The sequence below is a fragment of the Aeoliella sp. genome, from assembly GCF_965227375.1.
GTDB lineage: Bacteria > Planctomycetota > Planctomycetia > Pirellulales > Lacipirellulaceae > Aeoliella.
This window is the reverse complement of sequence record NZ_CBDDFX010000001.1, coordinates 1,377,040-1,492,382: the sequence shown is the minus strand read 5'-3', so window position 1 is coordinate 1,492,382 and position 115,343 is coordinate 1,377,040. Positions and strand designations below refer to the sequence as shown.

At 59.4% G+C, this 115,343-nt stretch carries 92 protein-coding genes and 1 tRNA gene (2 of these 93 only partly in view); 57 read left to right on the top strand and 36 right to left on the bottom strand.

Annotated features, from left to right (window positions below):
- Positions 1–689: the beginning of a phosphoenolpyruvate hydrolase family protein gene (locus ACQK2L_RS06195; protein WP_425396064.1), read on the bottom strand. 1,114 nt of this gene lie to the left of the window's left edge; 689 of the gene's 1,803 nt are visible here — the first part of the coding sequence; its start codon is at positions 687–689; the stop codon falls past the left edge of the window.
- A gap of 350 nt (positions 690–1,039) precedes the next feature.
- Between ACQK2L_RS06195 and ACQK2L_RS06190 the strand changes: the two genes are divergently transcribed.
- From ACQK2L_RS06190 to ACQK2L_RS06150, 9 genes are all read left to right on the top strand, one after another.
- Positions 1,040–2,038: a PEP-CTERM sorting domain-containing protein gene (locus ACQK2L_RS06190; RefSeq protein ID WP_425396063.1), complete on the top strand. Its 999-nt coding sequence runs from the start codon at positions 1,040–1,042 to the stop codon at positions 2,036–2,038.
- A gap of 87 nt (positions 2,039–2,125) precedes the next feature.
- Positions 2,126–3,127: a DUF1559 domain-containing protein gene (locus ACQK2L_RS06185; protein ID WP_425396062.1), complete on the top strand. Its 1,002-nt coding sequence runs from the start codon at positions 2,126–2,128 to the stop codon at positions 3,125–3,127.
- Positions 3,127–3,546, top strand: a complete 420-nt coding sequence (locus tag ACQK2L_RS06180; RefSeq protein WP_425396061.1) for a hypothetical protein — start codon at positions 3,127–3,129, stop codon at positions 3,544–3,546. The genes ACQK2L_RS06185 and ACQK2L_RS06180 overlap by 1 nt, the downstream gene beginning before the upstream one ends.
- 13 nt (positions 3,547–3,559) lie before the next feature.
- The gene (locus ACQK2L_RS06175) at positions 3,560–4,807 is read left to right on the top strand and encodes a Tm-1-like ATP-binding domain-containing protein (RefSeq protein ID WP_425396060.1); all 1,248 of its coding nucleotides are present in this window, start codon (positions 3,560–3,562) and stop codon (positions 4,805–4,807) included.
- On the top strand, positions 4,804–5,670 hold the full coding sequence (locus ACQK2L_RS06170) for a phosphoenolpyruvate hydrolase family protein (RefSeq protein ID WP_425396059.1): 867 nt from the start codon (positions 4,804–4,806) through the stop codon (positions 5,668–5,670). Before ACQK2L_RS06175 ends, ACQK2L_RS06170 begins: the two co-directional genes overlap by 4 nt.
- A gap of 42 nt (positions 5,671–5,712) precedes the next feature.
- Positions 5,713–6,642 carry a sugar phosphate isomerase/epimerase family protein gene (locus ACQK2L_RS06165; protein WP_425396058.1) on the top strand — a complete coding sequence of 310 codons (930 nt, stop codon included), beginning with the start codon at positions 5,713–5,715 and terminating at the stop codon, positions 6,640–6,642.
- A gap of 27 nt (positions 6,643–6,669) precedes the next feature.
- Entirely contained in the window at positions 6,670–7,194 is a 525-nt protein-coding gene (locus ACQK2L_RS06160) for a cupin domain-containing protein (RefSeq protein ID WP_425396057.1), read from the top strand.
- Between the two features lie 47 nt (positions 7,195–7,241).
- Positions 7,242–8,582, top strand: coding sequence for a Gfo/Idh/MocA family protein (locus tag ACQK2L_RS06155; protein ID WP_425396056.1), 1,341 nt, complete (start codon positions 7,242–7,244; stop codon positions 8,580–8,582).
- Between the two features lie 57 nt (positions 8,583–8,639).
- Positions 8,640–12,677: a PEP-CTERM sorting domain-containing protein gene (locus ACQK2L_RS06150; protein ID WP_425396055.1), complete on the top strand. Its 4,038-nt coding sequence runs from the start codon at positions 8,640–8,642 to the stop codon at positions 12,675–12,677.
- Positions 12,678–12,726: 49 nt separating this feature from the next.
- Here ACQK2L_RS06150 and ACQK2L_RS06145 read toward each other — a convergent pair whose 3' ends face one another.
- From ACQK2L_RS06145 to ACQK2L_RS06135, 3 genes are all read right to left on the bottom strand, one after another.
- Entirely contained in the window at positions 12,727–13,794 is a 1,068-nt protein-coding gene (locus ACQK2L_RS06145) for a DUF1559 domain-containing protein (protein WP_425396054.1), read from the bottom strand.
- A 204-nt stretch (positions 13,795–13,998) separates the two neighbouring features.
- The gene (locus ACQK2L_RS06140) at positions 13,999–15,702 is read right to left on the bottom strand and encodes a hypothetical protein (protein WP_425396053.1); all 1,704 of its coding nucleotides are present in this window, start codon (positions 15,700–15,702) and stop codon (positions 13,999–14,001) included.
- A 63-nt stretch (positions 15,703–15,765) separates the two neighbouring features.
- On the bottom strand, positions 15,766–16,326 hold the full coding sequence (locus ACQK2L_RS06135; protein WP_425396052.1) for a sigma-70 family RNA polymerase sigma factor: 561 nt from the start codon (positions 16,324–16,326) through the stop codon (positions 15,766–15,768).
- 301 nt (positions 16,327–16,627) lie between these two features.
- On the opposite strand from ACQK2L_RS06135, the gene ACQK2L_RS06130 reads away from it, so the two are divergent.
- The 18 genes from ACQK2L_RS06130 to ACQK2L_RS06045 all read left to right on the top strand — a co-directional run bounded on the left by ACQK2L_RS06130 (position 16,628) and on the right by ACQK2L_RS06045 (position 44,520).
- A complete protein-coding gene (locus ACQK2L_RS06130) occupies positions 16,628–17,680 on the top strand; it encodes a DUF1559 domain-containing protein (RefSeq protein WP_425396051.1) in 1,053 nt (350 codons plus the stop codon).
- Positions 17,681–17,870: 190 nt separating this feature from the next.
- Positions 17,871–19,787, top strand: a complete 1,917-nt coding sequence (locus ACQK2L_RS06125) for a hypothetical protein (protein WP_425396050.1) — start codon at positions 17,871–17,873, stop codon at positions 19,785–19,787.
- 54 nt (positions 19,788–19,841) lie between these two features.
- Positions 19,842–20,990: a PEP-CTERM sorting domain-containing protein gene (locus ACQK2L_RS06120; protein ID WP_425396049.1), complete on the top strand. Its 1,149-nt coding sequence runs from the start codon at positions 19,842–19,844 to the stop codon at positions 20,988–20,990.
- A 90-nt stretch (positions 20,991–21,080) separates the two neighbouring features.
- Entirely contained in the window at positions 21,081–22,016 is a 936-nt protein-coding gene (locus ACQK2L_RS06115) for a PEP-CTERM sorting domain-containing protein (RefSeq protein ID WP_425396048.1), read from the top strand.
- 194 nt (positions 22,017–22,210) lie between these two features.
- Positions 22,211–26,272, top strand: coding sequence for an NPCBM/NEW2 domain-containing protein (locus ACQK2L_RS06110; protein WP_425396047.1), 4,062 nt, complete (start codon positions 22,211–22,213; stop codon positions 26,270–26,272).
- Positions 26,273–26,570: 298 nt separating this feature from the next.
- Positions 26,571–27,446 (top strand): MurR/RpiR family transcriptional regulator, encoded by an 876-nt coding sequence (locus ACQK2L_RS06105; RefSeq protein ID WP_425396046.1) that lies wholly within the window; start codon positions 26,571–26,573, stop codon positions 27,444–27,446.
- A gap of 304 nt (positions 27,447–27,750) precedes the next feature.
- Positions 27,751–28,674 (top strand): DUF1559 domain-containing protein, encoded by a 924-nt coding sequence (locus ACQK2L_RS06100; RefSeq protein ID WP_425396045.1) that lies wholly within the window; start codon positions 27,751–27,753, stop codon positions 28,672–28,674.
- Positions 28,655–29,092, top strand: a complete 438-nt coding sequence (locus ACQK2L_RS06095; RefSeq protein ID WP_425396044.1) for a hypothetical protein — start codon at positions 28,655–28,657, stop codon at positions 29,090–29,092. Before ACQK2L_RS06100 ends, ACQK2L_RS06095 begins: the two co-directional genes overlap by 20 nt.
- 79 nt (positions 29,093–29,171) lie before the next feature.
- A complete protein-coding gene (locus ACQK2L_RS06090) occupies positions 29,172–30,677 on the top strand; it encodes a hypothetical protein (protein ID WP_425396043.1) in 1,506 nt (501 codons plus the stop codon).
- 115 nt (positions 30,678–30,792) lie between these two features.
- Positions 30,793–34,416 (top strand): PEP-CTERM sorting domain-containing protein, encoded by a 3,624-nt coding sequence (locus ACQK2L_RS06085; protein ID WP_425396042.1) that lies wholly within the window; start codon positions 30,793–30,795, stop codon positions 34,414–34,416.
- Positions 34,417–34,642: 226 nt separating this feature from the next.
- Positions 34,643–36,910, top strand: coding sequence for a metallophosphoesterase (locus tag ACQK2L_RS06080; RefSeq protein WP_425396041.1), 2,268 nt, complete (start codon positions 34,643–34,645; stop codon positions 36,908–36,910).
- A gap of 133 nt (positions 36,911–37,043) precedes the next feature.
- Complete coding sequence (locus ACQK2L_RS06075) at positions 37,044–38,369, top strand: MFS transporter (RefSeq protein WP_425396040.1); 1,326 nt, start codon at positions 37,044–37,046, stop codon at positions 38,367–38,369.
- Positions 38,370–38,465: 96 nt separating this feature from the next.
- Complete coding sequence (locus ACQK2L_RS06070; RefSeq protein ID WP_425396039.1) at positions 38,466–39,245, top strand: NTP transferase domain-containing protein; 780 nt, start codon at positions 38,466–38,468, stop codon at positions 39,243–39,245.
- Positions 39,238–40,305 carry a hypothetical protein gene (locus tag ACQK2L_RS06065; protein ID WP_425396038.1) on the top strand — a complete coding sequence of 356 codons (1,068 nt, stop codon included), beginning with the start codon at positions 39,238–39,240 and terminating at the stop codon, positions 40,303–40,305. The genes ACQK2L_RS06070 and ACQK2L_RS06065 overlap by 8 nt, the downstream gene beginning before the upstream one ends.
- A 245-nt stretch (positions 40,306–40,550) precedes the next feature.
- A complete protein-coding gene (locus tag ACQK2L_RS06060; protein ID WP_425396037.1) occupies positions 40,551–41,108 on the top strand; it encodes a sigma-70 family RNA polymerase sigma factor in 558 nt (185 codons plus the stop codon).
- A complete protein-coding gene (locus ACQK2L_RS06055; RefSeq protein ID WP_425396036.1) occupies positions 41,105–42,829 on the top strand; it encodes a LamG-like jellyroll fold domain-containing protein in 1,725 nt (574 codons plus the stop codon). The genes ACQK2L_RS06060 and ACQK2L_RS06055 overlap by 4 nt, the downstream gene beginning before the upstream one ends.
- Before the next feature lie 34 nt (positions 42,830–42,863).
- Positions 42,864–44,333, top strand: a complete 1,470-nt coding sequence (locus ACQK2L_RS06050) for a BNR-4 repeat-containing protein (protein WP_425396035.1) — start codon at positions 42,864–42,866, stop codon at positions 44,331–44,333.
- Between the two features lies 1 nt (position 44,334).
- Positions 44,335–44,520 carry a hypothetical protein gene (locus tag ACQK2L_RS06045; protein WP_425396034.1) on the top strand — a complete coding sequence of 62 codons (186 nt, stop codon included), beginning with the start codon at positions 44,335–44,337 and terminating at the stop codon, positions 44,518–44,520.
- Between the two features lie 76 nt (positions 44,521–44,596).
- Here ACQK2L_RS06045 and ACQK2L_RS06040 read toward each other — a convergent pair whose 3' ends face one another.
- Genes ACQK2L_RS06040 through ACQK2L_RS06015 form a run of 6 tightly spaced genes read right to left on the bottom strand, consistent with a single transcriptional unit; the run spans position 44,597 to position 52,108 of the window.
- Positions 44,597–46,519, bottom strand: coding sequence for a HEAT repeat domain-containing protein (locus ACQK2L_RS06040; RefSeq protein WP_425396033.1), 1,923 nt, complete (start codon positions 46,517–46,519; stop codon positions 44,597–44,599).
- A gap of 54 nt (positions 46,520–46,573) precedes the next feature.
- Positions 46,574–47,854 carry a Gfo/Idh/MocA family protein gene (locus ACQK2L_RS06035; RefSeq protein ID WP_425396032.1) on the bottom strand — a complete coding sequence of 427 codons (1,281 nt, stop codon included), beginning with the start codon at positions 47,852–47,854 and terminating at the stop codon, positions 46,574–46,576.
- A gap of 40 nt (positions 47,855–47,894) precedes the next feature.
- Complete coding sequence (locus ACQK2L_RS06030; RefSeq protein WP_425396031.1) at positions 47,895–48,677, bottom strand: 3-keto-disaccharide hydrolase; 783 nt, start codon at positions 48,675–48,677, stop codon at positions 47,895–47,897.
- Positions 48,678–48,697: 20 nt separating this feature from the next.
- The gene (locus ACQK2L_RS06025; RefSeq protein WP_425396030.1) at positions 48,698–49,861 is read right to left on the bottom strand and encodes a Gfo/Idh/MocA family protein; all 1,164 of its coding nucleotides are present in this window, start codon (positions 49,859–49,861) and stop codon (positions 48,698–48,700) included.
- On the bottom strand, positions 49,848–50,879 hold the full coding sequence (locus ACQK2L_RS06020) for a sugar phosphate isomerase/epimerase family protein (protein WP_425396029.1): 1,032 nt from the start codon (positions 50,877–50,879) through the stop codon (positions 49,848–49,850). Before ACQK2L_RS06020 ends, ACQK2L_RS06025 begins: the two co-directional genes overlap by 14 nt.
- Positions 50,876–52,108, bottom strand: coding sequence for a hypothetical protein (locus ACQK2L_RS06015; protein ID WP_425396028.1), 1,233 nt, complete (start codon positions 52,106–52,108; stop codon positions 50,876–50,878). Before ACQK2L_RS06015 ends, ACQK2L_RS06020 begins: the two co-directional genes overlap by 4 nt.
- Positions 52,109–52,252: 144 nt before the next feature.
- Between ACQK2L_RS06015 and ACQK2L_RS06010 the strand changes: the two genes are divergently transcribed.
- From ACQK2L_RS06010 to ACQK2L_RS06000, 3 genes are all read left to right on the top strand, one after another.
- Positions 52,253–53,029, top strand: coding sequence for a helix-turn-helix domain-containing protein (locus tag ACQK2L_RS06010; protein ID WP_425396027.1), 777 nt, complete (start codon positions 52,253–52,255; stop codon positions 53,027–53,029).
- A 33-nt stretch (positions 53,030–53,062) separates the two neighbouring features.
- Positions 53,063–54,160, top strand: coding sequence for a DUF4432 family protein (locus ACQK2L_RS06005; RefSeq protein WP_425396026.1), 1,098 nt, complete (start codon positions 53,063–53,065; stop codon positions 54,158–54,160).
- A gap of 78 nt (positions 54,161–54,238) precedes the next feature.
- The gene (locus ACQK2L_RS06000) at positions 54,239–54,523 is read left to right on the top strand and encodes a c-type cytochrome domain-containing protein (RefSeq protein WP_425396025.1); all 285 of its coding nucleotides are present in this window, start codon (positions 54,239–54,241) and stop codon (positions 54,521–54,523) included.
- Between the two features lie 29 nt (positions 54,524–54,552).
- On the opposite strand, the gene ACQK2L_RS05995 is transcribed toward ACQK2L_RS06000, so the two are convergent.
- Complete coding sequence (locus tag ACQK2L_RS05995) at positions 54,553–55,284, bottom strand: GntR family transcriptional regulator (RefSeq protein ID WP_425396024.1); 732 nt, start codon at positions 55,282–55,284, stop codon at positions 54,553–54,555.
- Positions 55,285–55,683: 399 nt separating this feature from the next.
- On the opposite strand from ACQK2L_RS05995, the gene ACQK2L_RS05990 reads away from it, so the two are divergent.
- From ACQK2L_RS05990 to ACQK2L_RS05970, 5 genes are all read left to right on the top strand, one after another.
- The gene (locus tag ACQK2L_RS05990) at positions 55,684–56,718 is read left to right on the top strand and encodes a DUF6772 family protein (RefSeq protein WP_425396023.1); all 1,035 of its coding nucleotides are present in this window, start codon (positions 55,684–55,686) and stop codon (positions 56,716–56,718) included.
- Between the two features lie 83 nt (positions 56,719–56,801).
- Positions 56,802–57,137, top strand: a complete 336-nt coding sequence (locus ACQK2L_RS05985) for a hypothetical protein (RefSeq protein WP_425396022.1) — start codon at positions 56,802–56,804, stop codon at positions 57,135–57,137.
- Positions 57,138–57,588: 451 nt separating this feature from the next.
- Positions 57,589–59,826 (top strand): sodium:solute symporter family transporter, encoded by a 2,238-nt coding sequence (locus ACQK2L_RS05980; RefSeq protein ID WP_425396021.1) that lies wholly within the window; start codon positions 57,589–57,591, stop codon positions 59,824–59,826.
- A 127-nt stretch (positions 59,827–59,953) separates the two neighbouring features.
- On the top strand, positions 59,954–60,919 hold the full coding sequence (locus tag ACQK2L_RS05975) for a carbohydrate kinase family protein (RefSeq protein WP_425396020.1): 966 nt from the start codon (positions 59,954–59,956) through the stop codon (positions 60,917–60,919).
- A gap of 12 nt (positions 60,920–60,931) precedes the next feature.
- A complete protein-coding gene (locus ACQK2L_RS05970) occupies positions 60,932–61,582 on the top strand; it encodes a transaldolase family protein (protein WP_425396019.1) in 651 nt (216 codons plus the stop codon).
- A 70-nt stretch (positions 61,583–61,652) separates the two neighbouring features.
- Here the strand turns inward: ACQK2L_RS05970 and ACQK2L_RS05965 are convergent, their stop codons facing one another.
- Together ACQK2L_RS05965 and ACQK2L_RS05960 are read right to left on the bottom strand one after the other, a co-directional pair.
- Positions 61,653–62,879: a substrate-binding domain-containing protein gene (locus ACQK2L_RS05965; protein WP_425396018.1), complete on the bottom strand. Its 1,227-nt coding sequence runs from the start codon at positions 62,877–62,879 to the stop codon at positions 61,653–61,655.
- Positions 62,880–63,061: 182 nt separating this feature from the next.
- The gene (locus ACQK2L_RS05960) at positions 63,062–63,637 is read right to left on the bottom strand and encodes a phosphonate degradation HD-domain oxygenase (RefSeq protein WP_425396017.1); all 576 of its coding nucleotides are present in this window, start codon (positions 63,635–63,637) and stop codon (positions 63,062–63,064) included.
- 403 nt (positions 63,638–64,040) lie between these two features.
- On the opposite strand from ACQK2L_RS05960, the gene ACQK2L_RS05955 reads away from it, so the two are divergent.
- The 3 genes from ACQK2L_RS05955 (at position 64,041) to ACQK2L_RS05945 (ending at position 70,782) form a co-directional block, all read left to right on the top strand.
- Entirely contained in the window at positions 64,041–65,705 is a 1,665-nt protein-coding gene (locus ACQK2L_RS05955; RefSeq protein ID WP_425396016.1) for a PEP-CTERM sorting domain-containing protein, read from the top strand.
- A gap of 169 nt (positions 65,706–65,874) precedes the next feature.
- On the top strand, positions 65,875–69,606 hold the full coding sequence (locus tag ACQK2L_RS05950; protein ID WP_425396015.1) for a hypothetical protein: 3,732 nt from the start codon (positions 65,875–65,877) through the stop codon (positions 69,604–69,606).
- A gap of 18 nt (positions 69,607–69,624) precedes the next feature.
- Positions 69,625–70,782, top strand: a complete 1,158-nt coding sequence (locus ACQK2L_RS05945) for a tyrosine-type recombinase/integrase (RefSeq protein WP_425396014.1) — start codon at positions 69,625–69,627, stop codon at positions 70,780–70,782.
- A gap of 27 nt (positions 70,783–70,809) precedes the next feature.
- Here ACQK2L_RS05945 and ACQK2L_RS05940 read toward each other — a convergent pair.
- A tRNA-Lys gene (locus ACQK2L_RS05940) sits at positions 70,810–70,882 on the bottom strand.
- Between the two features lie 295 nt (positions 70,883–71,177).
- Between ACQK2L_RS05940 and ACQK2L_RS05935 the strand changes: the two genes are divergently transcribed.
- Complete coding sequence (locus ACQK2L_RS05935) at positions 71,178–72,275, top strand: lipid-binding SYLF domain-containing protein (RefSeq protein ID WP_425396013.1); 1,098 nt, start codon at positions 71,178–71,180, stop codon at positions 72,273–72,275.
- Between the two features lie 32 nt (positions 72,276–72,307).
- Here the strand turns inward: ACQK2L_RS05935 and ACQK2L_RS05930 are convergent, their stop codons facing one another.
- Positions 72,308–72,913 (bottom strand): hypothetical protein, encoded by a 606-nt coding sequence (locus tag ACQK2L_RS05930; protein ID WP_425396012.1) that lies wholly within the window; start codon positions 72,911–72,913, stop codon positions 72,308–72,310.
- A gap of 115 nt (positions 72,914–73,028) precedes the next feature.
- Entirely contained in the window at positions 73,029–73,433 is a 405-nt protein-coding gene (locus ACQK2L_RS05925) for a hypothetical protein (protein ID WP_425396011.1), read from the bottom strand.
- A gap of 213 nt (positions 73,434–73,646) precedes the next feature.
- Between ACQK2L_RS05925 and ACQK2L_RS05920 the strand changes: the two genes are divergently transcribed.
- Positions 73,647–74,582, top strand: a complete 936-nt coding sequence (locus ACQK2L_RS05920) for a hypothetical protein (protein WP_425396010.1) — start codon at positions 73,647–73,649, stop codon at positions 74,580–74,582.
- Positions 74,583–74,995: 413 nt separating this feature from the next.
- Here the strand turns inward: ACQK2L_RS05920 and ACQK2L_RS05915 are convergent, their stop codons facing one another.
- The 5 genes from ACQK2L_RS05915 to ACQK2L_RS05895 all read right to left on the bottom strand — a co-directional run bounded on the left by ACQK2L_RS05915 (position 74,996) and on the right by ACQK2L_RS05895 (position 81,249).
- Complete coding sequence (locus tag ACQK2L_RS05915) at positions 74,996–75,460, bottom strand: hypothetical protein (RefSeq protein ID WP_425396009.1); 465 nt, start codon at positions 75,458–75,460, stop codon at positions 74,996–74,998.
- An 18-nt stretch (positions 75,461–75,478) separates the two neighbouring features.
- On the bottom strand, positions 75,479–77,476 hold the full coding sequence (locus ACQK2L_RS05910) for a glycoside hydrolase family 97 protein (protein ID WP_425396008.1): 1,998 nt from the start codon (positions 77,474–77,476) through the stop codon (positions 75,479–75,481).
- Between the two features lie 13 nt (positions 77,477–77,489).
- The gene (locus ACQK2L_RS05905; RefSeq protein WP_425396007.1) at positions 77,490–78,233 is read right to left on the bottom strand and encodes a DUF2071 domain-containing protein; all 744 of its coding nucleotides are present in this window, start codon (positions 78,231–78,233) and stop codon (positions 77,490–77,492) included.
- Positions 78,234–78,374: 141 nt separating this feature from the next.
- The gene (locus tag ACQK2L_RS05900) at positions 78,375–79,769 is read right to left on the bottom strand and encodes a tetratricopeptide repeat protein (protein ID WP_425396006.1); all 1,395 of its coding nucleotides are present in this window, start codon (positions 79,767–79,769) and stop codon (positions 78,375–78,377) included.
- Between the two features lie 67 nt (positions 79,770–79,836).
- Positions 79,837–81,249, bottom strand: a complete 1,413-nt coding sequence (locus ACQK2L_RS05895) for a class II fumarate hydratase (protein ID WP_425396005.1) — start codon at positions 81,247–81,249, stop codon at positions 79,837–79,839.
- Between the two features lie 211 nt (positions 81,250–81,460).
- Here ACQK2L_RS05895 and trpC point away from each other — a divergent pair, with 211 nt between their 5' ends.
- Both trpC and ACQK2L_RS05885 read left to right on the top strand, forming a co-directional pair.
- Positions 81,461–82,252: an indole-3-glycerol phosphate synthase TrpC gene (trpC, locus tag ACQK2L_RS05890; RefSeq protein ID WP_425396004.1), complete on the top strand. Its 792-nt coding sequence runs from the start codon at positions 81,461–81,463 to the stop codon at positions 82,250–82,252.
- Positions 82,253–82,423: 171 nt separating this feature from the next.
- Positions 82,424–83,356, top strand: coding sequence for a mechanosensitive ion channel family protein (locus ACQK2L_RS05885; RefSeq protein WP_425396003.1), 933 nt, complete (start codon positions 82,424–82,426; stop codon positions 83,354–83,356).
- A 13-nt stretch (positions 83,357–83,369) separates the two neighbouring features.
- Here the strand turns inward: ACQK2L_RS05885 and ACQK2L_RS05880 are convergent, their stop codons facing one another.
- Entirely contained in the window at positions 83,370–84,437 is a 1,068-nt protein-coding gene (locus tag ACQK2L_RS05880) for a DUF1570 domain-containing protein (RefSeq protein WP_425396002.1), read from the bottom strand.
- A 167-nt stretch (positions 84,438–84,604) separates the two neighbouring features.
- Between ACQK2L_RS05880 and ACQK2L_RS05875 the strand changes: the two genes are divergently transcribed.
- Complete coding sequence (locus tag ACQK2L_RS05875) at positions 84,605–85,918, top strand: hypothetical protein (protein ID WP_425396001.1); 1,314 nt, start codon at positions 84,605–84,607, stop codon at positions 85,916–85,918.
- A 160-nt stretch (positions 85,919–86,078) separates the two neighbouring features.
- Here ACQK2L_RS05875 and ACQK2L_RS05870 read toward each other — a convergent pair whose 3' ends face one another.
- The 7 genes from ACQK2L_RS05870 to ACQK2L_RS05840 form a co-directional block, all read right to left on the bottom strand.
- The gene (locus ACQK2L_RS05870; RefSeq protein WP_425396000.1) at positions 86,079–87,110 is read right to left on the bottom strand and encodes an SMP-30/gluconolactonase/LRE family protein; all 1,032 of its coding nucleotides are present in this window, start codon (positions 87,108–87,110) and stop codon (positions 86,079–86,081) included.
- An 86-nt stretch (positions 87,111–87,196) separates the two neighbouring features.
- The gene (locus tag ACQK2L_RS05865) at positions 87,197–88,429 is read right to left on the bottom strand and encodes a PQQ-binding-like beta-propeller repeat protein (protein WP_425395999.1); all 1,233 of its coding nucleotides are present in this window, start codon (positions 88,427–88,429) and stop codon (positions 87,197–87,199) included.
- 38 nt (positions 88,430–88,467) lie between these two features.
- Complete coding sequence (locus tag ACQK2L_RS05860) at positions 88,468–89,088, bottom strand: hypothetical protein (protein WP_425395998.1); 621 nt, start codon at positions 89,086–89,088, stop codon at positions 88,468–88,470.
- Positions 89,089–89,114: 26 nt separating this feature from the next.
- Positions 89,115–89,486, bottom strand: coding sequence for a response regulator (locus tag ACQK2L_RS05855; protein ID WP_425395997.1), 372 nt, complete (start codon positions 89,484–89,486; stop codon positions 89,115–89,117).
- A gap of 306 nt (positions 89,487–89,792) precedes the next feature.
- Positions 89,793–91,487: a PQQ-binding-like beta-propeller repeat protein gene (locus ACQK2L_RS05850; protein ID WP_425395996.1), complete on the bottom strand. Its 1,695-nt coding sequence runs from the start codon at positions 91,485–91,487 to the stop codon at positions 89,793–89,795.
- A gap of 163 nt (positions 91,488–91,650) precedes the next feature.
- A complete protein-coding gene (locus tag ACQK2L_RS05845; protein WP_425395995.1) occupies positions 91,651–93,942 on the bottom strand; it encodes a PQQ-binding-like beta-propeller repeat protein in 2,292 nt (763 codons plus the stop codon).
- A gap of 621 nt (positions 93,943–94,563) precedes the next feature.
- Positions 94,564–95,568, bottom strand: a complete 1,005-nt coding sequence (locus ACQK2L_RS05840; RefSeq protein ID WP_425395994.1) for a hypothetical protein — start codon at positions 95,566–95,568, stop codon at positions 94,564–94,566.
- 266 nt (positions 95,569–95,834) lie between these two features.
- On the opposite strand from ACQK2L_RS05840, the gene ACQK2L_RS05835 reads away from it, so the two are divergent.
- The gene (locus ACQK2L_RS05835; RefSeq protein ID WP_425395993.1) at positions 95,835–96,608 is read left to right on the top strand and encodes a hypothetical protein; all 774 of its coding nucleotides are present in this window, start codon (positions 95,835–95,837) and stop codon (positions 96,606–96,608) included.
- A gap of 214 nt (positions 96,609–96,822) precedes the next feature.
- Here ACQK2L_RS05835 and ACQK2L_RS05830 read toward each other — a convergent pair whose 3' ends face one another.
- Positions 96,823–97,743 (bottom strand): FliM/FliN family flagellar motor switch protein, encoded by a 921-nt coding sequence (locus ACQK2L_RS05830; RefSeq protein ID WP_425395992.1) that lies wholly within the window; start codon positions 97,741–97,743, stop codon positions 96,823–96,825.
- Positions 97,744–98,022: 279 nt separating this feature from the next.
- On the opposite strand from ACQK2L_RS05830, the gene nadA reads away from it, so the two are divergent.
- Both nadA and ACQK2L_RS05820 read left to right on the top strand, forming a co-directional pair.
- Positions 98,023–99,153: a quinolinate synthase NadA gene (nadA, locus tag ACQK2L_RS05825; RefSeq protein ID WP_425395991.1), complete on the top strand. Its 1,131-nt coding sequence runs from the start codon at positions 98,023–98,025 to the stop codon at positions 99,151–99,153.
- Between the two features lie 71 nt (positions 99,154–99,224).
- Positions 99,225–99,623, top strand: coding sequence for a hypothetical protein (locus ACQK2L_RS05820; RefSeq protein WP_425395990.1), 399 nt, complete (start codon positions 99,225–99,227; stop codon positions 99,621–99,623).
- Between the two features lie 131 nt (positions 99,624–99,754).
- Here the strand turns inward: ACQK2L_RS05820 and ACQK2L_RS05815 are convergent, their stop codons facing one another.
- The 3 genes from ACQK2L_RS05815 to ACQK2L_RS05805 form a co-directional block, all read right to left on the bottom strand.
- A complete protein-coding gene (locus tag ACQK2L_RS05815; RefSeq protein ID WP_425395989.1) occupies positions 99,755–100,309 on the bottom strand; it encodes an aspartyl/asparaginyl beta-hydroxylase domain-containing protein in 555 nt (184 codons plus the stop codon).
- A gap of 83 nt (positions 100,310–100,392) precedes the next feature.
- Positions 100,393–100,785 (bottom strand): hypothetical protein, encoded by a 393-nt coding sequence (locus tag ACQK2L_RS05810; RefSeq protein ID WP_425395988.1) that lies wholly within the window; start codon positions 100,783–100,785, stop codon positions 100,393–100,395.
- A 204-nt stretch (positions 100,786–100,989) separates the two neighbouring features.
- Entirely contained in the window at positions 100,990–101,517 is a 528-nt protein-coding gene (locus tag ACQK2L_RS05805) for a hypothetical protein (protein WP_425395987.1), read from the bottom strand.
- A gap of 295 nt (positions 101,518–101,812) precedes the next feature.
- On the opposite strand from ACQK2L_RS05805, the gene ACQK2L_RS05800 reads away from it, so the two are divergent.
- Positions 101,813–102,496: a PEP-CTERM sorting domain-containing protein gene (locus tag ACQK2L_RS05800; protein WP_425395986.1), complete on the top strand. Its 684-nt coding sequence runs from the start codon at positions 101,813–101,815 to the stop codon at positions 102,494–102,496.
- Between the two features lie 194 nt (positions 102,497–102,690).
- The gene (locus ACQK2L_RS05795) at positions 102,691–104,322 is read left to right on the top strand and encodes a LamG-like jellyroll fold domain-containing protein (protein ID WP_425395985.1); all 1,632 of its coding nucleotides are present in this window, start codon (positions 102,691–102,693) and stop codon (positions 104,320–104,322) included.
- A 414-nt stretch (positions 104,323–104,736) separates the two neighbouring features.
- Here ACQK2L_RS05795 and ACQK2L_RS05790 read toward each other — a convergent pair whose 3' ends face one another.
- Positions 104,737–105,747: a hypothetical protein gene (locus tag ACQK2L_RS05790; protein ID WP_425395984.1), complete on the bottom strand. Its 1,011-nt coding sequence runs from the start codon at positions 105,745–105,747 to the stop codon at positions 104,737–104,739.
- 765 nt (positions 105,748–106,512) lie between these two features.
- Between ACQK2L_RS05790 and ACQK2L_RS05785 the strand changes: the two genes are divergently transcribed.
- From ACQK2L_RS05785 to ACQK2L_RS05770, 4 genes are all read left to right on the top strand, one after another.
- Positions 106,513–107,562 carry a hypothetical protein gene (locus ACQK2L_RS05785; protein WP_425395983.1) on the top strand — a complete coding sequence of 350 codons (1,050 nt, stop codon included), beginning with the start codon at positions 106,513–106,515 and terminating at the stop codon, positions 107,560–107,562.
- A gap of 75 nt (positions 107,563–107,637) precedes the next feature.
- The gene (locus tag ACQK2L_RS05780) at positions 107,638–108,933 is read left to right on the top strand and encodes a hypothetical protein (RefSeq protein ID WP_425395982.1); all 1,296 of its coding nucleotides are present in this window, start codon (positions 107,638–107,640) and stop codon (positions 108,931–108,933) included.
- Positions 108,930–110,129, top strand: coding sequence for a hypothetical protein (locus ACQK2L_RS05775; protein WP_425395981.1), 1,200 nt, complete (start codon positions 108,930–108,932; stop codon positions 110,127–110,129). Before ACQK2L_RS05780 ends, ACQK2L_RS05775 begins: the two co-directional genes overlap by 4 nt.
- Positions 110,130–110,195: 66 nt before the next feature.
- Positions 110,196–111,398 (top strand): hypothetical protein, encoded by a 1,203-nt coding sequence (locus tag ACQK2L_RS05770; RefSeq protein WP_425395980.1) that lies wholly within the window; start codon positions 110,196–110,198, stop codon positions 111,396–111,398.
- A gap of 22 nt (positions 111,399–111,420) precedes the next feature.
- On the opposite strand, the gene ACQK2L_RS05765 is transcribed toward ACQK2L_RS05770, so the two are convergent.
- Positions 111,421–111,714, bottom strand: a complete 294-nt coding sequence (locus ACQK2L_RS05765; RefSeq protein ID WP_425395979.1) for a hypothetical protein — start codon at positions 111,712–111,714, stop codon at positions 111,421–111,423.
- A 23-nt stretch (positions 111,715–111,737) separates the two neighbouring features.
- A complete protein-coding gene (locus ACQK2L_RS05760; protein WP_425395978.1) occupies positions 111,738–112,289 on the bottom strand; it encodes a DUF1697 domain-containing protein in 552 nt (183 codons plus the stop codon).
- A 122-nt stretch (positions 112,290–112,411) separates the two neighbouring features.
- Here ACQK2L_RS05760 and infC point away from each other — a divergent pair, with 122 nt between their 5' ends.
- The 5 genes from infC to ACQK2L_RS05735 form a co-directional block, all read left to right on the top strand.
- Positions 112,412–112,978, top strand: a complete 567-nt coding sequence (gene infC / locus ACQK2L_RS05755) for a translation initiation factor IF-3 (protein WP_425397421.1) — start codon at positions 112,412–112,414, stop codon at positions 112,976–112,978.
- A gap of 114 nt (positions 112,979–113,092) precedes the next feature.
- Positions 113,093–113,596 carry an SsrA-binding protein SmpB gene (gene smpB / locus ACQK2L_RS05750; RefSeq protein WP_425395977.1) on the top strand — a complete coding sequence of 168 codons (504 nt, stop codon included), beginning with the start codon at positions 113,093–113,095 and terminating at the stop codon, positions 113,594–113,596.
- Positions 113,597–113,983: 387 nt separating this feature from the next.
- Positions 113,984–114,475: a response regulator gene (locus ACQK2L_RS05745; protein ID WP_425395976.1), complete on the top strand. Its 492-nt coding sequence runs from the start codon at positions 113,984–113,986 to the stop codon at positions 114,473–114,475.
- 118 nt (positions 114,476–114,593) lie between these two features.
- Positions 114,594–114,800, top strand: a complete 207-nt coding sequence (locus ACQK2L_RS05740; RefSeq protein ID WP_425395975.1) for a hypothetical protein — start codon at positions 114,594–114,596, stop codon at positions 114,798–114,800.
- A 99-nt stretch (positions 114,801–114,899) separates the two neighbouring features.
- Positions 114,900–115,343, top strand: the 5' end (the start) of a protein-coding gene (locus ACQK2L_RS05735; RefSeq protein WP_425395974.1) for a PEP-CTERM sorting domain-containing protein. The gene runs 471 nt beyond the window's last position; 444 of the gene's 915 nt are visible here — the first part of the coding sequence; it begins with the start codon at positions 114,900–114,902; its stop codon lies off the right edge, out of view.

Genomic DNA, 115,343 nt, shown 5'->3' with positions numbered 1-115,343 from the left:
GTCGTCACCGGCCCGCCAAACGCGAGACACATCGGCTGACTGTCACAGCCTTGCAGGCTTTCCATCGTGCTGTTGAGAAAGGTAATCGCCCGCTGCAAGCGATCGCGCCGCTGATGCAAGTCTTGATAGTTGTAGGTTAATCCCAGGTCGAGAATCAGTCCGTCGATGCCCGCATTGGCGAAACACCTGGCGGAGTCTTCTTCGAGCACGGCGAACCCAAACGTGGCGAACCCTCGGGCCTGGGCGCGCTGCAGCATGTCGATCTCGCATTCGATGCCCAGTCCATTGGCTTCCAGGCACGCGCGATAACTTCCGTCGATGAATCCGACCGCCGGCCAGTTGGTGATGCCACGCACGCCGAGTTGCCACAATCGGTCGAGGCGGACGTCGAGGTCCATGGTCGGATCGACAGGGAACACACCGGCGACGATGGGAGTATTGCCCACGTGCGGCAGGTGATGCTCGCGCAATAACTGCTCGGTTTGGTCGTTGGCGTTTCCATACGGCATGAAGGCTCCCAGCGAGCCAATGCCATGATTGCGATACACGCCGGCATTCAGGGCGAGCACGAAGTCGGCTTCTCCTTCGACCGCCGCCCTGACGATCTGCCCCGACCCAGCGGCGACCGCCACGATGGGCGAGTTGCCTTGCGCAACTCGCTCGGCAAGCAACTGCTGAAACTCGGTCATGACGGAAGAACCCAGAGAGAGAAGAATGACGCTTGACCCCACCACCTAGCGCTTACGATGTGTAACTCTAGTGTAACCGCCACACGGGGCAAAGTAAACAAAAACTGTCACCCCCCTGCAGGGTCTACTCGTCGAGGGCCGAACGCCGACCAATCGCTACACCCTACAAAACCCAGCGTTTCGCAAGAGTTTTGTGGCAAGTGCACAATTGGCACGTCGTTCGCTTTTTGCACACCCCGGCTTGTCATGGCTCTGCGCCGAGACTCCACCCGCTCCTCAGAAATAACTGGCTGATCCGCCAACTCCACTCGTCTACTTTGAGATGCCTAATGAAAGTGAGGATGACTACTGTGACGAAACCCACCCTCAAGACACTTCTACTTGGCCTCACGATCGGGCTTCTGTCGTGCTCCTCGGTGTTTGCCGGGAACATCTTGTTTATGAGCCGCACGTTGGATGGTTCCGGCGTGCCAAGCAGTTCCGACGACGGCCTCGTGTATGACTTTTTGACCAACACCCTGGGCCACACCGTAACCGGCGCCGACACCGACATCGACTTTGTCGGCGGCGGCGGCAATTGGGAAGACTACGACGCCATTATCGTCTCCTCTACCGCAAACAGTGGCAACTTGCGAAACGCTAACCCCACGTTGAAAGATACAACCGTCGGAGTCTTCTCGTGGGAGTACGACTACATGAACAACGACGACCCCACCACCGGAAACACCGACCAGGACTTGATGCTTTTCGAGATCACCGGCGTTGGCGTTAGTGGCTCGGGCGAGGAAGCCATCATCGACGTTTACCAGTCTGGCGATGGTACTCCGCTGTACATCAACCTGCTGGGAGGCAACGCCGACCTGATGTATTGCCTGCAACCCGGGCTAGTGCCGATTCTGGACGGGACCGGAACCACATCAACCACACGATTGCAGTCGGTTCCCACGGCTGGTGTGCAGGGCGACGTGATGGCGCTCGCCTCGGGCGACGGCAACCCCATTGATAACGACGGGACCGGCGCCGGACTGGGAACCGGAACTGGCTCGGACCGCAGTTTCTTGCTCTATGCCGACACCGGCGACGCGCTGGTCGCGATGAGCAAGGATGGCATCGCCAATAGCCAGCCCAACGCACCGGGCCGGCGACTGTTCTTCCCGCTGGACAATAGTGGGTTCGGCAGTTTGACCACCGACTATGGCTACCAGATGTTTTCCAACTCCCTGAGCTGGGTGATGGGCGAGACGCCCACCGCAGAGTTTGTCTCGCATGTTCCAGAACCCAGCTCGGTGGTGCTTTCGCTCGCCGCGGCAGCCGGCATGCTGGCCGTGGCTCGGCGACGTCGCACGTAGGCGTGAGGGGGTAGAAGCTCGCCGGGCTGGTAAACTAGCCCGGCATTTGAGACGCTTGTAAATCATGTTGTAGCGGAGATCAGGCCTTTGAAACCTCGAAATGAATACAGCCACTCCCGGGCTTTTACGCTCGTCGAGCTGCTGGTCGTGATAGCGATCATCGGCATCCTGGTGGCCCTGCTGCTGCCAGCCGTGCAAGCCGCGCGCGAAGCCGCCCGGCGTTCGCAGTGTGCCAACAACCTGAAGCAGATTGGTTTGGCACTGGTTAACTTCGAATCGTCCAAGAGCCATCTACCCGCTGGACGCGAAGGATGCGACTGCGACTCGAACAAGTACTGCGGCGACATCCCAGACGCCGAGCGCACGCACACCAGCGGCTTCGCGATGGTGCTGCCGCAACTGGAGCAACAAGCCTTGTACGACACGCTGGGCATCGGAGGAAAAGTGGTGGGCGCCATCGCGCCGCAGGATTGTGGCAGAGCCAATCCGAATGTCGACGGATGGGACGCCAACCTGGGCGAGGCCTTGGCCGCCCTGCCCGATGTGTTCGTCTGCCCCAGCAACGAACCACGCGTACTATCCATCGAGTCCGACCACGTAAGCCGCGACACGCCCGGCGAAGGGCAACGCTACGCCTCGGGTGGCTACGCCCTGGTAGCGGGCAGCTCGGTGGGACACAACTACGCACACGTCAAGCACGAAAACAACGGCTTGTTCTTCTACCAGAAAACGTTCGCACTGCGACAGGTCACCGACGGCCTCAGCAAAACGATGTTCGCTGGCGAATCCGTCGAAGGCGATACCTGGTTGTACGCCCGGCGCTATCACGACGTCATTCGCTACACCAGGGAGCCTTTGAACTCACTCATAGCACCAGTCCCTTCCAACACCCCTGGCGCACGCAACCAGGGAGGCGGCAGCCTGGAGTCCGATTGGTACTCGCTGGGCGGGTTTCACAGCATGCATCCCGGTGGGGCTCAGTTTGTGTTTGGCGACGGCCACGTCGAATTCATCCCCGACGAAATCGACCTGAACACCTACCGCGCGCTCTCCACGCGAGCCAACGAAGACCTGGTGGGAGCCTATTAATGAAAAGAGCTAGCTTGGTTTTGGTTTGTGGTCTGCTGTTGATGGCCGTCGGTTGTGGCGGCGGCGGCCCTAAGCGCGTACCAGTCTCCGGCCGTGTGACGATCGATGGCAAGCCGCTGAAGTACGGGCGGATCTTCGTGTTCCCCCAAGGCGTACGCGCCTCGCAAGGAATCCTGGACGCCGATGGACGCTTCGAACTCATGGCCTACAAGCAGGGAGACGGCGTCGCTTTGGGAACCCACGTGGTGACCATCGATGCGGGAGAGATACTCAGCGAGACCGACACCAAGTGGCATGCTCCGAAGAAATACCTCGATCCAGCCACTTCCGAATTAAGTATGGTGGTCGAAGGCCCGGCCGCCGACATAGAAATCAGCCTCTCCTGGGAAGGCGGCAAGCCTTTCGTCGAGACTTTATAGCTAGAATGACATCGTGAACAAGACAACGCTAATCATCGGCACGCTGGACACCAAGGCGAGTGAATTTGCCTTGCTGCGCGAGGCTATTGAGAAGCGCGGCGTTCGCTCGCTGATGATGGACGTCGGCGTGATGCACGACGACGCTCCGCGAGTCGACTGCACGGCCGCCTCGGTGGCCGAAGCGGCCGGTACCACGCTCGACGAGCTGCGCAGCCGCGGCGATCGTGGACACGCGATGCAGATTATGGCTGAGGGAGCTGCGAAACTCGCTGGCCAGATGCATCGTCGTGGCGAGATCGACGCGGTGATCGGCATGGGCGGCACCGGCGGCACGAGCGTCGCCTGCAGCGTGATGCGAACGTTGCCGCTGGGCATGCCCAAGATGTGCGTCACCACCGTGGCGGGTGGCGATTCTACCACGCTGGTCGGCGGACGCGACATCCTGCTCGTCCCTTCGATTGTCGATGTGAGCGGACTGAACTGCATCTCCGAACCAGTGATCACCCGGGCGGCAGCTATGCTGTGTGCGATGCTGGAGATCGACTTTCAGAGTGCTGCGCGAACAGGTCGCGTGATTGCCGCCAGCATGTTTGGCAACACCACCAAATGTATCGACTCCTGCCGCTCGCACTTCGAAGCCGAAGGCTGCGAGGTGCTGGTGTTCCACGCCACCGGCACCGGCGGGCAGACGATGGAATCGCTTATCGAGCAAGGCATGGTCGACGGGGTGCTGGACCTCACCACCACCGAGCTGGCCGACGAACTCTGTGGCGGCATCTTCAGCGCCGGCCCCACACGCCTGGCGGCCGCCGCCCGGCGTGGCATCCCCCAGGTCGTAGCGCCGGGCTGTTTAGACATGGTGAACTTCGGCCCGATGTCCACCGTACCGCCGCGTTACCTGAACGCCAAGCGGCAACTGTACGAATGGAACTCGGCGACGACGTTGATGCGGACCAACGTCGAAGAGAACCGCCAACTGGGCCGCACGCTCGCAGAACGAGTCAATCACTCCACCGGTCCGGCCGCCGTGCTGCTGCCGCTGCGCGGGGTGTCGATACTCGATGGAGATGGCGAGCGGTTTTGCGATCGGGAGAGTGACGCCGCGTGTTTCGCGGCGATTAAGGAAAATCTGCGCGGCGACATTCCCGTGGTGGAAGTCGACGCGAACATCAACGACAACGTGTTTTCACAGAAGGCCATCGCGCTGCTCGAAGAAATGTTCGACAGTCGCGTCGGCCGCCAAGGAGTTGCTGCAGTATGAAGTGGTCTCGTGCAAGTATCGTCGAGCGGCTGAAGCAGGAAGTTGCCGCTGGGCGACCGATCGTGGGTGGCGGCGCTGGAACCGGAATCAGCGCTAAGTGCGAAGAAGCGGGTGGCATCGATTTGATTGTCATCTACAACTCGGGGCGTTTCCGCATGGCCGGTCACGGGTCGCTCGCCGGGCTGCTGCCATTTGGCAACGCAAATCACATCGTCAAAGAAATGGCATACGAGGTGCTTCCCGCCGTGAAGAAGACACCAGTACTGGCCGGCGTGTGCGGCACCGATCCATTCATGATTCGCGATGCGTTCCTCAAGGAGCTGGTGAACCTGGGCATCGCTGGCGTGCAAAACTTCCCGACCGTGGGACTGATCGATGGCCAATTTCGTGCAAATCTCGAAGAAACCGGCATGGGGTTCCAGCTCGAGATCGACTTAATCGAGGCCGCGCACAAGCTCGACCTGCTCACCACTCCGTATGCGTTCAATACAACCCACGCCGAAGAGTTCGCCAAAGTGGGAGCCGATGTGATCGTAGCCCACATGGGACTCACCACCAGCGGCGCGATTGGGGCCATCACCGCCATGTCGCTCGAACAATCGGCCGACGTGGTGGCCGAAATTGCCGACGCAGCCAAGAGCGTGAATCCCGATGTGCTGGTGCTGTGCCACGGCGGTCCCATCGCCACGGCCGAGGACGCGCAGTACATCTTCGAACGAGTCGACACCATCGACGGGTTCTATGGCGCCAGTTCCGTCGAACGACTGCCCACCGAAATCGCCATCAAGGAACAAGTGCGTGGTTTCAAAGAACTGAAACTCAACGCAATCCACCCCAACGCCAGCCGAGTCGCGGGCTCCTAGTCTCGTTTCCCACCCATCGGCTGCCAACTGCATTCCATTCCCATGCTGCCCACTAATCCCACATCTCGAGTTCGCCTGTCACGCCGCTCCTGGCTGGGAGCCGCTGCGGGCGTTGGCGCATTGTCGTTGCTGTTCGGCAAGATGGCATTCGCCAGCGAACCCCGCAAGCAGTTGCCGTACCGCATCGGCTGTTCGGGCAGGTCGCTGCACAAGTTGCTCCCCACTCGCGACAAGGAAGGCGAGATTTCGGTGGAGCAGTTCATCGAGAAGGCCCGCCAGTGGGGCTGCGACTGCGTGGAGCTACAGGATGTCGGCCTCCGCAGCTACGAAGCCGACTACCTACTGTCGCTCAAACGCGCCGCGTTCCTGCAGTCGATCGAGCTGTCAGGCGTGTCGGTCTACACCAACTTTGTCCGCACTAAGGAAGAAGACCGACAAAAGGCAATCGAGCGCGCCGCCGAGTGGATCGAACGAACCGCACTGTTAGGCGCGCCGCTGATGGTGGTGTTCCCTGGTTCGAACAAGTCGATGCAGAAGGAACGGGGCGTCGAGCTGGTTGCCGAGGCGCTAACGACGCTCGCTCCAACCGCCGCGAACCATGGCGTGATGCTGGCCATCGAGAACCACGGCATGCTCATCGACCGCGCGCAGCAGATCGCTCAAGTGGTCGAGCAGGTTGCCAGCCCATGGGTCGGCGCAAACCTCGACACGGGCAACTTCGCCCGGGACGCGTACGAGAACATCGAGCGCTTGGCGCCCTACGCGGTGAACTGCCATCTGAAGATGGATACCCGCGAAGGCAGGAAGCGCCACCCGGCCGACTTGCCACGAAAATTCCAGATGCTCCGCGACGCAGGCTACACGGGCCGCGTGGTCCTGCAATACGAACTCAAGGGCGACGCCATGGCGGAAGTGCCCAAGTGCCTTGCCGAAATGCAGGCCTTGGCCGCCCCCACGACGGCCGCTTCCTAGGTCCAATACTCATAGGAGAGACACGATATGAAATGCACGATGATCCTCACCGGCTGCCTGCTGCTCGCCTTGCCACTGGCGAGCGGCTGCAGCAATGCCATCAGCGCCGACAAGTCGACCACCGACGCAGCAGCCACAGCGGACGACGACGATTGGCAGGCCAAGGTGATTCACTCGGTCGCCGAAGTATCGACCGGCAAACTCAAAGGCACCGAAAAGGTGGAATTCGACTGGGGCTGGATCGCGTGGTTGATGAACTCCGAGATCGACCCCGACGCCACGATGACCTACGGCATCGTGCGAATAGAGGCCGGCATGAGCAACCCGCTGCATATCCATCCCAACTGCGAAGAGTATCTGTACGTGACCTCCGGATCGTGCGAGCACGTGCTGGCCGACAAGACCGTCGTGCTGAAGGAAGGCGACGTGATTCGTATCCCGAAGAACGTTCCGCACAAGGCCAAGGCCTTGGGGGACGAACCGTGCGACGCGGTGATCGTGTACGACTCAGGCGCACGCAAGATCATTCTTCTCGAAGAAGGACAAGAGTAACCACCGCGCAGCTTCGTCACCAGCTTCTCGCGACCAACAGGCAGGCAATGATCGATTTCGGCTTAACTCGACGGCGGTTTCTCTACACCACCGCAGGCATCTGCGCGGCAAGCATCCCAGCTTGGGCGCAAACCCTGCCAAGCGATAAGCTTCGCGCCGGTTTCATCGGGGTCGGAGGACAGGGAACCTTTTTGCTAGGGCGGTTTCTGGCGAACCCACGCGTCGAAGTCACCGCACTCTGCGACTGCAACCAGGAGCGTCTGGCGAGGGCCATCGAGCGAAACCCCACGGCCAGCAGCGCCAAGCAGTACGCGGACTTCCGCCACGTGCTCGACAGCAAGGACGTCGACGCGGTGGTGATCGCCTCGCCCGACCATTGGCACTGTCTGATGGGCATCCACGCCTGCCAGGCGGGTAAGGACGTTTACGTGGAGAAGCCGCTATCGCTGTGCATCGAAGAAGGGCGGCAACTGGTGAACCACGCTCGCTTGAACAAGCGAGTGGTTCAAGTCGGCTTGATGCAACGCAGTGGCAGTTGGTATCGCGAGGCGATCGATATCGTGCAGAGCGGCGAGCTGGGCAAAGTGACCGTGGTCAAAGCGTGGAACATCTACAACCGCTTACCCGGCGGACACCGCTCCGCCGAGAGCGAAGCGCCCGCGACGATCGACTGGGACATGTGGCTCGGCCCACGCCCCACCCGACCTTACCGCCGCGACCTGACGCGGGGCAAGTTCCGCTGGGTATGGGACTTCGCCGGCGGCAACATTACCGACCGCGGCACTCACACCATGGACACCGTGCTGCAAGCGATGGACGCGGAGTATCCCCAGCGTGTGAGCGCCACCGGCGGCAAGTACGTGTTCACCGACCCTGACGACCAGCGCGAAACGCCCGACACGCTGAACGTACTGTACGATTTTGGCGATTGGACCCTGCACTACGAAGCGCGCGAGGCCAACCACCGAGTGAACTGGCCCAGCGGCTACGGAATGGTGTTCCTGGGAACCAAGTCGAGCCTGTTCGTCGACCGCGGCGGCTACCGGTTATACAAGGAGCGCAACCGCAAAGGAGTGACCGGCGACGACCGCATCGTGGGCACACCCGGCAGCGGTCAGGTCACGAGCATTCACGCGTTGTTCGACCCCCACATTCAGAACTTCATCGACTGCGTCGCCAGTCGCAAGCGACCCGTTTGCGATGTGGAAATTGGTCATCGTTCCACCAACGTGTCGCACTTGGGGAACATGGCCTACCACGCCAAGCGGACTATTCAATGGGACGGTGTGCATGAGGAGTGCGTTGGCGACCCCGAAGCACAAGAACTGGCGACTCGTACTTATCGTTCCCCCTGGGGACTGGAGCGGATTGCGAAGCCAACGGCGTAACATCTTTTTTGTAAACACATCCAACACCTTTGCATTCCTTGGCAGAGAGGTAGAGCAATGTCTAGCACTGCGCATCGAGGTATTTCTATTCATAAACTGGGTAAACTGGCGATTCTTGCCGTTGTCGTATTCGTCGCCCTGGCACACCAGGCCGCCGCATTGGACATCCTGTTGATCGGAGCCAACGACGATGGCCCGCTGGCCGGCAGCGACGCTTATCTCGCCTCGTGGTTGACTTCGCAGGGACACACCTACACCTACATGTCGGACGATGGCGATGGGACCTTTCCCACCGGGGCTGGTTTCGACGCAGTGGTGATCCCTTCCAGCGTCAACTCAGGTCGGGTGAAGACGAACTATGACCTTTCGGACACGCCGGTTGGCATCCTACACTGGGAAGTCGCGCTGCACGACAGCACCGACGCCGACGACTTCTACATGTCGCTCAACAATCCCGAAGTAGCCAACGAGGTGAGGCTCACCAGCGGAGTCGACAGCTTCGACATCCGCCTGAATTCCAACGGGCATCCAATACAGGGACCCATCCCCAACGGCGGCAGAATCCAGTTCCTGGGAGAACTAAGCTCGGACGAAGGTTCGTTGAACACCTCGTCGGTCTTTCATTCCACCGAGAACGCCGCCGGCGTGAACGACCTGGCTTCCGGTGTAATCGACAACAGCCAGATGTTTATCCAGTACGTCGACAACGGTGGAGCGCTGTGGGGCAATGGCGATCCCGGCAGCCCCGCTACCGCTCCTGGGCGTCGAGTGTTCTTCGGGTTGGATAACGAGAACTTCGACAACCTCTCCGCAGCAGGTCTCTATCTGTTCGACAACGCTCTGGAGTGGGTGGCGGGCCAGACAGTCGTGCATGGCGCCTATGTCGTGGCGGATCGCGACACGGGATCGCTCACACTGGTGAATCCCGCCAGTGGCGCAAGTATTAACGTACTCGGTTATGAAGTCCAATCCGTCTCTGGTTCGTTGGACCCTACGAACTGGCTCACGATCGCCGACAACTACGACGCTTCAGGCAGCGGAACACCACAACTGGATGCCGATGATGAGTGGACATTGATTTCGACCGAGGCAAGCGACATCGCCGAATACCAAATCGACTTTGGCGGATCTGGCGCCAACGATGGTGGGTTTCTTGCTCCCGGCCAGTCGCTTTCACTGGCCACCTCCGGCGGCTGGATTCCCAGCCTGCAACGGTTTGAAGATCTCCAGATGGAAATCAGCGTATTGATTGGGGGGGATGGCGAAGTGCTCGACCTGCCAATCGTCTACACCGGAGCGCTCAATTACCCCGAACTGGCCGACATCAGTGGTCCAGCGGGAACGCCCGACGGAACGATCGACGCCGTTTTCGATTGGGTTCAACTTCGCAGCCACTTTGGCGCCGACCTATCGGGCCTGAGTCCCGCAGCAGCCTATTTGCAGGGCGACTTGGACGGTGACCTGGACGTCGATTTCGGCGACTACAAGATATTCCGCGACACCTACGAAGCCATCTACGGCCCTGGTAGTTTCGCCAGCGCCATCGCGATTCAAGTGCCAGAACCTTCCAGCTACCTGCTGTGTTCGATGGTGCTCGCCGGGATACTTGCCGCACGTAGCCGGAAACACGTTCGAATTCTCGCACTGGTTGGCACTCTGGCAGTGTGGTCCGCAGCGTCGACCAGCAGTTACGCTTTGACCGCCTACACGGGCTTCGAGGGAGAACCAGGAGATCTGGACTTCACCCCGGCGGGCGCGGCTGGTGCAGTTTCGATCACGACCGACAATCCGAATACCGGCGCCAACGGGTTGGATCTCGTAGCGGGCGTTCTCAACAGCGGTGTCGACACCGCCAGTGCGACGTTTGATACTGTCGACTTGGCGGGTGTTAGCTACAAATACGTGAGCGTCATGATGAAAGTCGCCGACACCAGTTGGGAGGTGGACGACTCGGTTGACATCACGGTCAACCACAACGGTACCGGTTCGCCTCTGAACGTCTTTCACGGCACCTATCTCGAATTCGAGGCCGACGAAGATCCCAATGGCCCGGACCTCGAGAACCAAGGTTACGTGCGATACCTCGCGCCGCTGCCCGATGACGCTACCAGCGCCACGCTGGTGCTGTCCGCAGTCGCCACGCAACCTTCCGAAGTCTTCTCGTTCGACGATATCACGTTCGGAACAATGTTCGACCTGCCTCATGTGGCGGTTAACACCGTTTCGGGCTCGGTGCGCATCGTCAATCCAAGCGGCGGCAGCAGTGACATTACACTATCGGGTTACGAATTCCGCAGCCCGGCCAGCCGTCTACTCGACAGTTGGAGTGGGCTCACCGTGTCGGCTGCCGGAGATGCCGTCGATGGTGCGGAAGACCCGGACAGTACCCCTGGCAACAGCCCCGGCGAGAGTTGGGAAAAGGTAGAAACGTCCAACTCCTCCTACCTGTCCGAGCTGTTTTTGAGTGCCAGTTCGACCATTCCGGCTGGTGGCTCCCTAAGCCTCGGAACTGCCTACAACGTGGGCGTCGAGGATCCCGACCTCAATTTTGTTTACTACAATTTTGCCAGCGATGCCGAGGTCACGCTGCCGGTACTCTTCACCACTAGCACCGCGCTGCAGGGCGACTTCAACGACGACGGAGTGGTTAACCTCGCCGACTACACGCTGTGGCGCAACAACTTGGGCGCAGCCAGCGATTCGGTGATCAACGACGCAGGCGATGGCTCGCCTGGCGTGACAGCGGGTGACTACGACATCTGGAAGAGCAACTTTGGGCAGTCGTCCGCAGCCGTTGCAGGACTGTCCACCTCCACGAACGTTCCCGAGCCCGGAACCTGGATGCTGGCGTTGTTGGCAATGCTTGGTTTGGCCCACCAACGCCGGCTCTGCCCAACCTGGAAGGTGGCCCCCCTGCTCTTCGCCCTGTTCGCCATGGTCGCGAGTGGTTACTGCGGCGCTGCCTACCAGGTGGATCGCTACTACACCATGGGCGACACCTCTGGCGAAGGCACTGGCGGAGTGGTACAGGACGGCAACGTCGTCGACTCGGTCTCCATCGAAGGCATCGACGTCTACGACGATAACAACTTCAACGGCTTCGCCGATCTGGACCAAACGGGAGATCCCGTCTACCACCAGATCACCGCGACGGATCTGAGCCAAGGCCATCCCGGACCGCAAGGAACTTTCGGCATCCGTTTCGATGGAGTCGACGATTATCTGGCGGCCGACGACCAATTCAACGTCATTCGAAACGGAGTTTCGCAAGGCCTGCAAGTGTGGGTGTATCCGCGGCAGTCGGGTTTGACCTCCTCGTCAGCACAACTCATCGTGTTCGACAGCACCAACGCAGGCGGCCCTTCGATCACCGCGGACGGCATGTGGTCGCAGTTTAGCGGCGGAACACCCGACGTTGGCGGAACCGTCCCTGTGGTGGGAGACCAGTGGCACCACGTCGCGCAACACGTCTATTTCTCCGCCGATCACGCTTACCAGCCACTCGCACAAGGGCCTCGCTCCACCAGTGGCTTGGTGCGAGATTTCACCAGTGTCATGTGGGTGAACGGAATCGCGGTTTCGGCAAACGCTTCCAACAGTTCGAGTTCGCAAGACTTCCAAGTCGGCGGCCGCGATGGCGACTCTCGCTTTTTCGATGGTGTGCTCGACGAACTGGTCGTCTATTCCAACACTGCTAATGAGTTCAACTTCCTCACGGACAACGACTTTGTAGCGTCCTTCCTGGAATCGGCGCCGGGCGGCTACCAGTTTGGCGACATCAACCTCGACGGAAGCGTCGATAGTTCCGACTCACAGAAACTCGTCGACCACTGGCTCGAGCAGAAGACGTTCGCCGGAACCGGCATGGAAGTTACCGCAGGCGACCTCGAGACCTATCAGTGGGGCGACCTGAATATCGACGGGCGAGTCGATATGCGCGATGCACTGCTGCTGGACCAGGAGATTGGCTCCGCGGCCACCTTGTCCCTGCTGTATGGAGGCACTACGGTGCCCGAACCGTCGTCGATCGCCATGATCGTTGTTGCGAGCACCGTGATCGGTGTTCGCTTCCGAGGTCAACCTTCAGAGGGGTAGCGGGCAGCGCCCCTCGAAGGTTGGCCGGCCGCTCAATTTTCGGCTGGCGCTACTCGTAGCGTATTCCGGTATCGCGGTGCAACTGCCAGTCGATGTCGTAAGTCATGTCGCGCACGCTGCCGTCGCAGAAGGCAGCATTCCACACCCCCACGTGGGCCGAGCCGAACCGCCCGCCGGGATCCGGCATATTGTTGGTCGAATCGGAAATCGGCACGCATTCAACAACGTTTCCGTTTTCGTAGCGACCCGTCTTGCGGTAGTTGTCGTTATTAAAGCCGGTGCACCACGTTTCGTTGTCGCCCTTGGCGTAGCCCGATTCATACTCATCTGCTGGAATGTGTCGCTCGCCCACTAGGTAGACGTTCGACAGGCCTCGGCTGACCTGCCGCATAGCGACTGTGCTGCGTTCGAAGCTGATCCCCGACATCACGCGCCGATCGTCGATGTGCATGCCGAACGGCGCCTGGTCGACTCCCCAAAATCTCCCAGCAGTCCACACCTTCGCCTCTTGATAACTCTCTGGTCCTTTTCCAAGTGCGATCATCGACCATTCGTTGAACACGTGACCCGAGTTGATCGCGTAATCGCTTCTTCCCGCTTGTGACGGGGTAATGGAGTTAAAGAAGCCGCTCTTGCCACCCTCGTTTGCTGTGAGTGGGTACAACTGGTTAGCACGTCGCGTGGGGCAGTTAATTACCGACAACGGCGTTTGGATGATCTTGGCAGCTCCCCGGCGTTGCAGCACGGTAAGCCGATCGGGCTCGCCATCCGACGCCAGATCGTACAGATTGTACTGTTCGAAGTAGGGCAGCGTGTTGAATATCCACCCACCGGGCTGGTCCTTACCAAACCCTCGGTCGGTGTCGCCTGCCCAGAACCAACCCCAACCGCCGGTTGGGAAGAAACCATGCACGTCGTGGTGGCTGTGGCAAGCCAGCGCCAGCTGTTTCAGGTTGTTCTTACACTCGCAACGCCGGGCCGCTTCGCGCGCACTCTGAACCGCGGGAGCAATTAGGATCACCATGACCCCAATGATGCTGATCGCTACGAGCAGTTCGACGAGCGTAAACGCCCTTCGACCGGGTCGGCGGTAGTACCTTTTGACAAGGATGGACACGGGTGCACGCCTTAGTGAAGAAAAGAGATATTCCGCCTACTCCCTCCGATTTTAATCCGCCACTCTACCCAAGCCAAGTTTTTGTTCGGGCAGGATGGAGGTCAACGTCCGCAATCCAGCTAGCATTAAGCCAATACCCCCCACCTGGCACTCCGTCCAATTCCAAACGCGTGCATCCAAGCACTCATGTCGAGCCTCCAGGCGCTACGGTACATCGTAGCGATCCGTGAAGTAGCCCCAGAGGCTTTCCATTTCCTCTGCTTCGAAACACTTGTCGAATACCGCAACCTCGTACAGGGCGCCAAAAAACTTCGCACGCACATGCGCATCGCTGTGCGCCCCGATGAACTTCCGGCCCGGCTGCAGCACGGCGATGGGAGCATCGGTGGTGCTTTGCAGCTCTCCGTTCACCCACAGGCTCGATACGTTCGCTTCCGAATCGTACTCGTAAATAATCACACTCGGCGCGTCGGTCGCCAACTGTGAGCCCCGGTTCACCGCAATGTTTCCGCGGTCTCCTGCAGCCCACACCCATCCGCGAATAGTCCGGTCGTCGATCAAGGACAGTTCGATGCTCGGTACATCGCCGTACTTCAGCAACATCTGGCCTTGCAGGTCGTTGGCGTAGGAGTTCGGCGCCGGTAGGCACACGATGCACATCGTTTGCTGCGGTTGTGGTTGCACCGGGCTGGTTGCCAGGTACGACGACCACCCATCGAATCGCAACGCTGGTCTGCCGGCATCGTCCTTCATCAAAGTGGGTGCGCGATTCTCGTCGAACTGCCAAGCATCGTCCGCAAAGTCGTTCCCACTCTTGAGGATATCTCGCCAAACGGTCACTCGCTCATCGACGGCGAATTCGGTGCACATGTCCGAGGCGTACCAGATGCTCAAGCTGTCGGCCAGCGGAAGCGCCGGCACATCGGTGTCGACTTGCGCGGGGCGTAACTGTCGGACGAAATCGGCTTGCCGTGCTTCGATCCGCTCTGGGGTGGCGCTGGCCGCGTTGAAACGCATGGCCTCGTTCTCACGGGCGTGCATCAGTTGAGTGGACGGGGCATTCCGCGACCGGGCGACGACATCGCCATCGAATACGTGCAGCTCCGAATCACCCTGCTCGTCGACCAACACTCCGAACTGCGTGCCAATGTCCACCAACTCGGCAGTTGGCGTGAGAATTGTATAACCGCGGGCGACGCGCGGCGCGGCGGCCGCAATCTTGCCCAGCCCGACATTCGCTTCCAGCGCCGAAGTGGCCTCAAACTCCGCTGGGCCTTCGATGGTGACTTTAGCCCCCGAGGAGAGAAGTAGCTCAACAACTCCGCTTTCCAGTTCGAGCTTCTGCCCCAACTCGATGCGATCGCCGAATGCGAGTCGAGCGGCTTCGTTTTTCCACACCGCGTTGTTCAGGCCGGCAACTCGGCCCAGTACTAGGGGCTCCACCTGGGAACGTCCATTGGGGCGTCGCGACCGCCAATGGTTCGGCGATGGGCCGTCTGCACCCTCGACCAAGGCAAGTTCGTACAGCCGGTCGAGCTTCGTTTTCAGCGTGAAGGTATAGCCTGCGAGTCCTAGCAGCAGGCTCATCGCAATGGCGGCCACGGCCAATCCGTGGCGATTAATGCTGCTGCCGAAGCGGCGGGAACGGCTGGCCAAAGTGCTGAGCGGCGCGTCGGCTTCTCTGCCTTCGCCGACTTTCGGTGCAAAGTCTTTTCGTTCTCGCTCGGTCTTGCTGTGATACTTCAGCAGCGCGTCGTCGTAGAGGAACTTCGAAGCCTGGAGTCTCAGATCTTCCGATTCGGATAACAACGTGTGCAGCAGGTCGAGTTCCTGCGCCGAGGCCTCCCCGCTAAGTGCCGACAGCAACATCGCCTCGAGAGCGAGAGGTTCGTCTTCTGTATTGTTCATGGGGTTACCCCTTATATACATCAAGCGGCGCCAGAGGCTGTCCCCTGCCGGGGACCCTGCTCTCTAGGCACGCATCTTCGTTCGCCTGTCAATACATGCCGCAAGGGCCTTCCGAATCCGCACCAGGGCGAACTTGATGGCGTTCTCCGTCCGGTCGAGTTGCTGCGATATCTGCAGCAGCGTCGCATCGTCCTCGTAGCGATGCCGCAACATATCTCGACTTGTCGCGGGCAACTCCGCAATGCATTCCCGGAGCGCGGCCAACCGCGGAGTTAATTCCGGCAGCAGCGTTGCAGTGGCGTCGAGCATGTTCACGGCCAGCTCTTCGGAAAATACGTGTTTGTCCCGACTCCGATCCCGATAAAATGCCAGTACTTCGTATCGAGCAACCGCCACCGCCCAAGGCATAAACTTTGCCTCGGGATCAAACTGGCGGGCTTTGCGCCACAGGGCGAGATTCGTGCGTTGCAGCACCTCGCCTGCATCGTCGTAGTTGCCCAACGAGGCAACCAGGAACGCATGCAGACTCGACTGCGACTCAGTAAGGCAGGTGACAAATCTGTCGAGTCCTGCAGCATCGTCGGCCGGGTTCAGCTCACTATCCGGTTCTTGCTTGTTGTCCATATTCGCGATGCAAAAACCTTGTCGGAGTGAGAACCAAATTGCTACGCCGGGAGGATGACACTGCGGTAAACGGCAGCCTCGAAACGACCGCCACCTACTATACCAATTGATCTCACCACTAGTCCGCTACGAAGTATCGCAAATTCCGCCAAAAAAGAGGGAAACCGCTGCACCGCCCGCAATCGGCCTGCGGCATTCTGAAAACTTTCGAACGTTTTCAAATCGTTCGATACCTACAAGCGGTCGGGAGGAGAAAATAGACAGGACAGACTTATTCCTGCGAGGCGGACTCATCGCAATCATGAATCAGGCAGTTAGCTTATCATCGTGTCGTCGGGCGCGACCTGCGTTTACGCTCGTCGAGTTACTTGTAGTGATCGCCATCATTGGCATCTTGATCGCGCTGTTGCTTCCGGCCGTGCAAGCCGCTCGCGAAGCCGCCCGACGCAGCCAGTGCACAAACCAGCTCAAGCAGCTCGCTTTGGGTGGGCTCAATCACCACGACACACACGGACACTTTCCCACCGGTGGGTGGGGATGGTTCTGGGTAGGCGACCCCGATCGTGGCTACGGCGACGACCAGCCTGGTGGCTGGATCTACAACACTCTGACCTATATCGAAGAGGGCGCGCTGCACGACCTGGGTTCCGATGGCGATGGATCAAGATTGACCATCACACAACGTCGCGGCGTAGTCGAGGTGGTGAAATCGCCCATTACGATTATCAACTGCCCTTCGCGTCGGGCATCGAGAGCCTTTCCGATGTCGACCAACGCGGGTGGTGGCCAAGGGCTGTATAACTCGATTACACCCGATGTCGCGGGTCGAAGTGACTACGCCATGAACGCAGGAACTGGTCTCACCGAAGTGGGAGCTGGACCGAGCGGCTACGACGATGCGAAGAACTACAATTGGCCCTCGCAGAACAGGACGACTAGAAAGTTCCTGACGGGCATCTCCTACCAGCGCAGCAAAGTGTCGATTCGACGCATCACCGATGGCACCTCCAGCACTTACATGATTGGAGAAAAGTACATCCCGGTAAATCACTATGAAACGGGAGCATGGGCCGCCGACAACGAAACTTGGTGCACGGGCACAAATAACGACAACTATCGCGTTACCGGCAGGACGGACTTCTCTACTGGCGAGATCACCGAGTCTCTTCCAGCACGTGACAGCGATCCCGACGACCGTGGTGGCGACCGCTTCGGCTCGGCGCACTCGGGCGTATGGCTGGCGGCCTTTTGCGATGGCAGCGTCCACGGAATTTCGTTCGACATCGATTGGCAAGCGCATCGCGACTTAGGCAATCGAGAAGACGGCAATGTGGTCGATCCATCGGCTTACTAACCTACTACTCAAGAAACAATCAACCGCGGCGCCAACTCGCGAGCAGGCAGATTGGCAAAGCAACAGGCGAGATAATCTACCGAACCGGTGGGCATACAAGACAGGCGTGTCTATTCCCCTGCCCACTGACCTTCGGAAACTAGTTCTTGAATATCCTAGAGATGGGCACCATTTCCAGCGGATGAGACCTATGAATATACCACGACGTAGTTTAGTAGCACTCTGCATTGGGTTGATGGCCTCCCAGTGGCTAACCATGCAGTCGGCCCAGGCGTTCGACTTCTTTTGGACCGGTGGAACCGGCGCGTGGAACGTCGGGAGCAATTGGGATCAGAACCCCTTCTATCCCACCGCCCTCGATGAAGGTGTCGGCGTCATCGGCTCCAACGAAGCCGGCGCTACCCCGACGGGCGGCGTCGCCACTCTGTCCGCAGTCACGGAAGATGCCGGCGGCATAGTGCTAGGACGAGATGCCGGCACCAGCGGCACCCTTCGGGTGCTCTCCGGCGGCTCCATCGCCTTGATCGACACCACCGGCGATCCCATCGGCGTGGCCAACATCGGCCTCGGCGGAACCGGAACGCTGGAAGTACAAGGCGGCGGCACCTTCAGCACAACACTCGTGGATATGAATCCAGGCAGTCTTCTGGAGATCGGTGGCGGAGTTGGCTCCGCCAGCGTAACGTCGACCGACGGAATGTGGCTTGCCGGAAGGACCATCACGCACGGTTCCGGCCATACTTTCGAGGCGGCGACGTTTGTGAACTTCGAAGGTGGCACACAGTACGTGGTCGACCTTACTTCGGCTTCGCACACAACGCTTACCGCGGGTGGAGATATCGGCGGTGTTCAAGGTCCACTCGTCGTGAAGACCTCAGGAGGCTACGCCCCCGCGCTCAATTCCACTTGGACCATCTTGGATGGCGAAACGATTTCGGGTGCCGGTTTCGAAGTCGACTTGTCCGAAATGTCGGTTCCAGCAGGTACCGGATATAGCACTCAAATCGTCGAGAACGGAGGTCGGCAACAACTCGAACTCAAGTACGAGGCTCTCCCAACGCTGACAGTTAACACCGACACCGGAGCGATGTCGCTCTCCAGCCAAAGCGGTGCAGCGATCAACCTGACGGGGTATATCGTTCGATCTGCCAGTGGGCAGATTAATCCAGCGAACTGGAACAGCCTCTCCGACCAGGGTAGCACTGGCTGGGAAGAAGGTGGCACTCCTACAGCGAATGCCCTGGCCGAACTCAACGCAGAAAACAGTCTCGCACTAAGCACGACTCCCGACAGCCTGGGTACTTCAGTTCTTGTACCACCGGCTCAATTCGGGGTGACACCGGACATTACCTTTGAATACGGTGTGGACGGCGAGTTCTCCGTGAAGCCTGGCCTGGTGGAATTCACTGGTTCGAAGGCAGTCAACAACCTGTTGCTGACCGTGGATCCCACGACGGGTGAAGGCCAACTCGAGAACAGTTCGCCCTTCACCATCGACGTCGTCGCCTACAATATCCAATCAGCAAGCGGAGCACTCGACTCCGACAACTGGACCAGCCTCGACTTTCAGTCGGTCAGTGGCTGGGACGCGGGAACGATCGCACCGGACGAATTCGCCCTCAGCGAATTTGTACCCGAAGATCCACCTGCCACACTCGCGCCGGGGGAATCTTATTCTCTTGGCACGATGTTCCAAATCGGCGGCACGCGTGATCTCGCGCTCGAGTTCGCCCTGATGATTTACGGCCTGCCTGGCGACTTTAACGCCGACGGTCAGGTGAACATCGCCGACTACACCTTATGGCGCAACAACCTTGGCGCTGCCGACGAGTCGGCCATCAACGACAACGGCGATGGCGGCGGCATTACCACGTCCGACTACGACCTGTGGAAGGCCAACTTTGGTGCGACAGGGGGCATCGGGGGTGCCCCAGAGATTCGCCAAGGCATCGTACAGTATGGCTCGATCACGGGAACGGGTGCAGGTATTGGGGCAGCAATATCTGCGCCCGTCCCAGAGCCGACCGCAGGTTTGTTGGTCGTCGTCAGTTTAGCAGTTCTAGTCCCGGTTGGCTTTCGGTTCCGACACCGCTCGAGCGGATTGTAATCCAGCAGTCAACTTCCAAGTCAACAGAGGCAAGAATTTTCAAAGAGGGAAACCATGAATCTCAGAATCTGTAACTCATCCTCGGTTGTGAACATCGTGGCTTCCGCGATAGTCGTTGGTTTGCTCCTTTCCTCCTCGGCCAGTGCCGTCGTGTTGGTTCACGAAAGCTTTGGCGAAATGGCTGGTCCCACGGAAGATGGCGACCTCAACGGATACGCGGGCACCAATGGCGTGAGCGAAATTGGCCTGACCGGTACTTGGACACTGGTCGATAACAATCACCGAGGAAAAGTCCGTGCAGCGACTGCAGGCGACTGGACCCCACGGGGTCCCGTTGGCGGCCACGTGGTCGACGAACTTGGCGGCAACCTGCACTTCCTCGAGTCCGACAACTGGGGCGTCGATCTCGGCACACGGCCCCTTAGTTCCACCGTCGACTTCTCTTCCAACGGCACTTGGTACATGAGCTTCTTCTCCCAAGCGGGAGGAGACGACACCTTGCTGCAGATTGGTTTGAGCAATGCGACCAACGAGCTGATGTGGGGTAATGGTTACGGCAATGGCAACACTGCGCAAGGCATCACCGCCTACCATCAAGCCCTGGGCAGCGGCGACACTACCAATGCCGATGGCACCTTCATGGACGCCGGGTCGTGGGACAACGCCTTCTGGGTGGCCAAGTTGGAGAAGACCAATTCGGGCACAACCGACGACGTCACCGTGAGCATCCAACAATACAACCTCACGACCAACAACGTGATCGACTCCTCCGACCCGGCCTCCTGGACTCGAGTCGTGTCGTTTGGTGGTGTTTCCGATGTGTTCGACACACTCCAGTTCAAACAGTCGGGAGGTAGCGGCCAATTTCCCGGCATGGATGAGTTCCGGCTAGGTGAAAGTTGGAGCGATGTCACAGGCGTTTCGACGGTGATCTCTCCTGGCGACGTCAACCTCGATGGCTTCGTCAATCTCACCGACTATGGCTTGATCCGTGACAACTTCCTGAAAAGCCCAGCCACTTACGGCGAAGGCGACCTGACCGGCGACAATATCATCGATCTGAGCGACTTCCTGCTGTGGCGCGGCCACTACAACTCCGCGAGCGGCGCCTTGGGATCGCCGCTTTCCGTTCCCGAGCCTGCAACCTGGATGCTGGCCGTGTTGGGTGCGGCGGCGTTCGCTTACCGGAAGACGCGCCGATAGTTCGGCACTGACACTGAAGTTCTATGTGTGATGGATGTTCTTGTAAGAGGCTAATGACAAAGAAGCGAAATCTCATCAGAAAGGCACACCATGATTTGTAAGACCCGCTGCTCAATTAGGCACATCGCGGCCTCCGCGATAGCCATCGGCTTGCTCATTGCCACTTCGGCGAATGCCGCCGTGTTGATTCACGAGAGTTTCAGCGAGATGCCCGGCCCCACGGAAGATGGCGACCTCAACGGATACGCAGGCACCGATGGCGTGAGCGAGATCGGCCTGACCGGCACTTGGGCGCTGGTCGACAATAATCACCGAGGCAAGGTCCGCAATGCAGGGGCAGCCGACTGGACTCCTCGCGGACCCGATGGTGGTCATGTGGTCGACGAAGTCGGCGGCAACCTGCACTTTATCGAGTCGGACAACTGGGGCGTCGACGTCGGCACGCGGCCCCTCAGTTCCACAGTCGACTTCTCGTCCGATGGCACTTGGTACATGAGCTTCTTCTCCCAGGCGGGAGGAGATGACACCTTGCTGCAGATCGGCCTGAGCAATGCAACCAACGAATTGCTGTGGGGCAACGGCTATGGTAACGGCAACACCTCGCAAGGCATCACCGCCTACCATCAAGCCCTGAGCAGCGGCGACGCCACGAATGCCGACGGCACCTTCATGGACGCCGGATCTTGGGACAACGCCTTCTGGGTGGCCAAGTTGGAGAAGACCAATTCGGGCACCACGGATGATGTGACCGTCAGCATCAAACAATATAACCTCACGAGTAATAGCGCGATCGACGCCGACGACCCGGCCTCGTGGACACGCGTCGTGTCGTTCGGTGGTGTGACCGATGTGTTCGACACGCTCCACTTCAAGCAGTCGGGAGGCAACGGCCAGTTCCCCGGAATGGATGAGTTTCGGCTTGGCGAAAGCTGGAGCGACGTGACGGGCGTTGTTCCGGAGCCCTCCGCGATCGCTTTGATGGTGCTGGGAGGCTCCGCATTGGCCTTGCTACGCCGACGTGCATAAACGCGCGGCCGCTTAACATTCTCACTCCCTTGGCCGGGAAGCCCTCGCGCTTCCCGGCCTGTTTTCACAGATAGACGGAACGTTGGTTGGAATCTCAGGGGCCGGCGGCCAGGAATCGATCTTGGCCGTGGTTATACTGTGGACTCCTTCTCGAGCATTGACGCCCTGTGCCCTACCCTCGCGGTGTCGAAGACATGAAACATCGAAATGCGATTAGAGAATGTCGACGTCGCTGCCACATCGAGGCTTTGGAAGAACGTCGTCTCCTGGCCAACGTTCCAGTCGGGTACACCGAGTCGGTGCTGGCCGCCGAGCTTACCAGCCCGACTACGCTTGACATCGAGGAAAGCGGCCGCATCTGGGTCGCGTTCCAGGACGGTCGCATCGAGGTCATCGAGCCGGGGGAGTCGGGCACGTCGTTCGCCTATCAACTCGATGCGGACGGGTCGGCCGAACATGGGTTACAAGGCATCGAACTCGATCCCGACTTCGAAAACAACCATTACATCTACGTCTACTACACGGCCAACTCCCCACAGCCTCACAATCGCCTTAGCCGGCTGACCGTCGATCCGACCACAGAGAACACCATCCTGCCTGGCAGCGAAGTGCCGCTGCTCGAACTGCCGAATCTCTCCGAGTATGGCAACCCACCGTGGCACATCGGCGGCGCGATTCATTTCGATCTGGACGGCTACCTGTACGTCCAAATTGGCGAATCGCAGCAAGCCGCGCAGTCGCAAGAACTCGACTCGCCGCTGGGCAAAGTGTTTCGCATCAACGCCGATGGTTCCATACCGACCGATAACCCCTACTACAACGACGCCGACGGCATTACCTGGACCGATTACATCTGGGCATCGGGATTACGAAATCCGTTCGCGGGCGATTTGGACCCGGTTACTGGCCAGTACCTGATTGCGGACGTGGGCGGGGGCTCCTGGGAAGAAATCAACGACGCTACGGAGCCGGGCCACAACTTTGGTTGGCCGGTGACCGAAGGCTACTTCGACACGGCGCAGTTTCCCGTTTTCACCGAGCCACTCTACGCCTACAGCCACGCCAACGGCTGCGCGATCACAGGCCTGGCGTTCAACAACGGGGGCACCAATCCGTTTCCGTCCGAATACCATGGCAAGGTCTTCTTCGCCGAGTTTTGTGGCGGTGAGATTCGTGTTGTCGATCCCGACGACCCTTCCTCGGTCGAGGTGTTCGCCACCAGCGCCGACTACCCGATGAATATCGAGTTCGGCCCCGATGGCGCCCTCTACTATATCTCGCGCGGCGCCGGTGCTGGGGGCGCTCCCGGCATCGGCACAGGAACCGTGCGGCGCATCGCTTACGCCGCCGACGTGGCGCCCATGGTGGTGGTGCCGCCCCAAGATCAACTGGTGTCGGTCGGCTACACGGCAGAATTCTCCGCCAGCGCTGCTGGCACCACGCCGCTCACGTACCAATGGCAGGTCTCGACCGGCGGAAGCTTCGACGACATCCCTGGCGCCAACGATGCCACGCTGGTGTTGAGCGACGTGCAGCTCGCGGCGTCGGGCAATCAGTACCGCGTGGTGGTGACCAATTCACTCGGCAGCGATGTCAGCTCCGCCGCAACGTTATCCGTCACCAGCGACCAGCCGCCCACAGGACAAATCACATTGCCCTCCGGTGGCACCACTTACCGCGCCGGCGACATCATCACGTACGCCGGCGCGGGCAACGACGCCGAAGATGGATCGCTCGCCCCCTCACAACTCACCTGGCGTGTCGACTTCCACCACAACGTCCACTCCCACCCGTTCATTCCTCCCACGCCCGGCTCCGGTGGCAGCTTTGAAATCCCCACCGCGACCGAAACCGACGACGATGTGTGGTACCGCATCAACCTGACGGTCACCGACTCGGCAGGTCTGAGCAGTTCGACGTTCGTTGACGTGTTCCCGGAGAAGTCCGATTTCGTCGTCGAAACCAACCTGCCCGACGGCAGCGGCACGCTACTGATTGATGGTCAAGCGGTCGAGGGACCATATTTCGACACTGGCGTCGAGAATGTCGAACGGCAACTGTCGGCGCCCCAGGTTCAAACTGTCGATGGCCAAACCGCCTACTTCTACCAATGGCTAGATGGCACCACCTCTCGCGAACGCACCATCTTCACGCCCGAAGACGATACGGCCTACGTCGCGTTGTATCGCACGTTCGACGACAACGCCGTGTACGTTAGCGATCTCACTCCCTCCGAAACGCCGATCAACGGTTGGGGACCCATTGAACTCGACTCCAGCAACGGTGAGCAGGCGGCCGGCGATGGCCAGACCATCACGCTCAACGGCGTCACCTACGATAAGGGGCTGGGCGTGCACTCCTATTCGGAGGTGACCTACGATCTCGGCAGCCAGTACACACGGTTCCTGTCCGACGTGGGAGTGGACGACGAAGCAAACGGCACCGTCGTGTTTCGCGTGCTCGGCGATGGCGTGGAACTGTACAACAGCGGTGTCGTTGCGGGGAACTCGCCTACCCAAACGGTCGATGTCGATGTCAGCGGGGTTAACCAACTGAAGCTCATCGTCGAAGACGCCGGCGACGGCGACGGAATGGACCACGCCGATTGGGCCGGCGCGCGACTAGCGCAACCTGCTAGCGATCCGCTCGTGAACATCAACTTCCAGCTCGATACCGCCACGACTCCCGGCGGCTATCTGGCGGATTGGGGCCAATTGTATGGCGACCAAGGGGGCGGTTGGAACTACGGCTGGTCGTTCGACCACACCGACGTCAGCCGCGATCGCGACATCAACGCGGACCAGTCGCTCGACACGCTCGTTCATTTTCACGCAGGCGGTGTTTGGGAAATCGAGATCCCCAACGGCCAATACCTGGTCACTGCCAGCGTCGGTGACGCGGAGTTCGTGAGCGACCACACGCTGAATGTGGAAGGCCAGAACTACTGGACCGCCGAGCAATTGCAGCCCAACGATTTCGCGACTGCAACTCACCTGGTTGTCGTGACCGACGGGCGGCTCACGCTCGACGCGGGTGCGGCCGGCGACAAGGCGACCAGGATTAACTACCTGGAGATCGCGACGTTAATCGATTCGGGAACGCTGCTGCCGTTCACCGCGGGCGACGTCGATCTGAACGGCAAGCTTGACCTGCAGGACATTGTCGCCTTCGGCAACGGCTGGGGCGTCGATGGCAGCACCAGTTCGCTCGAAGAGCGCGTCCGCCAGGGCGACCTCGACTTCGACGGCGACACCGACTTGGACGACTGGAACATTCTCAACGCCCAATGGCTGGCGGATAACAACGCTCCCGTGTCGCCCGACGTGGTGCTCAACCCCAAACCGGGCGACTACAACCGCAACGGACTGGTCACTGCGGCGGACTACTCAGTGTGGAAGAGCAGCTTCGGTAGCGCCGGTGCGTACGCCGCCGACGGCAACGGCGATGGCGTGGTGAACCTCGCCGACTACACGATCTGGAGGAACAACCTCGGCGGCAACGACGGCGCGCCGGTCTTCCTCGACAGCCTGGTGCTGTTCGTCGACCCCGAGACCGGCATCGGCACGCTGAAGAACGACACGCACTCCACCCTTGAGCTGATTGGCTATACCATCCACTCGGCCGGCGACGCCCTGCTGCCGGACAACGGCGACTGGAACAGTCTGACCGACCAGATGGTGACCGGTTGGGAAGAAGCCGCGCCCAACAGCAGCGCCCTCTCCGAGTTGAATGCCACCAGCGCACTGAGCCTTGCCCCTGGTGCCTTGCTCGATTTAGGACACGTGTTCGACGTTACCGCAGAACATGCGGGACTATCGCTGGAGTTTGCCCTCTCGACGTCTGTCATCATGCAGCCCGGCATCGCAGTGTTCAGCGAGTTGCTCACCGAATTAGCAGCGCCACTGTCCGCAAGCCTCCAAACATCGGACTCGCAGTCGTCCACTTTCAGCCTGGCCGCTGTGGAGTCCGCGCAGGAATCTTCGGTCGACTTGGCAGCCCTAGCGACGGCGTCCCGTCGATCGACTCCCAGCCCCCGAGACGAAGCATTCGGCACCATCGATACGCCCAGCGACCGGCAACACCAAACCGCAGCGCTGCTGCTGTTGAGACAAGCGGGTGCGTCCGACCATCTCAACAGGCAGCGAAGCACAGCAAAAATTGGTGGAGACGCACAGCGTTTGCAACATTCCTGCGAGCCACCGGAGTACACCAAGCTTCACGAAGATCTGTTCGCAGGGTGGGGGCTCGATTCCTGAGCGGCCTGGATCGCCTTGAGGGCACCGGCCTTGGCTCTCTGTCGAGCTGCGCAAAAACGCCAATCTGAGGCAAGAACCTCGGACTCTAGCGCCAATGCGGCTTGGTTGGTAGAGAAGTTCTTTTCAGCGCGAAAAGCCAGCACCCAGGTGGTCGAAGAATTCGGCTCGCCTAAGGATGGCACCCCCAAGAATGAGGGGTGCGCGGCGGTTGTGTGGATACACCCGTCCGAATCATAATATCTTCTAGTAGCAACTCGCAGGATCTCCCTGCCCAGCAACGTGCTCCCGAGAGAAGCGCATGTCTTCCAATTCCAAAGGTTCCAATTCCGAGTCGGGCACATCGCCTTTGACAGACGCCACGCCGTGGTCGGTTCGCTTTCAGCGTCAGCGAGACGAAATGACGGACGCCGAACAACGAGTCGGCGCCTACTTTCTCCAACACCCTGAATCGGTGCAAAGGTCGATCAGCGAGTTGATCGAGATATCGGGCTTGGGGTACGGCACCGTAATCCGGTTTTGCCAGAAGCTCGGTTGTCGAGGTTTTCAGGAATTTAAAGTCTTAATGGCGCGCGACGCCATTGAAGCGAACGCGGACCGCAGTAAGCAAGGCGATCCCGATTTCTTGCAGACGATTCACGAGCGGATCAGAGAGGACTTGAACCGCACAGCGCGGAACATCGATCGCAACGAAATGGAACGAGCCGCAGCCGCCTTGCAACAAGCCGGACGCGTACTGTGCGTTGGCGTCGCCAGCTCAGCCCCTCTCGCTTTGAGTCTTGAATGGAAGCTTAAGCGGTTTGGCATTCGGAGTTCCTTCCTGTCCGATGGCTATGTCATGGCGGTAGAGGCTTCGTTGTTGTCCGAAGGTGACGTACTCGTGGCGGTCAGCTCCTCTGGTACGACCAAGGATATCGTCACCGCAGTACAACTGGCTCGCCACGCTGGAGCGACGGTCATCGCGATCACCAATTTCAGCAAGACGCCGCTGGTCGATGCGTCGGACATCAGGCTCATTACCTCCGGCGCCCGTGACCCCCTGGCGGCGGAGGTGCCATCATTGGCCGAAGGCGAACTTCTTCTGACCCTGCTTGCCGAGTGCATCCGAAGGCTCAATCCGGAGGTAGACGCAACCGTGCTGAAGACCTTTGAAGCGATTGCCGATCGCAAGCTTTAATCGGCAGGAAAAGGGTGGATATTCTATCCATTCAAGCGGTTTTGCTGGCCGAATCCAAGGTGAAAGCGGGTCCCCGCCTCGGCTAGCAAATGGCTTATATAGCGTTAAGAAACCGTGAATTGACGGAATAATGGTTGCGTAAATCCGGAGTCTGGATATACTGTCCAGAAGTGCGGATGGAGCAGAGAAAGGCAACCTTTGAAGCCTCCGCATGCGTTGGCTGCGTGTGGGGTTTGTACGGGCTTTGGCCCATTGCTTTTCTTACGTACTCGCTGCTTTCTAGCCACGGATAACGGACGAACGTATGGTTTCCACCTCCATTAGAGGAATGGCGTTTGGGGTGACACTGCCTCACTTCGACAGGCGAAAGCCCGCAGGATTCACTCTCGTCGAGCTCCTCGTTGTCATCGCCATCATCGGCATTTTGATCGCCCTGCTCCTGCCGGCGGTCCAAGCCGCCCGCGAAGCGGCGCGTCGTGCCCAGTGCCAGAACAACCTCAAACAATTAGGGCTGGGAACGCAATTGTATCACGATGCCAATAATGTGTTCCCTCCAGGACACACAGATTGGAATGAAGATGCCAGGTACAACCGACAGCACAGTTGGATGACCTTAATTCTCCCGCATGTAGAGCAGCAAGCCCTCTACGACCTCTACGACTTCGAGAGAAAGTGGAACCAAGGCAACAACGGAAGACTGGTTACTCTTAGTGAGAACGGAAATCTCTCGATCCAACTTTGCCCATCATCGGAACACATCAGTCCTGCTCAGGGTGACTATGCCGGGATCAATGGCTGTGGAACTTACAGCCACGATGGAGTCACGATCCCCGATGGTTGGGACAAGGGGCAAGGCTATGAACTTGGGCTGATGCCTGCCACCGGCACCCGATGGCCGCGAAACAGCCCCAAGGGGATCAAGGACTGCACCGATGGGACTACCTACACGATTCTGCTGGGTGAGGATGCCGGTCGAACCGACGCCCACAGGTACTGGGGCACCGCCGAACAGACATTTGTCCACCATAGTCCTGTACTGAATCCCGTCAACGCGAATGGCGAGCCTCAACGTAGCAACGAAATGTACAGCGATCATCCAGGTGGACTATTCAGTCTATTCGCAGGTGGCAACGTAAGATGGCTCAGCGAATACACCTCAGAACGAGTGATCGATTTTATGGGCACCCGAGCACAACAGGAGTTGTTGGATGGCAACAGTTTCGAGTAATCGCTGCGGTGCCTCATTGGTCGCACTAGTTGCGCTTACGCTGTCTGGCTGCAGTCAGGACGAGTGGGGATATGTGAGCGGCGTCGTTACAGCTAACGGATCACCTGTAGGACCGGGAACGCTTGTATTCGAGCCTTCCGATCCCGAGCGGCTAAACAAGCCATCCTCGCTGGGATACTTCGATGCCTCAGGCAAGTTCTCACTTGTCAGTGCAGGGGGAAAAAAGGGGGCACCGGTCGGCAACTACCGAATCAAAATCATGGCGGGCGGTCCGGAATCGCTTGCCGATGAAGCAGCAGCGGTGGAGGCCCAACAAAAACCAACCCCCATTCCTTCCAAATACTTTAGCCACGATGGTGGCTTAACCGCCACCATCAAGGATGGCGAGCAGGAAATCAACTTCGACTTGGAGTCCTGATGACGGAGTTCGACGTGGAGGCGTGAAATCAGCTGTTTAACTTGTTCGGCACCTATGTAATTAAGGGAGCGAGCTACTAATGATCAGAATCCCCCGGCTACCTGCTCTATTGTTCTGTATTTCTTCAATTGCTTTTGCTGGCGATGTCCATTCCCAAACCATCATCGACTCGCCTTTTGTCACAGGCTTCGATGGTTGGACGGACACCTACAGCGGAACTCCCACCGCCGGAGGTCTGCCCAACTGGGGTGTTCTACTCACCGGACCGATGACACTCAGCGAGAGTTCGGATGGGCGCGCTGTCGATGGTACGACGACCAACAACTTGGGCGACGGAATGTTCACCCCCTACGTGATGGTAAACACCGCCGACCAAACGCCTGCCGCTTACAAACTGTCGGCCCGAATGGGCACCTATGACGATGATGGGTTTGGACTGGTGTTTGGATATCAAGACATCGACAACTACTTTCGCGTCGGTTGGCGCTTGCAATCGAGCGGCAGCCTCGGGTTCGAGGAAGGGGTCTCTGTTCAAAAGATCGTTGGTGGCGTCATCACTCAACTCGGCACGGGTGCGACCCTGTTTCCCAATGGCGACGGAACGCTCAGCGATGTCGATGTGGATGTCGACGGAGCAGATTGGTCCATTAGCGTCGATGGCAGCGTGGTGCTCAACGGCAGCGACGCCGACCTGCAACCGGGTAGTTATGGCGTGCAATCCTGGGCACAGCGCGAAGGTGGCCCCGGCGACCGGTTCTACGGCACATCGGTGGAAAGTATCGCGGTCACCTCATCGACACTCAACAAGACCACAACCTTCTCGGACGCCATTCCTGTTAGCTGGCGGCCTCTGATGATGACCAACGCCGATGGAGTGCAAGGCACCGGTGTCGACGACTTTGGCAACTTCCGCCAGGACTTTCGCGACGGCACCATTCGCGACGACACGAACGGCTTTGAATGGGCCACGTCGTCGGCTCCACATGTCGATTTCATTGGACCCGGCGTGGTCGTGGATGAACCGGACAGCGACAGCATGACCGACTATCAGATGAATGTCCGAATGGAGAGCGGCGACAACGACGGTATTGGCCTGCTGGTGCGTGTTACCGGGGAAGAGTCGTTCTACCGCATTAACTTTGCCGCTGAGCCCATTGATGCCGGCGACCTACGAGCTCCGCGGGGCATGTCAGTTCAGAAATACGACAACGGCACTTGGTCGGAGTTGTATCGAGACAATCAGGACAGCCCGAAGTTCGTCTACTCGCACGAAGTGCCCTTCGACGTTTCCGTAGGCGTCGTTGGCAACTCCATCAAGGTGCACGTGGTGGATGATCCGGATGGTGCGGCCTCGGCCATCAACTACGCTGCGGTACTCGATCCGTCCGATCCGCTTCTTTCGGGCTCGGTCGGGTTCACAAATTGGGGCAATGGCACCTTTGACAACGGTGTAGCCTACTCCGACTACGGTGGGGGAGCGAGGCCGTTTTGGGTGGCGGTTCCAGAGCCAAATTCCATGATGCTACTCGCGCTTTCAGGCGGGGCGGCTTTGCTCTTCTACCGCCACTCAGCGGCGCGCCGCTGAGTGGGTGGACTTGCCCAATGGTGCAACTACTACGGCGTGAGCTGCGGCTCAGGTTCGCTCCGATAGTATAAATCTATCATTCACTTCACAGCTATCGACAACTAGGAAACCAATAATGCGATCTGCAATCCGACACTGCTCGTTGCCAGCCGTTGTCGCGGCCTGTCTGTTGCTACCTGCTTCAATGACTTCAGGGCAAGTACTGGTGGACGACCCGTTTGTCACTGGCTTCGGTGGGTGGACCGACACTTTCAGTGGAACGCCCTTCGCGGGGGGCCAACCAACCTGGGGAGTCCTGCTATCGGGCCCGAATGTTCTGAGTGAAAGCTCGGATGGCCGAGCGGCCGACGGCACCACCACTGGTGGAGTCGCCGACGGAATGTACACGCCTTACTTATTGGTGGATTCCTCGACGGTTACTCCGTCGCAATACGATCTAAGCGCTTCCATCGGAACCTACGACAACGACGGATACGGTTTGGTCTTTGGCTACCAGGACAACGACAACTACTTTCGCGCAGGTCTCCGGGAGCAGGCGGGTAGCTCCGTTGGATTTCCCGAGGGTGTGTCCGTGCAGAAAGTGGTTAACGGAGTTATCACCCAGCTCGGTTCGGACACCGCTGCCTTGCCAACGGTGGACGGTAGCTTGGACAACGTTCAGGTGAGCGTAAACGGTGGCAACTGGTCAGTGTCGGTCGATGGTGGGCAGGTCCTTAGTGGGTTCGACGCCGACCTCTCTCCGGGCAACTACGGCGTCATGTCGTGGGGGCAGCGGGAAGGCTCTACCGGAGATCGTTTCTGGGGCACCGCTGTCGACACCGTCTCCGTGTCCTCGACGACGGTTAACCAGTCAACTACCTTCTCGGACGCGCTACCTGTCAACTGGCGCCCGCTGATGATGACGAACGCGGAAGCTACGCAGGGTACGGGTGTGGATGACTTTGGCAACTTCCGAATGGATTTCCGCAATGGCACCATCGCTGACGATACGAACGGATTCGAATGGGCGACGGCCAGTGCCCCGAACGTCGATTTCATTGGCCCTGGTGTGGTTGTCGACGAAGCGGGTGCAACGAGCTGGTCTGACTATCGCATGAGTGTTCGCATGCAGAATGGTGATAACGACGGAGTTGGGCTGCTAGTACGTGTTGCTGATGACGACTCGTTCTACCGCATCAACTTTGCAACCGAGTCGATGGGAACTTCGGGGCAGCGTGCACCACGAGGAATGTCGATTCAGAAAAACGACAATGGATCGTGGAGCGAGATCTATCGGGACGATCAAGCGGATCCCAAGTTCTTGTTTAGTGACAGTGTGCCGTTTGACGTGACAGTGACTGCCATTGGACACGCGATCAAGGTCGATGTAATCAACGACCCGGAAGGAGCAGCGACTCCCATCAGCTATGCACCCGTGGTTGACAATTCCTCTCCCATTCTGGCGGGCTCTGTGGGTTTCACCAACTGGGGTAGTGGCACCCAGGGCAATGGCGTGACCTTCTCCTCCTACGGTTCCAATGATGGCCCCCTGCTGGTGGAGGCTACAACCGTTGTCGAGTTCGAACTGTCTATCGATCGAGACAATGGCAGAATGGTGCTGACAAACAACACTCTCGAGCCAGTGGATATTGCTGGCTACGCCATCACTTCAAATGGGGGTGCGCTACGCCCGGACGACTGGACGTCCGTTACGGAGTTCTACGATGCAGCGCCCGGCGATGGTTCCGTTGATTCCACCGACTCATGGGCAATCCTAGAGTCGACCGCTCTCATCCTCTCCGAAGAGGAGCAGCCAGAGAATGACGGCAGCACATTGCTGGCTGGTCAGACGGTCGATCTGGGATTGGCCTGGACCAAGTCGCAAATTGAGGATGTGGCTGTTCAAATCAATCTTGCCGATGGCAGCACCGTACCGGCGTTCGTAAGCTTTGTGGACGGTCCTGGCGGTATGCCGTACAGCCGTAGCGATCTGAACACCGACGGTTCTCTTACGCTGGACGATTGGTTGCTCTTCTTCCCCAACACGTTCGCCGATATGGACGCGCTCACCGCTGTAGAAGCAGCCTTGGCGGGCGATCTGGACCTGGATGGCGATAACGACGTTCAAGATTTTGGCTTGTTCAAAGCTGACTACGATGCTGCCAACGGCGCCGGGGCATTCCAAGCAATGGTAAGCGGCGCGCGCGTTCCCGAACCCTCCGCAATGGCGATGTTCGCATTGGCGGCCATCGGCCTCGCCAGCTACCGGCTGAAGCCAAAGCTGTCTGAAATCGCTCGGCGTGGGGCTGTGGCAGCCGTTTGCCTTTTCCTCCTGCTAGTCGTCGGGCAGCGAGTGGGCAACGCAGTGCCTGTGGACTTCACCGCCTTCAACTCCGATTCTTTTCCGCTTGTGTCAGGTGGTCCACCCGCCATATGGGAAACCACTTCAACGACCGCTAGGGTCCCTGGCAACGCAAGCCCGAGTGTCCTTTACGGGCCGAGTAGCGCCCTCAACAAGCGGTACATCGGACGGATCACACCAGGGACCGACGACGACATGGTTGGCCTCGTATTCGGGTATCAGCCCGGTGACGCCGACTACTTCGGTTCACTCACAGGCGACTACTTGCTAATCGATTGGAAGGGAATCGACCAGAACTTCGACTTCACTGACGACCCGGCCGATGAAGATGGAGATATTGCTTTCCACCAATTCACGGTCGGCGGTACTGCACCGGTTGGTCTGGGTCTTTCGCGAGTCGAAGGTGTGCCGACGGCAGACGAACTGTGGTTGCACACAAATTACCCTCCTGGCAATCCGTATGGCGGCTTCCCGGACGATAACCCGGATGGTGGCGTCGTCGAACTGGCTCGTGGAGCAACTTTAGGAAGCACAGCTTACCCTCGCAATAATACTTCGTTCTTGATCGACGTCACCTACACTCCGACAAACATTACGGTGTTGGTCGACGGGGTCGAGCAGTTCAACGAAAACGGATCATTTCCGGACGGCCGGTTTGGTTTGTATACATTGCAGCAATCACTACCCACCTTTTCGAACTTCGAAGAAGTGTCGGTAGGCTTTACGGGACTGGAAGCCGTGGTTGATCGTTCCGATGGTTCGGTCACACTTGTCAATAACGGCACTGCCTTGGATATAGACTTCTATCAGCTAACCAGCCCTGGCGGCTCGCTAAACTCCACCATTGGTACTGGATCCGGCGAATGGACCAGTATCAACTCTACCGAGAGTGACGCCGCGGGTGTCGGTTGGGACGAAGCTGGTGGATCCAGCAGCACAAACATCGGAGAACTTTTGCTCGACGGATCTGCAACGGTTGCTGGAAGCTCGATGATCTCGCTTGGCGAGGCGTACAACAACTTGATCAACGCTGAAGATCTCGTGTTGAGGTATCGCATAGCTGGTTCGGAACTGGTCATGGAGGTCGATGCCAGCTACATCAACTCCCCTCCCGCCGGCCTAGCTGGCGACTACAACGGCGATGGTACTGTTAACATCGCCGACTACACTATTTGGCGAAACAACCTAGGATCGACGACCGCCAACCTGCCAGGCGATTCAACCCCCGGGGTGGTTGATGCAGCCGACTACCAAGTATGGCGCGACAACTTTGGGGCCAGCAGCCTGGGTGCTGTGCAATCGTCAAGCAATACATCGATACCAGAACCCGCTTCCTACGTGATGCTACTTGGCTTGACTTTGACGGTGCTGGCAGCACACCGGTCGAGGCAATTGTAGATGCAGTGACTGCGTGTAACGGGACCATGGCAGCTTCTGATTGCCATGGTCTCGTTTACCTATCCAGTCACTAGTTTTCGCCACCACCTCCGTAGTGCTGAATATGTTTACTTCTCACATCGATGCTTGTCTGCGTGCCAACGACTTCTTCATGTCCGACTTGAAGAGAATGGGCTTGGCTGTGCTACTAGGGTTTTCACTTTTGCCCCGGATGGCCCACAGCCAAATGACGCCTATCGAAGAGGGCTCCTGGACGCTCGCAATTCTGCCCGACACTCAAATCTACGCTCAGTCGTACCCACAGCACTTCGATGCTCAAACGCAGTGGATTGCCGACCATGCCGTGTCGCACAACATAAAGTACGTACTGCACGAGGGCGACATCACCAATCGCAACACGGCAGCCCAGTGGGATAACGCCCTGGGGTCGATGAACAAGCTCAATGGCGTCGTCCCTTTCGCCATGGCGCCCGGCAATCACGACTATGGGCCCAATGGAAATGGTGCAGACCGCAATAGCCTGTTCAACACCGATGGCTACTTTGGCCCGAACAGTTTCTATGGCAATCAGTCGTCGGTGGGGTTCTACGAGCCAACCAAGACCGACAACTCTTGGCACGCCTTCAATGCCGGTGGAAAAGACTGGTTGGTGCTGGCGCTGGAGTGGGGCCCTCGCAACGAAGTAGTCGACTGGGCCAATCAGGTAGTGAGTGATCACCCCGATCACGATGTGATGCTCGTCACGCACGCTTATATGTACTACGACGAGACAATCTACGACTGGGCCACCAAGGGAAGCAGCCAGAGTTGGAACCCTCACAGCTATGGGATTCAAAACAACAGCACGGTGAACGACGGCCAGGAGCTGTGGGACAAGCTGGTATCGCAGCACGATAACTTCCGCATGACGTTCAATGGCCATGTGTTGAACGATGGCACGGGCTTTCGCAGCACTCCGGGAGTGAACGGCAACCCGGTCCATCAGATGCTGGCCAACTACCAGATGAACTCCCAGGGGGGGATGGGCGACATGCGGCTGCTGGAGTTCAAGGCCGATGGCGATACGGTTGAAGTGCGAACCTACTCGCCAGTGCTCGATCGACTCGACACCGACTTTGATCAGCAGTTCACTTTGAAGCTCAGCGAACTTCACGCCCCGCTAACCCCTCCCCCACCCCCGCTAATTTCCCACGCGGTGGCCGCCAACATCCTGGTAACCGGTCCCACCGATCCATCAGCGAACACTGTCGACTCGGTGAGTATCCCGCAGACTTCCGCACCGGCGATTGGCACGCTTCAAGTCAATCGAGGCGACTATGAAATTGCGATTGATGGGACGGGATTGAACTACTTCGAGGGTGTGTTGATGGCGACCATGCGCGAAAACGTGCGTGAGGGATATCGTGGCACCGTGGAAGTCGGACGCAGCAGCTTCGGCACAGACATTCTGGCGCTATCCGTCATGGAAACCGGCAATTCCGGTAACAACGAGCTTAACATGAACACGGCGGTCGCTTGGTTCCAGTTCCAGGCTGGTTGGCAAGCCGCTCACGTGAACGCGGGAGGCGCGATTGCACCGGGTGCCTCGAATCGCGTCGAGCAGTCCATGCTCACGACCGAAGGTCCCGGCCGCTACACTTTAGATCTCGGTGTGAACTCCGAGTCGGATGGTATGCTGTTTGCGGTCGCGAACACCAATGGCAATACGATCGTGCATACTGGTATCCTCCCGTCCGGAGAGGGTTGGGACATACGAGTTCACGATAACGCCACCGACTTTGGGGACACTGGCGACGACAAGGATTTCAGCTTCATCTACTTGCCGTTCGAAACCGAAGGCCTCATCGGCGGAACCTACAATGGCAACACGAGCGCCGAGATTAGTTCAACGGGCACCTACAGCTTGACTCGGCTTGACACCGGGCAGTATGAACTCAGCATTCCCAACGAATCTCCGGAATCCGGAATGCTGCTGCTGAACGTTGCTGGACTAGCGCAGAAGAATGGCATCACTGCTCCCGATGACAACACGCTGTCGTACGTCGAGGGTCAGTCTGGGACATTTCTGATCGAATCGACCGACCTGCCCAGCGGCAATTTGCAAGACACAACGTTCGCATGGGCCTTCATCAAATTCGACGATCCAATTACGCCACTTGTCCTGGCGGGCGACTACAATCGCGATGGCAGTGTTAACATTGCTGACTACGACCTTTGGAAAAGTCAGTTCGGCCAGTCAGGTGCACTAACTGCCGACGGCAACGGCGATGGCACTGTCAATTTGGCCGACTATACCATCTGGCGAAACAACCTGGGCACGGCTCAGCAAGCCGCCCTCAACGGCCACACACAAGTTTTCGAACCTGCATCAGGCCTGCTCGCGGCCTTGTCGGCTGGTCTGACGTTCTTTTCTTTACGAGACAAGAGTGGAGGACAAGCACTTGAATGTGCAGATCATCAAGCGCAGTCTGGTCTCGCCCCATCTACCAAATGAACTTGCAGATCACAGTACTTCACTCATTAGCTTCGGTTTCTTTCAGGACACGTTGCCGCAGGTTGCAGCATTTGGTTTCCAAATGCTCTAATCCGGCGAACGTTGGAATTGCTCGTTGCTCTGGGAGTCCTGAATGAAGTCGATTGACCAAGCCACTTCAACGCCGCAGCCGTTGCTATCCGGCGAGAATCAAGTGATATGGACGCTCTGGCTCACTTATGGAGCGTTCTATTTCTGTCGTACCAACCTGGCGGTGGCACTGCCTGGTATCGAACAGGAGTTCGGTTTCGACAAGGTGCAGATGGGCATTGTGCTGCTGTCGCTCAAGGTAACCTATGGAATAGGTCAGTTCCTGAATGGACAGCTTGCTGAGCGTTTCTCTCCACGCGCAATGCTGAGCGTAGGAATGATTGCCTCGGCAGCGCTGAATATCGCCTTCGGCTTTGGGGCAGCTCTGTACTTCTTTCTCTTTGTTTGGGCCATGAATGGCTATTGCCAATCTCTTGGATGGACCCCGTGCGTTCGTGTACTCGGCAACTGGGTCCCAGTCGCACGACGTGGCAAGGCCATGGGAATCGTCGGCACGGGGTATCAGCTAACCGCGGGGCTCACCTTCGTTGTAGCCGGTGTTGCCGTGAGCCTCTTGGGTTGGAGAGGAGCTGTCTGGGTGCCGCCTGCAATCCTGCTAACCGCGGCGGTAGTCATGCTCCTGTTTCTCAAAGAAACCCCCGACGACCAAGAAGATGCCACTTGGGACTCGCACCACAGTCCATCCAAACAGCCTCGGAGTTTCCTGCGCAATGTCCAACTGACCCTGTCAAATCCCGCCCTGTGGTTGTTGGCGTTGTCGCTCGGCTTGCTTAACGCTTGCCGCTATGGCTTTATCGATTGGGGCGTTTCCCATCTGTACTCCATCGAGAGCGAAAGACTCGCCGTCACTGGTTCATCGTCGGCAGCTAGCACCGCAGAAGCACTCGACTCCGCTGTCTTTTCATCGGCAATCAAGTACGCAATTCTGCCCATTGGCGGGATTCTCGGATCCCTGTGGGCAGGGTGGGCTAGCGACCAGTACTTCGGCAGCCGCCGTGCTCCGGTTACGTGCGGCCTGCTGGTCGTGCTAGGCCTGCTCACCATTGCCTACGACACGGTCGCAAGGGTATCCTTCATGGGCACCTTGCTGATGCTCTTGGCAATTGGTTTCACCATCTACGGACCACAAGTTCTGCTGGTAGGGACGGCCCCAGCGGATTTGGCGAAAGAAGGCACCGCGGCGGCGGCCGCAGGCTTCGTCAACTGTATGGGCTATTTTGGAGCGGCACTGTTTGGCGACTTGCTGACCGGTCACTTGGCCGAGCACTACGGATGGAAAGTGGCCATATCGGTGTGGGCTGCCTGGGCGTTCTTGGCGGCGGGGTTGGTGGCATTACTTTGGAACAAAACGGGAGACGGCCACGTCTAAGGGAATTAGACGAGACGGGCGGTCCTTGGATCGCTTGGGAACAGCGAAACACAGAACCACTATTAGGGCGTATTTTTCAGACGGGAGAACTTACAGGTGCGAGCTATCATCATTGGTGCGGGAAGAGGTAGTCGCTTGATGCCGACTACCGAAAATTCCCCCAAATGCTTTGCCGAGGTCGGAGACCAAAGGATCCTCGACTGGACACTCGACGCGTTCCGCGCCAATGGCGTGGACGACATCTGCTTTGTGGGCGGGTACTGTATGAGTGCCGTCGAGGAACGCTATCCGGAGCTGACATTCCGATTCAACGACAATTGGAAGAACAATAACGTGCTCGCGTCCTTGTTCTACGCAGAGGACCTAATGGAAGAAGGTCCCTTCATTTGCTGTTACTCGGATATCCTCTTCTCCCCCAATGTGATCAGCATGCTGCTCGAGAACACCGACGACATTGCGCTAGTCGTCGATACCAAGTGGGAGGACCGGTATGAGCACCGAACGCAGCACCCACCCGATGACGCTGAGAAAGTGATCGTCCAACAGGGATCTATCCTTCAAGTCAATCGCGACATCGATCCCGAAGATGCGTACGGCGAATACACCGGCGTCGCCAAATTTAGTACGGCCGGCGCCGGTGCGCTTCGGCGGCACTATCATCGGTTGCGAGAGACCTATAGCGGCCTTCCATTTCGTGGTGCGTCAGTTTTTGAGAAGGCGTACAAAATTCAACTGTTTGAGGAGATGCTCGAAGCCGGCGAGACGTTCTGCCACGTGGACACTGACGGAGAGTATATCGAAATAGATACCCAGGAAGACTTCGACTACGCTCGGAAGCACTGGACCACAAAACACTTGGTGGTGAGCCATGGCTAATCAAACCTTGTTTCCCACATCAGTTATCGGGTCGATGCCCCGCCCCGACTTCGTGAAGGCGCTCATCAGCGACACCTGCACACTAAGTCAGGCGGAGCGCGATCGCCTGATGGGCAACGCCATCTACGCGAGCGTTGCACTACAGGAGACTGCGGGAGTCGACGTAGTGTCGGATGGAGAGTGGTGGCGGAAGTCATACATCGGCGTGATCGCCGAACTGGCACACGGCTTTGAAGTCAGCACGAACCCCCAGGATGGCCGCCCATGGACCATCGTTGTCGACAAGCTGTCTCCCCGCCAGCCTGGCTTCATCGCCAACGAAGTGGCTTTCCTCAAGAAGCTAACGGGGCGCGACATCAAAGCAACCCTGCCAGCACCCGCCTTGTTGGGCGAGCGCATGTGGGACCCTGAGCGATCTTCCAAGGCCTATCCTGACCGTGACGACTTCGTTCGCGATTGCGTCCCCATTCTGCGCCGCGAAGTCGAATTGTTGCGTGACGAAGGGGTGTCGATCGTACAGGTCGACGATCCCCATCTGTGCCTGTTCGTCGACAGCAATATTCGCGCCGCCTATGACGACGCGGACCGCGCCGCCGATTTTGCCGTCGACATGAACAACCAGGTGTTCGCCGGCATCGATGGCGTGAAGAAGGCAGTTCATCTCTGCCGACGTGCAGGAGCCCGCGCGCGAGGCGAGGCCGACCACCGCGGCACTTTTGACCCGATCATGGGCCAATTATGTCGACTGGAAGTGGATCACCTGACCATGGAGTTCGTTACGCCCGGCTCCGGCGAAATGTCGGTGTTCGAGCAGCTACCAGAGCACATCGAAGTGGGCTTGGGGTGCGTTAGTTGCCATCCAGGCACCATCGACTCGGTCGATACGATCGTTGAGAGAGTCGAACAAGCGCTGAAGTACCTTCAGCCGGAACGTATCACCCTGAACCCCGACTGCGGGTTCGCCCCCGGTTCAGCTGCCACGGTGAGCCTCGACGAGGTCTACACCAAACTGTGCAACGAAGTCGAAGCCGCTCGACGCTTGCGCGAAAAATACGGATAACGCGCCGCGCTGCCCAGGCAAACTCTCCACCGACCAGTTGGGCGTCGTGGCCACTCCTGCGTCAATAATCACGCGGAAATCGGCGTTTTTCGCCAATCTGTTGCGATTTCTTGCAACAAATCGCCTCGGAGCCTTATCCTCCATAGGCTCCACGATCTAGCTGGGTGAAACCGTTTCGTGGCATCAAGTCGCAGGCGATAAGTAGTCTTGGTCCAGCAAAGTCCATCGATTCCCTAAGTGTCTACATGTCGGCAGAACTAGAAGAGGGCGGCTTCCCCGAGGCGACATCGACGTCGCAGGATGAGCTTGTTCGGCTGCTTGCCAAGCACTCGAACGCCATCTGGGGGTTCATCCTCGCCCTGACCGGAAATCGCCACGACACCGACGACATCTTTCAAGAAACGAACGTCATACTGGTGCGAAAGTTCCGAGAATTCAAACCTGGTACCGACTTCCTAGCGTGGGCGTGTACGGTAGCACGCTATCAAACGCAGGCGTTTCGAAATCGCCATTCGCGCGAAGGCATGTACGAACCGGAACTGGTGGAGGCCCTATCGCAAGAGGCGATGATTGCCGCCCGATCAGCCGATCAACGGCGCGATGCGTTGCTGGACTGCCTGCAACGACTTCGTTCGCCGGAAAAAGAGCTAATCAACCTTCGCTACTACGAAAGCTCTCCGGTGCGCGAGATCGCCGCTGCACAGGGCATCTCCAAGGACAAAGTGTATCGCGCGCTGGCTATGATCCACAAAAGCTTGCAGGCTTGTATCCATCGCAAACTTGGGATTGGAGCAGCCCCATGAACGGCAGCACAGAACACCGAAGATTGCTGCAGTTGTGGCTTGCATCCTGCGATGGGGAGGTCAGCCCGGGGGAGCTTGCCGAGTTGAAACTGGCACTTGGCAGCGACCGGGAGCTGAGACAGCTGGTTGCCAGCGTTGCGCAAGACGTTTCGGTGATGGAACGGTACTTGGCTGGCGGCGCCAAATCAAATGGCTCTGATCGGCCACAACGTGCGGTACCAACAAGCACGGCGGACAAGTCGCGCGGTAGGCAACACTTGGCAACCGCTGCTTGCGTGCTCGCCGCGCTGCTGTTGGGAGTGTTTGTCGGACGCTCAACAAGGCCCTCAAACGGCAATCCCGAAGTCGCGACGGTCATCGAAGGTGGTGCCAATCCCGAGGCGCCGGCCGTTCGCCTTACCGAGGCATTGCACTGCGTGTGGAGCGAGTCGTCGCAGTACTGGCCCTCAGAAACCGTATTGCAAAAGGGCGGATCCGTCGAGTTGCTCGAAGGCTTTGCCAAGTTCGATGTCTCCTCCGCCGACTGGCAGGCTACGCTGCAGATTGAGGGGCCGGCGGCCGTCGTGATTACCTCCGAAGGCTTACCCGCCTTGCGGTATGGCAAGATGCTGGTGAGTCTCTCGGATCAAACGGCCGTCGACTCGGTAGCGATTGAACTACCCTATGCTCGAATCTGCGTGACGCCGGGCACCGAACTAGGCGTGGGTGCTTTTGGCAGCGTGTGTGAGACGCATGTGTTCCAAGGCGTGGCGAACTTGGAGCTGCTTTGGGACGCCGATTTTGAAGCGGTGAATTCTCACTCGAGTAGCCACCAGAGGATCGAAGCGGGAACTTCGCTCGTGCACGAAGTGGCGGATGGCACGGTGCGAAACATACGGCAAGGGACAGCCAACCGGGGCGTATTCGATACGGCGGCCTTCATGCGGGGCGGACCGCTGGTGATCACCCAGCCGTACGTCGAGGAAGTAATTCAGTCGGCGCCGTTTGCCTACTGGCGATTTGAAGATGCGACTGGCGGACTGATCCAGAACGAAATGCAGGATCAGTACCATCTGCACGTGCACGGTGGTGTGACCGTCACGGGGTTGGCAGGCAATCGGTACGCCTACTTCTCTCCGGACGAACCTGCGAATGGACCACGATACTTGTCTACTGCCGAACCGATTTCGTCGGCTTTGCTCGCCGACTACTGCATCGAAATGTGGGTGAATCCAAGCCACTACCAAACCAGCACACTCACAGGTGTAATGGTGCCTGAGAAGAGAATCCCTCGCAGGCCTTCGGATTTCAAACACGGCCTTCTCATCGAGCTGGGCGGCTTTTCAGGTGGCAGTCGCTTGATGCGCCCCAAGAGAATTCGCTACTTGCACCGATCGCTGGATCCGGACGTCGATGGAGCATCGCTGTTTACGAGTTCGAATTATGCGGTTCGCCAATGGCAACACATCGTATGCAATCGAATCGGCGAACTGGCGCGGGTGTACGTGAATGGAGTGAAGGTTGGCGAAGACGAATGCGCTACCCCGCTCGAAGAAGGACAAATCGCGGTGGTAGGACAGCTAGCCAATACACGCGTTGAAAGGTGTTTCTGTGGAAAGATCGATGAGCTAGCCATCTACGACCACGCGCTGCCGCCGGAAGAGATTCAGTCGCACTTCGCGGCTGCTGAAGCGTTCCATTCCGATTCGCCCACGCCAACCAGTCGAATCGATCGCAACTAGCTAGCAATTCCCTCTCAAGCCAAGTGTTTCTAATATGCATCCAAGTCTGCCTGATGTAAGCCCGCCACGTATTTCCCGCCCGCTGAAGGCGTTCGCACTACTAGTTGTCGCGAGCCTCGGCACCGCCGTCTTCGCCGAGAAACGTACCGACACTGGCGACGCGCCCAGTGGCGAAGCGAATTTCATCACCTTGACCGACACTGGCGGCGATCGCGCCACGGCTTATGCGATGAGCAACAAGATTGTTCGCCAAGATGGCAAGTACTATGTGACTTGGATCGACTCGCAGCGGACGAATCACTGGGCGGCCGTGGACGAAAAGACAGGTCGTATCGTCGACGAGGGGACCGTGGGTGAGGAGCGTCAAGACAATCACAGCGGGGCGGCACTGGTAAAGGCCCCCGACGGCACGCTGCACCTCATGCTCGGAGGGCACTTCAGTAAGCTATCGCACTACCAATTGCCACCCGGCGAGACGATTTGGGCACTGGTCGAAGACGGAGCAGAGATTGCGCGTACCGGTCCGGGTAAAGCTCCGACGTATCCCAGCCTGACATGCGACGACCACGGCACCCTGCACCTTGCCTATCGATCGGAACCTGGAGGTCACGACGCGGCGCTTTGTTACTGTCGCCGGCCCCAAGATGGCGAGTGGTCGACGCCCATCACTTTGATCAAGAACGTCGTGAAGGAACACTCGTGGATGCACAATGCCATACAAGTCGACTCCGAAGGGCGACTGCACGTGCTCGCCACCATTACCTTGCCTTATGCTCGACTGGGCGAGGATGCAAGGTACTACGGCGCCGCACACATCTACTCCGACGATGGCGGCGACACCTGGAAGCAACTGGACAACGACAAACCGCTGAGCACTCCCATCGCTGCGGATGCCCTGTACAGAATCGAGGGCAACGGCATGACTGCCTCGCGCACCAGCCCCACGCATCGAGGAAAGGGCGGACCTTGGCATCCGTACGTCTACCGCATGATGCTGTCTAATATTTCGCTCGACGAACATAACAACCCGCGCATTATCATGGGCAACTTGATGGATGGTACTGCCAAGTTGTGGCGCCACACATCTGACGCGGGGTGGGAGTCGCAGGAGCTAAAGCATCACCTCGATTCGCTGGTCGAGAAGTCCGACTTACCACCGTATCGCATCCAACACCTGCCTTGCGTCGCCCGCCTGCCGAACGGACACCTTCAGGTGGTACTCATGGTTTCGCCGATCGCGAGTACTGGGTGGGGAGCAGACTACACGCGATTGGCTCGCCTTGAGTTCGACGCAGATCTCCAGTTCCAGAGCATAGAATGGGTAGCGCAAAGCAACAGCCGCGACGCCGACTGGATTCCATCCCTGGAGTTCTACGATCATCGCGATCCGTATCGCACGCCGGCGATGCTTTTCACGCGAGGCAGAAACGCGGGAGGGTACTCCAACAACGTGAACGACGTCGAAACCGAGGTACTACTGCAACTACCCGCAGTGAAAGACTAAGATGTGTGACACGGGCAGCGTCAGATACTACGAAATCGGCTCTTCTGGCGGAGGCGCCGACAAGCTGCTTGTAAGAGATGATGACGTTGGAGCACTTTGCTACTACAACGATTTCGACTGCACGCTTACAGAATTCTCCGCCGACCTTGATGCGTTCATTGCATCGCTTAAACTCGAGGACGATTAGGCTACATAACCGATGGTCCGGAGCCGGACAACAACGCCCGGCACGATCGTCGCGGTTGTGCTACGCAGTCCGATTCCTACGGCACCAAGAGCTTTCGCGCTCTGGCGAGGACTTGGTCATTGCCGCCGGCGTCGATAACTGCCTGGGCCGCTTTTGAAGCGGCTTCTGGTGCGTTCGGGGCAATCTTCTCGGCAATGAGAACGACACTTTCACTGGCCTTGGGTCCGAGTGCGTCGGTCGACAACTGCGAAACGGCCAACTCAAGCGATTCGGTGGAGGGCGAACGTGCGGCGATTTGAAGTGCGAGCAAACGCTCCTGATCGCGCTTGGCCACCGCCAACGCTTCGCGGCACATTGCCAGTCGCTCTTCCTCTCCCACATTGAACTGACGAGCAATCCTTAGATAGCCCCGCAACGCGCGAACTCCAAATGCATGGTCGGACTTGGCAAGACCCAACAGAACCGGCGCCGCGTCGGCAGTCGACCAGCTTCCCAACACCCGGGTAGCTTGATCCTGTATTGCACGGTCATCGCTTTGAGCCGCCTTAGCGACCAACTTCAGCGACTCGCTATCGCCAATCTTGGCCAACACATCGAGCAGGATGCCTTGTTTGGCGGGAGGCCAATCCTGAAGTCTCTGGGCCACGATCGCTACTATGGGCTGAGGATCGGTGGCACGCCCCGCTACCTCGGTCGCTGCCGCGCGGGCGAGTTGCTCCTCGTCCGTGCTCTGGGCGAGCTTGACCAAGTCGAGAACCTGATCGAGTGAGGTAGCTGGCGCAATCCGTTGTAGCGCGCCAAGTGCCGCCATTCGAACGGCTTCTGCATCGGAACTTCGAGCCATGTCGAACAACTCGGGCGACGCATTTTGAACGTAACGCAGGCCAATCAGTTCTGCTCCCAAGGCTTTTTCGGGATGCTGAGGGCTGCTCAGCAAACTCAGCAGGAACTCGTTGAGTTTCGGATCTTGCATCTTGACGAGTGCTTCGGTGGCGGCATCCGCGGCATCCGCGTCCTCGAGCACCATACGCACCAGCAAAGGTCCGTCGGAGCTGTTGCCAAGCGTTCCCAATGCCGAACACGCTGCGATTCGCACTCCCGCGTCTTGGTTCTCACAGGCGGTTCGAACTACGTCCAGCGAAACATCCTTGGTCTTGGTTTCCAGCGCCGAGAGCAACCTCAACTGGCGATCGGGCGAACTCGCGGAGAGGGCATTGGCCAGACTCTGTGCATAAACCGATGGCCCAGCAGTTACGACAGCTTGAAGGCCAGCTTCAAATCTCCATTCCTCGTCACTCGCGAGCAACTCGGCGATCAAGGAGTTCGCCTTTCCACGATCGATGACGTTCACCAGTGCTATGGTTGCCGCTTGCTTGACGTGATTCGGTGGATCTGCCTCAACGATCCGCTGGAGCAACGCCGCGGCCTTGCCAGAATCGCCGAACTGGTGGCGAACTAATGCTGCCTCGAGCAACGCATCGGCAAACAGTAGAGACTTCTCCGCAGGGCACGACTCCAATGCACTCAAAGCCGGCTCGGTGCCGATGGTCGCCAATGCACCTGCGGCCGCGACCGCGCAATCGGAATTGTCCGAACCAAGCAGCTCCGACAGTTTGCCTACTGCCTGCTGGTCGCCACGCGAAGCAAGCGAGTTGATCACGCCGATCTTGGCCTGACCATCAAGCTCGTCGAGCGCGCGACGCAGCGCGACGCCAGCGGCTGGGTCGGGGTTGTTTTGGAGAGCGTAGCGAGCGTAGTGGGACAGTTTCGGGTGGCTAAGCAGCTTGGAGAGCGGCTCGATGGACGACGTGTCGCCGACTGCAGCCAGATCCTCGAAGGCAGTGGCTTTCTCATTCTCCGACGAATCGGGAGACTGAATGATCGCCAACAAAGCGGCGCAGTTGTCCGAAGAGGCAAATGCACTACAGCAAGTCCCGCACAGCCCAAGCAACATGAATGGGACTACGTAGCGCGCGGCAGGCTTGAACGACGTGGACACGGAACTCTCCCTTGTATTACCTTCGACCCCCTGTGAGGCCAATTCGTTTGGAAACTAAATTCGCCATGGCTCACGCACCGCGCGAGCCAAGTGGCGATTGGCGATGGGGTGGTCGACGAACTGATTCTGCTCGGGGTCGAACTTCAGCGTCTCGTCAAGTCGCCAAGCGATCGTGGCAGCATGCGAGGCGATATGCGACTGCGAAGCGACCTTCTCGTTGGCCGAACAAGGCCGGCGCGATCGCACGCAATCGAGGAACTCGCGGACGTGATTCTTCGGATCAGTGCCCGCCATTTCGATCACTTCGATCTCGGACCGGAGCGACTCGGGATAGACAGCGATCTTGCCACTGTCTCCGGTTTCCACCCAGCCTTCGTCCCCTTCGAATCGCACGGGACAAGTCCCTAATCCGAGCCAGCCGGTATCGCGATCGCGCATCACCAATTTCACTCCATCGGCGTAAGTCGCCGTGACGTTGGTGTCCCACGGTTCGTACTCAACGGGAGCCGTGCCATCGGACTGATTCGCCCATTGGCAAAGATCCACCGTGTGAGCCCCCCACTCCAGGATGCCACCGCTGTGCAAATCGTAGTGGTCTCGCCAACCACCCCGCGCGTAGATCGGGTTATAGGGCCGCCATGGTACGGGACCTAACCATAGGTCCCAATCGATCTCTTCCTTGCTGGGAAGTGGAACTTCGGGCAGCCACTTACGGGTGCCGGCTGGGTTGAGAGTGTGCGCGTGCATCGTGTGCAGTTTGCCGAGCTTGCCACTGTGTACCAAGTCGACAGCAAACTGAAAGTTCGGGATGGTTCGGCGTTGAGTTCCTGCCTGGTAGATGCGACCATAACGGCCGATCACATCTGCCAACGCCAGGCTCTCCTCGATGGTCATCGAACAGGGTTTCTCGCAGTAGATGTCCTTGCCAGCTCGCGCAGCCAGGATGGACGCCATCGTGTGCCAGCGGTCGCCGGTGGCGATCAGCACAGCGTCGATATCGTCTCGTCCCAGAATTTCGTCGGGGTGCCGTAGCATATCGCAATCGCTGGTTTGGTAATGGCCATCGACCATTTGTTTGACCAACTCGCGGCGGCTCTTCTGCGCGTCGCACACGGCGACAAATTGGGCATCTCCTTGCGTTAGGAAACAACCCAGGTCAGTACGACCGCGTGGCCCGATCCCCAGGCCACCGACCACAATCCGTTCGCTGGGAGGCGTAGCTCCGTTGCGTCCGAGGACCGCACTAGGGACGAACATGGGAGCAGCCAGCGCGCTGGCTTTCGCCGCGGTCTTGAGAAAATCACGGCGGCTGGTAGACGTACGTGTGGAGCGCATATTGAACTTCCAGTGGATGCGGTGCGTCGCAGAGATGCACCTACTCTTTGGTTTCGTCCTTGTCAGGACTTTCATCTTTCAGTCGGATGTTCCGGAACTCAATCTGCATTTCCGGCCCAACATGTAATTGTAAAGCAAGCTGACCTTTCTTTGCCATCTTTTCGTCGTCATTATCTGTTATGCGGACCAAAGTGCGTCCATTCAGCTTGTGTTCGAGGTGGTTTCCACGGGCGACGATTTCCATAGTTTGCCACTCGCCTGCTTTGACATCTTCAACCAAATCCGCAGGATCACCGGTGGAGCCCACGACCTCCTTCTCGAGCTTATCGCCATCCCGGTTCAGCGCAACCTCCTGCCCCCGCAACGCCAGGATGCCGCGCCCGCGCTCCTCGTACAGGATGCCCATGTACTTATTGGTGCGTTCGATATCGGCCTGATATCCGCCCATCACCCAACGTCCTTCGTCCTTGTGACGCTTCGAGCGGTATTGCACTCCCGAGTTTCCCACGCCGCGGTCGGCAATGCGGAACTCGATCTTCAGAACGAAATCGGAAACCTCTCCGTCCCAGATGAGAAACTCATTGCGCTTCAGCGGAGCGACGTCCGAGGTCTTTCCGAGGATGACACCATCGACAACGCTCCACAACTCGGGATTGCCATCCCAGCCTTCGAGCGACTCACCATCGAACAGTGAAACAAATCCCTCTTCGGCGTTCTCTGCAGACAAACCTCGCAAGGGGAAAGTGAAGAACAGAATTGCGAGTGCAGAAACAACCAGGCGTGTGGTTCCGTGCGGCCGCGACGTAGAGAAAGGCTGATTCATGGTGTTACCTGTGCTGGGTACTACTGCGATACGTCGATCCAACTGCCGGACGCGGCGCTTTCGAGCACCGCATCGCACACGCGTTGTGTCGCCAGGGCGTCGCGAAATGTCGGCGCGGCGGGCTCGCCAGTTGCCAGACCTTCGATGAAGTCGGCCACTTGATGCACGAATGTGTGTTCGTACCCAATCTGCAGGCCGGGCACCCACCACTTGTCCATGTAAGGCTGGGTACCGTCGTGATCGGTCACGTGGATCGACCGCCAACCGCGTAGGCGCCCTTCGTCGTCGTGGCTGAAGTACTCCAGTCGGTGCAAGTCGTGCAAGTCCCAGCGGAGCGATGCGTGCTCTCCGTTGATCTCCAACGTGTAGAGCGCCTTGTGGCCGCGGGCGTAGCGGGTCGACTCGAACACACCTAGCGAGCCGTTCTCGAAGTGACACAAGAACGCACACGCGTCGTCGATTTTCACTGGTGCGATTTCGCCGGTCGACTGGTGCAGGCGCTGCTTGACGAAAGTCTCCGTCATGGCAGAAACATTGCGAATCGAACTGTTAAGCCACAGCGCGGTATCGATGCAGTGGGCCAGCAAGTCGCCAGTAACGCCGGAACCGGCCTCGGCCGCATCGAGTCGCCACAGCGCGGCTCCGCCCTGTGGCACGTCCTGAGAGATAGTCCAATCCTGCAGGAAGTTCGCCCGGTAATGGAATACGCGCCCTAGCTTGCCTTCCTGAATGAGATGACTGGCCAGCATCACCGCCGGAACGCGCCGATAGTTGTACCACACCATGTTGGCGACGCCTGCGTCTTCTACTGCGCGGCACATCGCTTCGCCTTCTTGCGAGTTCATCGCCAGGGGCTTTTCGCACAGCACCATTTTGCCGGCCGCGGCAGCGGCGGTGGCAATCTCGCAGTGCAGATGGTTCGGGACGCAAATATCCACTGCGTCGATGTCGTCGCGATCGACCAGCGCGCGCCAATCGGTCTCGATCGACTCGTATCCCCAAGTATCGGCGAACTGCTGAGTCTGCTGCTCATTGCGCGAGCAGACGGCCACCAGCCGCGGTACGAGAGGCTGGTCGAAGAAGTTGGCTACACGGTTGAATGCGTTGGAGTGCGCCCGACCCATGAAGCCACAGCCGATCAAGCCGATTCGCAATTCTTCTTTGTTGTTGCTAGTTCCAGCCATGGGCTTCTCTCACCTGAATCATGGTTGACAGCACCGCATCCCATGTGCTCGATTCCTCTAACACTTCGTTGGGGAACATGCACCCATCCCAGCAGATGTGTTGGATGCCGCGATCCTCGGCGCCCTCCAGCCAATAAGATGCACAACGGACGATGTCCAGTTTCCCGTTGGGGTCGTCGGGCGGGCAGTGCTTGCCCGTCTTGTCGTGGCTGCCAGCCCCTTTCACCTCGCCGTCGTTCTGCGCGACGTGAAAATCGATTGTCCACGGTCGAAGTTTGGTAACCATCTCGGCGTAGGTACTGTAGAACTCATCGTCGGTGTACTCGGACGACAAGAGCGCGTGTTCGGGTGCGTTATAGCCGAGTAGGTATAAGTAGGTGTGGGCCAGGTCGGCTTGGAAGCCAACCGTGTTGGGCATGTCGACTTCTTCCAGCAGGTCGAGCATGTCCCGCCAACTGTGCATACCGGCCCAGCAAATCTCTCCTTCTGCAGCTAGGCGCTGTCCCGCATCGGCGGCGATACGCGCGGCTTCGCGAAACGTATTGGCGATCTTCGTCGTGTTTGCCTTGGGATCGCTCCGCCACTTGTCGACACCAAACTCAGCAGAGTCGATGCGGACCACTCCGGAGGTCCTCACACCGGAATCATCGAACACCCGTGCGACGCGGCAAGCCAGCTCCACCGCCTGCAGGAATTTCTGCCGCGCGGTCTCGTCCCCCATCGCCGAGTCGCCCACCGTACCGGGCCATACCGGCGCTACCAACGAGCCAATGGCCAACCCGCGCTGCTGAATCCCCTCGGCCAATTCTCGCAGGGTGCTCTCACTGGCGGTGGGATCGAGGTGCGGCTCGAACAAAAAGAGGTCGACACCATCGAACGACTGTCCATGCGACTGCGCTGCGGTTGTCAGATCGAGCATGCGCTGCAGGCTCAGCGGCGGCTCCTCGCCTGGCTGAGTTCCTTTTCCCACCACACCGGGCCACATCGCGTTATGCAGCTTGGGATAGCCGTTGCTCATGACGCATCGCCTACATTGGGCACGCTGTCGAACGTGTTGGGGCCAAAATATCGCAGCCCCTCCAACGGTTCGCTGCCGGTGTTTTCGACTTCCAGGCCACGCGTGGCGGCTTCGTGAGTGATGAAGACTTCGTCCTCGGTTTCCTGGCCGAAGCGAATCATGGTGGGAGTCTGCAGCGCGAGCGAGCCGATGCGCCCCTTGCCCTGCACGGTGATCCAACCGCTGGCTCCTGGATCGCGGAGCTCGCACTTGGCGCCGGGCTCGAGAGTCAAGCGCTTTGCGGTGAAGAGCTGTGCGCCGTCCACTAGCCCGTAGACGATCCAATCGTCTCGCCAGCCTTCGCCGGAGGCTGCCGTGATGGGTTCCAAGTAGTTGTTGGCTTTGAAATTGGGGTCAACGTTGCGCTCCCAATCAAGTTGCTCGACGATGAAATCGAGATCCTGATGCTTCTCCTCAGGCATGTCTTTCACCAGCAGCGACCACGGGACCACGCGTCCTTCGACCAGGTTTTGATACATACCAAAAACGTCGCTTCCCCACTGAGGCTCGTATGTGCAGAGCGAGCCGGGTGCGTGCAACACGCCGGGTGGGATGAGCCAGCCCGTGCCGCGCTTTAAACGGTAGGCCTTCGACAGATCGAGGATACCATTCTCCCCTTTGTCCCATCGTTCCAGACACGCGCGGACTTGCGCCTTGGTGGTGCCGGGTTCGAGACCCATGAATGTGTAGGGGAAGTTGTTGTCGCAGTTGTTGTACTGAGGTGCGAAGTAGTAACTCTCCGGCTTTCCCTCCTGCCCAACCAGCTTGGCGTCTTCAAAGCCCTGGTGCATATGGTGTGGGATGGGCCCCATGTTGTCGAAGAACTTCGAGTAGACCGGCCACCGCTGGTACTCGTCCCACATGGCCTGGCCGATCATCCGCGGCCCGGCTTCTTGGATAGCGTCTTTCAGCAAGAACCGCTTCCCGCCGAACACCGCGAAACTCTGCCCCTCGTGCCACACGCGGCCTTCGTTGGCTGCGTCGGTGGTGCTGGCGAACCACCGCTCGTCGATGCCGCCGCGCTCGGCGCCGTAGGCGTAGTAGTCGTCGGGATGCAAACGAATCCGCTTGCCCGGATGGAGAAAACTGCGAGGAACCCACGTCGGCGAGAGCCTCAGCAACCCTTCACCGGCATCGAGCGCGCTTTCCAGAACCTGATGGACATTGTCCGCCAGTTGAGAATCCGCCATATTCCCACCTTGTTGGTATGAGACACTGTCGAACGTCCCACCAGAATTGTCCCCATTGGACCACTTGCGAGACTTGTTGCAGTTTCCGGTCAATTGCACCACGAAGCAATGTAAGAAGCATTCGACTTCCGGTATAATCGGCTCATGCCCGAAAATCGCAAAGCGGCCCGGACTCCCACGAAACCCGCCTTCTTTGAGAAGTTGGCGGGCCCTGGCCAACTGCTGGACCTTCTCAACCATCTGCCAGCGTCGTATTTCTTTGCCAAGGACCTGGAAGGCCGTTTTGTCCATGTTAACCAAGCGTTGATCGAAGTGCTGGGCCTCGAGGGCGAGGCGGAGGTGATTGGAAAAACCGATCATGACCTGTTCCCACGCGAGGTGGCGGATCAGTACCGTAGAGAGGATAAAACCGTCATTCAAAGCGGTCAGGCGCTGAACGAACACGTGTGCGCGGTGCCAAACTCTTCGGGCATACTCCGTTGGTACGTGGAAACCAAGATTCCACTGCTGGATGCCGACGGAAAGACTATCGGCGTGGCTGGCATCATGTACGATTTGGAGAAGGCCGGCGCGATGTTGGAACCCTACGAACGATTGAACGCCGCGATCACGCACATCACCAATCACTACTCGGAAAAGATCACCGTCGAGAGCCTGGCCAAGCTGTCGCATCTATCCATCAGCCAATTCAAACGCGTGTTCAAACAGCTGTTTCGCATCACACCGAATCTCTACTTGCGACGTGTGCGCATCAACGCCGCTTGCGTGCTACTGAGAGAAACCGCTCATAGCATCGAGTCAATCGCCGAACAGACCGGACATTACGACGCCAGCCACTTCGCCCGACAATTCCGCGCCCAGATGCACGTCTCGCCCGGCGAGTTTCGCGAACAGAACAGCGGCTCGCTGCAAGAACCATAGATCAACTATTCGCCCTTCAATCCAAGGCTTTCCATGTCGACCACAACTTTCGATCCTACCAAGTTCGAAAACGTCCAACAGGCGGGCGGCATCCGCACCGGTGCGCTCGATTACCCCAACCCGAACGGAGGACAATCGTGCCGGGTGGCGTTCGTCAATACAGGGGCCGGACTGAGATTCACGCTCGCTCTGGACCGCGGTGGCGATGTGGTGGAAGCCAGCTACAACCAATTGAACCTCGCCTACCTGACGCCAAACGACTACAAGCCACCGAGTCACGCGTATCACCAAGAGCTGGAGTGGCTTAGAGGCTGGCCTGGAGGGTTGGTCACCACAGGTGGGCCTGAGCTAATGGGCGCACCGCGTACCGATGGCGAGGATGTCACCTCGCTTCACGGCCGGTTCTCCAGCACGCCTGCCGCGGTGCTGGAAGTCGTCAATCCAGATCCGCAGCAAGGCCGGTTGGACATGCGCATCGTGATGCTCATTCGTGATACGCGGATGTTTGGGCCCAATCTCGAGGTCCGACGCGAGGTCCGCTGCCGACTAGGCGAGCCATGGTTCGCCATCGCCGACGAGGTGACCAACCGAGGAGACGAGCGCTCCCGCCATGCACTGCTGTACCACGTGAACTTTGGTTATCCGCTGCTGGACGAAGGCGCCCGTTTCATCTACCAAGGCAGCGGGACACTGCACGACTTCCGCGCTGAGCACGCCACATCGACACCCATCGAACAAAGCAAACTTGTCGCTGCGCCTCACGAATCTTATTGCGCGGCGCGCGAGCAACTGGTGATCGCGGAGCCCGTGTCCGATCCAGAAGGAAACATACACATTGGAATCTTGAACGAACAGCGGCAACTCGGCGTGAGCCTGAATTACTCGGCCGACGCCCTGCCCCGCCTGGGCAATTGGCTCCATTTCGGTCCCCGCGGAAGCTACGTCGCTGCGCTCGAACCGTTCTTCGGCTCGATTCTTGGTCCAGACAACGACAGTCACCCCAGCATCACCGCCTATTTGGAACCAGGCGAGTCGAAGCGGTACGAAGTCGAGTATCGCATCTGCGCAACCGAAGCGGAACTTAGAGCGCTTGCTGCTCAAGATGGCCCACTGGTCGATAGCCGGCCCTAACTCCTGATTGCACTAGTTGCGAGTAACGCCCAGGGCGACCAAGTTGCCTTTCCTGTTGATGCCGTGACGGAAGGTGAGTTGATCTTCGCTAGGAGAGTGCTACCTATTCTCACGAACAAGTGCATTGCCTGTCACGGAGCAGAGATTGACGAGCTAGCAGGTGGGCTGAACCTGACCACACGCTCCGGCACCTTCAAGGGTGGCGATAGTGGCGAGGCCGCCGTTGAGATAGCACGGCCCGATGAAAACCCACTTCTGATCTCGGTTCGGCGGGAGAGAGACTGGTCGCCCATGCCGCCCAAGGAGAACGATCAACTCAACAACGACGAGGTGGCCGCTCTACACGACAGACTTCGCATTTAGCAAAGTTGTGAATCAGTAACGAGCTGCGATTACTCCTTGCTGTAGTCCTGAAGTTGTCCGGAGAACGCCCGCTCCGCCGCTTCGCTAGCGCGCCGTCGGTCGTACGCGTCGAGGGCTGCTTTCTGCCCTCGTGAAATGTGGTGCGCCATCGCATCAGCGGCGCCGACAGCATCTCGTTCCTCCAGGCGATCGATGACCTGGCTGTGCTCCTCGCAAATCCGCGTTAGCGAAGACTTGCTCCAAGTGAATCGGCGGTGACCGAACACGCGCTCCATCACCCGCAAATCACTTACCGTCTTCATTACCAGGCTGTTGCCTGCGACCCTGAGCATAATCAGATGAAACGCTGCATCGATCGCCAATAGTTCGCTGGTGAGCTCCTCTCGGATGCCACCCGTTGGAGACTCTTGAAGGCTCTCCACCACTTCGGTCATTCGGTTGCTGTGCGCACGCAACTCGGCAATCTCGCCCGCTGTAATATGCTCCGCCGCCGTCTTCACCGCATGACACTCCAGTGCCATGCGAAAATCGTACAGATCGACTATTTCCTCGCGGCTGGGATTGCGAACCACCGCGCCAAAATTCGAACGATGCTCCGCCAGTCCCTCGCTTACCAACTGCCCGATGGCCTCACGAACCGGGATAAAACTAACCCCAACTTCGGCGGCCAGCTTACGATTGGAAAGTCGGCTACCCGGAAGTAGCTCCCCACGAAGCATCTTTCCGCGAATGTGATCATAGGCCTTTTGTCGGAGCGTCATGGAGGGCGATTTCCCTATAAGTACTACACTGCTATATCACACCACATCATCGCTATAGCAGTGACCAACATACGCGATCCCAGCAGCGACACAAGCCAGTTTTTGAGAATTCTGGAATCTTTTTCGGGTTGCGTCGAGAATAACACATGGCGTCAATTTCAGGCGATGTTGCCACCATGAGCACGTCGCGGACTGAACTTCGAGAGCCTCAAAGACCGACATCGAAACGCAATTTCACCCCCTTATGCGGCTAACGGCGGTTGCGTGATGGGGTCGGCACATCTATACTCCTGTGACATCGTCGCTATAGCGCCTCGTCAGCTCGGTCGCGGGACCTTTCCGCGAATCCCCAACTGCCGGTAGCGCATTCTGCTGCGTTCACTGCTTGAGGTTTGTCATATGAGCTTAGAGTCGACCGATGGCCGCCTGACTCGTACCGCTGGAGTTGCGGCGGCACCTGCTGCGCACCTCGAGACCAAGCGTTTCGACGATTCGCACTCCCAACGCCCAGTGCACCCTTACCCAGGGATGCCCGAACTATCGCGGTTCAATCCTCTGCCGGCGATCCTCGCACACGACGCCTTTCATCAAGGCCAAAGTGGTTGGATGGATCTGATGAACAACTTCGTACTCGAAGGTCATCGGCCTCGACCGAGCATGGTCACCAAGCACGAGTTCGGTCCGGTGATGCTCTCCAACGCGAACTTCGGCTATGCCGGGACGCATGGAGGTATGTCCGGAACTTATGTTTTGAAGCTGGCTACCAAAGCGGAAGCAAATCCTTACGAGGGACCTCCCGCGCCAGGTGGGTTAAGCCACGCGATCAAACGTCTCACCACGTTTCGACCTGCGGGTCGTCTGCAATTCGAAATGTGGTTTTCTTACACCGCTGAACAGGATCGCGCAGGAACCGGAGAGTCGGCCGTACGTGCATTTGGCGTCTTGTTCGATCTGCAAGACGAGCAGTATCGCTACTTTCCGGGCGTCAGATATGTGAACTTTGCCGACGATGAGCAGATTCGACGTTGGCAGTTGATGCAGGCGGCTGACGTAACCGACGCTGAGTGGGCTTACGGCAGAGAGGGCGATTGGTGCAAGCGGGGGGTCGATCCCGTCTGGTTTGGTCGCCGCTACGCCGATGGCAGCGGCGATGCATTTCAATGGGTCCCCAACGGGGAGCAACTGTTGTGCTACAACGAATCGCCCGACAAGATCAACTGGATGTATTTGCGATTCCAGGTCGACACGGCGACTCGCGAGTATGTAGAGCTGCAGGTTGGGCCGAAGGTGTATGATCTGCGAGGCACAAGGCCCACGTATGTAGCTCCGTACAAGGGGATCACAGGGCTGGTTAACCCCGTGGTGTGGATTGAATCCAATCAGCAGCGACGAGTGTTTCTCTACGTCGATAGTATTCTGATTTCTTGTGATTAGGCCGAACAGTCGGACTGTAATGCCAGAGCGCTCGGTTGGAGTGCGATTGCTCCAGATCATCTATGCCTGAAGGGTACGCAGCGGTGAGACACTCCATAACACAGCCACTTGCGCGTCACAAAGAACTCACGGGCGAGTTTGTTACAGAGCCTTTCGAATGTGCATGGGCCAGCGAGGCTATCTACTTTGTGCGGATTCAAGACGCTGGTAACGACACGGATCTACTGCGGGCTCACCCTCAGATTTCAGCCGACGGAATTCACTGGGTGGATGAGGGCAGCCACTTTCCAGAAATGTCAGGGCAGGGAGTGTGGTTTCTGAGGCTTAGCCACTTTGGCGGATGGCTCCGACTGTGCACCGAAGCCGTTGGCGAGTCTCCTCGTTTCAACATCATGATCCACTTGGTTGTGAAGGAGTAGCGGGCGAATGTTGTTTGTCCAGCCACTCACACGATTCTCAATCTTGAGCCTAATTGTGTGTGTGGTCTCAGCCACAAGCGATGCAGGCGATATCCCCGGCCAATCCGGAGCATCGGAAGCCACGAGTTGGTTTGAATGGCGGGACTCAACTGAATTGCCGCCTGTTCCGGATGAATTTGGCGTAGCAGGTTGTCTAGTAGGCAAGCTCCAAGACGTTGTGATCGTCGCCGGTGGCTCAACATTCTCGAAGCCTGCCTGGGAAGGTGGAGAGAAGCTGTTTCGCGACCGGATCCACGTGTTGCTTCCTTCCACGACCAGTACCGATCCTCAATGGATTGACGGAGGCTCGTTGACAACCCCATTGGCGCACGGTGCCGTTGTCCAAACGCGGTGGGGTTTGCTCTGCCTGGGCGGAAATGACGGCCAAGTTGCCACTGCCAACGCATTCACTATGCAGTGGGACAAAGAGCTTCGTAGGGCAACTCTCGACAATTCCTGGCCCGCGCTGCCGATTGCCGCGGACAAGCTGTCGGCTGCCGCCATCGAGGGTGCGACGGATACCACCATCTATGTTGCTGGTGGACTCAACAGGGGTGGAGATGAAATTCATCAAGCTCACCGTTTGATAGTCCCCCATAGATCGACTTCTGCGGAGAGAAAGGAGTTAGCCTGGGAACCACTCCCTCGATGTCCTGGTGTTGCGCGATTTGGAGCTGCCCTTGTTACTCAGAGCAATGGCAGTTCAGAGGGACTCTATTACCTGGGTGGCAAAGGGGGCGGTGAGTACCTGAAGGACGCTTATCGTTTTGATCCGTCGAATGAGAAGTGGACACGCATCGCCGATCTACCACGCCCCGCGTTGCTTGCCCCGGCAACTGCAAAGGGATTTGCTCACATTTTCCTGTTCTCAGGGTCGGACGGACACGACGTCGATAGGTGGCAAGAGCTAAAAGACAACTATCACTTTCCGAAAGATGTCTTAGCATATCACACGATTACTGATACTTGGACCAAAGTCGGAGACATGCCTTTCGGCGTGGCAGCAGCCACGGTGGTTGATTGGCAGGGAGGATTCTTGGTCCCCGATGGCGAACTCCGACCAAGTGTGCGCAGCAAGCAAATGCTGCTGGGCAAGTTGCGCCTCGAACGCAAGTCGTTTGGGGTCCTCAACTTTGCAGTCATGGGGAGCTACTTTGTCCTATTGCTGGGCGTTGGCTTCTATTTTACGAAGAACGAAAGCACGTCCGAAGACTTTTTCCTGGCTGGCCGCCGTATCCCGTGGTGGGCGGCGGGGTTGAGTTTGCTGGCAACGCAGGTTAGTTCCATCGGCTTTCTAGCTATACCGGCCAAGAGCTTCGCTACCAACTGGACCTACTTCGCCGGCGTGTTGACCTGGTTCATTATTGTCCCCGTTGTAACTCGAGTCTTCATCCCGTTCTTCCGCACATTGAACGTCACTTCGGCCTACGAGTATCTCGAACTACGCTTCAACTATGCTTCGCGCCTGGTGGCCGCGGTTGCATTTTGCTGTCTTCAGCTTGGACGTATGGGAGTCGTGCTGCTGCTCCCCGCGATCGCTCTCGCCGCGGTCACCGGTCTGAGTACTATCCACTGCGTGGTGATCATGGGTGTTGTCGCAACTATCTACACGGTCGCTGGTGGGATGGAAGCAGTGGTTTGGACCGACGTCATGCAGGCGATCGTGCTCATGGGCGGAGCGGTCGTATGCGTGGCAGCCGTGGTTGCGGAAACTCCGGGCGGATGGACTCAACTGTGGCAAGTGGCAAGCTCCGATAACAAGCTTCTGCTGGCCAACTTGAGTTTCGATCCAACTCAGGCGGTCCTGTGGGTCATTCTAGTCGGCAACGTGCTGACACGCTTTAGTGGGCTGACTGCGGACCAAACCGTCGTGCAGCGGTACCTCACTACCAAGGACGAGGCGACCGCCCGCAGGGCACTGTGGCTTGATGTAGCGGTGTCGATCCCTTGGGCTATCCTGGCGTTTTCCATGGGGACCGCTCTATACGTGTTCTACAAGGCCAACCCCACGTTCCTCGATCCCACCATTGCGACCGATGGTATTGTGCCGTTGTTCATCGCCCAACAGTTGCCAGTAGGTGTGGCCGGCTTGGTAGTAGCCGCCGTGTTCGCAGCAGCGATGTCGAGCCTCGACAGCTCCATGCATAGTGTCGCGACTGTCTACGTCACCGACATTCACAATCGCTTTCGTTCGGTTGCCAATAGCCGCCACCAGCTGCTGCTAGCCCGAGTTACAACGGGGCTCTTGGGAGTGTTTGGGACCATGATGGCGACGTACATGGCTTCCACAGGTGCGATTTCGCTGTGGGACACCTTTCTAATGCTGGTTGGCACCGTGGCGGGAGTGCTGGCGGGACTGTTCCTGTTGGGCATGTTTACCACTCGAACGCATGGAGTGGGTGCTCTACTCGGGGCCCTTGTCGGCGCGATCGCGATGTATTTCGTCAAATATCATACGTCGATCAATCTGTTTCTCTATCCGCTGGTCGGAATCGGCAGTTGTTTCGTTACTGGCTATCTGGCCAGCCTCCTGATCCCAGGCAAACCTCGTGTGGCTGAATTGACTGTATTTACAAGAACCAACCGCCGACAGAATAGCACCATTTCCGCTCTTTCGGCGCCGAACAAGGCGGGTGCAACTGCCGGGTAGTCGGCTACTATCGGAGTTCTCAGATGTGGTATGTCATGTTTGGCTGGTTTCTTACCTCGCTTCTTTGCGCCAACGTTGCTAGATCTCGTGAAGTGCATCCTGCGAACGTATTTTGTAAGTGCAGCTCATGACCTCACCCGAAATTATCTTCACAGGCGCCATCGTCGCCGATTTGGTCGCGGCAACCGTCCCGCGGGATCTGCCGCCCGGTGAGACGATCTTCATTGACCACGTGGAGCTCGCTGTCGGTGGCAATGCTGCGATTGCCGCCATTAGTGCCTCCCGATTGGGAGCAGCGGTGCATGTCGCCGGTCTGGTGGGCGACGACACACTTGGCGAAATACTCCTTTCTCGCTTGCAAGCCGAAGGCATCGAGACATCGCTGGTGCAGGTTTTGGAAGGGGAGAAAACTTCCAAGACGATGGCCCTTGCCCGCCATGGGGGAGAGCGCACGCTACTGCATTGCTCGGGTGCGAACAGTAGATCCATCGCCGATCGGCTGCTGCCTGCAATTCTGAGGTACGACTCTGCTGCCGTCTTTTCTCTCAGCGGTGCCGAAATCATGCAGGCCGTGCGTGATGGTGAAGCGCTGGAATTGGTTCGATCTGCCAAGTCCCAAGGTCTCACAACCGCCTTCGATACGACTTATCCTCCGCGTGAATTAGACTACGGTACGTTTGTCGCAGAACTTGCTCCTCATATCGACTTCTTTTTCACCAGCATGGGCGAGGCAACGCTCTTCTCAGAGTCCGCCGATTTGCTTGCCACAGCCCAATTTTTGCAAGCAGCCGGCGCAAGAACGGTAATCATTAAAGATGGACCCCGTGGAGCGTTGGCCCTCGATGGCTCAGGGCAGGCGATCTACTGCACGACGCCACAGGTGGATGCGATCGATACCACCGGTGCGGGCGATAATTTCGTCGGCGCCTTCCTTGCCCAGTACGCAGGAACCGGCAGCCTGGCCGCTGCGCTGAAGCTTGCCGTGAGTGCCGGCGCACTTTCCGTCCAACACCTCGGAGGCCAGGCACAGTACACTGCGGAACAAGCTCGCGACCTCAGTGACGCTCTTACCATTGAAACGAAAAGCGTATGAAAGGAAGTTGCCATGCAGCTCTGGCTTGCAAGTAGCGATCTCAAACAGGTTGAGAAAATGATGGGCTACGGCGTCTTTGCCGGCGTAATTACCAACCCCAAGGTTGTCGCCGATGCGCGGATGAATCCGAAGGAGTTGTTCGCCGAACTCTGCAAAATCGCGCCAGCCGCCTGGTATCAGCTTCAGGATGCCGATCTTGAAGACATGAAGAAAGAAGCGGACGAGATGCTGTCCATCGACCCCGAGAAGATCCGCATCAAGTCACCCGCCACCCTGGCAGGTTTCGGTGTGATCTCGCACCTGTCGAAACAGGGACTGGATGTGATGGCCACGTGTGTTCCTACGTCAGCCTGGCTCTGCTTTGCGCTCGCTGCCGGTGCTACCCGCATTGCACCCTATGGCAGCATGTTGCAGAAGCGCGGCATTGCCGCCAAGACGACCGAAGTGCTCCAAATGCAAAAAATCATCGACGCGCAAGCGCCACACGTCACTATCTGCACAGGTATTTACGATGTGACAGAACTGCCCATCTATGCCGCAGCCGGTGTCAAGAGCTTCTTCCTGTGGGGCAAAGATGTGGACAACCTCCTCACCCAGCCTCTAGTGAACGAAGCCGCAAGCGGCTTCCATGAGGACTGGCGAGAAATGAGGAGCAACTACTAGGGCCAGCGCTGGGATGTCGCGACCCCTCTATCCGCGCCACCTGGTCGCGCGTGACCTGCAATCGATCTGGTCAACTGAAATGGGGAACGGAGATGTTGTGGGAAAGGTTGCGGCGGTACTGCGTGGGGGTGGCGTCGAACTCGCGGCGGAAGGCGCGAGTGTAGAGTTCAGGAGGATCGAAGCCGCACTCCTGGGCGATGCGAGTGACGCTCCAATCGGTGTCGCAGAGAAGTTCGAGCGACTTATGCAACCGGACTCGGCGGATTTCGTCGCGTGGAGTACGCCCGAGGTACTTGCGAAATCCAATCTCCAGAGCGCGGCGACTGAGCGGGATTTCGGACAGGATATCTGCGATCTTCAGTCGTTCCGAGTAGTGGGTGTGAATGAAGCGAATGGCGCCGGCGATCATCTCGTCGTCGATGGCAATCTTGTCGGTCGACTGTCGTGAAATGATACGGGCAGGCGGCAGGCGCTGATCGCGAACTGGCTGTGCCTTGTGACTAAGTTGCTTATCGAGCATCTCGGCCGCGTGGAATCCGACGAACTGGGGCGCGTGGTCGATGCCCGATAGCGGCGGTCGCGATACTCGACTGCAGAGTTCGTCGTATTCGCCACCAAGCACCGCGATATCGTCGGGTACAGGGATGCCACGGTGATGACACGCTTCGGTGATCATGCGTCCTTGAATCGAATCGAAACTCAACAGTGCAACAGGGCGAGGCAGCGATTCGAGCCAGTCGCCCAGCGCGGTGAGTTGGTCTTCGGAATCGAGTTCGTTAAAGGATTCATCGGTCTCAAACGTCCAGCACCGATAGCCAGCGTCTTTCAGGCACTGCTCAAATCCCGCTCCCAAACGGTCGAAATAGGTGGGACGCAACGTCGAGCGGCAGTAGGCAAATTGCCGGTAGCCGTTGGCCAGAAAATACTGGACGGCAAGCTCGGCCGCTTTGTCCTCGTTGCAGGTGCAGGTCGGGATCAAGTTGGTGCCGTAGCGAAACCACGAGAGGTTCACCGCTGGGATCTTGCGAGTAATGATTTGCTCGGCAAGTTCCGCCGTTGTGACGCGAGCGATCACGCCATCCCCCTGCCAGCGGTCGGGAAGCAGCATGTCGTCGTACTTGCCACGCGGCTCGAACGAAAACAGCCAGTTCTTGTTGCGGGATTTGGCGTACTCGATAACTCCCTCGATTAGTCCCGACCCCCAGGTCGTGGACGTATCAATCAACAGCGCAATTCTCATCGACTGGCTATCGGCGGGCCGCCTTCGCGATTGCTCACTGCGATTGGCTTCGCTCATGCGTCGACCCGGAAATGAAGAAGATGGAAACAGCCCGTCTTGCACGCCAGCGAAAGGCATTCGCGTGCGTCGCTTGATGGGTGTTGTTGCCCGGCCCGGCCCTGGAGGGCTCATTATGTATTTGAATGTTAAGAATGGACGAATTAGTCAAAGGAATTCACATCGACGACTAGTTGTGCACCTTACCTGCAAACCACCCGATCGACGAACTCCAGAAAGTGCGCCACCGCGGGCGTTTTCAAGCCGGCGACTTTCGCTTCGTCGTCCCAGCGACGCAGTTGAAGGGCAGCTTCGAAGTGCTCGCCTTGCCGAAACTGCTCGCACTCCGTTTCGTTCATCGCGCCACCCTGCAGTTCGAGGCTTTGCCTGGAGGGTTCGCTGAGCGCTTCCCAGTACCCGGGTTCTGTGGCGCACAAATACCGCTTCGACTCGACATGCAGACGAACTGGCTCAACTACTTCTGGCGGAAAGTGTCGCTGGAGCCACTCTGCGGCGAGATCTTCGTGCTGGTCGTCGATGCCGCGGTCAGGCGCATCGTCAGGCAGGTCGTGTAACAAATGGCCAACGTCATGCAGCAAGGCGGCCGTCACCAGGGCGTCGCTGGAATGTTGCTGCTCCGCCAGCCACGCGGCCTGCAAAGCGTGCTCCTGTTGAGTGACCGCCTCCCCGCCATACATCGATCCCCCGTGCTTTTCGAACATATTGCGGATCGAAGCGGTACAAGCATGTTGATCACGGTCAGTTTTGGCAGGCTGCATTGAATGAGCTCCAGTGGTTGCGGTTTGACTCGCTGGGATAAGGGACCAGGCATTCCGGCCACCTAAGAGTGTACCCGACGAAGCGTCTTGCGTGCCGGAGACGTAGTGCGCAGTTGCTTTGACGTCGGGCGCAAAGCGGCGTGCTTCGACCAATCAGCAATGCGCGGGCGAGCGCCTGACTTTATGAAGATGTCGCGTCGTTGGCGCACAGTGTCAAGATCGTCGTCGCGAGCCTCGCGCATTTTATGAATCTTTCGCGAATGGTCTCCAACCATCACGTTCTCTTCACAGTTGGGCGACACCATCACACGCTCTTGCTGAATGCGACCGACGGGCGGCGTTTGAACTACAGCTAATTGTACTGTGTTTTGCCTTTGTAACTTGCTGTGAGAAGGAGAATCTAATGAAGCGACAACTAACGCGGTTGAGTTGTTTGCTCGCCATGGTGGCGAGTTTCTCTGCAACAACGGGATTTGCCCAAGTATTGTTTTATGAAGATTTCGAGAGTGCGGACCTTGGCGACAGTGTTAACGAACGCATTGGCACTGCTATTTCCGAAAACGTCGCCACTGAGCCCGGCACTTCAGCAATTCCCGGCGTGTGGAGCAGCACTCCTCCCACCGGTTGGACGGTCGACAAAGCCGTAGATACTTACGACGGCGCCCCCACCGTAACCGTAGGTGTTCCCGGCGTTGGTCTGGCTGACTACGGCGTGGACGAATGGGAAGGTTGGAACTTCGCTCGCCTGGACTTCTGGGCCACAGCGGCAGGTGATCAAGATCGTTCGATGTTCGGCACCACCAGCGGCGCCTCGGGCACGGTTGCAGTTGCTGATCCCGATGAATATTTCGATTTGGGAAGCCAGAACGACGCGGTCAACGGCGGCTACTACAGCACCGCCTTGGTTACGCCTTCGTTCGCCGTCTCCGGCGGCCAACTGCACGCCCTCGGTTTCGATTCCAGTTGGCGTCCCGAAGCGTTTGACGACAGCGCTTTGGACGGCACCTTCGTGGACTTGAACAATCAAGCGGTGGAAATCATCGCCACGTTCGACAATGGCACTTCGACTACCGTGACCAAGTGGGACTCGGACGACCTGTCCGGCGATCCACCGTTCAAGGCCGATGAGCAAGACCGTCATTATGAGGCAGCGGACGGTACCTTGCTGTTCGACGTTCCCGCGGGAGTGACTTCGGCAACGCTGTCGTTCAAGATCGCCAACGCCGGCAACGACTGGTGGTGGGCGATCGACAACGTGGAGGTGATTGACGAGGGTGGAACTCAGAAGTTGTTCGAGGACTTCGAAGGTATCACGCTGGGCGACAGCGTCAACGAGCGGCTCGCCGCCGGTGCCGGGCTCGAGGCTCCTTCGAATGGAACCACCACGATTCTGGGAACGGACTATCCCACATCCGCCCGTCCGGAAGTCTTCACTCACTCCTTTCCCGCTGGATGGACCACCGACAACACAGGCACTCCCGGCGCTGGCGGTGGCGACGACGGATTCGGCGTGCTGGAGTGGGAGCAGTGGAGCATTGCCGACAAGGACTTCTGGGCCGAAGTTGGCGGCTCGACACGTAGTGGATTCAGCAAGGCCACTGGAAACGTGGCCGTGGCCGATGGCGACGAGTGGGACGATCTGGGAGATCCTGGCGATCAAGGCGACCTCACGACCCTGATGAAGACTTCCCCCATCGACGTTTCCGCTGAAGGTGTGGTGACCATCGACTTCGTTTCGAGTTGGCGTCCCGAAGACTTCCAAGCAGCCCAGCTAGTCGCCTACCTGGATGGCAATCCCACGGAGCTCTTCACCTGGGTTAGCGATAGCAACGACCCGAACTACCACGGCAGCAATGTCGACGAAGCGCTTGGTTTCCTATTGGACACTACCGGTGCTTCGACGCTGGAACTGGAGTTCGGATACGTGGGCAACAACGACTGGTGGTGGGCCATCGACAACGTCCGCGTTCAGTCGGGTGCGGTCACTAGCCTGGTGCCCGAGCCTTCGAGCTTCGTCTTGGGAGGCTTGATGTTGGGCGGGCTCGGCATGGCCGCTCGCCGACGCTAGTCAAGCGGACGAATCGCAACGCGCAGCCTCGCCGCCCGGCCACGGGCGGCGAGGCGTTTGACAACCAATCGCGATGATTGTTGTGGCCGGCGGGCGGCGCATCAATCGTGGCGAAAGATCAGGGGTTCACCTTTCATCCAACAGCAAGTCCACCACGACGCAACCAACCATGCCGAAGCAACGCATCTCGCCCAACGTCCCGCTTTCACTATTCTTCGTCGCGCTACTATGCCAACCGGTCGCCGCGGTCGACCTGCTGTCGGAAGACTTCGAGAGTGTTCCCCTGCAGCCGACGGTGACGTTCGAGTCCGAACTGCGCCATCGCGCCGCCTGGCAGACCGTTGCCGACAGTGGGCTGACTGGTTGGACGGAGGTCAACCTGACGACATCGGTGGGCGATACCGAGAACGGTGTGCTGGAGTTCGAAGGTTGGCGACTGGTCGACAAGCAGTGGTGGATTGAAACGGCGGGCGATCAGGGCCGCACGAACTTCGTAAGCGGTGTGGGAACAATTGCCGTAGCCGATCCCGATGAATGGGACGACTTTGGCAATCCCGATCAAGGATCGCAAGACGATCTACTGCCCGAAAACGGCGTGTTCGATTCCACACTGGTAACACCCAGTGTCTCGATTGCCGGTGTCACCGATCCGGTGCGTCTCAATTTCAGTTCGTCCTGGTTTGACGAGGACGTGCAGACCGCCACCTTGACCGCCACGTACAACACGGGCGCCCAGGAAGAGCTGGACGTGTGGACGTCGGTGGCCACCGATCCGAACTTCAAGGACGATGCCTTCGACGAGAGCCTGACCTACGAATTGCAGGCGATTCCAGCGGGCGCGACCAGCGTCCAATTCGAGTTCCGCCTGCAAGGCAACAACGACTGGTGGTGGGCGATTGATAACGTCCGTATCTACACGGGCGACAATCAGGGAGCCGATGGCGTGCTCAAGGCGATCCTCGACCGCGACACCGGCGAAGTCACCATCCTGAACAACACAGGCAGCGACGTCCAACTGCGAGGCTATTCGCTCTTCTCCCAGGAGGGAGCGTTCGACGAGGCCGCGGCGGACTTCTTGTCCGCCACCGACCCCAACTGGGTGCAGGCGACACAGGTTGGTGGCGAGATCAACGATCTCTCGGAACTGCACTTGAGCAGCGCGACCTTGGCCGCCGGGGCATCCATTCAACTGGGCGAGGACGCCTGGCTTCGCTACTTCGAAGAAAACACGGACATCACGTTCTCCTACCTGGTCGAGGGTAGTAACGAACAGATCACGGGTCTGCTCGAGTTTGTCGGCAACGGGGGAGAATCCTTCCAGTTCCTCGATCTGAACTTCGACGGAACGGTCGATATCAACGACTGGACAGCATTCCTGGACATCGCCGATCAAGCCGACATCTCGTCGCTTACCACGGCTCAAGCCTACCTGAAGGGCGATCTAAACGCGGACGGTAAGCTGAGCGCCGGCGACTACGTCGCCTTCCAGCGAGAGTTCGACCGCCTGTTGGGGACGGGTGCTTTTGCCGCGGCTTTGAACAGTTCGGCGGTACCCGAGCCACGTAGCGAATTGGTTGTCCTGTTGGCGATTGCGGCAATCGCAGTCATCGCCAGACGGAGGTTGGTCGGTGGCATCTGCAATCCCAGTGGCGATCGGCTTCGGAGCCGGAGACGGTTGTGGACCGCAGCGCTAGCCTTGCTGGTGCTGGCTCTTCCTCAAGTCGCCTTCAGCCAACGCTTGCCGGACGGGGTTGGCGTGACGGAGTGGGAAGAGTGGTCGTTTGCCGATCGCGAGTGGTGGTCGGAAGTCGCCGGCGATCAGCGGCGTTCCGAGTTCACTCTCGGCACCGGCGTGGTGGCGATTGCCGATCCTGACGAGTGGGACGACATCGGCGGCCCTGGTGGCACCTACACGTTCAACAGCCAGTTGCGAACCCCTGCCATTGATCTATCGGGCGTCGATCCCAGTTCGTTGAACCTGACGTTTGCCTCGAGTTGGCGACCCGAGGACACCCAAGGCGCCAGCCTCGAAGTGTTCTACGACGGGGTCGCGACGGAAGTGTTCCGCTGGAGTTCCGATGCCCTCGACGCCAACTACAAGGACCATGCTCCCAACGAGCTGATCAGCATTCCACTGCCAGCTTCTGGCTCGGCGACCACCATGCAACTTGGATTTAACATGTTCAATGCCACGAACGACTGGTGGTGGGCCATCGACAACGTCAACGTGTCGGCCAACACCGGATCGCTGTTGTTTGAGAATTTCGAAAGCGTCGTACTCGGTGAGGCGATTGACGAAAGCCAGGACTTCGGCGACGAGGTTTACTCGCAGGAAGGCCCTGAAGGTTGGGTCGTGAACACCGACAACTACACGCCGCCGGTCGATCTGTTGCGGGATCCCCACCCTGACACGATAACCCGGTTCATCCCCCCGCCCCCTCCAGCCACGCTGCAGCTGCAGATCAACGTCAACAACGGCACTGCGGCCTTGGTCTCGGTGTCGGACGACCCCGTTGTGCTCACGAGCTACTCCATCAACAGCGACGCTGGCGCCTTGATGACAAGCGAGTGGGAAGGTTCGAACCTCGATGCCCGCGATGTCGATAGCGTCGGCGGCGGGATCGGCGACTCGTGGGACACCGTGATCGCCAGCACCGAGCTGATTTTCGAAGCGTTCTTGAACGGCGACACCACCATCGCCCCTGGCGGAACTCTCTCGATCGGCAAGGTGTACGACAAGCTTGTAGGCGGCGAGGACTTGGTACTCGCCTACTCGTTCATGCAGACCGACGAATTCGGACAAGTGCTCCCCCGTTCCTCGGAAACAGCGTTTGCTCCAGTGGTGGTCAACTACGTGGTGCCCTTGGGGTTGGAAGGCGACTTCAACGGCGACGGCCTGGTGAACCTGGCCGACTATACCGTGTGGCGAAACAACTTGGGCAGTTCGGCCGACCTGAACGGCAACGGCGACGAGAACAGCGGCAGCGCCGGAGTGGTCGACGCCGCCGACTACGCATTATGGAAGCAGAACTTCGGCGCGAGCGCCGCCGCGGCGAGTGTGACCGCCACTGCGCAAGTGCCGGAGCCGAGCGCCGTGCTGCTGGTGTTGTCGGGCGTTGCGTGCTGCCTGGTTGGTCGTTTACGCCTCGGACAGCGCTTGTTGGTAGGCGTAGTTGCGCTGGCAAGCCTGCTCGGAACCGCGGCCAACGCCCAACTGCCGCCAGAGCCGTTTGTGGACCGAGATTACGGGTTCGGCGACGACGACACCGGAGCTGTCATCGGGCAACGAATGAGTTTGATGGACAACAGCGGCAACGTCGTAACCTACGACGGCGCCGGCCAGACGAACATGAACCAGTTGATCGATCTCGTGGCTAAGGGCCGCCTCGATCGTTACCCCGTTTACACCGACACGAGTGACCGTCCCGACGGGAACGGCGGTATCGGCTTGGGGCTCAATCAGGGCTTCGATCGCAACTACTTGCGTACGGGCTTTGGCGAAGCACTCAACTATCCCGAGCAATCGCCTTCTTCCATTGCGTCGCTGGTCAACCCTGGCGGAACGCTCAACTACTTCCGGTTGAACGACCGCGGTTTCGAGTTGTGGGTCAAGCCGACCGATGTTTCGCGGGGTGAGCAGCACATCGTGATGGACAGTCAGCAACATGGCGTGATCATCAACAGCGAAGGCAAGTTCGCCATGCGATACGCGAGCGAATTCGACATCGACATCAATGTGCTGCCTGGAGATGACGGGGAGCTAGGAACCGAAGACGATGTCCTGGAGGTGGGCGAGCCCGAGCCATTCGCGAGAAGTACATCAACACCTCTCAGTTGGACGCGGTGCCATTCGGTAGGACCTACCTCATCCCTGGCCAAGTGTTCGCCACCTTCGTCCTGACGCTCCTGGAAACCAAAGATGAAACAAGAACCGACGATCAAGGTGAAGGTGATTAGCGATTCGCGACGGGGCCGGTTTGTGTTTCGCTGGGTCGATGCAGAAGGTTCTCCACGGCAGGAAACCAGCAAGTGGCCAAACAAGAAGACACTGCGGCGTAACGCAGAGCGTGAAGCCGCAGAGCTCGAACAATCGCTCAACGCCAAGCAGCTCGAAGCGACGGACATGGCGTGGTTCGACTTCGAACGGGTCTATGCCCAGGAGCACCTAGCGAGCCTAGCCGTCAAGTCACGCAAGGCGTGGGCGACGGCTGCAAATCACGTCAACACGCGATTGAAGCCTGCCTTCCTGAGTGACCTCACACCGGTCTCACTCTCCCGGCTCGCTGCGAGCTGGCGGGCTGAGCAGCTATCGGAAACATCCATCGATAGCTACCTGGCTACGATCCGAGCAGCGCTGGGTTGGGCAGTCGACATGGGCTACCTGGACTCCTGCCCCCGGATTCGCAAGCCAAAACGAGCAAAAGGCAAGACGAAGCGGATGCGCTCAAGACCGGTCACACTCGAAGAGCTGGAGCGAATGCTGACTGTTGCGCCAACCGTCCGTCCGAACGACTTCGAGAAGTACCAGCAGCTCCTTCGCGGCCTTTGGCTCGGCGGCCTGCGAGTGAGCGAGGCCATCGTGCTATCGTGGGAGTTCCGCTCAGGTTTCGCCATCGACCCGGACGGGCGCCGTCCCATGTACCGAATTACCAGCGAAAACCAGAAGTCTGGGCAGGATCAGGTTTTGCCCATTGCTCCCGAGTTCGCCGAATGGCTGTGTGAGCGTCCCGACACCAAGCGACGGGGCACCGTATTCGGCATTCACTTCCGTACTGACACCGTCGTGAAGCACGTCTCGGCGATTGGCAAGGCGGCCGGAGTGGTAGTCTCCCCCAACGGAAAGACAGCCACCGCCCACGACCTTCGCCGTAGCTTCGGAACACGCTGGGCCGCGCGAGTGCAGCCAGCGATCCTGCAGCAACTCATGAGACACGCGAGCATCGAAACCACGATGCAATACTATGTCGATTTGAACGCGGCCGAACTGGCTGACGCCCTATGGAACGCGAGTGAGGTGGCGCATCAGGTGGCGCAACCATCTAGTGAACTTGCTACCAAGTTGCCAAAGAGCGTGTAACTTCTTTGCAGCAAACCATTTGCAGAGTGCTCCCTCTAGGACTCGAACCTAGAACCTACTGATTAAGAGTCAGTTGCTCTGCCGATTGAGCTAAGGGAGCTGGGGGCGAGACCCGGTATTGTAGCCGGGAGCGATGGGCTCGGGCTAGGGGGTCGCAGGTGGGCCTGGTGGGGCGTTTTCTGCTCGGCTGGTAGGTAGGGGGAGGACGGGGTTCGCGCTGCTGGTGAGTGCGGCGGATTGCGATGGATCGGGCGGCCGCGGGTGGGGATTTGTGCGGTGGGAAGTGGGGCGATTTTCTGCTGGGCAGTTGCTGGGCGATTGAGGTTGACTCCCACCGCCGATCCGGCTCAGAATTCGCCGACGTCCGCACCTTTCTCTCCAGGAGCACCGTGAGTATGTCGAGCAAAATTAGGCCCACAATTGCCTCGTCCGTGTTGGTGATAGCAACTCTTGCGGGGCTCTGCTTCACGGGAGCCACCTACGCACAGATGCGCGAAGATGAGACCGTTCGCGCGTCGATCCAGGTGCTGAACGAAGTGATGGCGGTGCCTGCGCAAGCGATTCCTCAGCGGTTGCTGGCCGATGCCCAGGGCGTGGCGATCATACCGAACGTGATCAAAGGCGGATTCGTGATCGGTGCTCGGCATGGGCGCGGCACGCTGGTGGTGCGCGACGACAACGGTGCCTGGCACGCGCCGGTGTTTGTGACGCTTACTGGCGGAAGCGTCGGCTGGCAGGCGGGGGTGCAGTCGACCGATGTGATCCTGGTGTTCAAAACCAAGCAAAGCATTCAAGGCATCTTCTCCAACAAGTTCACGCTGGGCGTCGACGCGGCGGCGGCCGCGGGTCCGGTCGGGCGGCAAGCCTCCGCGGCGACCGACCTGCAGCTCAAGGCGGAAGTCTACTCTTACGCGAGGAGTCGTGGACTGTTCCTGGGTGCGTCGTTGGACGGGTCGATGTTGAAGGTCGACGGATTGGCGAATGCCGACTACTACCGCAGCCCCGGGCCCCAGCAACCGGTGGTGGTTCCTCCCGCTGCGGTGGAACTGGTGCAACTGGTGAACGCCTACAGCGCGTCGAGGGTGATTCCTGTAGAGTCGGCGGCCGTGGCGAACAGTGGCGAACGGTTTCCAGCGCCCGCCGGAGGGGCTCAGGCGCCGCTACTGGCGCAGCAATACTCCACGCCGGAGTCGGACGTGATTCGCGAGCAGTTGAGTAAGACGTCGCCCGAGTTGTTCGACCAGCTCGATCCGCAGTGGCGCGCATTCCTCGCCTTGCCGGTGGAAGTGTTCGGCCACCAATCGCATCCGCCGCTCGAGGCCCTCGACAAATCACTGCGGCATTACCAGATGGTGGTCACCAACCCGTCGTACCAGGCCTTGGCCAACCTGCCCGCGTTCCAGTCGACGTATGGCCTATTGCGACACTACGAAAGCACACTGCGCAGCAGTGAGCCGTTGTTGAATCTGCCCCCACCGCCGGCGGTGCCGTAGGGGATGCAGCGCGCGATCGACGAGGCGGCATCTCAAGAAACCCACCCCTCGCGCACTCGAAAAACTCTCCACTGCCCGTCCACCTTGCGGAGAACGTAGGTAGCTTCCCACGCCGCGATTGGTGCTGCCCGGGATCCGGCCTCTACTTCTACCGTTGTTTCATCAACCCACCGAGGTTGTGACACGTAGAACAACCTTCCCGCTTGGCCCGATTCCGCATCACGATAGAATGGCTCATCGTAACGTTGATCTACCTGAGGTGTTTCTTTGGCCAACGACACTGGCTTGACTTCTTTGCCAAGTTCATCGGAGAACAACTGCACGAGCTCACTCGGAGGGTCTTCCAGATTACCCTCAGCGTCGGTGACCGCCAGAAAGTAGACTTCCCCCAGACTGTCGAGAGTTTCGACGGAGGGGAGGACCATGCGGAAGACGGCTTCCTGGATTGGTAGTCGATCCGCCTCGCCGACGATCGATCCTTGCTGGGGAGCGGAGTCAGCGCTGGCATCGTGCGGTGCTCGGCTGCAGCCAAGGTTGGTGGCTGTTGCCGCCAGGGCAAGAATGGCTGCTGCCAACAGTCTGGCTGTGCTTCGCCGCATGTAGGTATTCGCCCTTTGCAGTGTGAACTCGTAAGTCATGCCCCAGCTCACCTTCGCAAGGAACTTGTCGCTGTATTCCCAGCGTGGCGGCGAGGCCCCGGGGGTGTGACCATGATGCGTGTCTTGTGTCGCGAGCCAGCTAGCCGTTCGCCGGTCAGTCGGTGCGCGGCCACACTCGTTCGGGAGGTTGGCCCAACTGCCACTCCACGTATTTGCGTGGTGGCTGAGCAATTTCGATCACGTGCTCAGGACGAAACGGTATCTCCGCGCCGAAACGCAGGTAGACATCTTCCGATGGGTCAAAAGATGGCTGGGCATCTAGTATCCCAATGTAGGCGTCGCCAATCTGATCGGCGACGATGACCCACATTCGCTCCCCTCCGACGACAACTGAGCCATCTTCGTCGGAGCCTTCGATGTCAAAGATCAGCTTTGCCGCGTCACCTCGTTGGAGGCTCTGCCGCTGATCAAGCGGCGGTATCCTGAATTTCGCTGGTTGTTGCCGATGTGACTCCTCGGCGGAGCGAAGCTGCCAGAAATCGCGTTGTAGTGACGCCATTCGCACGTGGTGCCTCCTGGAACCTCTGGTCGCGAACGACACGCAGTCGTGTCGAAGGAACTGCCGCAGTTTATAACCGCCCGCGCTGCCAGCGCGGATTGGGCTCCCAAAAAGACGCCAATTCGGCAGAGTGTCGCTCCCGGCGCACTGAACGTGGTACACTGGCACCGCGCTCCATTCCACTTCCGCAAGCCCGCCTACTCGAGTTCTAGAATGCTCTCCCGTCGACTACTGCTCGCCTGCACGATTTGTCTTCTCTTCTCCGCCACCGCGAGCGTGCGAGGCGCCGATGAGTCGGGGGCCATGTATGTGGTTCGGTTTCCGGCCTTCGCCAAGGTAGGCGAGCGGACCAAAGAGGCATTGCGCGCCAAGCAAGAGATCAAGCGAAGGGTTCTCCAAGGCGAAGAAGTGGTGTTCAGCCAGGAACTGACAAATTTCATCGAAATCGATGCCGTGGTCGAAGTACTGGAACTCAGCGAGCGCGGGCAGCCAGTCAAGAGTTCGTACGTCGTGGATCGCGCGGTTGTCAAGACGAAGGAGCGGGAGATTCCCATCTTGCCAGAGGGGGCTGAATTCATTGCCGAAGCTGGCGAGGAGGGAACCACTTTCACCGGACCCGATGGTAAGGCGCTTCCGGAAGTTGCCCAGCAGACGTTACCGCGAGTGATCTCTTTCGACACCGAGGATGCAACGATCGACGACCTGTACGGCAGCGATACGCCTCGCAGCGTAGGCGACTCGTGGAATGCCGACGACAAGCAAGCGCTGTTGGCGATGGCCAAGGCGCACAACGCGAAGGTCGACGAAGACGGAGTGGAAGGGACCGCAACACTCGTTGCTGCTCGGGAAGTGGACGGAGAGACGTTGCTCGACATCGAGATCAAGACCGAACTGAAGCAGATGATCCGTCCTTCACCATTTCCGGATGCCGAGCCCGAATCGGCCGAGGTGACCATTCTGCAAAAAGTGACTATGCCCGCCGACTACACCAAGGGCCCCCTGTCGCAATCGCACACGCTGAGCGTGCGCCAGATCCTCCGAGGCAAAGAGGGTACTCGAATGGAGGGCCAGACACTGGACGGCACCACCAGCGAAACCCGCTCCGAAACGTATGAATTGCTGCCCAGCGGCGGGGGCGATGCGCGTTAGCGGACGCCTCGATTTACTTCCACTTTCTATGATGGCCGTTGTGGTTTTCGTACACCGAGCGCGGTAGTGTAAGGCCGCCGACGGGTGCATAGGTAGATGCCGTCGCCTGACGGTGGTAGTGGTGCTGTCAACGTTGTTGGGCGCTGTTCGTCCTTGGTGGGGCATCCACGCTCTGGGCGAGCGTAGCTACGGGCGCTCGTTCGGCGGAGCGAACGGCGACTATCGGGTTTTGTCCCCACTGAAAACATGCGGGGAACAACGTGGTGGGTTTTGTCGCACCCCCCCGATTGGTTTGGTCGAGAAAACAAGGGGTTTTTGAATTGGCGGTGGACCAAAACGTCTGGGGGTTTGGGCCAATGCATTGTGTTGTGGGACAAAACCCCCGGGTGAACCTTGGTCGGAATCAGCTCAGGTTAGTCGGCGACAGCGGCATCGGACACCCGATTGTCTTCTGTCACCACGAGACGCCGCGAGTGGCTGCCGTGGGGGATTTCGACCAGGTGCACTGCCCTGGTTCGGCCCCGGCGGTGGAGCACCACGACGATGTGTGTGTAGTCCTGCCATCCCTCGGACATTTCGCCCGAGGGGTAAACCCGAAACCTGTAACCGATGTTAAGAATGAACGCATCCGCCGAGTCCTGGTGCACCATGACGGGGAGATAGTTGTCGAGTTGGGCGACCATCTCCGTGGCCATCTGTTCGCCACGGACTGGGGCGTACGAAATACTGTCGGCCATGGCCGCCGAGGTTGCGTCCAAGTCGACGGTCAAATCGTATGGGTCACCGCCGCCAACTGCTTGAATGCTCGATATCAACACCAGCGACAGAAACGCCACCATACTCATTGCGATCAGGAGATGGGAGACTCGGAATTTCATAGGTAGTTGATACAGTTTCTACTCAACAACCAGTTTAGAAATAACCGCCACAAATCCACCCGCGCGAGGAATATCAACCTGCAGCGAATCGTCAGCACTCACCGTTTGATCCGTCACGCGAAGCGCAGACGGCCCACGCTGCTTGTCGTCCGCGTACTGCTCGATCGCGTGCGAGCCTGCGGGGAGAAAGTCGAGCGGCACGGAAACACGATGGGCGTTGTCGGCGGTCATCCCGCCTACGTACCACGCGTCGCCGCGGCGACGTGCAACAACAAGACACTCCCCGAACTCGGCGTGCAGCACGCGGATTTCGTCCCACGTGGTGGGAACCTTGGTCAGCAAATCGAACCCCGGCTCGTCGCGATAAGCCTGCGGGTAGTCAACCAACATCGGCAAGTGATTTTGATACACCACGTACATGGCCAGTTGATGCCCGCGCGTGCCTTGCACGGTGGGGCGGCGATTGTTCGGGCGGTGGTGCTCTGGCAGGACGTTTCGCATTCCGCCCTGATGGTAGTCGAGCGGCCCGGCCAGCATGCGGGTGAAGGCCACCTGCAGATTGTGCTGCGGCGGCGTGCCGACGTTCGACCACTTGTTGTATTCCTGGTTCAGCACTCCTTCGTAGCTCAACAGGTTGGGCCACGTGCGTTCGGCGCCAGTCGGTTTGTATGCGCCGTGCCAGGTGACTGTCAGATGATGCTGGGCCGCTTTGGCGGCCACCTCGTGGTACCAGCGAACCATCTCCTGATCGTCGCGGTTCATGAAGTCGATCATCACCCCTTCGACGCCCCACCGCTCGTACGTCGCAAAGGCCTCGTCCAATTGCGGTGCGAGCGCTTTCCAGTGCACCCACAACCGGAGTTGCACCTTCTTCTCGGCGGCGTAGCGCAGCACTTCCGGCAGGTCGAGACCTTCGACCGCGGAGGTCACGTCGGTGGGTCCCACCGGAGCAATCGGCCCGCCGTACCAAGTGACGTCGAGTCCATCGAGCGTGTGATAAGGGATACCGTGCTCGGCGCAGAAGTCGATGTAGTGCTTCATCGTGGCGGTATTCACACCCGGCTCGAAGTCGACGTCTTCCAGCGTGTAGTGGTTCCACCAAGTGAAGGTCGTCGCGCCCGGCTTGATCCACGACGGGTCTTCAATTCGCGAAGGCTCGTTCAGATGGAACACGATGTTCGACTCAATCAGCTGCCCCACGTCCTCTGCGATCATCAGCACCCGCCAGGGCGAGGTGAACGGGGTTTTGGCGGTGACTTTCGCCCCGTCAGAGCGGCCGGGCAGCGGCGAGAGCTTCGCGGAGAAATGCCCCGCCGCGCCGGCGGTGGGCGAGACGTACATGCCCGCGTAGTCGGTCAAGTCGGCCTCGGTCAGCGCCATCCACAACGGCTTGGAAGCCGCGTCGGCGTCTTCCACCAGCATTGGCAGGCCGATGATCGACTTCGGGTCGATCTCCGCCAGGGACTGCGACAGGTAATAGGTCTCGTAGGAAGAAGTGTAGCTATTGAGCGGCAGCAGATGCGCACGGGCGGAGGGGCGGAACTGAAAGGTCGTCAGCTCATTCTGCAGCACCACTTCGCCCTGCGATGCTTGCTGCGGCACTTGATAGCGAAAGGCCAAAGCGTCGTCGAACGCACGCAACTCGATGTTCAGCTCCCGATTGGGCGCGGCTTGCTCGCGCAGCGAGACGATCAGCTCCTCGTGGCGATCGCGGGCCATCGAGGTCTTGCCCACGGGAATCGCATACGAACGATCGCGGCTTGTTCGCTTGGTGCCCGTTACGACGAACCCTTCGGCCAGGGGACCGGCCTCGGCGAAGTCGAGACCGAGCGTCGCGGTCACGATCTCAGTATCCCCGTGGGCGATCGCGACATTCGGCCGGCGGTTGGCGTCGAGCGAAACGGTCGCCTGCAATCGGCCATTGGGACTGGTGAGCTCGGCTACCTGCTCCGCGCCGGCGGACTGGGCTGCAATCAGCAGCAACAGCAACCAAGACAGATGTTGTTTGATGTCCATGGTGGGTCGACCCTCATTGCATCGCGGCGGGCTCGTTGCAACACAGGTCCTGCCGCCCGTGCCACTCATGATCGATGCCGCGCATTAGCAGGGCGCAGTCGAACTCCACCGAGCCCTTGGGAAACGCAGATTCGTTTTGGAAGTAGCTCGACTCCACGCGCTCGATGTCGAGCGGCTCGACCTGCCAGGCGTCGCAACGAAGCTCGAGCCCATCGTACTTTCCTCGAGTGTGCGTGTCGGAGTAGCCGAGCGCCCCTTGCTCGAAGAAGTCCGACGCTTCGGCCACCGAAGCAAACACGCTGGTGGTCGGCAGTTGGTCGGTTACCTTACCGGCCACAAGCACATGCGTATCCGAGTCGTCGCTCTGAAGGGCGACCGAATAGTGATCGTCCGATTCCTCGACAGTGAACTTGCCATGATGATGAATGCCAGGAAAGATCGAGCCGCCGGCCCACGTGTTGAGCCGCGAGTCGGTGTCGCGGCGGGGGATGTACACGCCTTGCTGCGTCTGGCCGTCGGCGTCCCACTCCACTGCAATCCGGTGCGCGGCGTTCTCCGAGCCAATGCCCCACGGCAACGGAAGGAACCGCGGGCGGATGGACTTCAGGCGTATCAAACAGATGCCGCCAATCGCGTACCCGCCTGCAAGCTTCGGGCGGAACGGCGCGGGGAGGTTCCGCGCCATGACCTCCGGGTCGATGCGGAAGTTCGCAAGGATCCGCCGATCGATGATGCCACGAATGACGGGGATGCGCATGGCGAAACTTGGCTCAGCGGCCCAGGGACAGCGCGGACACACCACGTGTGGTTCCGTGTGAGTAGTTTAAGCGCTAGAGGCCGCCAGTGCCAAACCGACCGCTCGACGCGGTCGGAGTTTCGGCGAACTTGGCTACAACAGCTACTCGGTGCGATACGCTTCGCCGCGACGGTAGAAGTCCAGCCGCTGGAGGTATTGCTGTTTGAGCGCTGCGTCGTCTTCCAGGACGATGGCCTGCTGCTGGAATGCGATCGCTTGCGAAAACTCACCAGCGGCCGCGTGTGCTACGGCCAGGGTGTCGAGCACCATCGGGTTTTCGTTGCCACGGAGTTGAGCAAGACGATGCGCGGCGGCGACGGCTTGTTCGCCGTTGCGGACGCGCTCGATGGGGCACGTCGACAGCAGCCACGCGGTGCTGCGATAAGCGGCCGCCGAGCGCGGGTCGAGCTGCAGCGCCTGTTGGAAGTCGTCGGCCGCCTGTTCGTACATTCCTTCGGCAGCGAACACGTTGCCACGCCCCACGTACGCTTGCGCGGAATTGGGATCCATGCGAATCGCACGGTTGTAGTCGCTAGCCGCCTCGCTCCGCTTGCCCAGCTCGTTGAGCGCGGCGCCGCGTGCGGCGTACAGTGCGGCCTCTTCGGGCATCGATTGCATGGCCACGGTGTAGTCTTCGGCGGCTTCTTCCCAGCGGCCCATCTGGCTCAGCAGTTCGCCGCGGTTGTACCGGGCGATGGCGAACGACGGGGCCAGGTCGACCACGCGGTTGAAGTCCGCCAGAGCTTCGGTTTGCTTGTGGTAACGAGCCAAGGTTACGCCGCGGTTGTGCAGCGCGGGCCAATTGTTGGGGTCGAGCTGAATGGCTTCCTGAAAGTCTTCGAACGCGGCATGCTCGTCGCCCTTGTCGATCAGCAGTTCGCCGCGACGGTTGTACGACCACGCGCCGAGCTTGGCGAGCGAGTCGGCCGTTTCGCGTTCGGGCCCCGCGTCGAGCGCGCGGTGGCATTGGTCGATCACGTCGCCAAAGTCGCCGATGGTTTTAGCGTCGACGGCCAACTCGCGGGCCACGACCAGCAGCGCCGCCGAACGCGACGGGGCAAGCTTCACGTTGGCCATCGCCAGTTCGATCACCTTGGCGGGCGAGCGTTCGTCGCTGGCGGGCGGCTCGAGATCGACGTGGTCGTCGATCATTACCGCCTCGCCTGGCGGTTCGGGCGGCTCGAGTTGCTTGAGCGGCTCGCTGTCGGGCAGGAGCCACTTGGGCAGTTCGAGCGGCGCAGGATCGGGCGGCAGCGGGCCAGTGGCAGGGGACACGGTCGGCTGGGTCGGCGCGGAGCGTTTCTCGCTCGACTTCAGCGGCCGCGCGCTGCGCCAGTAGTTTGTCTGCTCGATCTGCGGCTGGTCGGGCGGGAGTTCAAACCGTTGCGGCGCCGGGGGCGCAGCGGGGTTCATCAACTCGTCGGCCGACGAACCTGTCCCTGCAGACAAAGCCAGCAGTCCGACGACTGCAGCGATCGCAATCCTTGCGCTATGCATCCTTCCACGCATCCTTTCGTGGCCGTCCAATTTGTCAGCAGCACTGTCAGCCGCCAGGCCGCAGCAACTATGCCTCGGGCCTGGTCATGCTGTCGTAGTCCATTAACTCCGCCAAACGCTCGGCGGGCATCAGTTCCAGTTCGCCCACCAATTGCTCGATGGTCTTGCCTTCCTTATGAGCCTGCTTCGCGAGCGCCGCACATTTTTCGTAACCCACTTCCGGCGCCAGCGCCGTGATGGTCATCAACGAGGCGTCGAGCAACTCGGCGCACCGTGCTTCGTCGACCTCCAGGCTCTTGAGCAGTTTGTCGACGAACGTGTCCGTCACGTTGGCCAGCAGCGTGACCGACTCGAGGAACGCGTCGATCATCACCGGCATGGCGACGTTCAGTTCGAAGATCGATCCCACACCGCCCATGCCTGCCATGGTCACGGTGGCGTCGTTTCCAATCACGCGGCAGGCGACCTGGATCACGCTTTCGCAGATCACCGGATTCACCTTGCCTGGCATGATCGACGAACCGGGTTGAATGGCGGGCAGCACCAGCTCGCCGATGCCGCAGCGGGGGCCGCTACCGAGGTGGCGAATGTCGTTGGCGATCTTCGACAGCGCGACCGCGATGGTTTTCATTTCGCCATGGGCTTCGACGAACGAATCCTTGGTGGCCTGCGCTTCGCAGTGATCTTCGGCCTCGCTGAACAACACGCCCAGCTTGTTGGTAAGCGTCTTGCACACCCGACCGGCGAAGTCGGGATGAGCGTTGATGCCAGTGCCCACGGCGGTGCCGCCGATCGGCATGTTTTCCAGGATCCGCATCTTGGCCCGACCGGCGCGAGTGTGACAGTACTTGGCCTGCGCAGCGTAGCCGGCGAACAACTGGCCGACGCGAATCGGCGTGGCGTCCATCAGGTGGGTGCGGCCGACCTTGATGATCTTGTCCCACTTCTCGGCTTTGTCCGCGAGCGCCTTGGTCAGCTTCTCCAGGGCCGGCTCCAACTGTTGATCAAGCAACACCGCGGCGGCGATGTGCATGCCGGTGGGGAAGGTGTCGTTGGAGCTCTGCCCCATGTTTACGTGATCGTTGGGATGCACGCCGCCTTCGGCCTTGGTCGTGGCGCCGAGTCCCAACTTGTCGTTCGCCACCGCGGCAATCACCTCGTTGGCGTTCATGTTCGTGGAGGTGCCGCTGCCGGTCTGGTAGACGTCGACGGGGAAGTGCTCGTCGTACTTGCCCTCGGACACTTCGGTGGCGGCGTCGATGATTTTGTCGGCCAGCTTCGCGTCGAGCTTGCCCAGGTCTTTGTTAGCCTGAGCCGCGGCGGCCTTCAAGTGGCCGAACGCGTGAATCACCGACGGCGGCACGGGGCGTTTGGCGATGGGGAAATTCTCCACCGCTCGCGCGGTGCTCGCGCCGTACAGGGCCGCTTCGGGCACCTGCATTTCGCCCATGGTATCGCGTTCAATTCGGTAGTCGGTCATTGCTCTGCCTGCAAAAATGGGGTGCGAAAACGCCTTCGCGCATGCTAGCACACACCCGCTCGCGCGCCGATAATAGGCGTTTTGTCAAACTTGCGAAATGCCAAGTCGACGAAGTATCCAGATTCAATTTTCGAGTTTCCCTTCCCGCCCGCAAGGCTCGGACGCGGGTGGACCTTGAAACTCGATTCGGGAACACCGAAAGTTGACCTCCATGTCTACAATCCTTGATAAGATCGTCGCCACCAAGCGAACGGAGATCGCCGCGGCCAAGTCGGCGCGGCCGATCGACCAACTGCGCGCACAACTGTCCCAGGCCCCGCCGGTGCGTGATTTTCTGGCCGCCATCACCGCGCCGGGACCGATCAAGCTGATCGCCGAAGTAAAGAAGGCGAGCCCGTCGGCAGGGCTGATTCGCGAGGACTTCCATCCCGCCACCATCGCGAAAATCTACGAGAAACATGGCGCTTCGTGTATTAGCGTGCTCACCGACGAGCAGTACTTCCAAGGGCACCTCGACTATTTGCGCGAGGTCCGCGCGGCGGTCGAAATCCCCGTGCTGCGGAAGGATTTCATCCTCGACGAGTACCAGCTGGTCGAAGCCCGGGCGGCCGGCGCCGACGCAGTGCTGCTGATTGCCGAATGCCTCACGCCTGCGGAACTTGCGGAGTTGCACGCGCAGGCGAACGAGCTGGGGCTGACCGCGCTGGTGGAGCTCTACGAACCGGGCAACCTGCCAGCAGTGCTGGCGGCCGGGGCCGTGCTCATTGGCGTGAACAACCGCGACCTCCGCACGTTCGAAGTCAACCTGCACCACACACTCGACATCCGCCGGCAAGTGCCGAGTGACAAACTGCTGGTGGGCGAGAGCGGCATCAAGACGCATGACGACGTGCAGCTGCTGGCCGATGCGGGAGTGAACGCGATTCTCGTAGGGGAGTCGCTGATGCGTGAGACGGACATCGGCAAAGCAGTGGAGAATCTGCTTGGAACCGCACCTCAATAGCCGACGAGCTACGTCTCGTCGGAAAGCACGTCCCTGCTTCCTTGTCCGACGAGACGTAGCTCGTCGGCTATGGTTGCGTAACGCGGTCACGGCTTTGACGTTGCCGAAAATCCGCGGCTTCTGCTATCAAAATGGTTCACAAAACCCGCTCTCCGTTGTGGACCGAACGTTATGCCGTCATTTCTTCCGCTAGCCCAAGCCGCCGCCGAACAAGGCACCGAAGCCGCCGCACAGGGGAAAGAAGCCGCGCCTACGAGCGATCATACCGAGGCACTCAACAAGCTGCTTTCGTTCAACTTCGACCTCACACCTGGCCAGTGGTTATCGCTGGCCGAGTACTACGGTATGCGCGCGGCGCTCGTGCTAGTGCTGCTCATCCTCGCCTGGACCATCGCCGGCTACGCATCGCGCGCGGTGCGAGCCAGCTTGCGGAAGCTGAAGGTCGACGAAACGCTCACGTTGTTCATCGCCAAGTTGGTGTGGTGGGGTATCATCCTGCTGACCGCAATCGCTTGCTTGTCCCGGTTCGGTATCGAAACCACCAGCTTTGCCGCCGTGCTCGGCGCGATGGGCTTTGCGATTGGCCTCGCGTTTCAGGGAACACTCTCGAACTTCGCTGCCGGGGCGATGCTGTTGGTGTTCCGACCTTACAAGGTGGGCGACGTGGTGAACGTTGCCAACAACCTGGGCAAGGTACACGAGATCGAACTGTTCACCACCACCATCGACACGTTCGACAACCGCCGGATCATCGTCCCCAACAGTTCGATCTACGGTTCGGTGATCGAGAACGTCACCTACCACCCCCAGCGCCGCGTCGATGTGGACGTCGGCGTCGGGTACGCGGCCGACATTGACGAGACGCGCCGCGTGCTTACCGAGGCCGCCAGCGCCACCGAAGGTGCGCTCACCGATCCCGAGCCCGCCATCATCCTGCTGGGTCTCGGTGCGTCGAGCGTCGATTGGTCGGTCCGCGTGTGGGGACCGACGTCCGAGTACGGCAACGTCAAGCAAGCGCTGCTTCGCCAGGTGAAGATGAACCTCGACGCGGCAAACATCGAGATACCCTTCCCGCAGATGGACGTGCACTTGGACAAAGACTGAAAGAATCGAACTATTACCGCAATTCGTTCATCCACGTGCGATAATTCGATTCCAGCAGCGTGAGGTCGCTGCCGAACACGCTCTGGAAGTCGCGCACACGCTCCATCGAACCATACTTGCTCAACGGCTCGCGCGAGGCGGTGAGCGCGAGGTACTGCTCGTACTCACGCGGGCGGGTCTCGCTCAGGTAGAACGTCAGCGCCCACGCTTCGGCGTAGGCGCGTTGGGCCGAGGTGCGGAACGGCGTGTCGCTAGCTACCAGCTCGGCGAGCGTCTGTTTGGTGGGGGCCGTATCGACAAAGTGGAAGTAGTCGTCGAGCCGGCCGCGATTGATGCGGTTCTGCCGCGTGTCCGAAGCGTTGCTCTGATACACGCCGCGGGCCTCGAACATGGTGGCCAGCCCTTCGACCACCCACTGCGGCGAGGCCGCCGTGCGACTGTGCAGCCCGGTGTTGAACGCCATCTGGTGAGTCGCCTCGTGCACGATGGTGTTGGCCGTGACGCCCCAGTCGCGATCGTTGTTGCCCACGCGGTCGTACATCAGCACGCGGTTTGTTGTGGGATCGTAGTGCCCCAGCGTGTTGGGCCCCAACTGACTGCCAGCCTTGCGCGCGGCCGCGTAGTACTCCTGCTGCGAACCATAGATTACCGCCACCAGCGGAAACTTTGGCCGGCGAAGCTCGATGCCGCGGACGCGGAAGTAGTTCTGGAACGAACGATAGAGTTCCTCGAATCGCGACGCCCAAGCGTCGCTCTCGCCCGGCCGATGCACCACCAGATAATGCCCTGTGGAAGTGACGGTCATGCCGCGACCGAACTCCTCGTACAGAGCGGAGCGCATCTCGCTGGTCGAATAGCCTTGAAACTGCGGTGCGGTCTTATGGGCGTCTTCGGCGATGCGGGGATCGACCGTGTGCAGCGCCCCGTCGCGGGCGAGGATCAGCATCTCGTGGTCGTTCCACATTAGCGGGCGACCTTCGATTGCCTCGCCATCGTAGATCGCGGCAAACATGAAATCGGCCGAGTGCGCCATGGGAATAGCGAACGTGGCGAGGGCGAATAGCAAGCTGGTTCGAATCATGGCGGTAGCTGGATTCGGTGAGAAAAGCGGGCGATGGGTATCTCTCAAGCTTACCTTGCAAAAAGGCAAGACTTTTGGCGGCGACCCGCTTAGAATGCGAGGGAGCCGGCCATGTGGCAAAAACGCAACATGACCGCGTGCACAACCGTCTAGGGAGGAACAGAATAATGTCGCTGCGAAAATACGCCATTGGCCTGATGTCGCTGGGAATGCTTGTCGCGATCGCGGGGCCTGTTCGGGCCGACGACGAAGAGCTGACCGCGCAGGTGGAAGAACTGGTGGCCGAACTGGACGCCGACACCATTTCGGAGCGCGACATCGCCGAGCAGAACTTGCTCCGCCTGGTGGACGTCGAAGGCGTGGGGCCCCAGAAGTTCCTAGCCGTGTTGCCCAAGCCCAACGACAACATGCCTCCCGCGGTCCGAGAGCGGCTGGCATCGATTCGCAAGATGGTCGAACAGCGACTGGCCTCGCAAGCGATCGAGGCGTCGAAGGTCACACTCGAAGCGGTGAACTGGCCGCTGGAAGAAGTGATCAAGAAGCTGGAAGAGCTCACCGGCAACAAGATCATCGACAACCGCGAAGCGGAGGCCGCCGCGGCCAGTCCGCAGATCATCCTGAAAGTGGAGAACGAACCGTTCTGGGCGGTGATGGACCAAGTGATGGACCAAGCCCGCTTGAGCCAATACGCCTACGCCGGCGAGGACGCACTGTCGCTGATGTCGCGCAGCGAAGGTGAAGGGCAACGCTTCGGCCGCGCCTGCTACGAAGGACCATTCCGTTTCGAAGTGACCGAAGTGAGCGCGACGCGCGGCATGCGGAACCCGTCGAATCAGTCGCTGCGGCTCGATTTGGAAATCGGCTGGGAACCGCGTCTGAGGCCGATCGCACTGACGCAACAAATGTCACGCCTGGACGCGATCACACCCGACGGCGAGCAGCTCGCGCCCGCTCAGGAGCAACGCGTGTTCAACATCGAAGTGCAGGAAGGCACCTGCGCGTCGACCATCAACGTGCCGTTCGAACTGCCGGAGCGCTCGGTGGAAGAGATCATGCTGCTCGGCGGCACCATTACCGCGCTGGTGCCGGGCAAGCGGGAAGAGTTTCGCTTCGACGATCTGAAGAGCAAGGAGCCGATCGTCAAAACGCTGGGCGGAGTGAAGGTCACGCTCGAACGGGTGGTGAAGAACGGCGAGATTTGGGAAGTGCACATGAATCTGGAGTTGGAGAACGACAACGGCGCGCTCGCTTCGCACCGCGGTTGGGTGTTCAACAACATCACCTATCTGGTGGGCGACGACGGCGAACCGATCGACCACGCAGGCTTCGAAACCACCAAGCAAACCGCCACCGAAGTGGGCATCGCCTACCTGTTCGACCTGCCCGAAGGCATCGACGGCCTGAGCTGGGTATACGAATCGCCGGTGTCGATCGTCGAGCGAGAGTACAAGTACCAGCTGGAGGGAATCAAGCTTCCGTAAACGCTTCCCTCGTTCCCACGCTCCGCGTGGGAACACAATGCCCCGGCCGCTCTGCGGCCATTGCTCCTACCATAGAACCTTGGCCTACTCAATGACCGCGGAGCGGTCACCCAGTCTGTTCCCACGCAGAGCGTGGGGAACGAGATAGTGATAAGGTTCGTTAGAACCCCATCCCCTTCGCCTTCACGCGCACGCGGCAGAGGTCGTGGTTCGAGGTCATGTAGAGCGTGTGGCCGTCGTGGGCGAAGCCGCAGTTGGCGATCTTGTCGCCGGTGCGGATGGTAGCCAGGTGTTTTCCATCGGGCGAGATCACCAGCACACCGCCGGGGCCGGTAGCGAACAGGTTGCCGTTGGTGTCGACCTTCAGGCCGTCGCAACTGCCAGGCCGCTCTTTGCCCAGATCGGTCACGTCCAGTAGCACGCGGCCTTCGTCGATCGATCCGTCCCTTTGGATCTTGTACGCCATGTAAATCAGATTGCTACTGTCCGACTGGGCGACGTACAACGTCTTCTCGTCGGGCGAGAGGGCAATGCCGTTGGGGGCGCGGAGTTTCTTGGTCAGTAGCTGCGGTTCCTCGCCGGGCACCACGCGGTACACGCCCTGGTAGTCGAGCGGCCGCTCGGTGTTCTTGAATGCTCCGATGCGACCGTAAGGCGGATCGGTAAAGTAGATCGCGCCCGACGAGTGAATCGCCAGATCGTTCGGGCTGTTGAACTCCTTGCCCTGGTGAACAGCCGCAATCGTGATAAACTTCGCCGCCGGCGCGGTGGTGGGAGCGTCCATACGGGCGACGCGATGGTCGCCGTGCTGGCACAGGATGAGCCGCTTCTGGTTGTCGAGCGCCAGGCCATTGGAACCCGACTCGCCTTCCCGCGATGCACTTTGCGTGTAGCCCGACGGTTTGAGGTACACGCTCAGCCCCGGGCCGTCTTGCCACTTGTACACGGTGTTTTTGGGGACGTCGGAGAACACCAGGAAGTTGCCCTTGGCAATCCAGACAGGACCTTCGCTCCACACAAAACCGGTGGCGAGCCGCTCGATCTTGGCCTCCGAGTCCACCAGCGCCTCGGCCGCCGGATCGAGGATCTCGATTTCGCCAATCGTCTCAATCGGTTCGACGTTGGATTGCGCGTGAGCCGTGACGGCGAAGGTAGCCAGCGCGATAGACAAACACAGTGACAAGATTCTCATGAGGTGCTCGATGGGATTAGGAGTTGTGTGTCGCCACGGATAGACACGGATCAACACGGATTGTGGAAAGCTTCACCAGGGTGGCGTTACTTTGCACCAAAGCGGAAAAGGCGATTTCGGGTGCGGACCAGCAGGGTGCCGTCGACGGGAATGGGCGTGGCGACCGATTCGTCGCCCAGGTCGTTTTCGGCGACCAGTTGAAACTCGTCGCCGGCCGAGACGACGAACAGCATGCCGTCCTGGCGCAGGCAGTAGAGATTTCCGCCGGCCAACAACGGCGAGCTGTAGTACTTGTCGCGCCCGCGCGGCAGGCGGTCTTCCCAGAGCACGTCGCCCGACTCAAAGTCCAGGCACGCCACCTCGCCACGGTCGCCGAGTAGGAAGACCTTGCCATCCGCGACAACCGGCGAAGGAACATCGGACCCGACGCCGCGCTGCTGCCACTTCGGCTCGCCATCGTCGGAAAGTGGCACTGCCGTGACGAACTCGGCGCGGCCAAACGGCACCACGGCCAGCCCGTCGGCAATGGTGGCCGAGGCGATCACGCGCCACATTCCCTTTTCTTCCGGATTGAAACCTTCGCGGTCCCACAGCAGCTTGCCCGTCTTGGCGTCGTGACCCGTCAGGTGGTCGGCGCCGAACGTGACGATCGTCTCCTGGCCGTTGTTGTCGATCACGGTCGGCGTGGTGTAGGACTGGTCCGACTCGCGGGGCCGACGGTATTGTCGTTTGGTCTTCCAGACTTCGTCGCCGTTCTCCAGGTCGAGCGTCACCAGGTACGAGTCGCCTTCCTGCATCACCGCAATGCACACGCCGGCCGACGTGAGCACCGGCGAGGTGCCGAGGTCCCACCACAGGGTGTCGGGCCCGTACTTCTCTTGCAGGTTCTCGCGCCACAGCTCTTTGCCGTCGGTGGTCAGGCAAACCACCAGGCCGCTCTTGAAGTAGAACACCACGTTCTCCCCATCGGTCACCGGCGAGGAATTGCTGCCAGTGGCCGCGCGGTTCTTACCCGCGCGGGCTTCGCCCAGCTCGACGCGCCAACGTTCGTTGCCTTCCAGATCGAAACTGGCGGCCGTGTCTTGTCCGTCTTGCGTGAGCGACACAAAGATCGCATCGTCCGACACGATGGGCGTCGAAGCGCCGACTCCGCCCAGGTCGATCTGCCACAGGCAGTTCTGTCCGGGGCCAAACTCCACAGGGTACTCGCCCGGCGGGGCGACCATGTTCGCATCGGGCCCGCGCCATTCGGGCCAGTCGGCCGATGTAACGGTAGTAAGCAGTGCCGAGAAGACGCAAGCGAGCAGTACGCGGAGCATGATAAGTTCACCGGGTTAGAGGTTGTATAGCTCGTCGGCTATTCGGGCTTGTTCAAACGGACGATGTAGAAGCGTTTGCGGTCGAGCTTGCCATCCTGGTTGTCGACGTCGCTAAAGTACTCGATACGGTCGCCGATGCCGTCGGTGGATTTCTGCGAACTGCGATATTTGACGCCAATCCGCGCCCCCTCGTCAACAATCCATTCCAGAAAGATCACGCTGTGACCCGACTTGTTCGTGCGCCAGAACTGCACGAAGTCGCCGGGCTGGGCGTCTTCGTGTTCGACTGACTTGCCAAGTTTCAGCTCTTTCAGGGCGTGTTGCACCAGCGTTTCTTTGCTGTCGTCGGTATCGCCGTACCACATTTTGTGGAGCTTGCGTACGTCGTCGACGGTTTTCTTTTCGAGCAACCCCCGCTGCTCGGCCGCTTTGAACACCACGGCCAACGTGTAGCCGCAGCAGTAGGTGCCGTCGCCTTTGGGCAAGATCTGCTCGCCGCCGAACCGCAACTCCTCGGGCACTCCGGAGCCCTTCCACTTGTAGTGGCCGCCATCTTCGTACTCGTAGGCGATCTCGAGCACGTCGTCGTTGGGACCCTTCGGTTCGTCCGCACGAGCGATCGGGCAGAGGAGCAGGCAGGTGAATAGGATTCGCAGCATGCGATTCTCCGAAGGCGACGCGGGCGTTAGTCGTCGAGCACCGATTGCACGCGCTGGAGCGTTTCGGGCTTGTGGTACTCCAGTTTGCCAAAGCCCCGCACCGCGCCGGCCGCAACGGCCGCGTCCTGGTGTTCGGCGTAGTTGGTGATCATCATCACCGGCACCTCGGCCAGGTCGGGCGTGGACTTGATCTCGCGTATCACCTCCAGCCCGTCGGAATAGTCGATGTCGAGCTTGCGATTCACCACCACCAGATCAAACGGCTGAGCTTTGAGCTGCTCGAGCGCATCGGCCGCGCGGTCCGCTTGCGCCACCTCGCAATCGAAGTGCTGCTTGAAGAACCGAGCGATCCCGGCATGATCGGGACCGCAGTTGCCAATGTCGAGGATACGTTTCATGAGGTTTTTGGTGGGTTCTTTGATAACCACGGAGGGCACAGAGAACGCGGAGAGGGCTTAGCTAACCCAGGGCGGCACTTCGGTTCGTCCCTCACCTACGCTTGCCCTGGGCTACCGAAGTTCGTCCCTTCGGGACTGCTCTTGCTCGATACTACTCTTTCAAAAATCCGTGTCCATCAGTGTTCTTCCGTGGCTAATCGCATGTGCGCGACCACTAGCACACGGCTTTGTGTACTCTGTTTCCTCTGTGGCCTCCTGTTCAAACGTCCTTAGTTGTGGCCGCGTTGGAAGCTCAGTGGTCTTCTTCTACTCCTCCGGCTTGGCGCCCTCTTCAATCGCGAACAGGTGGGTGCGGTTGGAGATGTAGAGGATGTTGTTCGCAACGATCGGCGTGGAGTAGACGCTGTTGTTCATCTCGATTTCGCCGAAGTAGGGGATCATCTCGCCGCCGTCGTCCTTCATCGCCACGTTGGGATCGGACGAGTGGCGGAAGATGGCGACCTGGCCGTCCTCGTCGCCGATGTACACCTTGTCTTCCACGATCAGCGGCGAGCCCCACGCTTGGGCCAGCATGTCGTACACCCAGTAGCGCTCGCCGGTCTTGGCGTTTAGGCAGTGGAACAAACCGCTGAAGTCGGCGATGTACAGGATGTCGTCCTTGATGGCCACGGTGCCGCAACTGCGGTGCATGGTCTCTTCGTAGTCGATCTCGCCGTCGCCGTTGGAGTCCTGCTCGCTGTAGTGCCACACGGCGGCCGAGTTCGGATTGGGCCGCACGAAGTCGCCTTCGTCCTTCACCACGGCCTTGATTCGCTTGTGGGAAATCTCCTTCTCAGGATCGGCCGAGTTGAACGCCAGCTCGGGGCTTACGTTGCCGCGTTTGTTGGGATCGATGCACCACAGGTGGCCAATGCCTTCCTGGTGCTCGGGGTCCTGCCCCACAGCGACGTAGACCATACCTTCGTAGATAACCGGCGTGGCGATAATATTGTTTCGCGTGCCGCGGCCGCCGAGGATCCACTCCGACTCCTTGGGGTTGGCGTCGAACTTCCACAGCAACTTGGGGTTGCCGTTGCCATCGCCCTTGGGATCGAAGCTGTAGACCCAACCGTCGCCGCCGCCGAAGATGGCTTGCTCCTGGCCGTTGATCACACCGTAGGTGGGGCTCGACCACTGGCCGTGCAGGATGTTGGTGGCCGGTGAGTTATCGGTCCACAGCACCTCGCCGGTGTTCTTGTCCACGGCCATGAAGCTGGGTGCTTCAGGCGAGGGGAGGTTGATGTGCGACTCGTCGAGGCCGTTCGACGTGTTGACGAACAGCACGTCGCCCACGCCGGTGATCGAGCAGCTGCACATGTTGTGCTGGCTCACGTAGTACGGTGCGGCCATGAAGTTCAGCACCCACACCACATCGGCTTCGTTCTCGGCTTCCACCGGCTCGTCGGTGTAGGGACCGTCGTTCTCGCCGTCGTAGAAGCCTTCGGTGTCGAGGCAGCGAACTTCGCCGCGACTGGTAACGAACCACAGCCGATTGCCCTCGACATACGGCGCGCAGCAGATGCCTTGCTCGGGCCAGTCGTGCACGCGACCGGTCTTGAGTTTTTCGCTGGAGTGCTGCCAGCGGAGCTTGCCCGTTTCGCGGTCGAACGCCAGGAGCACGCCGAGGTCGACGTCCTCGGGATAGCGTTCGAGCCAGCCAGCCCCGTTGTTGGTACCGACGTACACCTGATCGCCAGACACCACCGCGTTGCCGTAGGTTTGCGAACCAAGTCGGGCGACCCATTTGATGTTCTTGGCCGTGGAGCTATCCCACTCGCCGGTCTCGGGATCGAACTCGCCGACTTCCCACTCGGTGGGGATGTTCTTGCCGACCGGAACGTTGTTCCGCGCCGGGTCGCCACCCCATTGGGTCCATTCCTTGGTGATTTCCTGAGCGGTTGCCGCGCCAACGGCGAATAGAAGCGTCAATGCACATGAGAGTCGGAGAAAACGGTTACTCATCTAATACCCTTTCGAGTCTACTTGTAGGATGGGTCCAACGAGTCTCGGCTCGTACGGACCCATCATTTTGTGCGCTTGTTTCGAGTGTATTCGATTGCGGTGGGTCTGCGCGGCCTGAAAGCCGTTTGACCCTACGTTCTACGTTGGTTTCGTGGTGACCGTTCTAGTTCTCGGTAACTTCGATGTTGTCGACGTAGGCCTCGGCCACCTTTGAGTCGCCGAACAGGCCGGGTGCGCCGTTGAGGTTGGGCGCTTCGTCGGTGACTTCGAGCGTCCACTCGTCGGGCTCGTCGGTACCGCGCTCCCAAACCTTGCCCATCACGTGGGCGTGATCGCCTTCGGGGACGACCTTCAGCTTGAGCGTATACCACTTGCCCGGCTCGAGCTTCATTTCCTTCGCGGCCTGGCTACGCTTGTCGTGCGTGCACCAGCTGTAGAGCCGCACTTCCTGATTGGGGCCGAACAGCGTGAAATTGTACCCGCTGTTGATCAGGCCGATCGAGGGCAGCGTGGCGTTGGCGCCCTCCACCTTGTCGGTGGGGAACTCCGGCACGTCGGTTTCGGTAGCTCCTTCGACGCCCGGCTGGCCTACGGTCATCTGCACGTCGGCCTGGATGGTGTAGTCGGACATTTCGGGCGAACCCATCCACATCTGGCTCCGCGTACCGAGCTTGGTGGTCGGCGCGCCAGGGCGCGTGGGCAACTCGGTCGGCTTGGCGATGTAGTGGTTGCCGTCTTTGCCTTCGCGGATCACGTAACGAATACGCCCGCCAACCCAGGTCAGCGGAACGTCGTCCACGTTCTCGAAGTCGAACTTCCAAGGCAGCTGGGGCACCACGCGAACTCGCGCATCGCCCTTCAAATCGCCCATCGTGCAAGTAATCAAAGCGCACTGGTGAGCTGCAGCCTCAGGCGCCGAGTAACTTCCGTCGGACGTGACACTACCGGGACCGGCGACGCTGAACTCGACCTCGTCGGGATTGGCGTCGCGAATGTAGTTGCCCTTGGCGTCGAACACGCGGACCTTGTAGTCGAGCTCTCCGCCGGGCGCGACCAACTCGTCCCATGGCACGACCTGCAGGTGGGCCGGTTCGCCGGGAGCTTCGCTCTCGGCGACAACTTCGGCGTGCTTGGCATTCTTCGCCGCGGCGATGCTCTCTTCGGTGCCGATGCAGTACAGCGCCTCGGACATCGGCACGTACAGTCGACCTTGGGCAATAATCGGCGAACCATCGCTCGATTGGCGGTTGATTCGCATGCGGTGCAGCACGTCGAAGCCATCTTCGGTCGGCTTAAGTGTCCACCAGCGACCGTTGTTCGTACAGACGTACAACATGCCGTCGGCGTAGAGCGGGGTGCTTCGTTGCACCGTGCCAAGGGCCTTCTTGGCGAGTTGCTCGCCAGTGTTCAGGTCGAACATGAAGATCTTGGCCCGGTCGTCCAGCACGAATACGCGATCGCCGACCACTAGCGGCGAACTCTTGCCGGCCATCACCTCGTACTCCTTCCAGATCTCTTTGCCAGCCGAGTCGCCCGGCAACGAGTCGTCGAGGCTGACCAACGCGCCCATCGTGTTGCCCACGGTGTTCTCTTCGCTGTGGCCGGTGATCACCTGGCCGCTGCCGGTGACGGTGGGCGAGACGTTCAGGCCGCGGCCCGAGAGTTCGTAGCTCCAGATCGGCAATCCGGTGCCGGCTTGAATGGCCCAAACCTTGCCATCGCCTGAGCCGAACACCAACGCGTCGACACCGTTGATGTTCGCCAGCGTGGGCGTGCTGTAGGTGGTGTCGTAAGGAATGAGGCTGGTGCCCTTGAGCCACCGCAACTGGCCAGTCGCCTTGTCGAACGCGAGGAAGCGATGAGCGGGCTTGGCCATCAGCCCCCACTGCGGCGTGTCGCCCCAGCCAATCACCACCGCGCTGATGATCACGGTGTCTTTGTAGATCACGGGGAAGTTGGTGCGGCCGCCGTAAGTGGAGAGCAGCCCGTACTCTTCGTGCAAGCTGCGGTCCCACACCACGTCGCCGGTCTCGCCGTCCAGGCAGCAGAAGTAGCCGCATACACCCAGCGCGTAGACGCGTCCCGTTTCGGGATCGCCCACCACGCTCGACCAGCCGACACGCGTGTCGGGCACGTCGGAAAGATAGACATTGAACTCGTGCGTCCAGATCTCATCGCCAGTCGTCGCGTCGACGCACACCACCTTCTCGCCTTCGAGCTTGGTGCCCGGCTTGTTGCGAACGATGGTGTAGAGCTTGCCGTTGAAGACGATGGGCGTGGAGCGGCCGCCAAGCTCCTCGTTGGTCCACAGCACGTTGCTGCCTTCGCCGCCCTTGGGGTCCCATTCGGCCGGCATATGGGTAGCCGGCGAGGTGTTGTCCTGATTGGGACCGCGCCAGTTGGGCCAGTCCTGCGGATCGGTGGCGGTGACCACCGACGAGGCGGCTGTTGCCAAAGTTAAAAGTGCGAGTGTGGTACGTCGTCGAAGCCAGCGCATGTAGGTCTCCTGCCGGGGCACCAGAGCGGTGTAAGGAAGGCACGCATGTCGGGAGGATCCAGTGGCCACCGCCCGGCGAACGTGGGAGGTTGGTAGTTGCCAACACTCACGAGATCTACAACATAGCAGAATCGTAGGCCAAGGGCCATTATTCTCGCTAGTAAATGGCCACCCAGGCCGGATAATCGCTACACCTTCCGGGGGCGGCAAACTTTGCGCGACAGTTGACCTAAACCATTCGCACAAAAACATTTGCGTTCGTTCAAGGGTCACCGCAAGCATGCCCGATATTTGTGGATGTCGTCGGAAACGAGCCCCTGGCAACGGTCCCACGACACCCCGCGTTCGAGCGTCAAATGCCGGCCCGGACTGTTTCGAGTCAAGGATTGGCTCGACTGGTTTTGACGCGACCCTGTGAAGATCCCCCCACGCCAAAGCTCGCCTCAAGTTGACTCCCCGGTACGAGCGGACCGGCCACCAAGGCTCTCCGCGACCCACCCTTACCGAACACCGGGGGAACGGCCGTCGGAAAAACAAGCGGACCTTGGTCGCGCTCGGTTTCCGTCCTCGGCCGAGGATTCAACCCAAGCCAGGCCAAGGGAGGTCTCGCATGAATAGGAGAATAATTCGATGAAATGGAACCTGTTCGGAGCGCTCTTGATGGGCGCCCTCCTTGCGAGCCCCAGCTTTGCCGCGGGCTTGTGTGGTGGTGGCTGTGAGCCATCCTGCGGTTGCGAACCGAGCTGTTGTGCAGAGCCTAGCTGCTGTGCCGACGACTGCTGCGGTTGTGCGACCTCGTGCTGCAAGAAGCCTTGCTTGCTGGAGAAGTTGTTTGGTGGTCTGTGCAACCGTGGTTGCTGCGACTGCTGCGAACCCAGCTGCTGTGCTGAGCCCAGCTGCTGTGCTTCGGATTCGTGCTGTGAGCCTAGCTGCTGTGCCGACGACTGCTGCGGTTGCGCCAGCTCGTGCTGCAAGAAGCGCTGCTGCCTCTTGGACGGCCTGTTCAAGAAGCGTGGTTGCGGTTGCTGCGAGCCCAGCTGCTGTGCAGAGCCTAGCTGCTGTGCTGACGACGCCTGCTGTGGCGACGACTGCTGCGGTTGCGCCAGCTCGTGCTGCTGCAAGAAGAAGTGCTGCCTCTTGGACATGTTCAAGAAGCGTAGCTGCGGATGCTGCGAGCCCACTTGCGGATGCAACGACGGCTGCTGCGAGCCTTCCTGCGGATGCAACGATGGTTGCTGCGAGCCCAGCTGTGGCTGCAACGACGGTTGCTGTGCTGACGACTGCTGCGGATGTGCCAGCTCTTGCTGCTGCAAGAAGAAGTGCTGCATCCTCGACAAGCTCTTCGGCCGCATGAAGTGCAAGGGTTGCTGCGACTGCTGCGAGCCTAGCTGTGGCTGCGAGCCCAGCTGTGGTTGCAACGATGGCTGCTGTGGTGGATGTGCCGACGACTGCTGCGGTGGCTCGGTTGCCCCCGCCCCGGTCGAGATGGACGAAGCTCCGGCCCCTGTCGAAGCTAAGGACGCTCGCTTCCGCCCAGTGCCCCCGCGCCCCATGGCTGACCCCAACGCCGCCATCGGTCGTCAACGTGACGTGGTCCGCACGAGCTTCGTTCGCTAAGACCCCCTCACCTGTGAAGTAAAGGTCTTCCCCCTTTCCAGAACCTGTCTCGAGCTCCTCACCGGCTCGAGGCAGGTTCTTTTCTTTTAGGCATCGGGCGCTAGGATTCAGGGGATCAGGGAATGCTCTTGGTGCTAGCCCCGCAAACCCTCTACACTCCAGACACGTACTTAACTCTCGAAAGAACCACTAGCCGGACCGCCACGCGGTCCGCGATTTTTCAGGGCGACTACATGTTCTCCACGCGCTTCCCGCTGATCTGGGCGCTCTGCCTCGCGGCAGGATGGACCAATGTGTGTCGCGCCGACGAGCCAACCACCGACCCCGCATCGAAGCAAGCGGAAGTCACCTCCACCCAGAAGATGCTGGCCGACACGCTAGCCGGTATTGTTCGCGAGGCGATTCCCCACGAGTACGCCCGCAAGAAAGAGTGGGGACAGACCAAGCGGATCACGGTGGGCGTAACCACCGACGAGCCGCTCTACAAATTCAAACTGCATCGCCGCAAGAGGCACGTCGCCCACGGCACCTGGAAGCAGTACCGGGTGAAGTTCATCGAGCCGGAAGAGAAGCTGCACGTCGCAGTGGAAAACCTGCATAGCCTCGAAGGAGGCGGCGTGGGACTGCGGATGGTGATGGACGCCGAACTCGATGGCTGGGCGCAGATGCGGCATTACAACCGTGGCGTTCACCTGCTGACACTCACCGCCGAAGGCCGCTCGCAGCTCCACCTGGTGGTCGACTGCGAGGTCCGCATGGCGATGACCGAAAAGGGCATGGCCATCGACCCCAAGGTGACCGCCGCGCGGCTCGATGTTCAGGACTTCACACTCGAGCGGTTCGGTGAACTCGAAGGCAAGCTGGCCAAGGAACTGGGCGACGGCCTGAAGTACTTGATGAAGGACCAGCTCGACGGACCCAAACTCACCGCCAAACTGAACCGCGCGATCGACAAGAAACGCGACCGCTTTGTCCTCTCCGCCGCGGACCTGCTGCCGAGTTGGTAAAAACTCCATCGCAGCATCGTGTCATTCCGAAAGGAGGCTCGCCGACTGAGGAATCTCGGTGGCTGGGCCAGGGAACGTCGCCATTTGTGGAGCTGGGACTTCAAAGCCCCCAAGTGCAAAGCTTGTGCGTGCTTCCAACTAGATTTCTCGGTCGTGGAACTCCCGTCGAAATGACAGGACGGGGAGCATTCCTTCGTGATGACACCAGGAACGCTCAGCCTGTGCGCCGCACCGGCCAGAAGTGCTCTTCGGGCATGGTCATCTCTTCGATTTCCAGGCCGAAGTGTTCACCCACCTTCACGGTGGTGCCCCGCGCGATGACGTTGTCGCCGACGGTGAGTTCCAGCGTGTCGTCGCACGCTTTGTCAAAGGTGACCATCGCACCCGGCCCCAGTTCCAAGAGTTCCTGCACCGACATCTTCTTGGTGACCAGCTGCACGGTTACCGGCACCGAGATTTTCAACAGGTGCCGCGCGTAGGGTGGCAGCTCCTCCATCGAGCCAGGTATTCGTCGCGGCGATGGATCTTCGCTGTTCTCTGCTACGTCGTCCGCCGCACTCTCGGCCGCTTCGCCTGCTTCCGCTGTGTTTTCCTCAGCTTCTGGCTCGGATTCTTCCGGCTTCGGTTCGGGCAGCAGCTGCTCGGGCTTTGCGCAGGGCCAGATCAAGCTCAGTTGCACCGGCTCGGAGCCTTCTTCAGTCAGCAGCAGCGGCAGCAGCGTGGCTTCGTCGGCCACTTCGCCATCGGCCAGCGACTTCGAGATGTCTTCCACCCACGACGCGCCGAACTTGCCGGCCATCATCGTGTCGGGCACGACCAGCATCGACAGCTCTTGCGCCAGCGTGTTGATTCTGCCCTCGCCGGTGATGTCCGGCTCTGGCATCCAGTCGCGGGTCAGCCCGGTGGTCTCCGGCAGCACAGCGGCCATGGCCTCGTCGCCGAACTGCATCATCAGCATCAGGCCCGGCCCGGCGAATCCTTCGGGCGGTGCGTCCTTGTCGAACGTCGCCTGCTCGCCAATGGTCACGGTTACTTCCGCTTCGATGCCCCGCTGCAGCGCGCCAGCTAACTCGCCCGCGTTCTCCTCGCAGACGGGCAGCATCTTTTCGACCAGTTCGGGCGTCAGTTCACTCATGCTAGCAGAATCGTGTCGAGTGGCAGGTGGCGAGTGGCAACAACGAAAAGCGAGAAACCGCTCGGCGGCGCTGTTGGCCGATCCGACGGGTGCCACTGCTGGCTTGCCCAGCAGTGCGCAGCGATCCCTACTCCAATTCCCTATCGGCCAAATGTGGCGGTAAACTTTGCGCAATCCCCGCCACCGGCCACCTGGGTGCTAGCGACGCCAGCGCGTATAATGGGGAGCTTCCCCAAACTTCTCCCTGTTCCATCCCTTTGAAGCTCCCATAGTGTGGCCATGCCGACCACCGCCCTCGCGCACGAACTGAAACCGTACAAATCGCTCTCCAACGACGAGCTGCGCCAGCGGATCGTCGCGGTGAAGCAAGAGCTGGGCGATCGACTGCTGATTCTGGGGCACCACTACCAGCAGGATGAAGTGATCGAGATGGCCGATCTGCGGGGCGATAGTTATTTGCTATCGCAGATGGCCGCCGATAGCCAGGATTGCCGCGTGATCGCCTTCTGCGGTGTGCACTTCATGGCCGAGACGGCCGACATCCTGGCCAACCGCCCCGAGAAGCTCACCGAGCGTGGTGGCCAGCGCGTCGAAGTGATCCTGCCCGACATGGCGGCCGGTTGCTCGATGGCCGACATGGCCGCGATCGACCAGATCGAAGACGCCTGGGACGAGCTGGGCGAAGTGCTCGATACCGAGGACATCACGCCAGTCACTTACATCAACTCGGCCGCCAGCCTCAAAGCGTTTGTCGGTCGCCACCGCGGCATCGTCTGCACCAGCAGCAACGCCAAAGCGGCCATGGAGTGGGCGTTCGCCAAAACGTCGCGGGTCATGTTTTTCCCCGACCAGCACCTGGGCCGCAATACGGCTTTGGGTATGAACATCACTAACGACCAGATGCCCGTGTGGGATCCCTACGCCACGGAGCTGGGCGGCAACAGTGAAGCGGCGCTCGAAGCCTCGAAGGTGATCCTCTGGAAAGGCCACTGCAGCGTCCACCAGATGTTCCGCCCCGAACACGTGGCCATGTTCCGCGAGAAGCATCCTGGCATCCGAATCCTGGTGCACCCCGAGTGCCCGCAAGAGGTGTTCGAACTGGCCGACGAGTACGGCTCGACCGGCAAGATCATCAAAACAGTCGAAGCGGCCCCGGCCGGCTCGAAGTGGGCCATCGGCACCGAACTGCACCTGGTGAACCGCCTGAAGCAGGAACATCCCGAACAGGAAATTCACTTCCTCTCGCCAGTGGTCTGCATGTGCGCCACGATGTACCGCATCGACCTCGCGCACCTGGCGTGGAGCCTGGAAAACTACCGCGACGGCACGCCGACCAACTTGATTGAGGTCGACGATGAGACGGCCAAGTGGAGTCTGGTGGCGCTGGAGCGGATGTTGGAGGTGCGGTAAGGGGGAGAGTTGGCTGCGTACAATCGAGGACTGGTTTACCTGTAGTTTCGGCGAATAAGCAGGTGCCTACCGTGGCTTACCGCGAACCAAATCCGTACGAAGCTTCAATCGACAATGCGGAAGCATCGTCGCCCACGCCAGGGAAAAACAATCGACTCGCAATTCTGATCCTGTTGTTCGAATTGCCGGTGGTATTGCTACTTGTCCATGGGGTTGCGTACTTGTTCCACGCGCCAGGTTCAGCGGTTGTTGTCAATGAATACGGGGGGATGCAACCGTTGGCGTTTACGTTCTTTCGGATCCTCTCTACTGGCGGCCTTTTTCTGATACTTGCTTTCGGCTGTTGGCAAGCCGCGAAAGCGCGAGTTAATGCATGGCGATTCGGCCTTTACGTAGGCATCAGTTACGCCATTGCTTCAGTAGCATGGTGGGCGATGATTGGACTGGGTGCCATGATGCGATTCACATGACGTTCTGATGCCGCAGAGCCGAAGTTGGAAGTTCGGGGGCGGGGGTGGGCCGCCTACGCGGGTGAACGATTGAGCCTGTCGAGCAGTTCCCGCACAAGTGATTCGTGTGAGATGCCATGAGTTTGTCAGCGTCATTGAAGCTCCAACCTTGAAACATACGCTCTGACCTCATCGGGAACATTATCGCCCGAGAAGTCTGTGATTCCTGGACGCAAGAAGTCTAACATCAGCGTGCTTCGTGGATGGTCCGATCGGTTCCACGCCTCATGTTCGACCGTATCATCAAATACGAGGCACTTGCCTTCAACCCAGTTCTTCGTTTCCGATCCCACACGAAGGCCACATTCATCAGGAACAATTAGACCTAGATGTAAGCGATAAACACTCTTGGCCCATCCGACGTGCGGCTTGATGTGAGTTTTTGCAGCCAGTCGCGAAAATCCAGCGAGGGAAACACCGGGTATACGCGAAAGGATCTCTGCCGTTTTTGGACAGGCTTGGCAAGCGCGTTTGATCTTTTTTCCCATGGCGAATAACCCATACACACTCCAACCATCGCCGTGCATCTGCCGCTGAACCCATGGATCAAACGCATCGCTTGGGAGACTAACGAGTTCATCGCGAATTGTCTGCCAGTCTGATTCCAGGTCGGCAACAAATGAGAATTTGCTTGGGTCTATGAACATTTAGTTGAAAGCGTGATTGCGGAACTGGGAGTTGAACATCCGTTCGTGGAAACTGACCACCGATCCTTCGTTGCATCCAATGGTTACCTCGTTTGTTTGCGCCACGCCAGAACGTCGTGCCAATCATCGTCGACAGGAGCGAAACCCGCGTAACCGTTTTTCGTCGTTGACGGAATCAGGATCATGCCGCATTCTGCGCACTGGTAGGCCGTTGGCCCGCGCGAGAGTTGTGTTCCTACAAGATCAGAGATGACCGATGCGTCATCCAAGTCGCGTGGATAGCCCTCACCAAAGTACTTGGTCAACCATTCCTCTTTAGTTCCCTTTTGAATCGCGGTCGCAAAGTCGAGCACCCCCTGAACGATCGGTTGGTGAATGTTGTCCCAGTAGCCATCGTCCGGAAGTAGATTGCATTTGTAGGGCAAATTGTCGGTCGAGTCGGAGATCACGTTACCGCAGTCGCAGCGCAATTTCATAATTGAGAATCCGATTCGAACCGCATCTCACGGCGCAAGGGCGACGGGGCAACTTGTTCAAAGGCAATTTCTGCCTATCACCCGTAGGCCGCACATCTACGGCCTAACGCGCAGGCAGTGCTTCGCCGAAAGTTGAATTGTAGCAGTGGCTTGCTTCGAGGTCGCCCTGTTTTCTGCGCAATAGGCTGCCCCCGGCTGTCGAAGCTACCCGTCACCTCCTAGCAGCCACCTGATCATTGCTAGAGTGATTACAATCACGGCTGAGGCAATCAGTCTCAGGAGCAGCGCGTTGGCGTCCTCATCGTCCATTTGGCGGACCTGAAAGAGGCCCACCACAGCGATGAGTGCTAGTACTCCAAAGAGCGCTGCAATCCAGTCCGGTTGTCCATTCGCAACGATGACTGCGGAGAAGCAGACCAACGCGACTATGCAACTTCCAAGCAGCAGAAACAGCGTTGCTTTGATGTATTTGCCGTTGGCACTGGAGTTACCATCCTCCCTGTGCGCTACTTGAGTTGCCTCAAATAGTCGGCTTACTTTGTCGGCGGCGTCTCTGGCGCGTTCATCCCAGTGACGTTCCTCCGATTCCTGCAACTCTCGCCAGATGCGTTCACCAGCCGCGTACGACTCTCTGTTGACCAGAAGCACAATGGAGTCGCAATCCTGCCTTAGATCAGGCACGACCTTACCAAGTTCCAATAGGGCTAAGCGAAGTTGCATTGCGGTTGTCATAGTGGACGTCGCTACTTGCTGAGAGACTTGCTCGGTTGGTGTAAGCTTGATTATCACCAATTGTCGATCGACCACGAGCCCATCCACCCGGGGCTGAGAACGAAGCTCCCTCGGTCACGACGTTCTGGATAAGCAACTCTAGTAGAAACGATGTAATTGCCTGACTAAGTTGGACGACCTCCTTGACACGATTACTTAGGTTGCACCTGGGGTTATCCTCCCCTAAGATGTGAGCAGAGAGGTAGTGAGGTTTCGTCTGGTAGCGGGCTTACCGGTTGCGAGAGGAAGTCGAATCATGAACGCCAAAACAATTCTCTGCGTTGCTCCGATCCTTTTTCTTCTGGTCACACCGGCGAATTCGCAGATAGCCGAACTGCACGTGCGTGTCTCCGAGCCTACTGGTCAGATTACAGACTCAGACGAGATAGAGCTCTACGCGGGATCGCCTGATGTTTTTGGATCTCTTGCTGGTATTGGCGTCCTTACGGATCTTTCAATTAATGGGTCAGATATTCTTTGGGAGTACTACACAATCAATGATCCATACGTCGTTGCTTTAGAGATTCCAGCCGGGGCTTCCGACTCGATTGTAATCGGTCCACTTCCCGCGGGCACGTACAATGTGCACGTGGGTTGGATCGACTACTCGTTTAGGGCGTCCCCTTATGTGTCTGGCATTGGTGCACTGCAATTCACTGTGGCACCTCAGCCCGGAGACTTCAACGCCGATGGCACCGTGAACCTGGCCGACTATAATGTTTGGCGGGATAGCCTGGGCGCAACCGGCCTGGCACCCTATGAACGGGGTGATGCGACAGGCGACGGTAACGTAACCATCGAAGATTACGACGTTTGGAAGTCCCGCTTCGGTCAATCGAGTTCTGGGGCGGCTATCACAGGGAGTGAGGCCGTCCCTGAGCCATCTTCATTGGCCATCTTTGTCGCCGCAATCTGGTTGCTATCGAATCGGCGCCGTTGAGACGACGTAGGCCCATCCGGCACGCTAATTCTGAAAGCGCTCTAAATCGCGGGCAAAAGGCCCTCTGGCAACTCCATTCCGGCTTGGTCGGTGAAAAGGGAGCGACACGCTCGCGCGGGGTGGTTATAGTCGAGGGGTTGGCCATTTGCGGTGCGGCTGCCTCGTTGCAATACCTTAGAACAGAGACGCTCCTTATGAAACTGTTTGCCGGCTATCGTTGTGTCGCTTCGTTGCTTGCCCTGCTGTGGATGACGAGCCTCGCCGGCGCCCAGCCGATCGCGTGGTACAACCTCGACGGCAATGCGCTCGACGCTAGTGGCAACGGGAATCATGGGCTAGTTACCGGTACACTGGCGTTCGACGCCGGGGTGGGTGGATCGCAGGCGCTTAACGTCGACACGTCGGTCACGAACTTTATGGACGCGGCGGCGAGCACCAATCCCGGGTTCATTCCTCGCGCTACGATTGGAGCTTGGGTGCAGGCCGACTCGGTCAGCCAGTTTGCGGCGATCCTGTCGGGCAACAGTGGATCGAGCCAAGACCTCGACCCCGGTCTGTTCATCGACACGACCACCCCGCCTGTAGGCGCGAACTATGCGGCCCGCCAAGGGCGCAATCAACTCAATCCAGCAGAACTGATCTTGCTGCAGGGTGATGCTGCGGTGGCGTCGAGCGACTTTGTGTTCGTTGCCGCCGTGTACGACAATTCGGCGCAAACGGTTCGGCTGCACACTGGAGCGAATGTGGTGAGTGGCAATACGTTGTTCACTTCGACCGCGCTCGACACTACACGTCTCGGCTCGAACCCCAGCCTCGCGTCGAGCAACCAGGCGTTTGATGGCAGCATCGATAACGTGTTCTTTTTTAACGACGCGCTCACCGACGACGAAGTGCAATCGATTCGCACGGGCGGATTCGCGGCGGCTCAGAACGTGGGCGTCCAACCGGGCGAGGTGTGGGGGCTCGACTTCGAGTCCAACAGCGGGCTTGCCTTCACCAATCCGGGCATGGGCAACGGGGACGTCTGGAACGCGGTGGCGCCTCAAAATTTCTCCAGTGGCGGGCCGGTCAGCAATAACCTGGTGGTCGAGAACCTGCTCGACAGCACTGGCGCGGCAACCACGGTCGACTTCCGCATTACAGGCGACGCGGGCACGGGCAACAACGACGGGCAAGGTGGCGTCGCCGGCTTCGTACAAAACGGGCTGCAACAAACGACCTTCTTCGCCGACTGGATGCTATGGAACATCCCCGACGTGCCCGACCGGATTATCGAGTGGGAGTTCACGGGTTTGATCCCGGGCGCCGAATACGACTTCTCCGCCGGCGGAGCGCTTAGCCCCGACTTTATGCGGGTGTTCGACATGCTGGTCGACACCGACGCGGATGGCGACTTCGGCGACGAAACGTCACAGGAAGTCGCCTCCTCGCCGAGTCCGGGTGCGTTCTTCGCCAGTGTGTTTGCCGACGAGAATGGCGTGATCAAAGGCCAAGCCGTCGGCCGCGCCGGCGTCGAGGCTAACTGGACCGCTTCGCAATTGCGGCTGGTGAGCGTGCCGATTCTCGCCGGCGACTACAACAACGACGGTGTCGTGAACCTGGCCGACTACACCGTGTGGCGAAACAACCTCGGCGCCCCGGAGGGAACGCTGGACAACGATCCAAACTCGGGCGCGATCGGCACTCTGCAGTACGACATCTGGAAGGCGAACTTTGGCCAGTCGCTCAGCCCGCTGAGTGCGGCGGCCGCCGCGACCGTGCCCGAGCCCAGCACGCTGCTGCTACTCGGCCTGACCGGCACGCTAACGCTGGTTCGCCGTCGCTAAACGGTGTTCCTCTTTATTCGCCGCTGGTGGTGGTTATTGGACACCACCCGGGGACAATGTGGGGTAGGGAATCGTTGCGCTCGGATTGCGCTTAGGTATAGAGTCCGTGCTGGCAATGTGGGTGTCGGCTGGTGCTGCGGAGCTCGTTCGCGGAGCGAACGGCCACTATCGGGTTTTGCCCCAACGAGAAACATGCGGGGAACAACGCGAGGAGTTTTGTCGCACCCACCGTTTGGTTTGGTCGAGAAAACAAGGGGTTTTTGAAACAGAGGTGGTCCAAAACGCTTGGGGTTTTGGGCCAATGGTTCGTGTTGTGGGTCAAAACCCCGGTTTTGGGCTAGTGGATCGTGTGGTGGGACGAAACAAACGGAAGCGGATGGTCTCCTCCGTCTGGCGACGGAAGCTACGGACGAACTAGAACCAGAATCGCAAGCCGACCATGGGGCCTTGGATTTCGACGTCGCCGATGCGGCGGTAGTCGTAGCCGCCGTAGAGTTCGCAGCGGTTGAGCATCACGCCGGCGGTGCCCGCCATGTGCAGGTGCTCGGCGTCGCCCAGCGTGCCGAGGTCGAGCTCGCCAGAAAACACGAATGGGTCACACGGAGCGAAGTCGGCCTTGAGCGTGAAGTTGATGCCGAAGTCGGTGTCGTAGCGATCGCCGAACCACGCGGCGCCCAAACCGGCGCGGAGCAGCGCTTGATCGGATTCGGCGAAGCGGTACAGCACGTCGATCTCGCCGACGTGCACTTCGTCGTGCCCGCCGCCGGGCAAGTCTTCGCTGTAGGAGTCCCAATCGAAATCGAGACCAAAGCCGCCTTCACCTTCAATCATGAAACTGAGCCCGGTGCGATCGATGGCGTCGAAGTCGCTGCCGCCTTCGACCTGGACTCGCCCCGAGAAAGTGTTCCAACAGTCAGGAGTCGTGGTGATCATGAAACCCTCCGCGCCCATGGCATACGGATAGGGTGCGAGGTGCTGGCAAAATTGTTGGCTGAGCGTGGGACCGACCGAGTCGACATAGACCGGTGCGGGATCGACGACCGTGGGCTGCGTGACGTAGACCGGCTCTTCGACCACGTACGTTTCCACGACCGGCGGAGGAGAACAAGTATGGAAACTGAAGAAGCCCGCGGGGCCGCAACTCGGCGCGAAGCGTGGCGGCCGGTGATAGTGCCCTCCACCGCCGCCACCGTGGTGGTGATGATCGTCGTCGCGGCGACGGGATTCGCGGCGACTATCACTTCGGACGGCTTTGCGAGCTTTGCTCAGGCTGCCGCTGGGGCGATCGTCGTCGTCATCGTCGTGCGACTTCGACTTGGGAGCCTCGCGGCGAACCTGCTTGCGGGCGCGGGACAGGGTGCCGGCCGTAGCAGTGGAGCCAGTGACAACAAGGCAAACCAGACAGAGGGCAACCGTGGCACGCATGCTAGCAATCCGTTGCTAAAGGAAGGTGGGCGACTGCCAAGCTGTATTGGCAAGCACTGTGCCAAGATTTCGACTGATGAGCGCAACATGAACCGCTACAGCAACTTAGCAACCGAAGCAGCAACCGAGGGTGCAGTGAGAATCGTCGTCAATCCGACGGCGCGAGCTCCCAAACTTGCAACAATCGGTGGCGATCTGGCGACCGCGCAGCAGAGAGCGTCCAACAGCAGTGTTGAGTGGCGGCGAGCTAGCAGCGAGGGCAGATGGCCCGATTCCGCTCGCGAAGGCAGTCCTTCGCCCAAAGAGATTACTTCTTGCGGTGGCGAATCTTCGCACGCATACGTCGCTTTTTGCGACCCAACTTGCGACGACCCTTACCCGACTTCTTCGTACCCAAGCTTGGACTCCCGTAATTTGGAGATGAAATGAATGGTGAACCCTGGATTGTACACGCGCCGCGTAACCACCTGCAAGTGTGTAACTCTGGCAAACAAAGGCGCGCCGAAGCCGGATTTAAGGCTGGAGGTGGTTGGTTTGCACTAGCCAAACCTTGGTACGCGGCTCGCCGCACGACTCCGCCGCAGTACAGCTCTCTAGGGGGGTATGGGAAAGTGCTATTGTCCGATTCTGGAACGTGGAGACATAATTTGACCACTCGACAGGCGTGCTATCCCGCAAAATCGAAGCAAGACGCCCCGCAGGGATCCCACCGCACGCACCCCGCATTCCGTGCAAGTTATACTCTATCCAGGGAGGGATTGAGTGATGACCCAGATGTGTTCCATTCCGCACAGCGTGCTGGCCATCGTGCTAGTCGGCACATTCGCCTCGCAAGGCACCGCACAGTCGGTGCCTACGGTTACCGGTTCGCTCCACCAATTAGTGGGCGAGTTGACGGGCCGCGAGTACTTCTTGCGACACCCGCAAAAGGACCCCCGGCCGTACATCGAGCCGTCGTTCGCTCTCACGACGCTCTACCGTGCGAGTCGGCACATCGCCGGCGGCAACGTCGACGAGGCCGCCCGCCTGGCCAAGCAGGTCGACTGCGAAGTGGTTCGCTTCGTGGACAAAGACACCAAACAGGACTACGTGCTGCTGCGCGAGGACCTGGATACGCTCACCGAGCCGCGCGGTTGGGGCTCGTACCTGTACAACCCCCGTGGAGAGGTATCCGCCCTGGTCGAGGCCCCGCACCCGATCGACGATTCGAACAGTGCGAAGGTCGCCAGCATGGTGTTCGCCGAAGGAGCCAAGGGGCTGCTCTTGGCCGGCGCGCAGCGCGACAAGGCCGACGTGCCCGACCTGGTCGACTCGGTATTTCATCAGGTGCACGTCGCCTGGACCGAGGCCATGGGCCGCGTGGCCGTGTGGCAGATCCATGGCTTCGCGCTGGAGAAGCATCCCTTCCCCCGCAACGCCAAGGCGATTCTGTCGACCGGCGGGGGCGACGTGATCGACGAGATTGTGGAGCTCAACGACCGCTTTACCGACCGCGGCCTCGACAGCTATGCATTCAATCGCTTGAAGCCCACCAACGACCTGAACAAGTGGGTCAATCAGGGCACACCGGGACTGAGGTTCTCGTCGCTGGCAGCGACCAAGAACGAGCAGGGCAAGCACCTGCGCAGCGTGGGTGGCACGTTCGTGCACGTGGAACTCGAACGCTCGGTGCGCGGCGACGTCGACCAGCGCCGCGTTGCGGCCGAAGCCATCGCCGAGGCGATGCGAGGATCGGCCGACAGGAAAGCGGCCAGCGAAGACGAGAAGCCGCCGAAGCGAACCACCCAGCGCCCTCGACGCAGCCCCCGCGCGTAGCGCAAAACTTGCCTCGAGGTCCACAACCCGCGAGAATGACTCCAAGTGTCACTTCCCACTTGGAGGGTCGGGGTCGTGGGTCGAGTTCTCACCTTGCTGGGTCGCTTGAAGCGCTGCCACTTGTTTACGTGGTTGGTCGTGCTGCTCGCCAGTGTGGTGATGACCCTGCTTATCGTGCCATCGGGGTACGAACGATCGCTGGTCGCCCAGTTCCGCACCACGAAGCCAAACGCTGGTTGGTGGGAACGCCAACAACAGGCGGTGTACGACGAAGCTCAGGCGGTGATCACCGATCACTGGAACAACCCGCCGGAAGGAAAGTCGCGCGGCAGGTGGGTGGGAGTGTTTCCGGTTCTCTGGCAGCACGGTTGGCCGATGCCGTATCTGGTTCGCGCGCAGCCGGCTCCCATAATGGGTGGCTATCACAACATGCGTTCCGAGCCACTGCTGGTGCTCGGCCGCCGGGTCGAGATGTGCAACGGCCAACCATCGCGGTTCGTTTCCTGGAGCAACTACGACAACTGGCCGCTGGAGAGCGCCGCGTGGCGTGTGCATCCCGTGGGCCTAGTGGTCGATGGCGCCGTGTGGTTCTCGGTGGTCGCTGGCCTGGGATGGCTCACCCAGTGGTGGCTCGGCAGTCGCGGTGGTTTGCTGCGGTTTCGGCTGATCGACCTCTTGGGCGCGCTGACCGCCGTGGCGATCGGCCTTGCCTGGTGGGGCTACCACACTCGCGTGCATCGACTGGAAGACCGAGTGAACGACCACTTCGTCACGCAGAAGAACAAAAAGGGTCTTCGCTCCGGCAGCGCGTATGTCGGTCCCGACTGGATAGCAAAACTGGTGGGCGACGACGCCTACGCGCAGCACTTCAGCCACGTGACTTGGGCCAGGTACACGTTTCGGATCTCGTGGCGGGAAGACATCGAGCGGATCGTCGAGCTTCCGTATTTGAAGAAACTGGGACTACACGGCGAAGTACCTTTCGAAGCCGTGGGCTTGCTGGAGTCGCTTGATCGACTGGACAATATGAACCTCGAACTCACTGCGCCGCAACAACCAAAGACGGTCGACCACCGCGAAGAGTTGCTACGCCCCGAGGTGCTGCACGAACTTGGCCGACTCCGCTTGCGCGAGCTCCGCCTGGTGTCGCCGTCGATCCTGGCCGAAGACATCGATCGCCTACTGGCAGCGAGCCACCTGGAGAAGCTCACTTTGAGTAACATTTCCATGACACTCACCGAACTCGACGCACTGAAGCAGCGTTACCCGGAAGTCAGATTCCTGGTTCGCTGGCCTGTGGGCGACAAGGAGCCACCCGACGACATCGAAGAGCGGATTGCAGAAATCAAGCAGGAGCGAGCGGAACAGTGAGTCGAATCCGGTCAGCGCTGGCGAGACTGCGACGACTCCATCCACTTTCGTGGATCGTAGTCGTACTTACGGGCGTGGTGATGACGCTGATTATCGTGCCGGCGGGGTATCAGCGGGAGTACTTCGACTACACCGAGCCTTCGCGAACCTGGTGGGACGAACAGTGCCGTGCAGTGTACGAGGAGTCACAGCCGACGCCGATCAGGAAGGCGCGCGTGATCAACGGAGTCTATCAATGGGATCCATGGAGCAACCCAACCATCAAGCAACACGGATGGCCCAGGCCGTTTCTTGTGCGTTCAATCCCCACCAAGCCCGAATTGGAGCCGTATCCTCCGATACCCCGGGAAGAACAACTCAGTCGCGTTTCCTGGACCCGCGCATCAAACTGGCCTTTGCAAGCTACTGCCTGGCGTATTCACCCTGGTAACCTGTTGTTGTGCATCGGGGTTTGGGTTGGCGTGGTTTGCGGCGCCGGAGCGGTGACGGAGTGGTGGGTTCGCCGCCGGGGCGGGCTGTGGCGGTTTCGTTTGATCGACCTACTCGCTTTAGCAACCGTGGTTGCGCTGGTCGTCGGTTGGTGGTCGCATCACAAGCACGTCAAGCAACTGGAAAACAACATCATTGAACAGGCAGATCGGTCGTTCGACTTCTACCCCGATTACGTCGCGCCCGTGTGGCTGGCTCGGCTGGCGGGCGACGAATCATCCCTACCACACTTCTGGCACATCACCAACGCACTGCACAGGGAGGGCGCATTAGGGAACGAAGAACTCGAATTGATCCTCGGACTGCCGTACGTCAAGGAGCTCAAACTCTACGACCAAGTACCAATGGAGGCACTCGATCACTTGGCGACGCGAGAACTGGAAGAGCTTTCCATTTCAGCTCCCAGTTCCATCGACGCTCCGTTGATTGCCGAGAGGCTCCACAAGTTGGCACACCCAAACTTGAGGAGACTCGATCTGGAACTAACCGATTTGATCGTCGAAGATGTCGAGGGACTACTTAACGCAACCGATCTAGAAGAGCTGCACTTACAGAATCCCATGGTCCGCGTCGCCGAGGTCGACCAACTGCGCGAGCAGCACCCGAATGTGAAAATAGAAGTCTTCTGGAACCTCCAGTTCAAGCACGACAGCGAGCAGGCCGAGGAGGCGATTGTCGAAGCGCGGCTCCGACGGGGATTTGATTAAGTCATCACGGCCACTCAGCGACATCGAAGAGCGGATTGCGAAAACCAAACGGGAACGAGCAGCACAGTGAGTCGAATCACGACAGCACTGACGAGACTCCGACGACTCCATCCACTTTCGTGGATCGTAGTCGTACTTGCAGGCGTGGTGATGACGCTGATTATCGTGCCAGCGGGGTACCAGCGGGAGTACTTTGACCAATTCGGAAGTTCACGCATCTGGTGGGATCGGCAATGCCAGGCAGTGTACGACGAGACGCAGCAGTTGTTTGACGAAAAGCGAGAGAAAGAAAATCGCCGAAACAGTAACGACTCGACCATCCCATCGGGATGGCGCCAGTTTGTGGGTAAATGGATTTTTGTCTACCCAACCATCAAGCAGCATGGTTGGCCAAGGCCCTTCTTGGTTCGGTCGCTGCCTCTGGTCGCGGACGGTGGGATTCCCGTGTACCCAACGTCACCACGACGCATTGAGCCGTTCGAATACGTATCCTGGACCCACGCAGCGAACTGGCCCCTGTTTGCAACCACATGGCGCATCCACCCCGGCAACCTGTTGTTGTGCATCGTGGTTTGGGTGGGCGTGGTTTTTGGCGCCGGCGCGGCGACCGAGTGGTGCGTTCGTAGCCGCGGAGGTCTGTTTCGGTTTCGGTTTCGGCTGGCCGACCTGCTCGCTTTGGCAACCGTGGTTGCGCTGGGAGTAGGTTGGTGGTCGCATCACTCGCGAGCCAAACAGTTGGAAACGCGGATCGTCGAGCGGCTCGGTGTCACCAAGCCAAGGGTCGCCCAGTCGCTTCACTCCGAATACGTCGGCCCTGTGTGGCTCGCCAGGTTGGTGGGAGACGACCGTTCGCTACCAGACCTTTGGCACATCACCCGCGCGGACTACCTCTGGTGGGACGCCTGGAAGGGCGACTTCGAGCAGATAGTCCATTTGCCGTACCTGAGAGATCTCGAAATCACGCAGGTATATAAAGTAGAGTCCGAGTGGTTCAACCAGCTCGACAAACTAGCTGGGTCGAGCTTGCAAGTGCTCCGCTTGTGGCTATCCGGATTGGTTGTCGAAGACGTTCAACGAGTCTTGGACAAGGCCAACATAGAACATCTCGTTCTAGAAAATCCCATGATCCGCGTCGACGAGATAAAACAACTGCGCGAGCAGTACCCGAATGTGGAAATAGAAGTCTCCTGGGCCCTACCTTTCGCGCAAGACAGCCCGGCGGCCGAGGAGGTGATTGCCGAAGCGCGGAGCCGGCGGGGATTTGATTAAGCCATCCTTCACGCCCACTGAGTCAGCGCCGCCATGTTGCGATGACCCACCCGACTAGCGCTCCGATAACACCAGTGATTGGCGCCACGATGAAGACCAAGAACAGGGCGCCAAGTACCGGATTGCCACAGACGGGAGTGCCCGGTGGCTGTGTTGCTACGTAGCACGCGAAGCTGTACCAACCCCACGCGCCCAAAGCGAAAGGAGGCAAACCGCCGATCACCAAGCCAATCAGCGCGGCAGTTCCAATACGTGGCCGGCGTCGCTCGGCGACTACTCCGTGCTCGGGCGAGTCGTAGGGATTTTGTTCCGCCATGGGAGTCTCGTTGGGGATCGTGTTTAGATTTCCGCGAACAACTCCAGCAGCTTCTTGGTCGTGTTGTGGTTGCGGATGGTGAGCTGCTTGTAGAGCGGGTTGGCAGCCAGGCGGGCGTAGGTGGTCCGCGACTGCTGCTGTTTGTCGATCGACCAAAACAGCACGCCGGGCCCGGTGGTGATGGTCTCGATGTCCGACTTCGGCTCGGGCAGTTGTGCTAGCACTCGGCTGGAGGTGAGACGCCCGACTGGAAACAGGGCGTTGTGCTTCCGCTGGGCGTCCTGGCCCCAGTGGTCGTGGGCGGCCGCCAGGGCCGATTTGTACTGGCGGTGCGACAGCACCACGGCCTGGGCGTCGTACTGGAACTGTCGCGACAGGGCCTCCTCGACGCGGGCGGTGAGTTCGCGGACGCCCGAAGTGTCCGCACGAAACAGGATGTTCCCGCTCTGAATGTAGGTCCGCACGGAGGTGAAACCCAAGTTTTCGAAGCACCGCCGCAGGTCATCCTTGGCGAAGAGATTGTTGCCACCGACGTTGATGCCCCGCAGCAGGGCCAGATAGCGAAAACTGGGCATGGGAGGCTCTCGATTGCGGAAAGCAGCGGCAGCTTTGGCCTGGATGGCGGAAACGGCGTCATTCTTGCCGAAAACCGTCCAATTTGTTCACCATCCGTTGACTTACCCAGCGATTATAACCAATACTTTCGTGTCTACCGGCGTGCGCCGGTTCCCCCCTTTTTGTCCCCATAGGAGACGTAGCAATCGAACGCAAGCAGCAACGGATCAACGAACAGATCCGCATCACGCCCATCCGTGTGATTTCGGAGGAAGGAGAACAGCTGGGAATCATTCCCACCGAAGAGGCAATGGACCGCGCCCGCAACGTTGGGCTCGACCTGGTTGAGGTGGCGCCTACGGAGAAGCCGCCCGTTTGCCGCATCATGGACTACGGCAAATTCAAGTACCAGCAAAAGAAGCGGCAGCACAAGAGTCACGCGCACCACAGCAAGAACAAGGAAATCCGCCTGCGACCGAAGATCGGCGAAGCCGACTTCATGACCAAGGTCAATCGGGCGAAGAAGTTCCTGGGCCAGAAAGACAAGGTGATCTTCAGCGTGATCTTCCGTGGCCGCGAGAATGCCCACGTCGACGAGGGCTTCAAGCTTATCGAAAAGCTCACAGCCGAACTGGAACCGGTGAGCAAGCTAGAGCAGCGCCCTGCGATGCACGGTCGCCGCATCGTGGCGATCTTCGCTCCGAAGTAGTGCTCGGCTCCTCCAATCGCTAGAGGCCAATCCACAGCTAAGCCGCGAGCGACCGCTTGCGGCTTTGCTCTTGCGCGACTATCCCCAGCGACCGTTTTTGGTCAAGATAGGGTCATGGCTAAGAATAAGGGTGCCGCGAAGTCGAAGAAAGACGACGCCGAAAAGAACGAAAAGCTCATCGCCAACAACCGCAAGGCGCGGCATGAGTACGAAGTGCTCGACACGCTGGAGTGCGGCATCGTGCTGCAAGGCAGCGAAGTGAAGAGCCTCCGCCAGGGGCGAATGAGCATCGACGAGGCCTACGGCCGTGTCGACCGCGGCGAGGTGTGGCTCATGGGGCTCGATATCCAGGAGTACTCGTTCGCCAACGTGCAGAATCACGACCCGCGGCGGCGGCGCAAGCTGCTGATGCATCGGCGGGAAATCAAGAAGTTCGCCTCGCAAGCGTACGAGAAGAACCTGACGCTGGTGCCGCTGAAAATGTACTTCACCCGCGGCCGCGCCAAGGTGCTGATGGGCATCTGCCGCGGTAAGAAGCAGTACGACAAGCGCGAAACCAAGAAGAAACGCGACGTGCAGCGCGACATCGATCGCGCGATGCGGGCCCGCAACAACTAGCGGCGCTCTTGATTCGACTCTTCTCTCTCAAAGGGTGCCTGGGGTCGAGCTCCGCGAGCCCCCAGGCACCCGATAGACCCTCTTCAACTCTGGGGGAAGGTCCTTCCGGCTATCGCACTAGTACGCGCGTTCGGCTAACCTCAATCCGCCCCAAAACGCCCCCATTCGTCGTGGCGAACCGCCCCGACTCGTAGGGTCTTTTCGCCTCATCCGAAACCGCCCTTAATGAGCGACCGCCGAGGGTGATTTTTTCTTAAGTCCCTTACTCACAAGGGGTTGCACGTGTTGCTTTTTGGCAACTCGGGTGTTTGGCACTGCGGTTGCTTAAAGGCTGATCGTGAATCGAGGTGTTCTCGTTGCACTTTACCACCCGCCGAGGCAATCGACGTGGATCGCGACCAGCTTCACGACTTCAACCCGGCGCAGGATGTCGATCTTCGGCATTCGGCCGTCTACCTGATCGATGGTAAGGCGTCGGACTACACCCGTGTGAAGACCGGGCTCGAAGGCACTTCGATTCGGTTGCAACACTTCGGCACGGCATCCCAGGCACTGCGAATCCCTCCCTACCAGGCGCCGTACTTGTACTTGGTGAACGTGAGTCTCGAGGACATGTCGGGTTTCGACCTGTACTCGATGCTCGTTGAGCGATGGCCACAAGTGCCAGGATACATGATCAGCGACGCGTACAACGCGGAAGACGAGATTCGTGCTCGCTGCGCAGGCTCGACGCTCTACTTTTGCAAGCCACTCGCCGAAGGCTGGCTCGCAGCGGCAATGCGAACCAATGCCCCCCAGCACGTGGCCGAAGAACTCACCCACCCCAACCCCGCCTTGCTGTGGCAACGCGCCGCAGTACCACGGCGAGCAAGCAGGTAACCCTGCCACCCGCCTTGCCAGATTTCGTCTGAAGCTGGCGATCGCTGATAGACCGCACAGAGTTCATCCACTGTATTTCCTTCACCCTGCGTTTGTTACTCGATAGGGAACTACGCTAATGACTACGAACTACACCATCGACGACCTGTACTGCCTGGAAGACACCTGGCAATCTCAGCGGACCGACTCTCTCGGTCACGGCCACGAGGCTTGCATGCCGGTTGGCTCGCAAGGCACACGCCACCGCTCCCGCAAGCGAGCTGCCGTCGGCGCGTCGACCAAGCGACGCGGCCGTCGACGAATCAACAAGTACGAGCGTTGCTAAGTCGCAGCAGCTCCATCACTCGACTCTTCGCGGCACCCTCACCGCGAATCCATAACCACTGTCCTACCTTGCTACCAACTACACGATAGGGGAACGCTAATGTCCACTACAATTACCAACACATCGCGATGCTTCGCGGTTGCGGCATTGATGCTCGCAGCCTGTACGGCAAACGCCGGGAGCTTTACCGACTTCGAGTCGTTCGCGCTTGGCACTGTCAACGGCCAAGGAGGCTGGTCGGCCACCAACCCCAACTGGGACGAAGAGGTCGTCGACCTGGGGGGCAACAAAGCCTGGCGAGTCTCCAACGAGACGACGTCCGGCAGCTTCGGCGATCAGCCATTTGCGCCCAGCTCCGGTGAAATCGCCGGCGAGGCGGGCAGCACCCACGTCGCTTCGGGCAATCCCGCCAGCTTCAACCGCTACATTGCTTCGTTCGACTTCTGGTCGGTCACCGGGGCAGCGCAGCCGGGCCTCGACATTACCGTGAGCCCCGACGACGGCTCGGGCAGTCGCCAGAGCTTCATCAGCATCGAAGACAAC

Excerpts from the sequence above, each read along its gene's own strand:
- ACQK2L_RS06180 (WP_425396061.1), top strand. The coding sequence starts at position 3,127 with ATGAAAAGAGCTAGCTTGGTTTTGGTTTGTGGTCTGCTGTTGATGGCC.
- ACQK2L_RS06170 (WP_425396059.1), top strand. The coding sequence starts at position 4,804 with ATGAAGTGGTCTCGTGCAAGTATCGTCGAGCGGCTGAAGCAGGAAGTT.
- ACQK2L_RS06165 (WP_425396058.1), top strand. The coding sequence starts at position 5,713 with ATGCTGCCCACTAATCCCACATCTCGAGTTCGCCTGTCACGCCGCTCC.
- ACQK2L_RS06160 (WP_425396057.1), top strand. The coding sequence starts at position 6,670 with ATGAAATGCACGATGATCCTCACCGGCTGCCTGCTGCTCGCCTTGCCA.
- ACQK2L_RS06155 (WP_425396056.1), top strand. The coding sequence starts at position 7,242 with ATGATCGATTTCGGCTTAACTCGACGGCGGTTTCTCTACACCACCGCA.
- ACQK2L_RS06150 (WP_425396055.1), top strand. The coding sequence starts at position 8,640 with ATGTCTAGCACTGCGCATCGAGGTATTTCTATTCATAAACTGGGTAAA.
- ACQK2L_RS06140 (WP_425396053.1), bottom strand. The coding sequence starts at position 15,702 with ATGAACAATACAGAAGACGAACCTCTCGCTCTCGAGGCGATGTTGCTG.
- ACQK2L_RS06135 (WP_425396052.1), bottom strand. The coding sequence starts at position 16,326 with ATGGACAACAAGCAAGAACCGGATAGTGAGCTGAACCCGGCCGACGAT.
- ACQK2L_RS06130 (WP_425396051.1), top strand. The coding sequence starts at position 16,628 with ATGAATCAGGCAGTTAGCTTATCATCGTGTCGTCGGGCGCGACCTGCG.
- ACQK2L_RS06125 (WP_425396050.1), top strand. The coding sequence starts at position 17,871 with ATGAATATACCACGACGTAGTTTAGTAGCACTCTGCATTGGGTTGATG.
- ACQK2L_RS06120 (WP_425396049.1), top strand. The coding sequence starts at position 19,842 with ATGAATCTCAGAATCTGTAACTCATCCTCGGTTGTGAACATCGTGGCT.
- ACQK2L_RS06115 (WP_425396048.1), top strand. The coding sequence starts at position 21,081 with ATGATTTGTAAGACCCGCTGCTCAATTAGGCACATCGCGGCCTCCGCG.
- ACQK2L_RS06110 (WP_425396047.1), top strand. The coding sequence starts at position 22,211 with ATGAAACATCGAAATGCGATTAGAGAATGTCGACGTCGCTGCCACATC.
- ACQK2L_RS06105 (WP_425396046.1), top strand. The coding sequence starts at position 26,571 with ATGTCTTCCAATTCCAAAGGTTCCAATTCCGAGTCGGGCACATCGCCT.
- ACQK2L_RS06100 (WP_425396045.1), top strand. The coding sequence starts at position 27,751 with ATGGTTTCCACCTCCATTAGAGGAATGGCGTTTGGGGTGACACTGCCT.
- ACQK2L_RS06095 (WP_425396044.1), top strand. The coding sequence starts at position 28,655 with ATGGCAACAGTTTCGAGTAATCGCTGCGGTGCCTCATTGGTCGCACTA.
- ACQK2L_RS06090 (WP_425396043.1), top strand. The coding sequence starts at position 29,172 with ATGATCAGAATCCCCCGGCTACCTGCTCTATTGTTCTGTATTTCTTCA.
- ACQK2L_RS06085 (WP_425396042.1), top strand. The coding sequence starts at position 30,793 with ATGCGATCTGCAATCCGACACTGCTCGTTGCCAGCCGTTGTCGCGGCC.
- ACQK2L_RS06080 (WP_425396041.1), top strand. The coding sequence starts at position 34,643 with ATGACGCCTATCGAAGAGGGCTCCTGGACGCTCGCAATTCTGCCCGAC.
- ACQK2L_RS06075 (WP_425396040.1), top strand. The coding sequence starts at position 37,044 with ATGAAGTCGATTGACCAAGCCACTTCAACGCCGCAGCCGTTGCTATCC.
- ACQK2L_RS06065 (WP_425396038.1), top strand. The coding sequence starts at position 39,238 with ATGGCTAATCAAACCTTGTTTCCCACATCAGTTATCGGGTCGATGCCC.
- ACQK2L_RS06060 (WP_425396037.1), top strand. The coding sequence starts at position 40,551 with ATGTCGGCAGAACTAGAAGAGGGCGGCTTCCCCGAGGCGACATCGACG.
- ACQK2L_RS06055 (WP_425396036.1), top strand. The coding sequence starts at position 41,105 with ATGAACGGCAGCACAGAACACCGAAGATTGCTGCAGTTGTGGCTTGCA.
- ACQK2L_RS06050 (WP_425396035.1), top strand. The coding sequence starts at position 42,864 with ATGCATCCAAGTCTGCCTGATGTAAGCCCGCCACGTATTTCCCGCCCG.
- ACQK2L_RS06045 (WP_425396034.1), top strand. The coding sequence starts at position 44,335 with ATGTGTGACACGGGCAGCGTCAGATACTACGAAATCGGCTCTTCTGGC.
- ACQK2L_RS06035 (WP_425396032.1), bottom strand. The coding sequence starts at position 47,854 with ATGCGCTCCACACGTACGTCTACCAGCCGCCGTGATTTTCTCAAGACC.
- ACQK2L_RS06030 (WP_425396031.1), bottom strand. The coding sequence starts at position 48,677 with ATGAATCAGCCTTTCTCTACGTCGCGGCCGCACGGAACCACACGCCTG.
- ACQK2L_RS06025 (WP_425396030.1), bottom strand. The coding sequence starts at position 49,861 with ATGGCTGGAACTAGCAACAACAAAGAAGAATTGCGAATCGGCTTGATC.
- ACQK2L_RS06020 (WP_425396029.1), bottom strand. The coding sequence starts at position 50,879 with ATGAGCAACGGCTATCCCAAGCTGCATAACGCGATGTGGCCCGGTGTG.
- ACQK2L_RS06015 (WP_425396028.1), bottom strand. The coding sequence starts at position 52,108 with ATGGCGGATTCTCAACTGGCGGACAATGTCCATCAGGTTCTGGAAAGC.
- ACQK2L_RS06010 (WP_425396027.1), top strand. The coding sequence starts at position 52,253 with ATGCCCGAAAATCGCAAAGCGGCCCGGACTCCCACGAAACCCGCCTTC.
- ACQK2L_RS06005 (WP_425396026.1), top strand. The coding sequence starts at position 53,063 with ATGTCGACCACAACTTTCGATCCTACCAAGTTCGAAAACGTCCAACAG.
- ACQK2L_RS05995 (WP_425396024.1), bottom strand. The coding sequence starts at position 55,284 with ATGACGCTCCGACAAAAGGCCTATGATCACATTCGCGGAAAGATGCTT.
- ACQK2L_RS05990 (WP_425396023.1), top strand. The coding sequence starts at position 55,684 with ATGAGCTTAGAGTCGACCGATGGCCGCCTGACTCGTACCGCTGGAGTT.
- ACQK2L_RS05980 (WP_425396021.1), top strand. The coding sequence starts at position 57,589 with ATGCAGTGGGACAAAGAGCTTCGTAGGGCAACTCTCGACAATTCCTGG.
- ACQK2L_RS05975 (WP_425396020.1), top strand. The coding sequence starts at position 59,954 with ATGACCTCACCCGAAATTATCTTCACAGGCGCCATCGTCGCCGATTTG.
- ACQK2L_RS05970 (WP_425396019.1), top strand. The coding sequence starts at position 60,932 with ATGCAGCTCTGGCTTGCAAGTAGCGATCTCAAACAGGTTGAGAAAATG.
- ACQK2L_RS05965 (WP_425396018.1), bottom strand. The coding sequence starts at position 62,879 with ATGAGCGAAGCCAATCGCAGTGAGCAATCGCGAAGGCGGCCCGCCGAT.
- ACQK2L_RS05960 (WP_425396017.1), bottom strand. The coding sequence starts at position 63,637 with ATGCAGCCTGCCAAAACTGACCGTGATCAACATGCTTGTACCGCTTCG.
- ACQK2L_RS05955 (WP_425396016.1), top strand. The coding sequence starts at position 64,041 with ATGAAGCGACAACTAACGCGGTTGAGTTGTTTGCTCGCCATGGTGGCG.
- ACQK2L_RS05950 (WP_425396015.1), top strand. The coding sequence starts at position 65,875 with ATGCCGAAGCAACGCATCTCGCCCAACGTCCCGCTTTCACTATTCTTC.
- ACQK2L_RS05945 (WP_425396014.1), top strand. The coding sequence starts at position 69,625 with ATGAAACAAGAACCGACGATCAAGGTGAAGGTGATTAGCGATTCGCGA.
- ACQK2L_RS05935 (WP_425396013.1), top strand. The coding sequence starts at position 71,178 with ATGTCGAGCAAAATTAGGCCCACAATTGCCTCGTCCGTGTTGGTGATA.
- ACQK2L_RS05930 (WP_425396012.1), bottom strand. The coding sequence starts at position 72,913 with ATGACTTACGAGTTCACACTGCAAAGGGCGAATACCTACATGCGGCGA.
- ACQK2L_RS05925 (WP_425396011.1), bottom strand. The coding sequence starts at position 73,433 with ATGGCGTCACTACAACGCGATTTCTGGCAGCTTCGCTCCGCCGAGGAG.
- ACQK2L_RS05920 (WP_425396010.1), top strand. The coding sequence starts at position 73,647 with ATGCTCTCCCGTCGACTACTGCTCGCCTGCACGATTTGTCTTCTCTTC.
- ACQK2L_RS05915 (WP_425396009.1), bottom strand. The coding sequence starts at position 75,460 with ATGAAATTCCGAGTCTCCCATCTCCTGATCGCAATGAGTATGGTGGCG.
- ACQK2L_RS05910 (WP_425396008.1), bottom strand. The coding sequence starts at position 77,476 with ATGGACATCAAACAACATCTGTCTTGGTTGCTGTTGCTGCTGATTGCA.
- ACQK2L_RS05905 (WP_425396007.1), bottom strand. The coding sequence starts at position 78,233 with ATGCGCATCCCCGTCATTCGTGGCATCATCGATCGGCGGATCCTTGCG.
- ACQK2L_RS05900 (WP_425396006.1), bottom strand. The coding sequence starts at position 79,769 with ATGCATAGCGCAAGGATTGCGATCGCTGCAGTCGTCGGACTGCTGGCT.
- ACQK2L_RS05895 (WP_425396005.1), bottom strand. The coding sequence starts at position 81,249 with ATGACCGACTACCGAATTGAACGCGATACCATGGGCGAAATGCAGGTG.
- trpC (WP_425396004.1), top strand. The coding sequence starts at position 81,461 with ATGTCTACAATCCTTGATAAGATCGTCGCCACCAAGCGAACGGAGATC.
- ACQK2L_RS05885 (WP_425396003.1), top strand. The coding sequence starts at position 82,424 with ATGCCGTCATTTCTTCCGCTAGCCCAAGCCGCCGCCGAACAAGGCACC.
- ACQK2L_RS05880 (WP_425396002.1), bottom strand. The coding sequence starts at position 84,437 with ATGATTCGAACCAGCTTGCTATTCGCCCTCGCCACGTTCGCTATTCCC.
- ACQK2L_RS05875 (WP_425396001.1), top strand. The coding sequence starts at position 84,605 with ATGTCGCTGCGAAAATACGCCATTGGCCTGATGTCGCTGGGAATGCTT.
- ACQK2L_RS05870 (WP_425396000.1), bottom strand. The coding sequence starts at position 87,110 with ATGAGAATCTTGTCACTGTGTTTGTCTATCGCGCTGGCTACCTTCGCC.
- ACQK2L_RS05865 (WP_425395999.1), bottom strand. The coding sequence starts at position 88,429 with ATGCTCCGCGTACTGCTCGCTTGCGTCTTCTCGGCACTGCTTACTACC.
- ACQK2L_RS05860 (WP_425395998.1), bottom strand. The coding sequence starts at position 89,088 with ATGCTGCGAATCCTATTCACCTGCCTGCTCCTCTGCCCGATCGCTCGT.
- ACQK2L_RS05855 (WP_425395997.1), bottom strand. The coding sequence starts at position 89,486 with ATGAAACGTATCCTCGACATTGGCAACTGCGGTCCCGATCATGCCGGG.
- ACQK2L_RS05850 (WP_425395996.1), bottom strand. The coding sequence starts at position 91,487 with ATGAGTAACCGTTTTCTCCGACTCTCATGTGCATTGACGCTTCTATTC.
- ACQK2L_RS05835 (WP_425395993.1), top strand. The coding sequence starts at position 95,835 with ATGTTCTCCACGCGCTTCCCGCTGATCTGGGCGCTCTGCCTCGCGGCA.
- ACQK2L_RS05830 (WP_425395992.1), bottom strand. The coding sequence starts at position 97,743 with ATGAGTGAACTGACGCCCGAACTGGTCGAAAAGATGCTGCCCGTCTGC.
- nadA (WP_425395991.1), top strand. The coding sequence starts at position 98,023 with ATGCCGACCACCGCCCTCGCGCACGAACTGAAACCGTACAAATCGCTC.
- ACQK2L_RS05815 (WP_425395989.1), bottom strand. The coding sequence starts at position 100,309 with ATGTTCATAGACCCAAGCAAATTCTCATTTGTTGCCGACCTGGAATCA.
- ACQK2L_RS05810 (WP_425395988.1), bottom strand. The coding sequence starts at position 100,785 with ATGAAATTGCGCTGCGACTGCGGTAACGTGATCTCCGACTCGACCGAC.
- ACQK2L_RS05805 (WP_425395987.1), bottom strand. The coding sequence starts at position 101,517 with ATGACAACCGCAATGCAACTTCGCTTAGCCCTATTGGAACTTGGTAAG.
- ACQK2L_RS05800 (WP_425395986.1), top strand. The coding sequence starts at position 101,813 with ATGAACGCCAAAACAATTCTCTGCGTTGCTCCGATCCTTTTTCTTCTG.
- ACQK2L_RS05795 (WP_425395985.1), top strand. The coding sequence starts at position 102,691 with ATGAAACTGTTTGCCGGCTATCGTTGTGTCGCTTCGTTGCTTGCCCTG.
- ACQK2L_RS05790 (WP_425395984.1), bottom strand. The coding sequence starts at position 105,747 with ATGCGTGCCACGGTTGCCCTCTGTCTGGTTTGCCTTGTTGTCACTGGC.
- ACQK2L_RS05785 (WP_425395983.1), top strand. The coding sequence starts at position 106,513 with ATGACCCAGATGTGTTCCATTCCGCACAGCGTGCTGGCCATCGTGCTA.
- ACQK2L_RS05765 (WP_425395979.1), bottom strand. The coding sequence starts at position 111,714 with ATGGCGGAACAAAATCCCTACGACTCGCCCGAGCACGGAGTAGTCGCC.
- ACQK2L_RS05760 (WP_425395978.1), bottom strand. The coding sequence starts at position 112,289 with ATGCCCAGTTTTCGCTATCTGGCCCTGCTGCGGGGCATCAACGTCGGT.
- smpB (WP_425395977.1), top strand. The coding sequence starts at position 113,093 with ATGGCTAAGAATAAGGGTGCCGCGAAGTCGAAGAAAGACGACGCCGAA.
- ACQK2L_RS05740 (WP_425395975.1), top strand. The coding sequence starts at position 114,594 with ATGACTACGAACTACACCATCGACGACCTGTACTGCCTGGAAGACACC.